The 115,343-nt window shown below is 35.9% G+C and carries 97 protein-coding genes, 2 tRNA genes, 2 pseudogenes and 2 other annotated features (2 of these 103 running past the window's edge); of the genes and pseudogenes, 42 read left to right on the forward strand and 59 right to left on the reverse strand.

The features are described from left to right. From Bccel_RS16945 to ruvC, 5 genes are all read right to left on the reverse strand, one after another. On the reverse strand, positions 1-844 hold the 5' end (the start) of the coding sequence (locus tag Bccel_RS16945; protein ID WP_050753578.1) for an N-acetylmuramoyl-L-alanine amidase family protein. Its footprint begins 1,361 nt before the window's first position; only the first 844 of its 2,205 coding nucleotides appear in the window; its start codon is at positions 842-844; its stop codon lies off the left edge, out of view. A gap of 371 nt (positions 845-1,215) precedes the next feature. Beyond that, on the reverse strand, positions 1,216-1,752 hold the full coding sequence (locus Bccel_RS16950) for an epoxyqueuosine reductase QueH (protein ID WP_036938376.1): 537 nt from the start codon (positions 1,750-1,752) through the stop codon (positions 1,216-1,218). A 10-nt stretch (positions 1,753-1,762) separates the two neighbouring features. Next, complete coding sequence (gene ruvB / locus Bccel_RS16955) at positions 1,763-2,755, reverse strand: Holliday junction branch migration DNA helicase RuvB (RefSeq protein ID WP_036938378.1); 993 nt, start codon at positions 2,753-2,755, stop codon at positions 1,763-1,765. A gap of 111 nt (positions 2,756-2,866) precedes the next feature. Next, positions 2,867-3,472, reverse strand: coding sequence for a Holliday junction branch migration protein RuvA (gene ruvA / locus Bccel_RS16960; protein WP_036938380.1), 606 nt, complete (start codon positions 3,470-3,472; stop codon positions 2,867-2,869). 184 nt (positions 3,473-3,656) lie between these two features. Continuing rightward, the gene (ruvC, locus tag Bccel_RS16965) at positions 3,657-4,142 is read right to left on the reverse strand and encodes a crossover junction endodeoxyribonuclease RuvC (protein WP_036938383.1); all 486 of its coding nucleotides are present in this window, start codon (positions 4,140-4,142) and stop codon (positions 3,657-3,659) included. A 117-nt stretch (positions 4,143-4,259) separates the two neighbouring features. Between ruvC and Bccel_RS16970 the strand changes: the two are divergent. Continuing rightward, positions 4,260-5,459: pseudogene (locus Bccel_RS16970) on the forward strand (argininosuccinate synthase); the annotation flags it as partial. Positions 5,460-5,693: 234 nt separating this feature from the next. After that, positions 5,694-7,076 (forward strand): argininosuccinate lyase, encoded by a 1,383-nt coding sequence (argH, locus tag Bccel_RS16975; protein WP_036938386.1) that lies wholly within the window; start codon positions 5,694-5,696, stop codon positions 7,074-7,076. Between the two features lie 113 nt (positions 7,077-7,189). Here argH and Bccel_RS16980 read toward each other — a convergent pair whose 3' ends face one another. Together Bccel_RS16980 and Bccel_RS16985 are read right to left on the reverse strand one after the other, a co-directional pair. Further along, positions 7,190-8,251, reverse strand: coding sequence for an iron-containing alcohol dehydrogenase family protein (locus tag Bccel_RS16980; protein ID WP_036938388.1), 1,062 nt, complete (start codon positions 8,249-8,251; stop codon positions 7,190-7,192). Further along, positions 8,235-8,903 carry an MtnX-like HAD-IB family phosphatase gene (locus Bccel_RS16985; protein ID WP_036938390.1) on the reverse strand — a complete coding sequence of 223 codons (669 nt, stop codon included), beginning with the start codon at positions 8,901-8,903 and terminating at the stop codon, positions 8,235-8,237. Before Bccel_RS16985 ends, Bccel_RS16980 begins: the two co-directional genes overlap by 17 nt. A gap of 192 nt (positions 8,904-9,095) precedes the next feature. Next, positions 9,096-9,367, forward strand: a binding site (T-box leader). A gap of 72 nt (positions 9,368-9,439) precedes the next feature. Here Bccel_RS16985 and pheS point away from each other — a divergent pair. From pheS to Bccel_RS17000, 3 genes are all read left to right on the forward strand, one after another. Beyond that, the gene (pheS, locus tag Bccel_RS16990) at positions 9,440-10,459 is read left to right on the forward strand and encodes a phenylalanine--tRNA ligase subunit alpha (protein ID WP_036938393.1); all 1,020 of its coding nucleotides are present in this window, start codon (positions 9,440-9,442) and stop codon (positions 10,457-10,459) included. A 35-nt stretch (positions 10,460-10,494) separates the two neighbouring features. Beyond that, positions 10,495-12,885 (forward strand): phenylalanine--tRNA ligase subunit beta, encoded by a 2,391-nt coding sequence (gene pheT / locus Bccel_RS16995; RefSeq protein ID WP_036938394.1) that lies wholly within the window; start codon positions 10,495-10,497, stop codon positions 12,883-12,885. A gap of 240 nt (positions 12,886-13,125) precedes the next feature. Further along, positions 13,126-14,475 carry a glucose-6-phosphate isomerase gene (locus tag Bccel_RS17000; RefSeq protein ID WP_036938397.1) on the forward strand — a complete coding sequence of 450 codons (1,350 nt, stop codon included), beginning with the start codon at positions 13,126-13,128 and terminating at the stop codon, positions 14,473-14,475. Positions 14,476-14,628: 153 nt separating this feature from the next. Here Bccel_RS17000 and Bccel_RS17005 read toward each other — a convergent pair whose 3' ends face one another. Continuing rightward, positions 14,629-15,444, reverse strand: a complete 816-nt coding sequence (locus tag Bccel_RS17005; protein WP_036938400.1) for a metallophosphoesterase — start codon at positions 15,442-15,444, stop codon at positions 14,629-14,631. A gap of 196 nt (positions 15,445-15,640) precedes the next feature. Here Bccel_RS17005 and Bccel_RS17010 point away from each other — a divergent pair, with 196 nt between their 5' ends. After that, positions 15,641-17,065, forward strand: a complete 1,425-nt coding sequence (locus Bccel_RS17010) for a family 2B encapsulin nanocompartment shell protein (RefSeq protein WP_036938402.1) — start codon at positions 15,641-15,643, stop codon at positions 17,063-17,065. After that, positions 17,052-18,376, forward strand: a pseudogene (locus Bccel_RS17015) (SufS family cysteine desulfurase). The gene Bccel_RS17010 and the pseudogene Bccel_RS17015 overlap by 14 nt, the downstream one beginning before the upstream one ends. A 99-nt stretch (positions 18,377-18,475) precedes the next feature. Here Bccel_RS17015 and Bccel_RS17020 read toward each other — a convergent pair. Next, positions 18,476-19,087: a LysE family translocator gene (locus tag Bccel_RS17020; protein ID WP_036938405.1), complete on the reverse strand. Its 612-nt coding sequence runs from the start codon at positions 19,085-19,087 to the stop codon at positions 18,476-18,478. A gap of 315 nt (positions 19,088-19,402) precedes the next feature. On the opposite strand from Bccel_RS17020, the gene amrB reads away from it, so the two are divergent. The 8 genes from amrB (at position 19,403) to glmS (ending at position 29,621) form a co-directional block, all read left to right on the forward strand. Further along, positions 19,403-20,227, forward strand: coding sequence for an AmmeMemoRadiSam system protein B (gene amrB, locus Bccel_RS31630; protein ID WP_242853073.1), 825 nt, complete (start codon positions 19,403-19,405; stop codon positions 20,225-20,227). Beyond that, positions 20,224-20,772: an AmmeMemoRadiSam system protein A gene (gene amrA, locus Bccel_RS31635; protein WP_242853074.1), complete on the forward strand. Its 549-nt coding sequence runs from the start codon at positions 20,224-20,226 to the stop codon at positions 20,770-20,772. Before amrB ends, amrA begins: the two co-directional genes overlap by 4 nt. Continuing rightward, positions 20,769-21,641, forward strand: coding sequence for an AmmeMemoRadiSam system radical SAM enzyme (amrS, locus tag Bccel_RS17030; RefSeq protein WP_036938407.1), 873 nt, complete (start codon positions 20,769-20,771; stop codon positions 21,639-21,641). Before amrA ends, amrS begins: the two co-directional genes overlap by 4 nt. 186 nt (positions 21,642-21,827) lie before the next feature. Then, the gene (cdaA, locus tag Bccel_RS17035) at positions 21,828-22,703 is read left to right on the forward strand and encodes a diadenylate cyclase CdaA (RefSeq protein ID WP_457920554.1); all 876 of its coding nucleotides are present in this window, start codon (positions 21,828-21,830) and stop codon (positions 22,701-22,703) included. Beyond that, a complete protein-coding gene (locus Bccel_RS17040) occupies positions 22,700-23,935 on the forward strand; it encodes a CdaR family protein (protein ID WP_162181896.1) in 1,236 nt (411 codons plus the stop codon). Before cdaA ends, Bccel_RS17040 begins: the two co-directional genes overlap by 4 nt. Continuing rightward, positions 23,932-25,521: an NAD(P)/FAD-dependent oxidoreductase gene (locus Bccel_RS17045; RefSeq protein ID WP_036938412.1), complete on the forward strand. Its 1,590-nt coding sequence runs from the start codon at positions 23,932-23,934 to the stop codon at positions 25,519-25,521. The genes Bccel_RS17040 and Bccel_RS17045 overlap by 4 nt, the downstream gene beginning before the upstream one ends. A 320-nt stretch (positions 25,522-25,841) precedes the next feature. After that, entirely contained in the window at positions 25,842-27,191 is a 1,350-nt protein-coding gene (gene glmM / locus Bccel_RS17050; RefSeq protein ID WP_036938415.1) for a phosphoglucosamine mutase, read from the forward strand. Positions 27,192-27,797: 606 nt separating this feature from the next. Continuing rightward, a complete protein-coding gene (gene glmS, locus Bccel_RS17055) occupies positions 27,798-29,621 on the forward strand; it encodes a glutamine--fructose-6-phosphate transaminase (isomerizing) (RefSeq protein WP_036938418.1) in 1,824 nt (607 codons plus the stop codon). Positions 29,622-29,829: 208 nt separating this feature from the next. On the opposite strand, the gene Bccel_RS17060 is transcribed toward glmS, so the two are convergent. From Bccel_RS17060 to Bccel_RS17090, 7 genes are all read right to left on the reverse strand, one after another. After that, complete coding sequence (locus Bccel_RS17060; RefSeq protein WP_036938421.1) at positions 29,830-30,339, reverse strand: DinB family protein; 510 nt, start codon at positions 30,337-30,339, stop codon at positions 29,830-29,832. Between the two features lie 21 nt (positions 30,340-30,360). Beyond that, the gene (locus tag Bccel_RS17065) at positions 30,361-31,524 is read right to left on the reverse strand and encodes a phosphoribosylaminoimidazolecarboxamide formyltransferase (protein WP_036938423.1); all 1,164 of its coding nucleotides are present in this window, start codon (positions 31,522-31,524) and stop codon (positions 30,361-30,363) included. A gap of 31 nt (positions 31,525-31,555) precedes the next feature. Then, on the reverse strand, positions 31,556-31,921 hold the full coding sequence (locus Bccel_RS17070) for a RidA family protein (protein ID WP_036938426.1): 366 nt from the start codon (positions 31,919-31,921) through the stop codon (positions 31,556-31,558). 66 nt (positions 31,922-31,987) lie between these two features. Continuing rightward, entirely contained in the window at positions 31,988-32,689 is a 702-nt protein-coding gene (locus Bccel_RS17075) for an alpha/beta hydrolase (RefSeq protein ID WP_036938429.1), read from the reverse strand. Positions 32,690-32,725: 36 nt separating this feature from the next. After that, on the reverse strand, positions 32,726-33,184 hold the full coding sequence (locus Bccel_RS17080; protein ID WP_036938432.1) for a GNAT family N-acetyltransferase: 459 nt from the start codon (positions 33,182-33,184) through the stop codon (positions 32,726-32,728). Then, positions 33,181-35,082: a copper amine oxidase N-terminal domain-containing protein gene (locus tag Bccel_RS17085; RefSeq protein WP_036938434.1), complete on the reverse strand. Its 1,902-nt coding sequence runs from the start codon at positions 35,080-35,082 to the stop codon at positions 33,181-33,183. The genes Bccel_RS17080 and Bccel_RS17085 overlap by 4 nt, the downstream gene beginning before the upstream one ends. Before the next feature lie 16 nt (positions 35,083-35,098). Beyond that, positions 35,099-36,310, reverse strand: a complete 1,212-nt coding sequence (locus Bccel_RS17090; protein WP_036938437.1) for a DNA polymerase IV — start codon at positions 36,308-36,310, stop codon at positions 35,099-35,101. 252 nt (positions 36,311-36,562) lie between these two features. Between Bccel_RS17090 and Bccel_RS17095 the strand changes: the two genes are divergently transcribed. Next, positions 36,563-38,134 (forward strand): bifunctional diguanylate cyclase/phosphohydrolase, encoded by a 1,572-nt coding sequence (locus Bccel_RS17095; RefSeq protein WP_036938440.1) that lies wholly within the window; start codon positions 36,563-36,565, stop codon positions 38,132-38,134. A gap of 95 nt (positions 38,135-38,229) precedes the next feature. Here the strand turns inward: Bccel_RS17095 and Bccel_RS17100 are convergent, their stop codons facing one another. From Bccel_RS17100 to Bccel_RS17125, 6 genes are all read right to left on the reverse strand, one after another. Next, positions 38,230-40,656 carry a dockerin type I domain-containing protein gene (locus Bccel_RS17100; protein WP_050753580.1) on the reverse strand — a complete coding sequence of 809 codons (2,427 nt, stop codon included), beginning with the start codon at positions 40,654-40,656 and terminating at the stop codon, positions 38,230-38,232. 73 nt (positions 40,657-40,729) lie between these two features. Next, positions 40,730-40,924 (reverse strand): hypothetical protein, encoded by a 195-nt coding sequence (locus Bccel_RS17105; protein WP_036938443.1) that lies wholly within the window; start codon positions 40,922-40,924, stop codon positions 40,730-40,732. Further along, a complete protein-coding gene (locus Bccel_RS17110) occupies positions 40,911-41,294 on the reverse strand; it encodes a dockerin type I domain-containing protein (RefSeq protein WP_036938446.1) in 384 nt (127 codons plus the stop codon). Before Bccel_RS17110 ends, Bccel_RS17105 begins: the two co-directional genes overlap by 14 nt. Positions 41,295-41,571: 277 nt before the next feature. Beyond that, complete coding sequence (locus Bccel_RS17115; protein WP_036938449.1) at positions 41,572-41,862, reverse strand: hypothetical protein; 291 nt, start codon at positions 41,860-41,862, stop codon at positions 41,572-41,574. Between the two features lie 38 nt (positions 41,863-41,900). After that, positions 41,901-42,365, reverse strand: coding sequence for a flavodoxin family protein (locus tag Bccel_RS17120; protein ID WP_036938452.1), 465 nt, complete (start codon positions 42,363-42,365; stop codon positions 41,901-41,903). A gap of 48 nt (positions 42,366-42,413) precedes the next feature. Beyond that, positions 42,414-42,626 (reverse strand): hypothetical protein, encoded by a 213-nt coding sequence (locus Bccel_RS17125; RefSeq protein WP_036938454.1) that lies wholly within the window; start codon positions 42,624-42,626, stop codon positions 42,414-42,416. A gap of 201 nt (positions 42,627-42,827) precedes the next feature. Between Bccel_RS17125 and Bccel_RS17130 the strand changes: the two genes are divergently transcribed. Beyond that, positions 42,828-45,011: a methyl-accepting chemotaxis protein gene (locus tag Bccel_RS17130; RefSeq protein ID WP_036938457.1), complete on the forward strand. Its 2,184-nt coding sequence runs from the start codon at positions 42,828-42,830 to the stop codon at positions 45,009-45,011. A gap of 93 nt (positions 45,012-45,104) precedes the next feature. Here Bccel_RS17130 and Bccel_RS17135 read toward each other — a convergent pair whose 3' ends face one another. From Bccel_RS17135 to Bccel_RS17160, 6 genes are all read right to left on the reverse strand, one after another. Further along, the gene (locus tag Bccel_RS17135; RefSeq protein ID WP_050753581.1) at positions 45,105-46,760 is read right to left on the reverse strand and encodes a hypothetical protein; all 1,656 of its coding nucleotides are present in this window, start codon (positions 46,758-46,760) and stop codon (positions 45,105-45,107) included. A gap of 158 nt (positions 46,761-46,918) precedes the next feature. Next, positions 46,919-48,283 carry a sensor histidine kinase gene (locus tag Bccel_RS17140; protein ID WP_036938460.1) on the reverse strand — a complete coding sequence of 455 codons (1,365 nt, stop codon included), beginning with the start codon at positions 48,281-48,283 and terminating at the stop codon, positions 46,919-46,921. Further along, positions 48,280-48,966 (reverse strand): response regulator transcription factor, encoded by a 687-nt coding sequence (locus Bccel_RS17145; RefSeq protein ID WP_036938463.1) that lies wholly within the window; start codon positions 48,964-48,966, stop codon positions 48,280-48,282. Before Bccel_RS17145 ends, Bccel_RS17140 begins: the two co-directional genes overlap by 4 nt. A 90-nt stretch (positions 48,967-49,056) precedes the next feature. Beyond that, positions 49,057-50,754 carry an arginine--tRNA ligase gene (gene argS, locus Bccel_RS17150; protein ID WP_036938466.1) on the reverse strand — a complete coding sequence of 566 codons (1,698 nt, stop codon included), beginning with the start codon at positions 50,752-50,754 and terminating at the stop codon, positions 49,057-49,059. Between the two features lie 78 nt (positions 50,755-50,832). Further along, positions 50,833-51,058: a binding site (T-box leader), on the reverse strand. Positions 51,059-51,403: 345 nt separating this feature from the next. Continuing rightward, positions 51,404-51,919 carry a DinB family protein gene (locus Bccel_RS17155; protein ID WP_036938469.1) on the reverse strand — a complete coding sequence of 172 codons (516 nt, stop codon included), beginning with the start codon at positions 51,917-51,919 and terminating at the stop codon, positions 51,404-51,406. A gap of 26 nt (positions 51,920-51,945) precedes the next feature. Then, entirely contained in the window at positions 51,946-52,485 is a 540-nt protein-coding gene (locus Bccel_RS17160) for a signal peptidase II (RefSeq protein ID WP_036938472.1), read from the reverse strand. Positions 52,486-52,846: 361 nt separating this feature from the next. Between Bccel_RS17160 and Bccel_RS17165 the strand changes: the two genes are divergently transcribed. The 12 genes from Bccel_RS17165 to Bccel_RS29715 all read left to right on the forward strand — a co-directional run bounded on the left by Bccel_RS17165 (position 52,847) and on the right by Bccel_RS29715 (position 65,902). Further along, positions 52,847-53,737, forward strand: coding sequence for an SPFH domain-containing protein (locus Bccel_RS17165; RefSeq protein ID WP_036938474.1), 891 nt, complete (start codon positions 52,847-52,849; stop codon positions 53,735-53,737). Between the two features lie 14 nt (positions 53,738-53,751). Then, positions 53,752-53,940: a type II toxin-antitoxin system antitoxin gene (locus Bccel_RS17170; RefSeq protein WP_036938477.1), complete on the forward strand. Its 189-nt coding sequence runs from the start codon at positions 53,752-53,754 to the stop codon at positions 53,938-53,940. A gap of 68 nt (positions 53,941-54,008) precedes the next feature. Next, on the forward strand, positions 54,009-54,659 hold the full coding sequence (locus Bccel_RS17175; RefSeq protein ID WP_036938480.1) for a GOLPH3/VPS74 family protein: 651 nt from the start codon (positions 54,009-54,011) through the stop codon (positions 54,657-54,659). A gap of 78 nt (positions 54,660-54,737) precedes the next feature. Beyond that, positions 54,738-54,824, forward strand: a tRNA-Leu gene (locus Bccel_RS17180). 116 nt (positions 54,825-54,940) lie between these two features. Beyond that, complete coding sequence (locus Bccel_RS17185; protein WP_036938483.1) at positions 54,941-55,879, forward strand: tyrosine-type recombinase/integrase; 939 nt, start codon at positions 54,941-54,943, stop codon at positions 55,877-55,879. 774 nt (positions 55,880-56,653) lie between these two features. Continuing rightward, the gene (locus tag Bccel_RS17195; RefSeq protein ID WP_036938489.1) at positions 56,654-57,169 is read left to right on the forward strand and encodes a helix-turn-helix domain-containing protein; all 516 of its coding nucleotides are present in this window, start codon (positions 56,654-56,656) and stop codon (positions 57,167-57,169) included. Positions 57,170-57,419: 250 nt separating this feature from the next. Continuing rightward, complete coding sequence (locus tag Bccel_RS17200) at positions 57,420-57,809, forward strand: hypothetical protein (protein WP_036938492.1); 390 nt, start codon at positions 57,420-57,422, stop codon at positions 57,807-57,809. 46 nt (positions 57,810-57,855) lie between these two features. After that, positions 57,856-60,522 carry a hypothetical protein gene (locus tag Bccel_RS17205; protein ID WP_036938495.1) on the forward strand — a complete coding sequence of 889 codons (2,667 nt, stop codon included), beginning with the start codon at positions 57,856-57,858 and terminating at the stop codon, positions 60,520-60,522. 221 nt (positions 60,523-60,743) lie between these two features. Continuing rightward, complete coding sequence (locus Bccel_RS17210; protein WP_036938498.1) at positions 60,744-63,092, forward strand: tetratricopeptide repeat protein; 2,349 nt, start codon at positions 60,744-60,746, stop codon at positions 63,090-63,092. 225 nt (positions 63,093-63,317) lie between these two features. Then, positions 63,318-64,640 (forward strand): AAA family ATPase, encoded by a 1,323-nt coding sequence (locus tag Bccel_RS17215; protein WP_036938501.1) that lies wholly within the window; start codon positions 63,318-63,320, stop codon positions 64,638-64,640. After that, on the forward strand, positions 64,618-65,538 hold the full coding sequence (locus Bccel_RS17220) for a DUF4435 domain-containing protein (protein ID WP_036938504.1): 921 nt from the start codon (positions 64,618-64,620) through the stop codon (positions 65,536-65,538). The genes Bccel_RS17215 and Bccel_RS17220 overlap by 23 nt, the downstream gene beginning before the upstream one ends. Positions 65,539-65,802: 264 nt before the next feature. After that, positions 65,803-65,902 (forward strand) — tRNA-OTHER (locus Bccel_RS29715). Positions 65,903-66,106: 204 nt separating this feature from the next. Here Bccel_RS29715 and Bccel_RS17225 read toward each other — a convergent pair. The 5 genes from Bccel_RS17225 to Bccel_RS29025 all read right to left on the reverse strand — a co-directional run bounded on the left by Bccel_RS17225 (position 66,107) and on the right by Bccel_RS29025 (position 68,836). Next, on the reverse strand, positions 66,107-66,586 hold the full coding sequence (locus Bccel_RS17225) for an SMI1/KNR4 family protein (protein WP_036938508.1): 480 nt from the start codon (positions 66,584-66,586) through the stop codon (positions 66,107-66,109). 23 nt (positions 66,587-66,609) lie between these two features. Further along, positions 66,610-67,311 carry an HNH endonuclease gene (locus Bccel_RS17230; protein ID WP_050753582.1) on the reverse strand — a complete coding sequence of 234 codons (702 nt, stop codon included), beginning with the start codon at positions 67,309-67,311 and terminating at the stop codon, positions 66,610-66,612. 421 nt (positions 67,312-67,732) lie between these two features. After that, on the reverse strand, positions 67,733-68,089 hold the full coding sequence (gene tnpB / locus Bccel_RS17235) for an IS66 family insertion sequence element accessory protein TnpB (protein WP_036938511.1): 357 nt from the start codon (positions 68,087-68,089) through the stop codon (positions 67,733-67,735). Next, on the reverse strand, positions 68,082-68,411 hold the full coding sequence (tnpA, locus tag Bccel_RS17240) for an IS66 family insertion sequence element accessory protein TnpA (RefSeq protein ID WP_036938514.1): 330 nt from the start codon (positions 68,409-68,411) through the stop codon (positions 68,082-68,084). Before tnpA ends, tnpB begins: the two co-directional genes overlap by 8 nt. Before the next feature lie 257 nt (positions 68,412-68,668). Next, positions 68,669-68,836 carry a DUF1508 domain-containing protein gene (locus tag Bccel_RS29025; RefSeq protein ID WP_081926797.1) on the reverse strand — a complete coding sequence of 56 codons (168 nt, stop codon included), beginning with the start codon at positions 68,834-68,836 and terminating at the stop codon, positions 68,669-68,671. Between the two features lie 316 nt (positions 68,837-69,152). Between Bccel_RS29025 and Bccel_RS17245 the strand changes: the two genes are divergently transcribed. The 3 genes from Bccel_RS17245 to Bccel_RS17255 all read left to right on the forward strand — a co-directional run bounded on the left by Bccel_RS17245 (position 69,153) and on the right by Bccel_RS17255 (position 71,827). Then, positions 69,153-69,353, forward strand: coding sequence for a hypothetical protein (locus Bccel_RS17245; RefSeq protein ID WP_050753583.1), 201 nt, complete (start codon positions 69,153-69,155; stop codon positions 69,351-69,353). Between the two features lie 792 nt (positions 69,354-70,145). Next, positions 70,146-70,763: a recombinase family protein gene (locus tag Bccel_RS17250; protein ID WP_036938516.1), complete on the forward strand. Its 618-nt coding sequence runs from the start codon at positions 70,146-70,148 to the stop codon at positions 70,761-70,763. A 41-nt stretch (positions 70,764-70,804) separates the two neighbouring features. Then, a complete protein-coding gene (locus Bccel_RS17255) occupies positions 70,805-71,827 on the forward strand; it encodes a hypothetical protein (RefSeq protein WP_081926798.1) in 1,023 nt (340 codons plus the stop codon). Between the two features lie 130 nt (positions 71,828-71,957). Here Bccel_RS17255 and Bccel_RS17260 read toward each other — a convergent pair whose 3' ends face one another. The 5 genes from Bccel_RS17260 to Bccel_RS17280 form a co-directional block, all read right to left on the reverse strand. Beyond that, positions 71,958-72,239 (reverse strand): hypothetical protein, encoded by a 282-nt coding sequence (locus Bccel_RS17260; protein WP_036938519.1) that lies wholly within the window; start codon positions 72,237-72,239, stop codon positions 71,958-71,960. Between the two features lie 211 nt (positions 72,240-72,450). Continuing rightward, entirely contained in the window at positions 72,451-73,125 is a 675-nt protein-coding gene (locus tag Bccel_RS17265; protein ID WP_162181897.1) for a dockerin type I domain-containing protein, read from the reverse strand. A gap of 346 nt (positions 73,126-73,471) precedes the next feature. Beyond that, positions 73,472-74,215: an ABC transporter permease gene (locus tag Bccel_RS32635; RefSeq protein ID WP_036938522.1), complete on the reverse strand. Its 744-nt coding sequence runs from the start codon at positions 74,213-74,215 to the stop codon at positions 73,472-73,474. A gap of 34 nt (positions 74,216-74,249) precedes the next feature. Continuing rightward, positions 74,250-75,155 (reverse strand): ABC transporter ATP-binding protein, encoded by a 906-nt coding sequence (locus tag Bccel_RS17275; RefSeq protein ID WP_036938525.1) that lies wholly within the window; start codon positions 75,153-75,155, stop codon positions 74,250-74,252. A gap of 752 nt (positions 75,156-75,907) precedes the next feature. After that, entirely contained in the window at positions 75,908-76,297 is a 390-nt protein-coding gene (locus Bccel_RS17280) for a hypothetical protein (protein ID WP_036938527.1), read from the reverse strand. 272 nt (positions 76,298-76,569) lie between these two features. On the opposite strand from Bccel_RS17280, the gene Bccel_RS17285 reads away from it, so the two are divergent. Next, the gene (locus tag Bccel_RS17285; RefSeq protein ID WP_036938528.1) at positions 76,570-76,830 is read left to right on the forward strand and encodes a hypothetical protein; all 261 of its coding nucleotides are present in this window, start codon (positions 76,570-76,572) and stop codon (positions 76,828-76,830) included. A 180-nt stretch (positions 76,831-77,010) separates the two neighbouring features. On the opposite strand, the gene Bccel_RS17290 is transcribed toward Bccel_RS17285, so the two are convergent. From Bccel_RS17290 to Bccel_RS17310, 5 genes are all read right to left on the reverse strand, one after another. Beyond that, the gene (locus Bccel_RS17290) at positions 77,011-77,793 is read right to left on the reverse strand and encodes a hypothetical protein (protein ID WP_050753585.1); all 783 of its coding nucleotides are present in this window, start codon (positions 77,791-77,793) and stop codon (positions 77,011-77,013) included. A gap of 32 nt (positions 77,794-77,825) precedes the next feature. Next, a complete protein-coding gene (locus Bccel_RS17295; protein WP_050753586.1) occupies positions 77,826-79,910 on the reverse strand; it encodes a PKD domain-containing protein in 2,085 nt (694 codons plus the stop codon). 169 nt (positions 79,911-80,079) lie between these two features. After that, positions 80,080-80,478, reverse strand: a complete 399-nt coding sequence (locus Bccel_RS17300) for a DUF2798 domain-containing protein (RefSeq protein WP_242857027.1) — start codon at positions 80,476-80,478, stop codon at positions 80,080-80,082. Positions 80,479-80,791: 313 nt separating this feature from the next. Then, positions 80,792-82,690, reverse strand: coding sequence for a putative bifunctional diguanylate cyclase/phosphodiesterase (locus tag Bccel_RS17305; protein ID WP_160317743.1), 1,899 nt, complete (start codon positions 82,688-82,690; stop codon positions 80,792-80,794). Positions 82,691-83,365: 675 nt separating this feature from the next. Next, positions 83,366-84,565, reverse strand: coding sequence for a putative glycoside hydrolase (locus Bccel_RS17310; protein ID WP_050753588.1), 1,200 nt, complete (start codon positions 84,563-84,565; stop codon positions 83,366-83,368). Between the two features lie 365 nt (positions 84,566-84,930). Here Bccel_RS17310 and Bccel_RS17315 point away from each other — a divergent pair, with 365 nt between their 5' ends. The 7 genes from Bccel_RS17315 (at position 84,931) to Bccel_RS17345 (ending at position 92,345) form a co-directional block, all read left to right on the forward strand. Beyond that, entirely contained in the window at positions 84,931-85,320 is a 390-nt protein-coding gene (locus tag Bccel_RS17315; protein WP_036938534.1) for a GntR family transcriptional regulator, read from the forward strand. 106 nt (positions 85,321-85,426) lie between these two features. Further along, positions 85,427-86,560, forward strand: coding sequence for a DUF1648 domain-containing protein (locus Bccel_RS17320; RefSeq protein WP_036938537.1), 1,134 nt, complete (start codon positions 85,427-85,429; stop codon positions 86,558-86,560). Between the two features lie 19 nt (positions 86,561-86,579). Then, complete coding sequence (locus Bccel_RS17325) at positions 86,580-88,175, forward strand: stalk domain-containing protein (protein WP_036938540.1); 1,596 nt, start codon at positions 86,580-86,582, stop codon at positions 88,173-88,175. A 166-nt stretch (positions 88,176-88,341) separates the two neighbouring features. Further along, positions 88,342-89,526, forward strand: coding sequence for an aspartate aminotransferase family protein (locus Bccel_RS17330; RefSeq protein WP_036938543.1), 1,185 nt, complete (start codon positions 88,342-88,344; stop codon positions 89,524-89,526). 177 nt (positions 89,527-89,703) lie between these two features. Beyond that, positions 89,704-90,717: an ABC transporter ATP-binding protein gene (locus tag Bccel_RS17335; protein WP_036938547.1), complete on the forward strand. Its 1,014-nt coding sequence runs from the start codon at positions 89,704-89,706 to the stop codon at positions 90,715-90,717. A 7-nt stretch (positions 90,718-90,724) separates the two neighbouring features. Next, the gene (locus Bccel_RS17340) at positions 90,725-91,555 is read left to right on the forward strand and encodes an ABC transporter permease (RefSeq protein WP_152966040.1); all 831 of its coding nucleotides are present in this window, start codon (positions 90,725-90,727) and stop codon (positions 91,553-91,555) included. 4 nt (positions 91,556-91,559) lie between these two features. Further along, entirely contained in the window at positions 91,560-92,345 is a 786-nt protein-coding gene (locus tag Bccel_RS17345) for an ABC transporter permease (protein WP_036938553.1), read from the forward strand. 48 nt (positions 92,346-92,393) lie between these two features. Here Bccel_RS17345 and Bccel_RS17350 read toward each other — a convergent pair whose 3' ends face one another. The 11 genes from Bccel_RS17350 to Bccel_RS17400 all read right to left on the reverse strand — a co-directional run bounded on the left by Bccel_RS17350 (position 92,394) and on the right by Bccel_RS17400 (position 109,509). Beyond that, the gene (locus Bccel_RS17350; protein ID WP_050753590.1) at positions 92,394-93,794 is read right to left on the reverse strand and encodes a 4Fe-4S binding protein; all 1,401 of its coding nucleotides are present in this window, start codon (positions 93,792-93,794) and stop codon (positions 92,394-92,396) included. Then, positions 93,781-94,743, reverse strand: a complete 963-nt coding sequence (locus tag Bccel_RS17355) for an FAD:protein FMN transferase (RefSeq protein WP_050753591.1) — start codon at positions 94,741-94,743, stop codon at positions 93,781-93,783. The genes Bccel_RS17350 and Bccel_RS17355 overlap by 14 nt, the downstream gene beginning before the upstream one ends. Before the next feature lie 204 nt (positions 94,744-94,947). Then, positions 94,948-97,533 carry a glycoside hydrolase family 9 protein gene (locus Bccel_RS17360; RefSeq protein ID WP_036938559.1) on the reverse strand — a complete coding sequence of 862 codons (2,586 nt, stop codon included), beginning with the start codon at positions 97,531-97,533 and terminating at the stop codon, positions 94,948-94,950. Positions 97,534-97,549: 16 nt separating this feature from the next. Continuing rightward, entirely contained in the window at positions 97,550-100,126 is a 2,577-nt protein-coding gene (locus Bccel_RS17365) for a glycoside hydrolase family 9 protein (RefSeq protein ID WP_050753593.1), read from the reverse strand. Between the two features lie 43 nt (positions 100,127-100,169). After that, the gene (locus Bccel_RS17370; RefSeq protein ID WP_036938562.1) at positions 100,170-102,725 is read right to left on the reverse strand and encodes a glycoside hydrolase family 9 protein; all 2,556 of its coding nucleotides are present in this window, start codon (positions 102,723-102,725) and stop codon (positions 100,170-100,172) included. Between the two features lie 70 nt (positions 102,726-102,795). Next, on the reverse strand, positions 102,796-105,351 hold the full coding sequence (locus Bccel_RS17375) for a glycoside hydrolase family 9 protein (protein ID WP_036938565.1): 2,556 nt from the start codon (positions 105,349-105,351) through the stop codon (positions 102,796-102,798). Positions 105,352-105,388: 37 nt separating this feature from the next. Then, a complete protein-coding gene (locus tag Bccel_RS17380) occupies positions 105,389-106,882 on the reverse strand; it encodes a glycoside hydrolase family 9 protein (protein WP_050753594.1) in 1,494 nt (497 codons plus the stop codon). After that, positions 106,801-107,952 carry a cellulase N-terminal Ig-like domain-containing protein gene (locus Bccel_RS17385; RefSeq protein ID WP_050753595.1) on the reverse strand — a complete coding sequence of 384 codons (1,152 nt, stop codon included), beginning with the start codon at positions 107,950-107,952 and terminating at the stop codon, positions 106,801-106,803. Before Bccel_RS17385 ends, Bccel_RS17380 begins: the two co-directional genes overlap by 82 nt. Before the next feature lie 59 nt (positions 107,953-108,011). Continuing rightward, positions 108,012-108,425 carry a universal stress protein gene (locus Bccel_RS17390; protein WP_036938571.1) on the reverse strand — a complete coding sequence of 138 codons (414 nt, stop codon included), beginning with the start codon at positions 108,423-108,425 and terminating at the stop codon, positions 108,012-108,014. Positions 108,426-108,434: 9 nt separating this feature from the next. Continuing rightward, a complete protein-coding gene (locus Bccel_RS17395; protein WP_036938574.1) occupies positions 108,435-109,103 on the reverse strand; it encodes a potassium channel family protein in 669 nt (222 codons plus the stop codon). A 4-nt stretch (positions 109,104-109,107) separates the two neighbouring features. Continuing rightward, a complete protein-coding gene (locus Bccel_RS17400; RefSeq protein WP_036938577.1) occupies positions 109,108-109,509 on the reverse strand; it encodes a potassium channel family protein in 402 nt (133 codons plus the stop codon). A gap of 316 nt (positions 109,510-109,825) precedes the next feature. Here Bccel_RS17400 and Bccel_RS17405 point away from each other — a divergent pair, with 316 nt between their 5' ends. Together Bccel_RS17405 and Bccel_RS17410 are read left to right on the forward strand one after the other, a co-directional pair. Then, entirely contained in the window at positions 109,826-110,311 is a 486-nt protein-coding gene (locus Bccel_RS17405) for a cation:proton antiporter regulatory subunit (protein WP_036938580.1), read from the forward strand. A gap of 78 nt (positions 110,312-110,389) precedes the next feature. Continuing rightward, a complete protein-coding gene (locus Bccel_RS17410) occupies positions 110,390-112,048 on the forward strand; it encodes a cation:proton antiporter (protein ID WP_036938583.1) in 1,659 nt (552 codons plus the stop codon). Here the strand turns inward: Bccel_RS17410 and Bccel_RS17415 are convergent, their stop codons facing one another. From Bccel_RS17415 to Bccel_RS17435, 5 genes are all read right to left on the reverse strand, one after another. Next, positions 112,049-112,282, reverse strand: coding sequence for a hypothetical protein (locus tag Bccel_RS17415; protein WP_036938586.1), 234 nt, complete (start codon positions 112,280-112,282; stop codon positions 112,049-112,051). It abuts the gene before it with no gap. A gap of 16 nt (positions 112,283-112,298) precedes the next feature. After that, positions 112,299-112,877, reverse strand: coding sequence for a DUF6115 domain-containing protein (locus Bccel_RS17420; RefSeq protein WP_036938608.1), 579 nt, complete (start codon positions 112,875-112,877; stop codon positions 112,299-112,301). 203 nt (positions 112,878-113,080) lie between these two features. Beyond that, positions 113,081-113,353, reverse strand: coding sequence for a hypothetical protein (locus Bccel_RS17425; RefSeq protein WP_050753596.1), 273 nt, complete (start codon positions 113,351-113,353; stop codon positions 113,081-113,083). A gap of 11 nt (positions 113,354-113,364) precedes the next feature. Next, on the reverse strand, positions 113,365-114,993 hold the full coding sequence (locus Bccel_RS17430) for a DUF342 domain-containing protein (protein WP_081926801.1): 1,629 nt from the start codon (positions 114,991-114,993) through the stop codon (positions 113,365-113,367). A gap of 57 nt (positions 114,994-115,050) precedes the next feature. Then, on the reverse strand, positions 115,051-115,343 hold the 3' end of the coding sequence (locus Bccel_RS17435) for a FliA/WhiG family RNA polymerase sigma factor (protein WP_036938615.1). It continues 478 nt past the right edge of the window; 293 of the gene's 771 nt are visible here — the last part of the coding sequence; its start codon lies off the right edge, out of view — the gene reads right to left on this strand; the stop codon is at positions 115,051-115,053.

A 115,343-nucleotide genomic window follows, 5' to 3' on the forward strand; every position in this document is an offset into this window, starting at 1 on the left:
TGGCTCCAACTGTCGGTGTCTCATCCCTGTCTACATCCCCTCTGCCTGAAATGCCCGTACCAAGAATATTCAAAACCAACTTATCCGGCAGTTTTTCAACTTTATACTGGGCTTTGTCATTAACATCGAGAACAACCCTTGCAACCTTCTCCTCAAACTGCGAATATCTTATAGCTTTTATCTGAGCAGATTTAATGTTTATCTTGTTTTTAATTGTCATGCTTGTATTGGGCAAATCAACCACAATCCTGTTTTTATTAGGATCATCTATCTTAAATATGTTATAGTCTGAATAGTTTGTGATATGTAAAGTAACCTTATCATTTTTACCTTCTGGTGTATAAACTATGTTATCAAGCTTGGCCATTTCATTTCCATTTTTCTTGTTATCAACGGTAACAAGCTTTTGAGCCGCATTCCAGGATACATTCATATTGAGCTGTTCACCAACAAACCTTAAAGGAACTAGAGTACGGTTGTTCAAAATTTGTGCAGGTACATCCATCTCAACATTTTTATTGTTTACTGATGCTTTTTTATTATTTATTGTGAGAAGTATTTTGTCCTCACCTAAAGTCACACCAACCTGTCTGTTTTTTTCATCCCATGTTATCTTTGCTCCTAACTGTTCAAAAACAGCTCTGGCCGGCACAAGTGTCCGATTGTCTTTTATTACAGGTGACACATCGGACTTGACTGATACTCCATTTACTTTAATGTTTATATTTTCTTGAGTATTATGTACAGTTTTCTCGCTCGTCAAGCCAGGGTCAGCAGAAAAGGAAGTTGATACCATTGCAAGTGAAATTGCAGAAGACAGCAAAACTGATCCAATTTTTCTCATGTTTAAACACCTCATTTAATTACTCTTTTGTATATTGTTATATTTATCGGTATGCAATAGACATCAAGCTATAGTTTAAATGTATATATTGCATCAAATATTTTACAAAGTACCAAGCCACAAAACGATTATGTACTCTCTACGCTGCTGTGAGATATTATATGTAAAATATGACAAATTTCTTATGTAAAATATGACAAATTTCTTAGGATATAAAAACATTAACCCCATAGTTTTATATATGGGGTAATATTTTCGCTCTTATTATATTATATAACACTTAGCTGGACAATTTAAGACCTAAAACCCTATTGAAATAAATTTGTAACATAAATGTAAAAGTAGAGATGAATTATTATATACTTCAAATATCAAGTTTTTTTATTCCTGCTTTTAGCATCCTCATATGATACTATACATCCACAAAATTTCTGTCTATAAAGCCCCATTTCCTTCGCCTGCTGCTGGCCTTGCCTGAAACCTGGCCTGAAGTCCCTGTAATAAAAACCTATGCCATATTTTTGTGCAGCCTTTTCCCCAAGCTCCTTTATAAGGTCATGTTTTTGATATGGGCTTACCAATAGAGTAGTTGTAAAACTGTCAAACCCATTTTCAGCAGCATAAGCAGCAACCTTGTGGAGCCTTATGCTATAGCAAAAAAAGCACCTTTCTTCGTCATTTCCCTTGAATTCTTCCCAATTCTGCTGCATAAAATCATCAAAATATGCTACAGGAAAATTCAAAGTATGTGCTAGAATGCCTACATTTTCTTTTCTTCGTTCAAATTCTTCCTGTGGATGTATGTTGGGATTAAAGAAAATTCCTTCAAAACTAATATTATCATCCCTTATTACGCTTATCGGATACACTGAACATGGTGCACAACACATGTGCAATAACAATTTCATTTAAATCTCCTCATTCCTTTATTCCGAAGTGATCATAAGCAAGCCTGGTTGCCATCCGTCCTCTCGGTGTTTTATTTATAAACCCAAGCTGCAATAAGTAGGGTTCATAAACATCCTCTATGGTATCCGCTTCTTCACCGATTGATGCAGCTAATGTATCAAGTCCTACCGGTCCTCCGCCGAACTTGTTTATAATTGAAAGAAGCATATTCCTGTCAACTCCATCCAATCCGATAGGGTCAATTTCCAATGCATCAAGCCCCATCTGTGCAACATCCCTGCTTATATAACCATCTGCCTTAACCTGTGCAAAATCCCTGACTCTTTTTAAAATTCTGTTTGCTATCCTTGGTGTTCCTCTTGATCTTGAAGCTATTTCTCTCGCACCATCCTCATCAATACCCATTCCAAGTATACCTGCCGACCTCTTTACAATAAGCATCAGTTCATCAATGGTATACATCTCCAGTCTGTTTATAACACCAAATCTGTCCCTCAATGGTGAAGTAAGAAGTCCAGCCCTCGTTGTAGCACCGATAAGTGTAAACTTAGGCAAGTCAAGCCTTATGGATCTGGCACTTGGACCTTTTCCAATTATTATATCCAGTGCATAATCCTCCATTGCAGGATACAGAATCTCTTCAACGCTTCTATTGATTCTGTGTATCTCATCTATAAAAAGCACATCAAAATTTCCAAGGTTGGTTAGGATTGCTGCCAAATCCCCGGGTTTTTCTATAGCCGGTCCTGATGTTATCCTTATATTTACTCCCAACTCGGAAGCAATTATGCCTGCAAGAGTAGTTTTTCCAAGACCTGGAGGGCCATATAACAAGACATGGTCCAATGCCTCATTTCTCTGCTTGGAAGCCTCTATAAACACCTTGAGATTTTCCTTGACTTTATTTTGCCCTATATATTCATGAAGTTTCCTCGGCCTTAAGCCTACTTCGTCATAATCCTCAATACGCGACTCACAGCCAACCAATCTTTCCTCTTCCATTATATATCTCCTATCTATAAGTTTTGCAATAACCATTTTTACTTCTTTAAATTATTGTAAAACATTTTCCATGAGTCTTATGAAAGTATAAACCATTCTTCATTCCTTAAATTATCTCATGAGACTCTTTAATGCATTTTTTACTATAGATTCTAAATCCATCTCTTCCGAATATACTGAATTTACAGCTTTACTTGCTTCTAAAGGCGTATACCCCAATACGATAAGTGCACTTATAGCTTCACCAGCCCTTCCGTTATCACTTCTGCCGCCTTCTAATCCAGTGTCCCCCACAGCTGTCTCTACCAACTGTTCTTTCTTTATCTTATCTTTCAATTCCAGTATTATTCTCTGAGCCATCTTGTTACCTATTCCTGGAGCCTTTGTAAGAGCCTTGACATCATCTGTTATAACAGCCAATCCAAACTTGGTAACCGGGACCGACGAAATTACAGCCAAAGCAGCTTTAGGTCCTACGCCTGAGACAGATATCAGCATCTCGAACAAATTCAGCTCTTCCCTTGTTATAAAGCCGTATAGACTCATAATATCTTCTCTAACATAAAGGTGAGTATATACCTTTACCCCATCACCAATGGCACCTGCCTTTTCTATGCTGGTAATGGATGTATTTATCCTGTAGCCTATTCCATTTACATCTACAATCATATAATCGTTACTTTTAATCTCTAAAGTTCCCTTAATATATGCAATCATGTTTTTCCCTTTCAAAAACCATATTATTGTATCAATTCCCTATAGCCTGCTTAGTCATGATCGAAAAATAACTTCCGCTATAGATTTGCCTCTTGTGTTGACTTAACTCGTCAACATCCAGGATGCATGGCGAGCAGTTTAGCAAAGCTAAACGACCAGCCGCGTAGAAAGCCGAAGTAATTTTTCATTTATGCCTTAACATATTGTAAGAATGTCCATGACAAATGGCTATAGCCAATGCATCTGCCACATCGTCAGGCTTCGGTATGGCATCAAGATTTAATATAATCTTTACCATCTGCTGTACCTGGGATTTCTCGGCACGCCCATATCCCGCTACAGCCTGCTTTACCTGAAGAGGTGTATATTCAAAAACTTCAACACCCAGCCTGGCAGCAGCAAGAAGTGCAGCACCCCTGCCATGACCAACAGTTAATGCCGTTTTTATATTCTTATTAAAAAACAATTCTTCTACAGCAACAAAATCAGGTTTGTTCTTTATAATCAAATCTTCCAGTATACCGTTTAACTTAAGGAGCCTTTTGGGAAGTGCAACATTTGCTTCTGTTATAGCTGCACCATAATCAATAACCGAAAATTTGTTCCCTTCATATTTTACTATACCATATCCCGTTATTGCAACTCCAGGGTCAATCCCCATAATAACCAAAATCAAACAACTCCTTTTGATAAATCCTATGTTTTATTGCATATTTATACAGTCTATTGTATAATATTAAACATTAAAATAATAAATACATTGTAACATATAAGAGGAGGATTTGGTATGAGCAAGAAAGAAAAGGTAATTCTCGCTTATTCGGGCGGATTAGATACATCAATCATAATACCATGGCTTAAAGAAAATTATGATTATGAAGTTATAGCTATGGCTGCTGATGTTGGTCAAGGAGAAGAACTTGATCCACTTAATGAAAAAGCTATTAAAACAGGTGCAAGTAAAATCTATATTGAAGATTTAAAGGAAGAATTCGTTACAGATTTTATCTTTCCGACAATTAAAGCAAATGCTGTGTATGAGGGCAAATACCTGCTTGGAACATCGTTTGCAAGACCTATAATAGCAAAAAGAATGATTGAAATAGCTCTAAAAGAAGGGGCTACAGCTATTGCACACGGTGCAACCGGCAAAGGTAACGACCAGGTAAGATTTGAGCTTACTGTAAAAGCATTGGCACCCCATCTTAAAATAATAGCTCCTTGGAGAATTTGGGATATAAGATCTAGAGAAGATGCTATTGATTACGCATTAGAAAGAAATATTCCAATCCCTGTTTCCAAAAAAGACAACTATAGTATGGATAGAAATTTGTGGCATTTAAGCCACGAAGGCCAGGATCTTGAAGATCCATGGAACGAGCCTCAATATGACAAAATATTAAAGCTTATGGTTCCACCTGAAAAGGCTCCAGATAAGCCTGCTTATGTTGAAGTTTACTTTGAAAAAGGGGTTCCGATGAAGGTAAACGGAGTTAAGTACAAGCCCGTAGAACTCATCGAAGTACTCAATAAAATTGGCGGTGAAAACGGTATCGGTATTGTAGATATGGTTGAAAACCGTTTAGTTGGTATGAAATCAAGAGGCGTATATGAAACCCCAGGCGGAACTATCCTCTATGCTGCACACAGAGAGCTTGAGCTTTTGTGCCTTGACAGAGATACACTCCACTACAAGGATCTTATTTCTCAGAGATTTGCCGAGTTGGTTTATTTCGGACAATGGTATACGCCATTAAGAGAAGCTTTATCAGCTTTTGTGGACAAGACTCAGGAAAACGTTACCGGAACAGTAAGAATGAAGCTGTACAAAGGTAACTGCATGCCTGCCGGAGCAAAATCACCATATTCATTATATAATGAAGAACTCTCAACATTCAGCAGAGATGAGGTATATAACCAAAAAGATGCTGAAGGATTTATTAACCTCTTTGGTCTTCCTATGAAAGTAAGTGCATTGATGAAACAAAATGTCGAGAATGGTGATACTAAAAGCAAGAAAACTAAAGAATCAAAAAGTGCAGCTAAGGCATCGGATAAAAGCAAGGACAAAGCAAAAAGTGCAGCTAAGAGCTCAGCTAAGGCCTCTGCTAAAAGTGTAGAAAAGAAAAAGAGCAGCAGCTCCAAATCCAAGAAAAAGGGTTAATTAATAGATTTTTATAGTATTCTTACATTGAATAATAAACATAGGAGTGAAAAACAAATGCCAAAGCTTTGGGGCGGTAGATTCCAAAAAAATACTGACAAGATTGTTGATGACTTTCATTCATCAATAAGATTTGACAGCAGAATGTATAAGCAGGACATAATAGGAAGTATTACCCATGCAAAAATGCTTGGTAGCTGTGGTATTATACCACCTCAAGACTCTGAACTTATACAAAAAACTCTTTTTGAAATATTATCGGATATTGATAACGGGCAAATTGAATTTGAAACAGATGCTGAAGATATTCATATGAATGTTGAGAAAATTCTAATTGAAAGAATCGGTGATGTCGGAAAGAAGCTACATACCGGAAGAAGCAGAAACGATCAGGTTGCTCTTGATATAAGAATGTATTTAAAAAGTGAAATGGACGAGTTGGATAGTCTTATTGTTGTCCTTTTAAATACCATTATTAAGCTCGCTGAGGAGAACCTTGATACAATAATGCCCGGTTATACCCATCTCCAACGTGCACAGCCTATAACCTTTGCACACCATCTGATGGCCTACTTCCAGATGTTTAGAAGAGATGTAGAAAGGCTTTATGACTGCTATAAAAGAACTAATGTGATGCCTCTTGGTTCAGGTGCACTAGCGGGTACCACATATCCCCTTGACAGAGATATGGTTGCTAGGGAATTGGGTTTTGATTCCATTACTGAAAACAGCCTTGACGGAGTAAGTGACAGGGATTTTGTAATTGAATTGGCATCATGTCTGTCCATAATTATGATGCATTTGAGCAGATTCTCCGAAGAACTTATTCTATGGTCATCCTATGAGTTCGGATTTATAGAAATGGACGATGCATATAGTACCGGAAGCAGTATAATGCCGCAGAAAAAGAACCCCGATGTTGCCGAGTTGGTTCGAGGTAAGGCAGGAAGGGTTTATGGGAGCCTTATGTCAATACTGACAGTTATGAAGTCACTTCCTTTAGCTTACAATAAAGACATGCAGGAAGATAAGGAAGGAATATTCGACAGTATTGACACTGTAAAAATGTGCCTTAACGTTTTTACCAATATGCTTGCTACTATCAAGGTAAAAAGTGGAAACATGCTGAAAGCTGCACAGGGAGGATTTACCAATGCAACAGATATTGCTGATTATCTGGTAAAAAAAGGTATTCCTTTTAGAACAGCACATGAGATTATAGGTAAAATGGTACTTTACTGCATCCAGAACGACAAATCAATCGATCAGCTTACTATGGATGAGTTTAAAGAGTTTTCAGAATCAATACAAGGTGATATTTATGAAGAGATCAGCCTTAAAAAGTGCGTTTCTGAAAGAAAGCTGCCTGGAGGCCCAGCAAGAGAAAGTGTGCAGAAATCAATAGATAATGCACGTGCCTTTGTTGAGTCAAAGTCTTAATCATTTATACGCTATCAAATATAACGAAAGCTGCCGGTAAAACTTAGGAATGACTAAAGTTTAGTTTTACCAGCAGCTTTTCTATTGTTATATCTCTAAATTTTGCATTCTTTTTACACTAATATATCCTTTAAAATTTCATCTTCTTGCAGCAATTTTTTTGCTTTTTGCCTGTATTCATCTATATGGATATATGTATATCTGTTAGGCTTTATGGATGGTGCCAAATCAATAGCTTTTTCAAGGTCACTTGCTTTTATGGCATGGGTTTTTACATGCTCAAAGAAGCCTGTATCCCTGAATACTTTGGTTACTCGCTCATAACGGTGTTCCTGAACCTTAGCCATAAGGTAAGTAGCGACACCAACCTGAAGTCCGTGGAGTTTGGGCACATCAAGAATTTTATCCAAGGCATGTGAAATAAGGTGTTCACTTCCGCTGGCAGGGGCTGATGTCTGAGCAATTTCTACAGCAATACCGCTCATAGTCAGGGAATCTACCAATTCTTTAATAAAAAAATCTTCTCTGATACTATTAAATTGAGTTCTTACAAAACTGTTTACCGACTTCTTTGCAATCATAACTGCAAAGTCATCTACTTTTCCTTTGCCGTTCTTCTCTTCAAACTCCCAATCATATACAGCTGTAATCTTCGAAACCAGATCGCCGATTCCTGAGAAAATATACTTTTCAGGTGCTTCTTTTATTACGTCTATATCAACAACAATTCCATAAGGCATAACCGCATTCACAGTAGTACGTTTGCCCTCAATAATCAAAGAACAACTTGAGCTGGAATACCCATCATTTGATGCTGAAGTCGGCACACTGATAAATGGAAGCTTTTTTAGAAAGCTGCAGTACTTTGCCACATCAAGAGCTTTACCCCCTCCTATTCCAACAATAACATCAGCCTCTGCTGGTATGGAAAAAGCCGTATTGATAATGTTGTTTATATCAATATTATCGTTTTCTATAGTTTTTACAATCTTTGTAGACTGGAATTTAAATGATTGCCGTATCTTTTCGCCAAACATATCATTGATTCCCTGGCCTAAAAACAAAACTATGTTGGAAAATCCCGACTTTTCAATGAGTGCACCGATATACGACAGGTTTCCCTTGCCCACTTCCAGTATTGCAGGGATAGATATCTTGTTACTTCCTGCTTTCATATTTAATCACTCCCATTTGATTTAAATATAATCCCACTTCATTAAAGTTTTCTACGGCTACAAAATCATCTCCGGAATCTCTAAGCATTTTCTGCAGATGTCCCCTGGCAAAAACAATATCAGCTTTTCTAGAAGCTCTAAAATCAGGCTCACTGTCACCGGCATAATATAACTTGGGATACATGCTTTTATAATGTTCCGCAACCAATGCCTTATCTACCCCATAAGTCTCTGAATAGAACGGACTGTTTTTGTCAGCAGTCATATTTATTTTCCCGTCTTCATAAACCCCATTATTTGTTATAACCTTTATATTCTTAATATCCAAATGCTCAAGAAGCTTATGAATGTAGTAACTACATCCTGCACTAAGTATCATAAATTCACCGTTTGCTTCTTCAATGCTCTTTATCAAATCCTTTGCATATGTATCAAACTTTATGTCCATAACAGCCTTTATAATTTCCTCTTCACTTTCATTTGTAGATCCAAATATTGTTTTAAGAAACTCAAATACTGTCATTTTACCATTGGTCCAATCTCTATAAATCTCCCGGCCTTTATCACCCAGGAATTTTTTCATAATAATATAGTAGAAGTCTTCATCAGTCAGTGTACCGTCAAAATCAGATATAAAAAGAAAATTTTTCATAACCTACGCTCCATTCCTTAATTACTTTTACTTATAAAAAACATTATTATATGTTAACCATGAATTTAATTATTAATTCCATTCAATGAACAGAATTTGGCCGCTATAAATTATATCATATATGAATTATCCTATAAAAACATTTTTTTCCATTGAACATTATTTAAGTTTGTGTTATAATATTAAAAATTGTCAAAAGCTGTGATAGAGTAAAGTAAACGGACAAAGTCGATTTAAGAGAAGAGATATCGGCGGCTGAAAGTATCTCTATGAGACAAACCGTTGAAGTTCCCTCTGGAGCTGCATCTTTGAACAGAGGAATGACTAATGTTACTTTTAAGTTTTATTTTAGTTGTTACTATATAGTAGGAGATGCCGGAGCAAACCCGTTAAAGTAATGAGTGTTTACCTTAAGATTTGGTGAAAACTTGGGTGGTACCGCGGAGAATACCTTCGTCCCTTTTTGGGATGAGGTTTTTTTATGTCTAAGAAGAAATAATACAGATTAACCATCTGTTAAAGGAGGAATATAAAAAATGAGAGAACAGCTAAATAGCATTAAAGATCAAGCAGATAAGGAACTTTTAAGTGTTCAGTCTATTCAAGATCTTGAAGCCCTCAGGGTTAAATATTTAGGTAAAAAGGGTGAATTGACCGGGGTTTTAAGAGGAATGGGTGCACTCTCTGCCGAGGAACGCCCAGTAATAGGCCAACTTGCCAATGAAGTAAGAGCATTTATTGAAAGCAAAATTGATGAAACAAACTCACAGCTCATTAAAAAAGATAGGGCTCAAAAGCTTCAGAATGAAGTTATTGACGTAACTATTCCGGGAAAACGCAAGAACCTTGGCAAAAAACATCCTCTAAGCCTTGTAACTGACGAAATCAAAGACATATTTATAGGAATGGGCTATGAAATTGCAGAAGGTCCTGAAGTGGAGTTGGATTATTACTCCTTTGAAGCTCTGAATATCCCTAAAGGCCACCCTGCAAGAGATACTCAGGATACCTTCTATATCAATGAGCAAATTGTTCTGAGGCCGCAAACTTCACCTGTACAAATAAGGGTAATGGAGAATAAAAAGCCTCCTATTAAGATATTGAGCCCCGGTAGAGTATATCGTTCAGATGCTGTTGACGCTACCCACTCCCCTATCTTCCATCAGATAGAAGGACTTGTTGTAGACAAAGGCGTAACAATGAGTGACCTTATTGGTACATTGCAGGTTTTTGCAAAAAGCCTCTTCGGCGAGCAGACAAAAATTCGCTTAAGACCACACCACTTCCCATTTACAGAGCCTAGTGCAGAAGTCGATGTGTCCTGCTGGGCCTGCGGAGGAAGCGGTTGCAGAATATGTAAGAATGAAGGCTGGATTGAAGTTTTAGGTGCCGGAATGGTACACCCTAGAGTTTTGGAGAGATGCGGCATAGATCCTGATGTATACAGCGGATTTGCCTTCGGTATAGGGGTTGAAAGAACTGCAATGGGCAGATTTAACATAGATGATTTAAGGCTGTTTTATGAAAATGATATAAGATTTTTAAATCAGTTTTAGTAATTATATATTAATGGAAGAAGGGAGATACAAAAATGAAAGCACCGCTTAGTTGGTTAAAAGATTATGTTGATATAAATGTAACCCCGAAAGATTATGCAAATGCACTTACACTTTCCGGTTCGAAGGTTGAAGGCATCGAAGTTGCAGGCGAGGATATTACAAAGGTTGTAGTAGGTAAGATCCTATCTATAGAAAAACATCCAGATGCCGATAAACTTCAGGTTACCAAGGTTGATGTGGGAAATGAAGTTATACAGGTTGTCACAGGTGCCCAGAATATAAGCCTGGGAGACTACATTCCTGTAGCTCTTGTAGGAGCAACTCTTCCTGGAGATAAAAAAATATCAAAAGGAAAATTAAGAGGAATTGAATCTTGCGGGATGATGTGTTCAATAGGCGAACTTAACGTGACAAAGGAAGAATTCCCTGAAGCTGCAGAAAACGGAATTTTCATACTTCAAAAGGACCTTCCCCTGGGTAAAGATATAAAAGAAGTATTGGGCATTAATGAAACAACCGTCGAGTTTGAAATAACTTCAAACAGGCCTGACTGCTTCAGTATTGTTGGGTTGGCAAGAGAATCCGCAGTAACCCTTGGAAGCAAATTTAAAAAGCCTGAAATCACAGTAAAAGAAGAAGGCGATGACGCTCACAAATATGCATCTGTTGAAATAAAAGACCCTGACCTATGTCCAAGATACGCAGCTAGGGTTGTGAAGGACGTAAAGATAGGACCCTCCCCCAAATGGCTTAGAGACAGGTTAAAAGCAGCAGGAGTCAGATCAATCAACAATATTGTTGATATCACAAACTATGTTATGCTGGAACTTGGCCAGCCAATGCATGCCTTTGATCTTGAAAAGCTGCAGGACAAAAAGATCATAGTAAGAAGAGCAGTTGACGGTGAAATGATGCATACCCTGGATGATCAGGAAAGAAGCCTGGATTCGTCAATGCTGGTTATAGCAGATGGCAAAAGGCCTGTTGCTGTCGCCGGTGTAATGGGTGGTGCAAATTCAGAAGTCGATGAAAGCACCAAAACCATCCTTTTTGAATCTGCAAATTTCCATGGAATCTCAGTAAGGCTTACAGGTAAAAAGCTTGGCCTTCGTACTGAAGCATCATCCCGCTTTGAAAAAGGCCTTGATGTTGAAAATGTAATAACAGCTCTTGACAGAGCAGTTCAGTTGGTTGAGATGTTAGGCACTGGAACTGTCTGCAAAGGCATAATTGATTGTTATGTGAAAAAGCCTGAGGTTAGAAAGCTTCCCTTAAATCCTCAAAAAATAAATAAGTTTTTAGGAACCTCAATAGATACTCCTTATATGATTAATCTTTTCAAAAGCCTGGAGTTTGGTGTTGATGAAAGCACTATGACTCTTACAGTTCCCAGCTTTAGACCAGATGTTGAAAGTGAAGCTGATGTGTATGAGGAAGTTGCAAGATTCTATGATTATAACAACATAACCCCTACCCTGCTTTCGGGTAAAGAAGCTACCCAGGGTAAAAAGACCTTCAAGCAGAAAGTTGAAGATGTAATAAAAAACACAATGATTGCATGCGGGCTTTCTGAGGTTTATACTTACTCCTTCACAAGCCCCAAGGTATGGGACAGAATCAATCTTCCATCGGACAGCGAGTTGAGAAAAGCTGTTGTCATCACAAATCCCCTTGGTGAAGATTACAGCGTAATGCGTACGACAACTATCCCTGAAATGCTTGATGTTATTAGCACAAACTACAACAGAAGAATTGAAGAGGTAAGGCTTTTTGAAGTTTCTACAGTATATCTTCCTCAAAGTTTGCCGATTACCGAGCTTCCTGTTGAAAAGCCTGTTTTGACATTAGGCATGTACGGAAATGCAGATTTTTATGATTTAAAGGGTATTGTTGAAGAACTTCTTTCTTCCCTTGGTATTAAAAAATTCGAGTTTGCACCACATAAGGATTTTGCAGCATATCATCCCGGAAGAACTGCAGAGCTTTTGATAAACGGTAAATCTGCAGGCTTAATTGGAGAAATACACCCTGAAGTTGCTGAGAACTTCGAGGTACCTGAAAAGACTTATATAGGTATTATTGACATAGAGCCCCTTGTTAAAAACGCCTCATTTAAAGCAAGCCATAAGCCTCTGCCCAAGTTCCCCGCTGTTACAAGGGACATTGCAATGCTGGTAAAGGATGAAATACTGGTTAAACAGATTGAGGATATAATAAAACAGAGATCAGGTAAAATCCTTGAAAAATTTAAATTATTCGATGTATATAAGGGAAAACAGGTTCCTGAAGGAATGAAAAGCGTTGCCTACTCAATTAGTTTCAGGGCTGACGACAGAACTCTTACCGACGAGGAAGTAGCCAAGACAATGGTTAAAATATTGGATGGCCTAAAGAATATTCTAGGTGCACAGCTTAGAGAATAATTAAAACAAAATATACAAATATTATGGTTGTTGTCGTGAGAAATTATGGTGTATTCTACACCATAATTTCTTAAGACATCGAAAATTTAATACACCCTATTTCAATATACGTTGGACTTTGTCCAATGATTTTGTTATAATGCTATATAAATTGTGCTAAACTATGGCAAACCAGTATTTATACATACAAAAATTTATTAAAACTGAAACTTTAGATAAAATCAATAGGAGGTTTAAAAAATGCAAAAGATTCAATTCGATTATTCAAAAGCACTTGGCTTTATTAATGAAAGTGAGGTTAAAAACCTTATACCTTTTGTACAATCTGCACACGATATGCTTCACAATAAAACAGGTGCAGGAAATGACTTTTTAGGATGGGTTGATCTTCCATTAAACTACGATAAGGAAGAGTTCTCAAGAATAAAAGCTGCAGCAGAAAAAATCAAGTCCGACTCCGATGCCCTCATAGTAATAGGTATAGGCGGTTCATACCTTGGTGCAAAAGCTGCAATAGATGTTTTGTCACATACGTTCTATAACAATTTGCCCAAATCTAAAAGAAAGACTCCTGAAATATATTTTGTAGGAAACAATATCAGCTCAACATACATATCAGACCTTCTTGAGCTAATAGACGGCAAGGAAATTTCAGTTAATGTTATCTCCAAATCCGGTACAACTACAGAGCCTGCCTTAGCTTTCAGAATCTTCAAGGAATACATGGAAAAGAAATATGGCAAGGATGAAGCTAGAAAAAGAATTTATGCAACTACCGACAAGGCCAAGGGAGCATTAAAGAAGCTAGCTACTGAAGAAAAATATGAAACCTTTGTTGTTCCCGACGATGTTGGTGGAAGATTCTCTGTTCTCACAGCTGTTGGACTTTTACCGATCGCTGCTGCAGGTATCAACATTGATGAAATTATGGCCGGTGCTGCTGCTGCCTATGATTTATATAAAAACACAAATGTTATGGAAAATGATTGTTATAAATACGCTGCAGTAAGAAATGCTCTTTATAATAAGAACAAAACCATTGAAATATTAGTAAATTATGAACCATCACTCCATTTCATGACTGAATGGTGGAAGCAGCTTTACGGAGAAAGTGAAGGTAAGGACCAGAAGGGTATCTTCCCTGCTGGGGTTGATTTCTCTACTGACCTCCATTCAATGGGTCAATATATACAAGATGGCTTGAGAAATATTTTTGAAACAGTTATAAACGTTGAAAAGCCAAAAAAAGGCCTTGTAGTTAAGGAAGATCCCCTTAACGTTGACGGTCTCAATTTCCTTACAGGCAAGGAAGTAGATTTTGTAAATAAAAAAGCAATGGAAGGAACACTTTTAGCTCATACTGACGGCGGAGTGCCAAACCTCATCCTTACAGTTCCAGAACTAAATGAGTTCTGCTTTGGAAGCCTTGTTTACTTCTTTGAAAAGGCCTGCGGTATAAGCGGTTACCTCTTGGGAGTAAACCCATTCAACCAGCCTGGAGTTGAAGAATATAAAAAGAACATGTTTGCACTTTTAGGCAAACCGGGATACGAAGAAGAAAAGAAGAAGCTTGAAGCACGTCTCAAATAAGAATAAAAGAAAAATTAAAGCCGGGGAAGAATGATTTATTCGCCCTCGGCTTTCTGCTTATTATTCAGAATTCAGTAAAATTTTATTCATTCCTTAATTAATCATGATCAAAAAAATAATTTCCGCTATAAATTTCGCTCATGTGTTGACTTATTAAGTCACATAAAAAACAGTTATCTCCGGTCTGGATAAAAACCTTAGTGGGAACAAGACATTACCAAGCCCGTTGCTTATATAAATATCAACTCCATTTAACCTATGATGCCCCCTCTTAATCCCCATTTTACAGAGTTTTTCCTTTCTGAGCACCTTGAATTCCAAATCAAAGGGCATCCATATCTGCCCTCCATGGAAGTGACCGCAAAAAAGGTAATCAATTTTTCCTTTGGGTATCTCCAGTACTACATCAGGGTTATGAGTGATTGCAATATTAAGTTTAGCATCTTTTACACAATTTTTTACAGCCTTATCAATGTCGTGCTCTCCCCTTCTATAGTCTGTAATTCCTATTATGTTATACTTTACTCCACCCTTTATAAAAACCTCGCAGTCATCATGCAAAACAGTGACTCCTTGCTTCTCTACTTCCGTTAAAAACCTGTTAAACCCACCTTTTTTATCACTCAAAAAGGCTTCATAATCGTGATTTCCAAAGCACATATATACTTTGCTGTTACCCGTAATTTCATTTAAAAATCGTATGAATTGGGGAATATCCGATTCTCTCGTAATATAATCTCCAGACATTAGTATAAGATCAGGCGATTCTTTATCAATTATATTTTTTATCTTGTACGGCTTCACCCTCAGCAAATTTATGTGGATATCAGTGAGATGAATAATTTTAAGGCCTTTATTGCTTTTTGTAAACCTAATCCTTTTTAATTGCAAATTTCCAGCTTCAAACCACATATATGTAAGTGCTAAAACTCCCAAAATTAAAAGTGCTGTAAGTATGTAATACATCATATCCTCCGTCTAAAAAGTCATGCTCTTAATATTATATTTAATGGATGTCCATAATTCAATTACTTATTTTATCGGAGAAGAAATTAAAGTTTACTAAATCTTCACTCTATATTATTGAGGTTCATATATTAAACTGATAATGCTATTAATAATACATTATGTATTCTTAATCAAATAAATTTATGAGGTGATAGCAATGGATTTCGATAACCCAATTATAACACAGCACAGCCTTAACTCCCAAACTGCACGTAATTTATCCCATTCAACCAAATCCATTCCCATGATGGAAGGAATAACCCCTCGCTGGCTTCTAAAGTTCCTGCCGTGGGTTCCTGTAGAAGCTGGAGTTTACAAAGTTAACAAGATAAAAAAACATGATATATACCCTGAAATGATAAGTTTTGATAATAGTAACATTCAAGTTGGCCCGAAACAAATGGCCCAAATCCCATTTTTCCAAAATATTGATATGGATAAAATGAATACATTATCCTCACTTTTCCACAAAAAAGAATTTGATGCAGGCAATTTTATATGTGAAGGTGCACCTGAATCAAATGAATTCCTAATTGTGGCAAATGGAAAAATTGAAATTACAACCAAGGGTTTAAGCGGCGAAAAGCTTAATATCGACATACTTTCATCAGGTGACTACACCAACGTGGATGCATTTGTAAACAATTCCATGAGGCCAATCTATATTAAAGCACTTACACCTTGCACAGTATTTTCCCTTAACAAACGGGCACTTACAGGCCATTTGGATAATTCCCCTCAACTGGCTGAATCCATTAATAATGCAGTAACATACTGGCTTTCAAAAAAGAAAGCTGTTAACGAAAACCAAGAGAAGCTAATAAGCATTAAGTCCGGTAAAATGGGTGAATATGAGCTGCCTCATACATATCCCGATTATGAAGAAAGCCCAAGAGAATATATTCTGAGCCTAATTCAGACAATTTTAAAAACCAACTCTAACGTTACCGATATTTTCAACAGCCCAATAAATCAATTAGATGAACAGGTCAGATTGACAATAGAAGCGATGAGGGAAAGACAGGAGTGGGAAATCCTTAATAACAAAGACTTTGGCCTTCTAAACAATGTCTGCCCATCCATGAAGGTTCATCCTAAAGATTCAAGCCCTACACCGGATGATATGGATGAATTGCTTTCTAGGGTTTGGAAAAAACCTGCTTTCTTCCTGGCACACCCAAAAGCTATCGCAGCCTTTGGAAGAGAATGTACTAGAAGAGGAGTGCCGCCGCCTACCGTTAACATTTACGGTTCTCCTTTTGTCACATGGAGAGGTGTGCCCATAGTTCCCTGCGACAAGCTTATGGTTAATGGAAAGTGCTGTCACAATTCCTATCATGGCAGTACAAATATCCTTTTGTTGCGGGCAGGCGAAAAAGAACAGGGTGTCATCGGACTACATCAACCTGGAATTCCAAACGAAACAGGTATACCCAGCCTTTCAATGAAATTTGCAGGAATTGACCAGAAAGGTTTATCATCATATATTCTAAGCCTTTATTTCTCTGCTGCAGTATTGAGCAGCGATGCCATCGGCATGTTGGAAAATGTAGAGGTGGGTAAATATTATGATTGCGAATAATTATTACCACAATTCCATTAACGAAGCTGATTACTATTTTGTAAAGCAGCAATGTGAAAACACATTTAAACAAAATAAATTTTCCGAGGGAGATCAAAATATTAAGATTCGCAATATTCGTAAAGATTTTCCCATACTCGAAAGAAAAATAAACGGCTATAACCTTGTTTGGCTGGATAATGCTGCTACCACACAGAAACCTTTATGTGTCACGGAATCATTAAATCGGTATTATAAAGAGTATAACTCAAATGTACACCGAGGGGCACATACATTGGCAAAAGAGGCCACAGAAGAATATGAATCTGCACGGAAAAAAGTTCAGAAATTTATTGGATCTTCTTCACCTGAAGAAATAATTTTTCTTAGGGTGCAACTGAAGCTATAAACCTTGTAGCAAACACCTACGGCAATATGATAATCAATGGCCAAGACGAAATTTTAGTGTCACAGATGGAGCATCACTCAAATATTGTTCCATGGCAGATGCTGTGCCATAAAAAGGGTTCAAGAATTGTGCCTATTCCAATCAATGATAAAGGTGAGATAATTCTTGAAGAGTATGAAAAGCTATTTTCACCACGTACCAAAATGGTAGCTATAACCCAGGTTTCCAATGTTTTGGGTACTATAAATCCCATAAGAGAGATTGTGGCTATTGCACACAGTCACGGTGTATGTGTCCTTGTGGATGGAGCACAAGCTGCACCACATTTATCTACTGATGTCCGTGAGCTGGATGCAGACTTCTATACATTATCCGGTCACAAGATGTACGGCCCAACAGGCATCGGTGTCCTGTACGGTAAAAAGGCTCTTCTTGATAGCATGCCTCCCTGGCAAGGCGGCGGCGGTATGATAAAGGATGTTGATTTTGATAAAACCGTGTATATGGACTTACCATACAAATTTGAAGCAGGTACAGGAAATATTGCTGATGCAGTAGCACTAGGCACTGCTGTTGACTATATTGAAGAAATAGGGATGAACAATATAGAATGTCATGAGCAGGAACTTACAAAATACGCTATGGAAGCCCTTTCAGCTATTAAAGGTTCATATACCATTGGTAATGCTTACAACAAAACCAGCGTACTATCGTTCATTTTAGATGGTGTATCACCTCAAAAAATGGCGGAGCTTTTAGATAGCGAAGGAATTGCCGTAAGAGCAGGTCACCACTGTGCTCAGCCTGTACTGAAGCATTTTGGTTTAAGCAGCACTTTAAGGGCTTCAATTGGACTATATAACACTTATGAAGACATTGATGCTTTGGTTAAGGGAATTATAAAACATAGATATAAATCATAATTTCATAGATATTAATAATTTCCTGGATATTAATAAAAGTAAAATGCCATCATGATAATGTAACTCAAGATGGCATTTCTACTATCCTTATTAACCTTCCTACACTTTCTTCAGCAGCATCTTAAGGCCAAATCCTATGATTATAATTCCTACCAGAACATTCATCACATCCACCACTGTCTGATTCATCATTGGATGAAGCAAGCTGACAATGACAGCAAATATAGTTAAGAAAACAAGAGTAGCCATTACCGCACCAACACCGAAAAACCTCATTTCCTTTTTACTAAAGCCTTCACTTGATAATTTTGTGGCAAATACACCTGACCAGAAAAGTATTGATAAAGGGCTGGAGGCAGTCAAAATAAAGCTGGTTACAAACGCATTGGATGTATCATAAAGATTACTGTTGCCAGCTATTGTGGGTATTATTTTTATGCCAAAAGTCCCGAGAATAGTTCCAAGTCCAAAATAGATTAGAATTACAGTACCAAAATACTTCAATGCTTTTTTGACACCATCTTTTTCCAAAAGCGAACCAATACCCAAAATGGCAAGAGTTACAAATATAGTGTCCATTAATGTAGCCGCAAGCACGGCAGCTTCTGCCGGAAGGAATCCCCCATTGGTAGCAGTATTAAATATGTATATACACACCGGGCCTATAGCAAATTGCAGCATCAGCCCAAAACGAAATCCTTTTAAAACCATAGTCCATCCCTTATATCTCTATTTTTTTATGTAAATTTATCAATAACACCTAATCACTTTACCATACAAATGGCACTAAGGCAATTTTAAAAACTAATTTAAAAAATTTAATATTTAAAATATATTAAAATTAATATAAAATAAAAAGTATGGAAGGAATATAATCCATATAAAAAATCAAATAATATAAGTGTGGTGATTTTGTTGAGCAGAAAAGCAATAAGAATGATAGCATTAATAACGCTGGTATTTTTCTTTGTAACATCAGTAGTGTTACTTGTTACTCCATTTTTCTCAATGGGAGGAAACTAAACAATGGGCAGTATCATAAGTTCCTATATATTCCCTCATCCACCGGTTTTGATACCCGAGGTTGGAAAGGGTGACGAAAACAATGCAATTTTGACACTAGACTCATGCAGAAAAGCTTCAAGTGAGATAAAACAGGATAATCCTACAACCATTATAGTTACAACACCCCACGGACCATTTTTCCAGGATTATCTATATTTATCCACTAATAGCAATCTGTCTGGGAATTTTGCAAGGTTTGGTCGAAAGGATGTAGGACTTGAATTTGAAAATAATTTGCAGCTTTTAGATAAAATTATTCATAATGCCAATAAAGAGGGCATAGATGCAGGAGGCATGGACAAAAAGACCCTTGACCGGTATGGTTTAAGCGATGAATTGGATCATGGTGCCCTTGTTCCTTTGTATTTTATTAACAAGGAGCTTCAGGGTTTTTCTCTCATTCATATATCCATCGCAGGCTTTACATTGGATATGCTGCATAAATTCGGAAAGTGCATATCCTCTGCAGTAAAAGATTCTGATGAAAGGGTAGTTTTTGTTGCCAGTGGTGATCTTTCCCACCGTGTCAACGAGAATTCTCCATATGGGTCAAGCCCTCTTGGAAGTAAATTTGACAATTTACTCGTAGAAAGCATTCGTGCTTCTAAGTATAACGATCTTCTAAATATTGATGAAAAGCTTTGTGAAGGTGCCGCAGAGTGCGGCTTACGCTCATTTGTTATTATGTTTGGAGCTTTGGAGGGCTCTGAGGTCAAACCTCAGGTGTATTCCTACGAAGCTCCTTTTGGTATTGGCTATTGTGTTGCAAGATTTGGTACGAAATGATTGAAGAATTACTTAAAAAGGAGAAACATACAAATATGGACCCCTATGTAAATGTAGCTAAGAATGCCCTTGAAGCATTTGTCCGTGAAGGTAAAATAATCGATGTACCTGACGATTTACCTGCTGAAATGATCCGTGATTCTGCAGGGACATTTGTATCAATTAAAAAAGATGGTGAACTTCGAGGGTGTATTGGAACTATTTCTCCAACAATGCCTAACATTGCTCTAGAAATTATTCAGAATGCAATCAGTTCCGGTACTCAGGACCCAAGATTTGATGAAGTGAATGAAAGTGAGCTAAACAGCCTGACATATAGTGTGGATGTCCTTAAAGACCCTGAGCCTGTAAATTCTATGGAAGAATTAGATGCTGCCAGGTATGGGGTTATTGTACGTTCAGGCAGAAGGTCCGGGCTTCTTTTACCTAATTTGGAAGGTGTGGATACACCATTAGAGCAGATATCCATCGCACTTAGAAAAGCAGGAATAAATCCAAAATCAGAATTTTCAATTGAAAGGTTTGAGGTTATACGTCACAAATGAGCTTCGATAATGGAAAACAGGCAAGATACTACAACAAAATAGAAGATTCAAAGGTTCACTGCTTTTTGTGTCCTCACAACTGTGTAATTAAACCCCATATGACAGGAGCTTGCAGAGCTAGAAAGAATATTGACGGTGACCTTTTTTCATTAAATTATGGCAAAGTTACCTCTTTATCCCTTGACCCAATAGAAAAGAAGCCATTAAACAGATTTCACCCCGGTACAAAGATATTATCTGCCGGTTCCTTTGGATGCAACCTAAAATGCTCATTCTGCCAAAACTGGACGATTGCCCACGAAGATGCAGATACTGTTGAAATAACTCCTCAAATACTTGTGGACAAGGCTGTGTCACTTAAAAACAATGGTAATATAGGTATTGCATACACTTATAACGAACCTTCCATATGGTATGAGTTTGTTTATGATACCTGCCAATTGGCAAAAAAAGAAGGTTTATCAAATGTTCTTGTAACTAATGGGTTTATTTCTCGCGAACCGCTTTCAGATATCCTCCCATTGATAGATGCCATGAATATAGATGTAAAAGCCTTTACTTCCGGGTTTTATAAGGATATATGCAGTGCTACCCTTGATAATGTTAAAGAATCGGTAGAACTGGCTTCAAAGCACTGTCATGTTGAGGTAACTACCCTTGTCATACCTGATCTCAATGACTCCATTGATGAAATTGAAGAACTCTCTAAATGGCTTTCATCTATTTCCCGGGATATTCCCCTCCATCTATCAAGATTCTTTCCAAATTATAAAATGTCCCACATCAATCCTACCCCTAAAGATACACTTATTAGTGTAAAGAATGTTGCAGACAATTATCTCAATTATGTATATTTAGGCAATGTTTAGTATGCTTTAGTCATTACTTAGCTCTTAACACCATCCGATATAAATATTTCAAAAATGTTACAGGAATATGAAATTTGTGTTGCAATGTGAAATAACCTTACAACTTGAATAAAAAAATTGTATAATCTATAATAAAATTATTATTAATCTTACATTTGATTATACTGTTATAAGGATGTGGAGTTTTTGCCTGGTATCTTTAATTTTGACATCCATAGTTTTTTAAACAACATAGTTAATTATATTGGCTTTGAAAGCCCTTTAGATGTTATTAGAGCAATATTTGACATAGGAATAGTAGCATACGTAATCTATAGAGCAATACTTCTTGTCAAGGAAACACGTGCTTGGCAGTTAATAAAAGGTCTTCTCTTTATTGTTGTTGTTTCCTATTTAAGTAGTGTTCTTGAACTAAATACTGTAAATTATATTTTAACAAATGCAATACAGATAACGGCAATTGCTGTTGTTGTTCTTTTTCAGCCTGAATTAAGAAGGGGACTTGAGACAATTGGAAGAAGCAAATTCAGTGACTTTCTTAATTTTGAGGAGAGCAGTATACGCATACAGACAACTGCAATGATTGAAGAAATAGTAAAGGCTGTTACCGAACTCTCAAGAACCAGCACAGGTGCTCTTATAGTAATTGAGCGGGAGACCAAGATAGGTGAAATAATAAATTCGGGAATACAGCTCAACTCAAATATATCTGCTGAGCTTATAATCAATATATTTGTACCCAATACACCACTTCATGATGGTGCTTTGGTCATACGTGAACACAAGATCAAATCTGCATCCTGCTTTTTACCCCTTACAGATAACCCTAATCTTAGCAAAGAACTAGGTACCAGGCATAGGGCTGCATTGGGTATTACAGAGGTATCCGATTCCATTTCCGTTGTTGTATCGGAAGAAACTGGCAAAATATCTTTTGCATTAAACGGCGGGCTTACGAGAAATCTTACTCCAGATACCTTAAGGAAAGCATTAAATAAAAATCTTTTAGATGATACGACGCCAAACAAGAAGCTGAGTTTATGGAAGGTGAAAAGCAAGTGAACGAACTATTAAAAAAAGATATTACCGTTAAGATTATATCAATAATATTTGCGATTGCCCTATGGTATAATGTGGTAGATAAAAACTCCAATCCTATATATCCAACCAGCGTCAGCGTTCCTCTTGAAATACTGAATAAAAATTCCCTGGATAACAAAAAAATAGGATTAAAAGATACCAATATTCCTCCTAATGTTCGGCTTACTGTTAGAGGAAGAAAAGATAAGCTTGAGGCTATGCGTCAGTTTGACTTTAAAGCAACAATAGACTTGTCGGAAATCAATTCAGTAACCGATAAGGAACTTAAAATAAAAGTCATACCCAATAATCCGGAAATTCAAGTTCTAACTATAGAACCCGAAACAGTCACACTAGCTCTTGAAAAGGTAATTCAAAGCTCCTTTAAGGTTGGCATAAAAACCAGCGGTGTTTTAAAGAAAAACTACCAGTTAATCAATACCAACGTTATACCCGATACTGTCCCCATTGAAGGTAATGATTCAATTATTAAGTCAATAGCCTCTGTTAAGGCTGAAGTTGATGTTAGTGATCTTGATAAAAATCTAACAATAGAAAAGGAATGCAGGTTTTATAATGACAAAGGTGAGGATATAAGCAGCAGTGTAAAGAGAAATGTAAAAGTCAAAATTCAGTTTGAAGTTGCTAAAGAGATAAAAGTTATTCCTGATGTTAAGGGTGTTCCTGCTAAGAACTATGTATACTCCGACCTTCAAGCAGTCCCGGATAAAATTCTTGTAAGCGGTCCTCCTGATATTCTATCAAGCCTATACGAAATAAAGGCTCAATCGGTAAATATTAACAACATGACTTCAAGCACTACCATAAAGAGCAAGCTACTTCTTCCAAAAGATATAAGTCCTGTTGATGGCAGCACTGATATTAATGTACATGTCATTATTGAAAAAGAAGGCCAAAAGGACCTTACAATTTCCAGTGAGAATATATCAGTTATTTACCCGAATACCAGTGTATCGTCAAGATATACAATTATGCCTCAGAATATATCCATAAGTCTGAAGGGAAAAACTACAGACCTTGCGAATATTGATATAAACAATTTGAAACCTAGTATAAATGTTGCCGGTCTTGCAGATAATCCTACAGGGACATATAAGGTACCTTTGAGCCTTAATCTCCCGGCAAACGTACGTCCCGCTGATAATTACCAAATAGAAGTATCGGTTGAGGAAATTATAGAGGAGCCTACATGAAACTTATTATAAATAACATACGCACATCAGTTGAAGACGATATAGAATTTATAAAGCATCAGGCAGCAAAAAAATTAAAGCTTGGAACAAATGATATTAAGGGCTTTAAGATAATTAAAGAATCTGTTGATGCAAGGCGAAAACCCAGTATAACCCTTGTGTATACAGTACTGGTTGAAACTTATTCAAAAATAAAGCTATCTTACAGCAATGATATTACAGAGCTTGACGAAACACCTTCTCCCCCACTTTTACAAGGGAATATTCAACTTAATAAAAAGCCTGTAATTGTTGGCTTTGGGCCTGCCGGTATGTTTGCGGCACTGGTTTTGGCACAGAATGGTTTTAAGCCTATTGTTATTGAGCGTGGCGAAAGCATTGAAAAGCGAACCGAATTGGTTAACCTTTTCTGGAAAGAAAATAAACTTTCTACAGAAACCAATGTTCAGTTTGGTGAAGGAGGGGCCGGAACCTTCTCTGACGGTAAGCTTACAACAAGAATTAATGACCGAAGGTGCAACAAGGTTTTAGAGGAGTTTTACAATAATGGAGCACACGAAGAAATACTATACAAAAATAAGCCTCATATAGGTACCGATGTGCTTAAAGATGTAGTTAAAAACATTCGTAAAAGAATTGAAGAGCTTGGAGGCATGGTATTATTCAGCTCTAAGCTGACAGATATAGAGTTTAAAGGCACTTCTATCCAGGGAATCAAATACAACAGTAACAACATAATAGACACAAACATCTTGGTACTTTCCATTGGCCATAGTGCCAGAGATACCTTTCAAATGCTGCTTGATAAAAATATTCAGTTTTTACAAAAGCCTTTTTCGATTGGAGTCCGGATTGAACACCCTCAGGAAGTCATTAACATGGCTCAATTCGGTAAGGCTAATGTAATACCAAAACTGGGGCCTGCAGATTACCAGATTTTTCACAAGATCGGTAACCGGACAGTTTACTCTTTCTGCATGTGTCCTGGAGGCATTGTAGTTGCTTCTGCTTCAGAACTTGAATCCATTGTAACAAACGGTATGAGCGAATATAAACGTGACAGGGATAATGCCAACAGTGCTCTGGTAGTATCTGTTGAGCCTAGCGATTTTGAAGATTCACATCCATTAGCAGGTATGCATTTCCAGAGAAAATGGGAAAAGCTTGCCTACGAAACAGCTGGTAGAAATTATTCCGCACCAGTTCAGCTTCTGGGAGATTTTATAAAAGGCTGTGCTTCAAAAGGCTATGGAAGTGTAAAACCCAGCTATACCGGAAATACCACATTAAGCGATATAAATTCATGCCTTCCAGAATTTGTTACAACACCCATGAAAGAATCTATAAGCGTATTTGACAAAAAAATTAATGGATTTGGTATGGCAGATGCAATCTTGACAGGTGTTGAAACACGAACCTCCTCACCTGTAAGAATTCCTCGGTCAGATACACTTGAGGCCATTGGTTTTACCGGCCTCTACCCTGCCGGTGAAGGTGCCGGATATGCAGGAGGAATTGTAAGTGCTGCTGTTGATGGAATACGAATTGCTGAGGAGATAATAAGCAAATATAAACCCCATTATTAGGAAACATTTATTAAATTTTAGAATAAAATATTTTATATTATGAAAAGTTAATAACTATTTCAGTGGATTTTTATGTATTAGAAGAATATGTATACAAATTTATTAAAAATTTTATTGTGTTATTAAGTAATTACAAGTTATAATAAATTATACGACTTAAAATAGGCTAAATTTTGGTAATTTTATCATAAGAGCAATATTACTAAATTTTATATAAATTATAATTTTAATAAGCCTAAAGAATTAATTATTTTAATATAAATTAGAGATATCATAATATTGTTTCATAATTTGAATAATTTGAGAGGGGTCATTTTACAATGGGAAAACTTTTTGGAACAGATGGGGTAAGAGGGGTAGCTAACCTTGAACTAACAGCTGATTTAGCATATAGTCTTGGGCAGGCAGGTGCATATGTATTAACTGCTGAAACCAAGCATATACCAAAAATACTTGTTGGAATGGATACCAGGATTTCCGGTGATTTATTGGAATCTGCATTAGTTGCTGGAATCTGCTCTGTCGGTGCAGAAGCAATATGTGTTGGTATAATTCCAACACCAGCTATAGCTTATCTTACAAGACTTTATAATGCTGATGCAGGAGTTGTTATATCAGCATCACATAATCCCTATGAGTTTAACGGAATAAAATTCTTTGATAATAGAGGTTACAAACTGCCTGATTCAATGGAGGAAAGAATTGAAGCAATAATCCTTGATAAGGCTGAAGAACTGCCACGTCCTGTAGGCGAAAAAGTAGGCGTAAAAAGCGTTAACGAGTCTGCTTTGGATGATTATATTAACTTCATTAAAAACACTATTAACTGCGATCTTAAAGGAGTAAAAGTTGCAATTGACTGTGCAAATGGAGCTGCCTACAAAGCTGCACCCCTTGCACTGTTTGAGCTTGGTGCTGAGGTTTCCGTTATAAATAACGAACCAAACGGCATCAATATAAATAATGGCTGTGGTTCCACTCATATGTCACAGCTTAAGGAATTTGTTAAAGAGATTGGTGCCGATATAGGTCTGGCTTTTGACGGCGATGCCGACAGAGTTCTTGCTGTTGACGAAAATGGAAACCTTGTTGATGGCGACCAAATAATGACTATTATAGGTATTGACCTGAAAGAAAACGGTAAACTTGCCAACAACACCATAGTTGCCACTGTTATGAGCAACCTTGGTTTGGATATAATGGGTAAAAGAAAAGGGATTAACCTGGTTAAAACAAAGGTTGGAGACAGATATGTGCTGGAAGAAATGCTGGCAAAAGGTTATTGCTTAGGTGGTGAACAATCAGGACATATTATATTTCTTGAACATAACACTACCGGTGATGGTCTGCTTACGGCTGTTCAGCTTTTGAAAATTCTCAAAACCACTGGCAAAAAGATGTCTGAATTAGCATCGCAAATGCAGGTTTTCCCTCAGATCTTAAAAAATGCTAAGGTCTGCAATGAGAAAAAATACAGCTACATGGAAGATGAGGTGATTGCACGCTTATGTAAGAATCTTGAGGATGAATTCCATGGTGAAGGCAGAGTCCTTATTAGACCTTCCGGAACTGAGCCCCTTGTAAGGGTTATGATTGAAGGAAAAGACCAGGAATATATTACCTCCAAAGCATCTGAACTTGCAAAATATATTGAAGAAAGGTTGGGATAATTAAAAGTTACCTTTAGGCAAACATGACTAAGAGTTAATCAAATTAAACCATTTAATAAAAAATATAAAAATTTTCATACAGAATATTAAATATGTACCCCTTTATTTATGGGCACATTGCATAAAGCGCCAGAGCTGCAGTATTTCAGCAGTTGACGAGGAGAAGGAGGTCACATGTAGTATTGGAGGGACAAATCTTTTAAAGCCCAATGAACATGTGAATTATCGAAAATTCGGCGGAAACCTTCTGGTCTACCATGATCACTAAAGACTTTACAAATATTACAGGTAACTGTATAACAAAATAAGTCTTAAATGGTTATTCTGTTTGTATACTTATCATTTTTATTAAATCTATTGGTTGGTTTAATTCTATTATGCTTGCCCATATGTTCAAATTAATAAAAATTTGGTTATTAAGCTAGGTTATTGAATAATTAAATAACCACTAATATTTGTTGCAAAATATTCCATACTATGCAGGATTCACGCTGCCAAGCAGCTTTATCCCTATTTGTTTATGCCTTTAAAAATTACATGGATTATTTTGCGTTATCTAAAGTATTTTCAGAAAATAATAAATCATTTTGAAAAGGAGAATTAATTATGTGCGGTATTGTTGGATATATAGGAGATAAAAAAGCCACACCAATATTGATAAATGGACTAAAAAAACTTGAATATAGAGGATATGATTCAGCAGGAGTTGCAACATTTGACAGCAATTGTATCAACGTTATTAAATGTAAGGGCAGACTCGCAGCCCTTGAAACCAAGCTTACTGAAGATATGCCTTCAGCAAATATGGGAATAGGTCATACAAGATGGGCAACTCATGGCGAACCGAATGACGTAAACTCTCATCCCCACATAAGCCAGTCCGGAAGATTTGCCGTTGTACATAACGGGATTATTGAAAATTACATTAAACTAAAAGATTTTCTCCAGACACAGGGGTTTGAATTCAAATCGGAAACAGACACCGAGGTTGTAGCTCATCTTATAGAGTATCATTATAAGGGTGACCTTATACAAGCTGTAATAGAATGTGTTAATGATATTGAAGGCTCATATGCTTTAGGAGTAATATGCAGCGATTGTGAAACCCAGTTTGTTGCAGCAAGAAAAGATAGTCCCTTGATAGTGGGTCTTGGTAAAAATGAAAACTTTATAGCATCGGACATTCCTGCTATCTTGGAATACACAAGGGATATATATATTCTTGAAGATAAAGAGATAGTAAGCCTTACAAAGGATGAGGTTAAGGTTTTCAATATACTTGGTGCTGAAGTAAAAAAAGAAGTTTATCATGTTACCTGGGATGCTACTTCGGCAGAAAAATCCGGCTACGAGCATTTCATGATGAAGGAAATGTTCGAGGAACCAAAGGTAATAAAGGATACTTTGTCACCAAGAATAGTTGATGAGGGCATAACTCTTGATAATGTTAATATAACAGCAAAAGACCTTGAGAACATTGATAAAATCTATATTGTAGCATGCGGTACCGCTTATCATGCCGGTGTAGTAGGAAAATACATCATTGAAAAGCTTGCAAGAATACCAGTTGAGATTGATATAGCATCTGAGTTCAGATATCGTGATCCTCTTATAAGCGACAGAAACCTGGTTATAATAATAAGCCAATCAGGCGAAACCCTTGATACATTAGTTGCTCTTAAGGAATCCAAAAAGAGAGGTGCAAAGACCCTATCTATTGTTAATGTTGTTGGAAGCTCAATTTCAAGAGAGTCGGACTACGTACTATATACATGGGCGGGACCTGAAATAGCTGTTGCTTCAACTAAAGCTTACAATACTCAGCTTGCTGCATTATACCTCGTTGCTTTTAACTTTGCATATAAAAAAGGCTATATTGAGGATTCTGCCTATAAAAATTATATATCCCAGTTAAAGGAGCTTCCTTCCAAGGTTGAAGAGGTCTTAAAAAATAAAGAAGTTATACAGAAATTTGCATCCAAACATTATAATGCAAAAAGCATATTCTTCATCGGAAGAGGCCTTGACTATGCACTTTCAATGGAAGGCTCTCTTAAGCTAAAGGAAATATCCTACATCCACTCTGAAGCATATGCCGGCGGCGAATTAAAGCATGGAACCATAGCACTCATAGAAAAGGGTACGTTAGTGGTATGCCCTGTAACCCAAGATGACCTTATAGATAAAATGGTCAGCAATATAAGGGAGGTTAAAGCAAGAGGTGCTGTTGTTATGGCCATCACCCAGGAGAAAAACGCTTCCATAGACAAGGTTGCTGATGTTGTTATTACAATCCCCGATATAGATTCATTATTAGCACCTGTAGCAGCTGTAACTCCGCTTCAGCTATTTGCCTACTATATGGCTATTGAAAAGGGCTGCGACGTTGATAAGCCTCGTAATCTCGCTAAAAGTGTTACAGTGGAGTAATAGAACTTGTGTTGAATATATATATATATAACTGTACTTTTATAATAAATAGTGTCCTAAGTAAAATTAAATATTCCTAGTTATAAAAAATGGAGGAGAAGATCTGAAATCTACCCCTCCATTTTTTATATTATTAATAAATGATTATTCATACTTCTTAAAAAAATCAATATAATAATGCCATTTTGCTATATTGACAAGCCATTCACTAATGTCTAATCATATTTGAGTAATCATTCTCTATTTTTAGTTTATCAAGAATTTGGCTTATCTGCCCTCGATGATGTGTTTGATGATTAAACACATGTAAGAGTGTTTTCCAAAATATTTTCTCCAGTTTTTCTCCAGACCCTGTTATCCTTGTAACTGTTTTATACAAATCTTCCGTTTCAATTTCATTAGTCAATTCTACGATTATTTCATCAAGTTTCATTCTGTTTTCTTTCAGCTCAGTAATATTTAAAAAAAGCTGCTCTCCGTATTCGGGAATTTTTTCCATAATAGGATGTTTATAAACAGAAAATTCTTTGACTGTTTTAAAACTATGTAACCAGATTAAATCCGCTACATAATAGTGATTTAATATTTCACCTATACTTTTATAATACCCCTCTACCTGATAGTCAAAAATATTAGGCTCGTGTTCTTCTATAATCTTTAGCAATTGAGCATTTATCTCCTGATTGCATTTGGAATAATATTTATATACTTCAATCATCCTAATTCTCCTTCTTTAATTTTAATGATGGAATAACCTAACCCCTGTCATAGCCATTACCATTTTATATTCATTGCACGCATTTATTACTATATCATCTCTAACAGACCCGCCAGGCTGTGCAATGTATTTAACTCCACTTTGATATGCACGATCAATATTATCCCTGAATGGGAAAAAAGCATCCGAACCTAATGATACATTCTTTAACCCCTCAAGCCACTTCATCTTATCATTTCCAGTAAGTCTTTCAGGAACTGTTTCCAAAACATCATTGAGCATATTTATTTCATAATCAGTAACATCATTTCTTACAAATAAATCAATGGCGTTATCCCGTTCAGGTCTTCCAACACCTTGCTTAAATTTTAAGCTTAATACTTTTGGATGTTGCTTTAAATACCAAATATCAGCTTTATCGCCTGCAAGCCTTGTACAATGTATTCTTGATTGTTGACCTGCACCACAACCTACTACCTGACCATTTAATACATAGCAGACAGAATTTGATTGGGTATATTTAAGTGTTATCATTGCCAATATCATATCTCTTCTTGCATTATCAGGTATTTCCTTATTTTCAGTGACGATATTTTTAATATCCTCATATCCTGCAATATGATTATTTCTCTTTTGTACAAACTCTATCCCGAATATCTGCCTTGTTTCAATTTCAGAGGGCTCATAAGCCGGGTCGATTTCAACAATATTATATTTACCCCCTTTTTTTTGTTTAAGGATTTCAAAAGCTTCTTGTGTATAGCCTGGTGCGATTATACCATCAGAAACTTCTCTTTTTAGAATAAATGCTGTTGATTTATCCACTATATCACTAAGTGCCGCCCAATCTCCAAAAGAAGAAACTCTGTCTGCACCTCTTGAACGAATATACGCTGAGGCAAGCGGGGATAATTCAATGTCCTCAACAAAATATGCCTTTTTAAGCTCATCAGTTAAAGGCAATCCTATTGCTGCACCAGCTGGGCTAACATGTTTAAATGAAGCAGCAGCAGGCATATCGATAGCAGTTTTTAATTCCTTTACAAGCTGCCATGAGTTCAAAGCATCCATAAAGTTTATATACCCTGGATTTCCGTTAAGCACTTTAAAGGGCAATTTACCAGTAACTGAACGAATTTCAGCCGGTTTTTGATTTGGATTACAGCCATATTTTAGTTCATACATTTTAATAAAACCTCCTTAAGAATATAATTTTCTATCCTTTAAATGCAATAGCATCAAGTTGAAAGTGAAGCCCATCTTGTCCGCCATGATGAGCAAATTCCGTTTGTATTGATTTTCGGGCAGGATACTTTCCATTAAATCTTTCTTTGATTACCTTTTCCATCACAGGTATATTCCAAACATCTCTAAACAAGCAATCAAGCTTTACGACTGATTCTAAAGTTAAACCTATTGACTCCAATCGATTACTTAAATGGTCAAACGCACCATTAATTTGATTTTCTATAGACTGACCTATGTTGCCTACACAATAGCTTAAGAAGACAAAATCCCCAGCCTCCACAATTCCAGAATGTGCCCATTCCTCATTTACATCACTTCTTATAATTTCTCTCATGCAATCTCCTCCCTTATATATACAAGATATAAATGCTACCAAGTAATGCTGTTTAATCCATTAGAACTATATATTATCTTTCAACCATTGCCTGAAATAGAGCAGTTGTTCGTCAGTATGGAAATAATGTTCTCCCTGTTCCAATACATTCAACTTACAATTATAACGTTTTACAAACTCATAAATCACATTAACCTCCGTAAGATTGTCATCTGAACCATAAAGAATAGCAGTCGGTTTGTCCCAATTTTCTATCGGGTGGGATTTTACATAACAATAATAATCCCAATAGAGAGTTTGCCCAATCGGTGTTTCAATTTCTTCTTCCGCTTTAAGCTTTTCCTCACTTACATTAAACCATGTCATCATATTGTTTATAATGCGTTCCATATTTAATATTGGTGAAAGAAATAGACAGTGTTCTAGAGGCAAATCTCTGTAAGCAAGTAAACTGAAATATGCACCCATACTGCAAGCAAATAAGCTTATATTACTTGAAATAGTTTGTGCATAAATCATAATTGCAGTAAGATCGCTAACACAATTTTGAACCTTACATTTATAGTCTTCATCTTTACGATCTCCATGTTCAGGTAAATCGAAGCTAAGTACCTGATACCCTTTGTCAACTGCTTCTTGTGCAAAAATTACAATTGCATCATCATCCTTGCTGGACATATTTCCATGAATAGCTATAAATAGTCTTTCTGATGCCTCTCCCCACAGAATTGCAGGAATACCTTCGATCGTTAAGCTAATTTTTATCATCATTATTTCCCTTTCGTGTGTTTACATATCTTCGAATTAATTCTTGTTTATTTTTTCATATGTTCTTAAAGTTATTTTTTCTGATTGCTGCGTATCCTTAACCTTAACAAAACCCATCTTTTCATAAAAACAGCAATTCCTATAATTTTGAGCAGGTGTTTCTAATCCCCAGATTTTTGCCTCTGGATGTTTCTCTTCTATAAACTTTAACACTTCTGTACCAATTCCAAAATTCTGAAATTCAGGTATTATCTCAAGACAACCAATCCAAAAGTAATTCTCACGTATATCTATAGAAATGTCCCCAATAATTTTTCCATCAACTGAAATTTTGTAGATAACAAACTTTTGAATTTTCTTTTTCATCTCATCAATCGAAATATTATAACCAGGACACTCCCCAAAATCTAAAAAATCTTCGTAAAAACTTTTATTCCTGACTTTTATAATTTCAATAGCATCATCTTCGGATGCCCTTTCGATTATTATATTCATAATTCGCTTCCCATTCCCAATTCATAGGCTCCTGCATCTTTTTTCCCATCCCTTACTGCACCCCTTTGGTCAACTACTGGAGAATTATTTACTCCAATATTTGCAGCAGGACTACCCTTCCCTAGAGCCATTGTTTTTGTATAGCCTCCATTATCCGCAAGGTTAAGAAGCCTAGGGTCCTTAATTAGCGAAGCTGCTGCAGACTTTTCATCTTTTACTTTTTTACCGTATGTTATAGCAGGGCTAAGATATTCAATATTTCCTCCTCCATCAGAAAGCTGCATATTTGTATTATAAACAGCCCATTCTCTTTCAGAACGGTTATTTGAGAGAATACAATTGGTCAATTTCACCTTACTTCCATCAGTCGTCTGTATACCTCCACCATGAAACCATGCATAATTGTTAGCTATAGTTGAATTGGTAATTTTACACATAACGGCTGATACGGCTATAGCACCACCCATGCCTAAGTTGGGGCTTGATAGGGTATTTTTATGAAATGTTGAGTTTATAATGTCCAAGTTTCCTGTAAATGATAAAAACCATAATCCTCCTCCCTGCTTACAGCAGCGATTTTGGTCAAAGGTACATGAATCTACTTTAAGGTTACCTTCCTGGGCATATATGGCACCGCCTTGCCCTTCATTAATATTTACTATCTCATTAAATTCAAAAGTGGAATTTGCTATGGAAGCCGTACTTTTTTTATGATATCCTTCATCACCAGGTTTATGAAACACATAAAATATTGCCCCACCCAGTCTGTTGCTGGTATTACCGGTAAAATTAGATCCTGCAACGTCAAAGAAAGCAGTTTTCCCGTTTTGGTCAAGGCCATCAATGGATATGGCTCCGCCATTTCCATGTTGACTTCCTATAACCCCTGTGGCTTTATTTGCGATAAAATCACAATTTATAACTTTAAAGCTACTGCCAAGTCCTCCTACTGCACCACCATTCGAAGCTCTATTCCCTATAAAAACACAATTTGAAAAATATCCGTTTGGAACAGAAAACAGATATACTGCCCCGCCCCGGATATCACCCAGATTACTGCTGCTTGCACATTCATTATTTATAAAGTTTACATTAACCGCCTTGAATTTCCCCTCACTTGTATTACCTTTTTTACCGGTCATCATGACAGCCGCACCGCATTGATCACTGAAATGGCCGTTTTTCACGGTATTTTTCCCATCCTTTATTGTTATGTTCTGTATTGTAAAATCAACTGCAAAAACTTTGAATACCTGGCACTTGCCTTTGCCTCCTATGGCATACCCTGCTCCGTCAATAATCGTCGGGTTCCTTACCTCAAGAGTACTGTTTACATCTATATTGTTATTAAGCTTTATTTTCCCTTTTGAATTCAGTGCTTTTCTTAGCCCCGCTTCTGTTGAAACTATGTAATCGGGCTTTGTTACATCATCTTGAGCGATATCAACCTTTGGTCGAGGTTTTATCTTTATAATCTCAATAAGCTTCTCAGCCTGATTCCATATGACCCGTCCATTTATAGCCTCAATAACAGGCCTTATTGGAAGATAAGTTCTTCCATACTTTATCAAAGCTGTTGTATCGGTCGTAATTCTTACACCATTCTTTAAAATATATGTTTTTCCAATTGGAACCTCAACCTTGATATAACCTTTTTGTGCTGTTGCAGTATTGTTTGACCATGAAACCGATGCTCCGAACTTTTCTAAGACTATTCTAAAGGGTACCTGGGTTCTCTGTGCTGAGTCGATAAACGGATACCCCATATCTTCATTAAACTCAATAAACTCGTTATCTACCTTAACTCTTATTTCATTATTACCGGAATAAACACTGCTTGGAAGAACCATGGATACAATAGTTATCACAATTAACAGTATCAATAATTTTTTAAACAATATCAATCTCCTCCAATTAAAGATCTCTTTTCTTCTTGCTATTAATAAGTGCTGCACGTCCAATCTTAGCAAAACCATGCCTGTTTCTTATGGCATCCAATGTCCTGTCAATATTTTCATGTTTCGTGTGTTTATCGTCTTTTTTAATATCTTCAACCACATCGAATATTGACAGCTGCCCTTCAGTACAATCCTTTTCAAAACCCGAAAGGCTAATTCCCAAAAGTCTTACAGGGTGAAATTTGTTCCAGTTGTGCTCTAACAAATTGCAGCCTGCTAGATAGATATCTTTGGTAACACATGTCTTATGAACATTTGTCTGTCTTGTAATGGACTCAAAGTCGGAATACTTTATTGTAATCTGAACCGTATTGCCGCATTTACCAAATCTTCTAGCCGTCATACCAATATCTTCAGCAAGCTCCATCAATATAGTTTTTGCTTTTTCAATATCTGTTATATCTTCAGGAAGCGTTGTTGACCTCCCTATGGATTTCATATCCCCCTCTGTATGAGGTTGTACTGGTGAGGTGTCCTGTCCATTTGCACGATCATGTAGTTCATTGCCATACTTGCCAAATTTCTTAACAAGTATACTCTTATCATACTTTGCAAGTTGTCCAATGGTTTGAATGCCCAGCATATAAAGCTTTTCAGCTGTTTTAACTCCAATACCGTACATTGATTTGATAGAAAGCGGCCACAGCTTATGAGGAACATCCTGCTGCCATAGCTCTGTTATTCCAAGAGGCTTCTTCATTTCCGAAGCCATTTTGGCAAGAAACTTATTTTCTGCAATACCAATGGAACACCATAGTCCCAACGTATTTTTAATTTCATTCATAATTTGGTTTGCAGCCTCAAAAGGCTTTCCAAATAACATCTCTGTGCCAGTCATATCAAGGTAGGCCTCGTCAATGCTATTTTGTTCAACCATTGGCGTATACCCCGAAAGCAAGTCCATTACCTGCTTTGATTTACTTTCATAATAATTGTGATCCGGTGGTACCAGAACTAAATTGGGACAAAGCCTTAAGGCATCTTTAATCACCATGGCTGTTTTAACTCCATAAGCCCTTGCTTCATAGTTTGCTGCCAAGATAATCCCTGCACGTTTCTTGGGATCACCGGCAACAGCAGATGGCTTACCTGCAAGGGATGGATTTCTAATCATTTCACAACTTATAAAAAATGCATTCATATCTACTAAAAACACCACTTTTTGCATTTTAATCCATCCCCCTTGTAATATAATTGACATATTAATAGAAATGTTATAAAATTATACTATGTGTATTACTTTTCTAAGTTTTTCCTATCTACAAATTCAATTATAGGCAATTCATTTATATTTAAATAATAACTATTTATAACAACTTAACAGTATTTTATCATAAGTTCGGTTACCATAATAGCCCTGCAGTTTATTCTCTTGTTTATTGAGCAATTTAATTTTATTTAATATAAAAGATATTATTATATGAAAGGTTTGGTTTACATGTCTTACTTAAAGGAATATATTGCAAATTTCAAGAAGCACTACCTTACCACCAAGCTAAAGCGGGTTGAATTTATATGTTGTTTGGGACTTAATTTCACTTTGACAATCACACAACCCCTCAGTTCAGATGAAACTAGAGCCTATGTAGGGCAATTTCAGGGTTTTATAGCAGTTTATTTGGCTTTTCGTTTTGGAATTGTTGGAATGCTCATATCACTGGCCTTTAGTATCAAAGACATGTTTTTTATAACAATGGGATACATAGAGACCAAAAACTATGCCTATTTAGTTGGCTTGATATTTACATTTATGACACTTGGTTGGGTACTGATTGTAGGCATAATTTCAGTCAGGCAGGAAAAGCATCGAAGAGAAATGCAAAGGCTGGCAATTACTGATGAGTTAACCGATCTTTTTAACCAGAGATATTTTCACACAACCCTTGAAAATGAAATTAAAAACTCTTCTAAATGTGGAACTTCAATTGGCTTAATCCTTATAGATATTGATAACTTTAGAATGTATAACGATTTATATGGTCACAGCTATGGAGATACTATATTAACAACCACTGCCTCCATATTAAAAAAGATTGTAAATAAAGATGACACTGTTTACAGATTTGGAGGAGATGAATTTGCAATTTTAATGTTGGATAAAAATTTGGAAACCCTCGAAAAAGAAGCTAAACACTTATATGATGAGTATGAGAAATTAAAAAATGAGTATTACAATGACAGTTTAGTAAGTAAAATTACATTTTCGATTGGTTTGTCCGAATACCCAAGCATTTCAAGCAGCAAGGAAGAACTGATTTCCCATGCCAACATGGCCCTTTACCAGTCAAAGAATATGGGAGACGATAAGGTTCATTTCTATCAGGATATTATGCTTCAGATTCATAAAAGTATGAAGTCCGATGAGGAAATGGTTGGAGTATTTAAGGGTTTACTAAGTACCATTATTGCCAAAGACAAATATACCTTCGGACATTGTGAAAGAGTTTCCTCATATGCTGTAATGATAGCAGAGGCAATGGGTTTGGAGCTTGATGAAATACAGACCATATTATACGCAGGCCTTTTACATGATATTGGAAAAATTGAATTACCTAAGTCTATCTTAAACAAACTTGGCCGTTTGACCAGCGATGAATTTGAATTAATTCGTCAACACCCTGTTAATAGTGCAAATATATTAGAGCCTTTATCCGGTATAAATAACTTAATAGATTATGTAATTCATCATCATGAAAGGTATGACGGAAAGGGTTATCCCGATGGCATTGCCGGAGAAGATATCAGTTTAGGTGCAAGAATACTGTGTGTAGCAGATTCTTTTGATGCAATGATATCTGACCGCCCATACCGTAAAAGCATGTCTATTGAAGAAGCATTTCAAGAGCTTGAAAAATGTTCCGGATCTCAATTTGATCCTAAAATAGCAAGCTTGTTTGTTAAAATCATGAGAAATAAAATGTCTGTTAAGTACAACTATAAGGTTGATACAAACACTGCTTTACAAAAACAACCTGCCTTGCAGAAAGTTTAATCAATTTGTACTTTTAAAAAAGAGGATGCCGTTATTTTAGGACATCCTCTTTTTTATTCAAATAATAATACTAATGTGAATAATCTTTATGACTATCATCTGGTTAATAATTCCGGATTATCCACCCAAATCATCAAATAAGGATTCGCTGCATTTTTCTCCTTTAGTATCACCATATAAGGTCTGTCAAAAATCAGCTGCTTTGGCTCATATATAGAAGAAGGCAGCATTATGGTTGCCTCCGAAGCCAATACAGCTCCATTTTCATCCAGCTTGAATCTAGTTCTCTGATATGCCTTCTGGATAAAATAGCCTAAGAAATTTGAGTTTAATAAAGACCTTCCCTCCAGCTCAGTATAATTATGACCGATATTAAAATCCATAACAGGCACTACTAAAGTATCTCTGGTATCAAAGCCAACAGATACATTGCTGTTAATTCTTTTCATGATGGAGGAATAAGTATTATATAAACTTTCTTGGGGATCAACCTTGGCAAGTATTATTTCATCTTTATCATTCTCTGGAATTAGCTTTACAATAAAGTCATTTTTGCTTTTATAATCATAAATCCTGACCTGTTTCTTTAGATCTTCTGATTTTTTTGACACGGAATTTATACCGAAAGCTTTTACTCTTCCTGACAAACTGCCTGATGTAAAGCTGATTGGTGTACTCATGCTTTCAAATGCTTTAGCAAAGCTTAAATTCTTACCAAGGAAAGCATATGCAATAATGTCACTAGGTCCAATTTTTTCATTTACCTGTGGTGCTGAATCCTTGAATTTGCTTTTTAATTCGGCATTTATTTTATCAATAGTTTCCTGTCCATAACCCGCCAAAGCTACGTAGCTTTCAGGTGATAAGGAACCTACCATTGGGAATCCTGTATTTAGTCTATCTGCTAAAGGTGGATTACCCTGCAATTTTATATCTTCACCGATCACTTTTTTTAGTTCATCCCATGCCATCTGCAATGTGGGGCAAAATACAATATTCTTTCCAGGTACAATCTTCTGCTGAGAATCAGTGCTTATAAGTGTTGATTTAAGTGTATTTGAATTCACAAGCAGAGGCTCTTTTGGAGTTACAGTTGGTGAAACACAAGAAGTAGGTGTGGATGTAGCAGCCTCTGCTTTTGTTATTTTGATAATATACTTTTCATTTACTCCATAGGAAGGATCAAATACTATTGTTGCTGTCCCTTCATTAACTGCCTTGAACTTCCATCTCGATTTGGTAAAAGCATCCGGATTAGCTATTTCTTCAGTTATTTTTGATACAAATTCAACATTGTTTTTACCGCTGCTTATGGTATATTCCCATTTCAAACCTCCAATACCACCTACGTTTAATGTAATGTAAATATCATCATTAACCTTAACATTTACATAGTTTAAATGCATAACAGAAGGTTCGGGGTATTTGTCTGAGTTGATATTAAAATATTTAGATACTCTAATTACATCGGACATGTTAATTGTTTTATCATTGTTCAAATCCGCTGAAGCATTAAATGCAGCATCATTAATTGTAGTATTAAATACCTTTGCTATTGCTACTATATCGCCCATATTGATAGTATCATCAGCATTAATATCTCCAGGATACATAAACACAGGCTGCTCACTCGATCCAACTTCTGTATCTTTAATAAGAGTTATATATTCTACTTTATGAGATAAATAACCAGGTTTAGTAACTCTAATGCTATACCCTGTCTTATCACTTCTTTCAGGCAGGTTTTCAAACTCAAAGTAACCTGCCGGATTAGCCAATACCGATCTTTCCAAACCAGGCACTTCAACCTTAAACCCAGAATAGTAGTTTATATCAGAACTTCCGGGTTCCGGCCTTACATAACCGCACAATTTGAATTTCCTGGTTTCAGTTGGTGTAATAATTGGTGTAGCAGTTGGTGTTGGCGTTACTGTAGGCGTTATGGTAGATATGGGAAGTGTAAATTGACCCTTACCAAGCAATCCATAGTTAGCAATGGTATATGTATCTAAAAAAATTCCATCCCCTGTAGAAGGCTTTCTCTCAACTGTTTTGGTCCATTTATCTCCTACTTTTACAGTTATCCACTCACCATTCACATAATAGTGAACATTCATGTCCTGATCAAAATAATATAAACTCTCATAAGCAAAGGTATTGTATGCTGTAAGTCTGGTACCTGCTCCTCCACCGGCAGTTCCTCCAATACTCCTTCCCGAGCCTATAACCACACTTGTCTCAGGTCCATAACCTTTAACTTCAATATAGCTGGTTAACCTTTTTTGTTCAGCCGAATATGAATATGTCGGGAAATCAATCATCATTTGAGGTCCAACATCGCCTATTCCTTCAGTATGAGTATGAGTATCTACAAAGATGAACTGATCCTTGCTTATAGATGGGTATCCTAGTCTAGGTGTTGGAGTAGCTTCTTCTGCTAATACAAGTAACGGTACACAAAGCATCACCAATGCTGTCAATATCAGAACAATACTCTTATTTAGTTTTGCTGCTGTTCTCATAATATTCCCCCCTTAATTCGTAAATTAAAACATGTTTGTAACTTTTAGCCACACAAGTCAATAATGTTTTACACTATATAATTAAATTATATATAATACAACAATAATTGGCAAGAAAAAAGTTCATAAGACTTGTCAAATTTCGTACGGCTGCAAAATTCCATGTGTTAATAATATATAAATAAGCCTGGTCATCACTATCTAAATCCCCATCATCATCCATATCCAAATCATTCATCGTTAGATCGCCAACTCTAATAATATCCATCCTTATTTAAATCTCCTTTTATTTTTCCAGAAGGTTTAGGTGTTGGCTCCAATGTGCTTTTTACTTCCTCCCTGGTTTCTACCGGAAACTTATTTATCATGCCAAGAAGATGTTGTTTCATATAAGCATAGTCGTCAGAATCAAGTCGACTATTTCCATCTACATCAGCTGTTACAGGTGCTAATTCAAATGCTATCATTCCAAGTAAAAATTGTCTTAATAAAGCATAATCATCTGAATCAAAATCATTGTCTTTGTCAAAATCTCCATAAACCGCTTCAGAAGCTTTAACTTTCAAAATTGATAAACTGCCCAAGCTAAATGCAATAGTTGATAGTATAAGCAAAATAATTAGCCTTTCAAGCTTCATAATACGTTCCTCCTTTTTGATAATTCATATTCGTTAATAATGCTTTACAAAACATATTCTAACTATATATATTCTCTTCTATATTTTCAACCACAATGTAAAAATCACCATAATCTCAACATAATCTACATAAACATGGAAAACTAAAAAACGAACTGCTTCATACAGTTCGCCTTTTTAATGCAAAAATTTATTTGTCATGTTGATGTTAATTTATTTAACTTTCTATCTATATTAAAAATGAAGATTATTAGCTTCTAATATAGTTAAAACATTTCTATTTTTCATTAATGTTAAGATAACATTCAACGCAAAAAACCTGGCCTTCACCGCTATCCTTTGAAACCTGGGTCAATTCTTTATTGCATTTGCTGCAATAAATTCTATTAGGTTCTGAAGGCTCTTCGTCGGATATATAATTAGAGCATGCCAAATCACATCCATCCGCTTCACAATTTAAGCAAGCATCATCTGGAACTCCAAACTCGCATTCATATTCTAAAATGGCACCACTCTCATTTATTATGCCTTTTAAGTTTGCACAGCTGCTGCAAATACATTCTTTCATGTCATATCCCCTTCTAAATACAGAATATAATAAGAATATCATACTTCACCGAGTTTTTGAACCACCTCTTCAATCCTTGCTTCACGCTGTTTGTGAGACCAGTTTACAATACCAGTTTCATAAATACTGCCGCCTTTGGATTGGCAAGCTTTTTTCATCTGGCTTATTGCATTATTTCCGCCCATAAACCTAAATCGCAGCTGCTGTGTAACAAAGCACCCTATCTTTTTGCCTTGCATTGATGGTAACTGTGACAGATAAAGCTTCATAACAGGCGAGAGTGAGAATGCCCATACAGGAGCACCGAATATAAGTAAATCATATTTACTTGTATCAGGTATGTCCTTTAATTGAACATTTCGTGCCTCCTTCGGGTCACCATTAACTGCTGTCACCTGTTCTAAATTGACTGAATGTCCTGCTGCAGCAAGTCTGTCTTTAATCTTCTGTGCAACAGAAAGTGTATTTCCCGAGTGAGAGTGTATAATAATTCCTATTTTCATAATAACTACCTTCCTTTTATTGTAAAAGTCATATTCAATCATTATAGATTACCGAATTGTAAAGTTATATATCAGTTCGGTATCTATATAATCATACGTAAGATCTTTTATATAGTCTGATACTTTACTAAAAGTTGTCATTTCAGGCATGAGCTTTGTATCATAGCTGGTAATCGGTGTATTATTATTGCATCCGAACACAGAAAATACCAGATAATTTTTACACAAATCATAGTTTTTCTTTGATTCTATAAATTCCATTAATATAAAATCTCTAGAATATTGTTGAATCGAGAAAAAATACTATTTTCTACTCTAAAAAATGACGATAACTTATATTGTATAGCATTTCCAATTAGTTTACAGGATAACAATTTGAGTAAGCCTTATTTACATTTATTATTTAGCAATAACATTCTTTATAGTAATATTCTTTAATTGTCATAAGGAGGAAAGTGCTTTATGAAAAACACTTTAAATAAACCTTTTTCATTCATATATGCCCTACTTACAAAATTCAAATCCATCAGTTTTTCAGATAAGATATCAGAATTACTTTACAGCATTGCTAAATTATTCAGGTATGCAAAAATCAAGCTGAGACTTTTGCTTTTTTTTGTACTATTGTCAAGCGTACCTTTGTTTATTCTCGGTTCTTTCAGTTATAAGGAATCGAGTTCAGCTCTTGAGACAAAAATCCAGTCCTTCTCAAGTGAAATAACTGGACAGTCAGCTAAGATCATAAGAAATTCTATGAATTCAGTTGAAGCAAATTTTAGTGAAATCCAAAATAATAGGGATACTCAGCTATTAATAAACAAATTCGACCAGAATACCGCATCACAGCAGGATTTAATCGACTCACTATATTTTTCTTTAAGCAGCATGTTCTCGTCCAATTCAATCGAAGGCTGTATGGGCTTTTCCATGATACATAAAGGCACTACAGTTCTGAATAATCTTGGAGCCCAATCAACTGATTTTGCAAATATGGAAAAAGAATTGATGCGGATTGCTGAAAATGGCAAGGGAAAACCTACATGGCTATGTATAAAAGGTGCAAACAGCAATGAAGTTTATCTTTCATCAGTGGTTCAAATAATTAACCTCAACACAGGAGATCCACTTGTTACTATGGCTGCATTTTTCGATAAAAGTTTTTTGAATAATATCCTTAAAGATGTTAACATTGACGGATCTACTGACTTCGTTATTGTCGATTCAAACAGTACCATTATTTCATCCAAAAATCTTGAGAGATTTCCAATAAACTCCAAATATCCAAACAAAAACATAGTTGATCAAATTCCATTGGAAACTAAAAAACTTGAATCTGCATCAGTTAATAAAAAAGTGGCTAGTAAATTAATTAAGGCGACTTTTCAATCATCAATAAACGGTATCAGTTATATGGTTTGTTTCTCGCATGTAAATTACACCAATTGGGATATCATATGTACAATCCCCATGGATTACCTTAAATCCGATTCCAGGCATATAAGAGATACAATGATTATGGTTGGAATTATTATATTCCTCCTTGCTGCAATAATAGCACTATTTATTTCAATCAGTATCTCGGTACCTTTAAGCAGATTGGAATCCCTAATGAAGGAAGCAAGTAACGGGAACCTGAATATAAGCATTAAAGACAAATATAGCGATGAAATATCCAGCCTTGTAAAAAACTTTGATGACATGGCACTAAATATAAAAAACCTTGTTTCCAAAGTAAATGTCTCATCCCAAAATGTACTGGAAAGCTCGGAAAAAGTTAACTGTCTGTCAACGGTTTTCCATACAACCGCCGAGCAGGTTGCCGAGAGCATGCATCAAATTGCATTAGGTACATCAGAACAAGCGGAAAACAACTGCAAATCCCTTGAATTTGTTAAAATACTCTCCAACGACATAAACAAGGTAGGAGATGAAGTCAAGATTGTTTCGGAAATTATCCATGATACCAAATCACTTAGTGAAAATGCTCTATCTGTACTAAAATCACTCAATGTAAAATCCATGCAGACCAGTTCGGCAACCAATGATATAGTAGACAATATAAATACTCTTAACACTAATATAAAAGAGATACAAAAAATAGTCAAATTTATAAGCAATATATCGGAACAAACCAACTTACTTTCGTTAAACGCAGCAATAGAAGCAGCTCGAGCCGGAGAGGCAGGAAGAGGATTCGCAGTCGTAGCTGAGCAAGTAAGAAAACTTGCCGATCAAACAAAAGAAGCTTTAACTACAATAAGCGATGTGATCAAAAATATTCAAGAAAAAGCCACTTTCACCGTTATTTCAGCAAGCAACACTCAAGAAATAATTAAACAGCAGATGAATGCTGTAAGTGAAACTGATAATTCATTTAAGGATATTTTTAAATCTTTGGAAAATATCAGCAATTACATGGTAAGCTTCGAATCGTCTGTAAGCAATATTCTGGAATCTGGAAACAAGACACTTGAAGCTATAAACAATATTTCTTCTTTTTCAGAAGAAACTGCAGCCACTGTGCAAGAGGTATCAGCTACTACACAGAACCAATTGGACAGTGCTGAAGAAGTTGACGATCAGGCAAAGCTCTTAACCGAACTTGCACAAGAACTTAACAAATCAATTACTATTTTTAAAGTGTAATATTTTAAATCTCGTTAGTCCAATATTGGGTTCGAAAAGGGCTGAACCTCATACATTACTTATGAGTCAGCCCTTAACTATTCTATAGTTTAATTAAATTTGATTATTTCTATACTTTTCAACCAAATCTGTAAGCTTATAATTGCTTTTTTCCACAACATCCATGAAGCCTTTTATTATTTCCGTAAAGCTGTTACCTTGATTTTTATTAATGAATTCCTTATATTGTGTCCTTGTATTTTCAGGCATAAGCTTTGTATCATAGCTGAAAAGCGGTGTATTATTGCATCCGAACAGGGAAAATATCAGATATTTTTTATACAATTCCTTAACATCATTCTGCTTTAAAGAATCCTTAAACCTATTGATGAATTCCTCTTGTATTTGTGCCCTTTGAAGAACTTCATCAAAACCTATTACAAGTGCTGCATCCTTTGCAGGAACTTTGTTTGATTCTTTCGCCATGATATCAACATATTCTTTCAAATCGAGGGTCAGATATGGTTTGTATTTTTTATAAAATTCATAATTTATAATTGGGAAAAACATTCCTTCAGCGGTCTCAACGCGATATCCTGCAGCTTTAGTTTCGTCCAACAACTTTTTTAAATCAGTATCTTTAATACCATAAATACTATTAATATCAAAGTCCTTACTATATTCTTTAATGAATTTTTCCTGTATGCCGCCTTTATAATACTTCTCTTCTAACTTAGAGAGATAAGTTCTCTGAGCCTTTTCAAATTCAACCACCATTGATACAGCATCTGAAGTGGAGGCAAACTCAATATTGCTGTCTAAAAATTTTGCAACTTCAGTTATTTGAGGTGATCTTGACATAAGAGCCTTAAAGCCACTGATTATTTTATTTTTATCCGGCTCATTCTTTCGTGTATCTGCTGCTGATTTATTAATACTCATCAGTATATTTTGCTCATAACCATTGGTGGTATATTCAAACTCTATTTTATCTCCTGTTTTTAAAGCCAGTTTGTCAAAAGCCGGTCTTACTTTATCTGAAAATCTGAAAGCTGCAGCTTCTGCTTCCCCTGAAGACTTAATTAGCTTGACTTCAATGCTGTTTCCGTCTATAAGCCCGGTATAAATCCCCATGCCTTTTTGAATATCACCATCTTTAACCGAACTCTTTGGTGTATTAGCCGGATCACTTGTCCCGGTAGTCTTTGTATTACTGCCAGCTTTTGACCCCGATATGAAATAGTTCTGTGCTTTTTGCTTTACTATCTCCTCCAATTCTGCCGAATTGGTTCTTGTCAGTATTTTTTCATGGTATTCCTTCGGAAACATCTCTTTGATAGAGGATGCATACTGTTCCCCATCCTTTGGTGCTTTATATTCCAAAACAGTATATTTGTTATCTCTATCCGCATTCATAACCAATACAAGAGGTATGCTGAGCCCTGCCCCGTTTTCCAGCTTGCCGTCAGTGTATTTATATTCCTGCTGCACACTCCAGATGTAAGCATATGTTTTATCATCCTTTTTTTCAACCCCATAAAGCTCATGAGCTTCAAAAACAACGCCGCCTATGGCCTTAAAATCAAATTTCTGCTCAAGGTATTTACTGATTACATCATCAATAGTATTTTGCTTATCAGATTGCTTCAGGTTTTTATCTTCCACAACAGCCACTTTATCAACTTCCATTTGCGGCACTGACGTGATATTGCCACAGGCAGTACTTAAAAGAAAAACTGTTGAAACTAGAATTAATGTTTTTTTATTCATAACCATTCCCCTTTTCACTGTAGAATATAATTAATTTCGTTTCTACCGATTCTATATTAAAAGTGATAATTATATTGCATTTGTCTTCCGCTAACTGCCTGGCTTATTAACACTTTTAATATATTTACATTCTAGCAGTGAGTTTTCTCCAAACAGTTTCAAGGTTGTAACGAAATTGTAACGATTGTTCCTTCCCCTTCAGCACTATCAATATCAAGCTTCCCGTCGTGTGCCTCAATGATTTCCATGCATATCGATAGCCCCAGTCCATTTCCCCCGAGCTTCCTGCTTCTTGATTTATCAACCCGGTAGAACGGCTCTGTAATACTTTTTATATCAGCCTTAGGTATTCCTATTCCGTCATCCATTATCTTAATATAAATATCCTGCTCCTTCCAAAGCTTTATCTCAATAAGAGACCCTTCGGAATATTTAATTGCGTTGTCTATAATATTCATTACCACCTGCTTTATCTTTTCTTCGTCCACGCTGGCTTTAACATCCTCAAGCTGACAACTTATTGTCATTCCAAACTTTCCAGCTCTGTCCTTCATAAGATCCACAGCTTTTATAATAATATTCTTTATGTCCGTCTCCTTCTTCGAGATGGAAAACTCGTATTGGTTGAGCTGCGACAATTCAAGAAGGTTATTTACCATATTTAGAAGTCTCTTGCTTTCATCAACTATATAGGTATAGTATTTTTTGCGTTGATCCTCTTGGTTTATCCTGCCTGAAAGGTCTGCATATCCAATGATATTTGTAAGAGGAGTTCTTATTTCATGGGTTACACTGTCAATAAACTTTTTCTGCTTTTGCTGTTCGTCAGTTAGCTTGTCTATCATAACCTTTATGTTTTTGCCCATATCATTAAAAGAATGGGCCAGTTTTTCAATTTCATCCCCTGTGCTTACCCCGCTTATCTCATTAAAATTGCCTTTTGAATATTCCTTTGTGGTAAAGGTAAGCTTCTCCAAAGGTTTGATCATTCTGTAAGAGAAAAGATAACTTAAAAGAAGCGATACAAAAAGTGCAAAAACAAGTAGAATGACCAAGGTTATCTGCAGATTTCTTTTCATATTGTCGGCTTGATAAAGTGAATACTCCAGGCTTACCGTACCTATTACAGAGCCTCTCACTATAATAGGAAAAGCCATAAGCAGCTTTCTATTAGGGCCTTCGGTATTTATAAAATATACCTTCTTGCCTGAAAGAGCACTCTTTTCCATTTCATTGACTGATGCTTTTTTATTGTCTGAAATCTCCACATCACAACCGGACTGAAGTTTTAGTTTTTCTTCAAGTGAATTAACATTAAGTTCCAATGAAACCTCAGGTTTTTCACTGATTTTAAGGTATTCAGAAAGATACTGCTCTGTAAAATTACTTTGGCTTAAAACGTACTGATAAGAGGTGTATAGATTAAAGTTATCAATTGTCCTTATAATTATGATTCCACTTATAAGCAATATTGCTACAATAATAAACATGTTCATTGAGATAACCTTAAGTCTCAGTTTCATTTTGTTGGCTCCTTATACCGATATCCGATTCCAAAAACAGTTTCAATACAGCTGCTATATTTTCCAAGCTTCTTCCGGAGCCTCTGTATATGAATATCTACAGTCCTGGAATCACCAAGATAATCATAACCCCACACCATGTCAAGAAGCTGTTCCCTTGTAAAAACCCTCTGGACATTGCCTGTAAAAAGCATAAGAAGATCAAATTCTGTGGGGGTCAGATCCAGTTCCTTTCCATTTGCCAGGGCTATTCTGGTTTGCTCATTAAGACAGATTACTTTGCTGTCAGGAGTTTGTTCATAATCTGTATGCTTTATGGATATTTTCTCAAAACGCCTTATAACAGCTTTGATTCTTGCAATAAGTTCCCTGCTGTCAAAGGGCTTTATTATATAGTCATCCGCACCCATCTCAAGCCCTACAAGCTTATCGGATATATCACTTTTAGCAGTCAGCATAATAACTGCAGTTCCCGTTCCTTGAAGTCGCTTGCACACATGAAAGCCATCAAGCTTCGGCATCATCACATCTAACACAACCAAATCCGGCTTGTAATCGCTGCAAATTTCAAGGGCTGAGGCCCCATCATGACATACCTTTGTATCAAAGCCCTCAAGCTTTAAATTCTGCTCAATCAGATTTGCTATTAAATCATCGTCATCTACTACCAATATTTTATGCACCTTTAAGTCCTCCAGGCCATAATAGTTTTTATAGAAATAATTATAACATACCTTTATCAAGCTACAAGCTCTATGCTGACTTGCCTAAACTTACATCTTTTCCGGACATTCAATTCCTAAAAGTCCCATACCTGTTGAAATGACTATCTTAACAGCTTTGCACAACTCAATTCTTGAGTCCCTCAATTTACCTTCACTGCTTAAAACATGATTCTCATGATAAAACTTATTAAAGCTTTGAACGAGATCTATTAAATATTTCGAAATATCTGACGGCTCGTATTCCTCTGCAGCATCAATAATTACCTGGGGAAATAATGCTAAAGTTTTTATTACTTCATACGATTTATCATCAGTCAATAATTCATATTCTATATCCAGTTCTTTGCTAAAATCAGTCTTTTCCAGCACACTGCATATCCTTGCATGGGTGTATTGTATATAACATGATGTTTCACCTTCGAAGTTTAACACTTTATCCCATACAAAAACCGAGTCCTTCATTCTTTTATTCTTTAATGCACTGAATTTTACAGCACCTATTCCTACGATTTTAGCAACCACTTCTTTTCCTTCAAGCTTCGGATTCTTTTCCTCTATCTTTTCCATGGCTTTTGAAACCGATTCATTCAACACATCATCAAGATAAACCACAGTGCCTTTTCTTGTCCCCATTGCACCGGTTTCAAGGCTTATCATTCCGTTTGCAACATGTACAAGGTTATTAGCCCATTCATATCCCATTAAATCTACAACCTTGAATATTTGTCGAAAGTGCAAATTCTGCTGTGTTGCAACACAATAAAGCACCTTGTGAAAATCATATTTTTCCTTGCGGTATAATATGGCTGCAAGATCACGGGTTGCATATAATGTCGCCCCATCGCTTCTAAGAATCAAGCATGGCGGCATGTCAAACTGGGTTAAATCAACAATCTGTGCTCCCTGGCTCTCCTGAAGAAGCTTCTTATTCCTTAACTCCTCAATTACAGGCTCCATTTTGTCAGTAAAAAAGCTTTCCCCGTCCCATGAATCAAACTCAACATTCAAAACCTTAAGAACCCTTTTAAACTCCGCAATACTTACTTCCCTGAACCATTTCCATAATTGTACATATTCAGAGTCTCCATTTTCAATAGCTTTAAAAGCCGCTCTGCCTTCATCATTTAGACTTTCATCATCTTCTGCTTCATCATGAAATCGAACATATATTTTAACCAGCTCTTTAATCGGGTTTTTCTCAATTTCTTCCTTATTGCCCCACTTTTTATATGCTACTATAAGCTTGCCGAACTGTGTACCCCAATCTCCGATATGGTTAATTCCTACACATTCGTAGCCTAAAAACTTGTATATCCTATTTAATGAATCCCCTATTACAGTTGTAGGCAAATGACCTATATGAAAAGGCTTTGCAATGTTTGTAGCACAGTAATCAATTAGCACAGTCTTTCCATTACCTATATCCGATCGTCCATAGCCAGCTCCCTCTTTCGCAATGCCTTTCAACACCGCAGAAGCAAAATTCCCTTTGTTAACAAAAAAGTTTACATACCCTCCAGCACTAATAATCTTGTCAATAATTAGAGGCTTTTCAAGCTTTTCTGCCATTTCAGCTGCAATTATATTAGGAGCCTTTCTAAACGCCTTTGAAAGCTGAAAACATGGGAAAGCATAGTCGCCCAAATCAGAGTTTGGCGGTATTTCAATCAATCTTTCTATTTCTGCTATATCTAATTCAACTTGTTTTGAAATGGTATTTGCAATCTCTTTTTTTAAACTTTTCACAGTTAGCACACTCCTTATCTACTTAACAACATGGTATATGTCAATTTATCCTATAAAATCAAAAAAACTCCAATCTCATAAAGAGACGGAGCTGCCGTGGTACCACTCTAATTGGTGTTTGCATAAACCTTATTGATAAAACACCCACTCAAAAACCCTTATCGCAGGAATACGTTCCCCCTACTGCTATTTCAGGGAAAATCTCACTGGCTCTTTTGATATTTGTGTTGTTGTCAGGCTTGCACCACTCCCCAACTCGCTGTAACCATTGACAAATACTACTTCTCCAGATCATCGAATTGCAATATAAACTTTGGTTTTCTTTATTATATTAAGTTTACATGAAATTATCAACGCTTTTTTGTTTTTTATTTTGTATGCATTTGGTAAACTATGAACTGAGCATCAGATTTGAACCATTATGACTAACAAACAGAAATAAATATAGAACAATTTTCCTTAACTAATTACTCCCCTGATATGAAATAATATTTAAAATTTAATAAATATCTGATTAAAATATCTAATTAAATTATGTCATACATATAGCACTTTGTCAACCATAAATTACACAAAAAAAGAGCTACAAGTATAGTTTCAATAATTTATAACCGCCTTATTTGCAGCAGCTTACTTTTACTATATGGCTTTATTCATAATGTGGAGCTATACTTGAGAAGTTATTCTCAATTCCCATTTCATCAAGGATTTGAGATATTTGTCCTCTATGGTGTGTCCCGTGATTGGAATACTGCATAATAAATACCCCCAGTGAAAACTCAAGCTTAACCTGAGGAAGATTAAAATAGATAGTCTTTTTCAAATCCTCATCACTTAGAGATTCAACCATTTCAACAAATGCACCGTCAAGAACTTCCAATGCAGCTCGGAGCTCAACAAAGTCGATAGTATCGTCCTTCCCCGGTTCGATTTTCAAATCCAAATATTTGTGATTTAATCCATTAATTTCAGGACATGACTCTTTAATTATCTTCTGAAAAAACAATGCTCCTCCTACAATATGCTCAAAAATTCCCTGAAGGCTTTTGAAATGGGACTTTCTATCCTGAGTCCTATCTTCCTCACTAAGTCCTGTAAGGAGTTTTATTACCTGCCTGTCTGCACTTTGGTTATACTTCATAAGATGTATAAGATATTCCTTCATAATGTTGCCTCCTTTAATATCTATATTTAATAATGCTTTTTGTTCAGTAGACAATCTAAAAAATCTTTTAATAAAACCTTTTCATCAATTTGCTTTAACTGTTCATTTTTTGTAAACAGCAACAATATCATAAGTCCAATAAAAACATCTATATATAAATCTTTCAAGTCAAATGTAAAAAATCCTTTTAACATTATGTAATCCAAGCTTCCATCCCAAAAAACCTTGTCAATTAACGAACACATAGCACCGGAAAATAAAAAAGCAAACATTATATTAACAATTTTAATACTACCTATTCTTTTAGTTAGAAACCTGTAAAACACTATTACAAGTATGCTCAAAATTACAACAACAGCTATATGTAATCCTTTGCCGGCATTAAGCTTCAACATTGAATTAAACCAAGAATAATGCCTGTTGAACATTGGCTCAAAATACAGTATAGGAGGTAAAATCGCAAACCTTTTATCAAAAAAATTATTATATATAATTATCTTTATAGTCTGTTCTATTGCTATTAATAAAAACACACTAACCCATGTTGCCTTTATTTTGGCCTTCATATTTATACACCGCCAAATTAATAATGTATGCATTTATTACTTACTAATTTACTAATTCAATTTAATTCTCTCTACAAACTTAATGGTATATTATGTAAAAGCATAAGTCAAGTACAGAATCCGATTGGTTATTAAATATGTAGGGATTTTTCCAACCTTCTTCCAAACAATGTAGAAAAAACAGGATAAATGAACCTTGATAGAACTACTTGAATGGAAACTTATAATTTAAACCCAAATACCATTTTTTTAAGAAAAATAGCCTAAAAATATATTTGATCTTTAATATAAAAATGTTATAATTATAGTATAAGAGTGATATCAAAATAATATCATAAATAAATCAAAAGGGGCGAGGAAAATGAAAGAAAAAAACAGAGAGGTTATATCAGGTCTATTAATGTTTCTCGTAGACATCTTAATGCTTTTAGCATCTATCGGTGGTGTAGTTTGGGGAATTATAAAGACCAACACAGAACCATCACCACTATCAATAGCATCAATAATCGGAGGTGCTGTGCTTTTTGTAGTATGGTGTATATTCACAGGCGGATTTTTTACACTTCAACCAAACGAGGCTGCTGTACTAATATTGTTCGGTGAATACAAAGGTACCGTTAGAAAACCCGGGTGGCACTTTGCAAACCCGTTTTACACTAAAAAGAAAATTTCCCTTCGTTCAAGGAACTTAAATGGCGACAAGCTAAAGGTAAATGACGAGGCAGGTAACCCAATAGAAATTGCTGCTGTTATAGTATGGAGAGTTGAAAACACTTTTGAGGCAGTATTTGATGTAGAAAACTATATTGATTATGTTAAAGTACAGAGTGAATCTGCAATCAGGCATATAGCAGGAATGTATCCCTATGACATAACCGATCAAACTCACAACATCTCATTAAGAGGCAGTGCTGATGAAGTTTCAGAAGCCTTGAAAAAGGAACTTCAAGAAAGACTTGGTAAAGCCGGTGTTATTGTTGAAGAAGCAAGACTCAGTCACTTGGCTTACTCACCGGAAATCGCTGCTGCAATGTTACAGCGTCAACAGGCATCTGCTATAATTGCTGCCAGACAGAAAATTGTTGAGGGTGCTGTAGGAATGGTTAGAATGGCCCTTGATAAACTTAATGAAGATGGAATAGTTGAGCTTGACGAAGAAAGAAAGGCAGCTATGGTAAGCAATCTATTAGTAGTGCTGTGTGGTGAACGTTCAACCCAACCGGTAATTAATACAGGAACACTTCATAATTAAGGTTGTGATTAAAAATGGCAGAGAAAAAAACTGTACTATTAAGGCTAAACCCAAAAACTTGGGAAGAATTAAGCAGGTGGGCCGAGGAAGAATTCAGGTCAATTAATGGCCAGATAGAGTTTATCCTGCATGAATCAATCCAAAAGAGGCGGAAATCAAAACCCGCCTCTTTAGAGGATGATAACAAAAATGACAAAATCTAAAGTGAAGCAATAAATAATTTCAAGTTAATTGTTTCAAACTATACCATGCTTTGACAGGGAGTGGTTTTATGCCAAATATGGCGGAAAAACTAATATTATTATCGCTGCAAAATGAAAGCGGCAAGACCTTTTCAAGAGCTACCTATTTGAAAAGGTACGGGCTTTCGTCAGCACTGCTATATGAACTAATTAGCAGAAAAAAAATTGAAGTTCAGGGTAAAAAGCTATTTATTATTGATGAATCTTCTACAGGAGATCCTATACTAGATAGAGCATTTGAAGAAATAAAAAATGCAAAGACACTAAACAAATGGATATATAGCTTTGTAAGATTTAAAGCCAGCATAAGAAAAGAGATTCTTTATAATTTTATAGATAATGGAATTGTAAGAGAAGACGAAAAAAGATTTCTTGGCTTTATTCCGTTGAAGAGATATCCAGTAATCAACGATAAAGATAAAAGGATTGCAGAGCAGCAAGTTAGAGATGTACTGCTTGATGGAAAAAATGAAGAAATCTCTTTAATTTTTATGTCCAGCATAATTGTTGCCTGCAAGGCCCAAAGCTTGATACTTACAAAGGCAGAAATAAAGACAATTTCAGACAAGTTGAAACTTATCGCCAAGGGTAAGTACTATACTACAAACGATGACCTATTACCAAACACAATAAAGGCCATACACTCAGCAATAGCTGCAGAATCATCTGCAGGAACATAATTTTTCAAAAAAGGTATTGCTTTTTTTTTCACCAGATGGTATACTATCTTAGCAAAGTTAAGTTTGCTAAGTAAATATGCCGAAGTGGTGAAATTGGCAGACGCACTGGACTCAAAATCCAGCGTACGTGAGTACATGCCGGTTCGAGTCCGGCCTTCGGCACCAAACTTCTTAAGAACCTTGTAACTACACAGTTACAGGGTTTTTTACTTTTATACCCTTGACCTCTGGACTTTCTGTTGACGGCAAATAATCCATTGGTGAAAGGGTGGACTAAAATTATGGCAAGAATTAAAATGGCTGTTCAGAAACAGGAAGTAACAACATTATCAAATTGCTTTGAGGAGTTTCTTAAGCATTGTAAAAGGAAAAATCTTTCAGAAGCTACAATCAAGAGTTACAGACATCACTTGGCAAAGTTCTTTCAGTATTTTGGGGATGATACAGATATCATGCTGCTAACCCAGAATACTATCTATGACTATGTTTCACATCTACAAGAGGTCTTGGACAATCCCACAACAATTAATACTGGTTTAAGACATTTAAAGGCTTTTATGAAGTTTTTGAATGAGCAGGGTTATATCAATGCTGTCAAAATTACATTCTTGAAAGTGCAGGAAACCACTAAAGACTGTTATACAGAACAAGAACTGAGGATGTTACTGAGGAAACCTGATGTAAAGCATTGCTCCTTTGCTGAGTATAGGAACTGGTGTATTGTTAATTTCCTTGTTGGTACTGGTTGCAGGATTTCTACGTTAATTAATGTCAGGATAGCAGATATTGACTTTGATAATGCCTATGTAACTTTCCGGCACACAAAGAACAAGCAGCCGCAGATTAACCCTCTTCCACAAAATTTGATAAGCATTATTCAAGATTATTTGGATGTAAGGAAAGGTACTGGAGAAGACTATTTATTCTGTAGCGAATTAGGTGTACAGTTGCATCCCCACAGTGCTTCACATGCTATAATGTTTTATAACCGCAGTAGAGGTGTATCCAAGACATCAGCCCACCTGTTTAGGCATACTTTTGCCAAGAATCGGGTTATGCAGGGGGGAGACATCTTTAGACTCCAGAAAGTTCTTGGTCATCAAACCTTACAAATGAGCCAACATTATAGTAATCTATATGGTGTTGAAGCCTTGCAGAATACAGACAGTTTCAATCTCTTCAACAGATTACAGTCACCGACAAAGATAAAAGTTAAATAGTATAGTGTTACTCACAGGGAAGCTTAACCGCTTCTCTTTTTTATTCCGGTAGAAATTCTCTGAACAGTCTTATTGTTGGAAAGGTCTTCTTATTAATATATATACTTACTATATTCAGCGGCTACTTCTTCCAGTGTATTTGGATGGGTAGCTTTCATTTTTGCCCTAGAAGGATATTTATAGACTGGGTTTAGATAATTTTCAATTTTTCAATAAAATACTAGTTACAAATCAAAAAAGCTTTGAGCTTATTAATATAAGGTTTTTAGAAAGTCACAAATGAACAAAGCTTCTGGACTTAATAGTATTGCTGGAATACAAAATACTATGGAATTTCAAATGAGGAAATGTCACAAGTGAAAATAATTTCAGGATATATCAGTATAGAGAAAGAAGTTTTATAGTTTTCGATTACTGATGTCACAAAACAGAAAAAAACCTGAAGGGATTAGTAAAGGTGGTGATGCTGGGCTAATCAGTACAGGTACAGAAAAATTAATAATTACTTTCAACACTATGCCACATACGACTGAATTTTCTGGAGGAATAAGTATAGAGAATGTCACGAATGAAGAAATAGCTCTAATTATGAAGTATAGGGTATTTGCAGTATTTGAACATTTCTCAATTATCTTATGAAATCAGGAGATATGATGGCAGCTTAAAGCCATTAAAGCTACTGTTATCAATAGTTTAGAGCATGAAAACACCGGAAAAGGACAAACGGTTTGTGAAATGCTGTTAATAAACTAAAAATTTGAAGGAGGAATTGACATGAAAGACAAGGATTTTGAGAGATTTATTGAAAATATGGATAATCAGGAAGTAGAGCCAGTGAAGAACAAGAACAGGATTACAATGATAGTACTCCAGAACCTGCCAAACATTTACCAGATGATTGTTGATGGTTTGACTGTATCAGAAATCTGCCAGAGGCTAGGTGTTGATAGAAGAAACTGGTATCACATTATCAAAAAGTACCCAGAGTTACAGGCAGTTGTTGATAATGCAGAAAATGCCAAGACAGAAAAGGTAAAGCAGTCACTTTATATGATGTGTCTGCCAAGGGTTGTGAAAGCACAAAAGGTATTATCCAATGGGACAATAGTTGAATATGAGAAAGTTTTGGAGCCAGACCCAAGCATGGTCAAATTCTTCCTGCTGAATAAGGCACCGGATGAATTTAAAGAAAAAAGAGAAGTTGAAGTCACTAAGAAAGAATTCATTGTTGAAATCATTGATACTGATAATTACACAGTCATTGATGAAGAAAAAGCAGAGGAAGGCTGAGGAGGTGAATTTAATGCTCTTAATTACTATAGTAACACTGGCAGGTCTTCTACTTGTTCCCTATGTAATTAAAAATGAACACAGTAATGAATAGTATCTATATTTTTTAGTTGCAGGATTAAAGGAAGGTACAAAAAATTGAGACTTCAAGATGTTCTTATATATTTATTATTATAATACTATCTCAGAGTCTCAGAAAATTGTACCTTCTCTTAAACAAATCAAAAATTATTGCTGGAGGTTATTTACAATGAATACTATTGAAATAAACAAATTAATGAGTGAATACTCTTATTTACATGAGATTTTAAGCTGTTTAAGGCATACTGACCATCTCTATGAGGATTTATATGCTGATATTGAAATGCCAGAAGGTGATTATGATAGACTCTGTTATGAAATAGAAAGGATAGAAACTGAATTACAGGAATTAGAGGATACCAATGGTATAGCAATAATTTCAGACAAAATTATTATAGAGAGAATTGCCAGATGTGATGGCTGGATTAACGCATATGAGAAATTTATTGCTGAGGGAGAAATTAAAGAAGGAGACCCAATGTATAATGACCCTTTTATAGAAGAGCAAAAAGTCTTAAAAGCTATGTATGAAGCAGAGTTGAACAAAAGAGGGAAATAAATCCCTCTTCCTCCCCTATATTAAGTTTCAAGGAGGTGTAAAGCAGTTGATAGACATTTATAGAAAAATAAAGTGTACGGTTGATACAGTTGGATACTCTAAGAAACCAACAGGACAAGCAACGGCAATAATTCAGAAGAGATTTAAAGAAAACCCTGCTTTACACCTTCAAGAAATGACGGCTGCTGAGCTTCTTTATAAAGTTGGTGAAGATGGGTACAGCTTCAAGCCTGCTGTTTTCAATGAAGGTGGCACAGGTAATGACCATTTTAAGGAACTCCATATTATTGCTATTGATATTGATAATGTTGAGAACTGGACTATCCAGCATACTAAAGACAGGCTCAGCTTTTATGAACTTGATTATATTGGTATTTATAAATCATTTTCATATAAAGAGGAAAAGCAGAAGCACCGGATAATATTTGAACTCCCGGTTGTTATTACTGACAGAAGGATGGTTTCACTTTTATATTTACTGTTTATGCAGGTACTTCCCTCAGATAAACAATGTATTGACCCTGCAAGGCTATATTTTGGAGGAAAAGGAGTTGTTGAAGGTACTAACAAACCTGTAAGTCTTGTAAACCTTTATACTGCCTTTATTAGTGAATTGGATAAGGTGTCGAAACAGCAGAAAAGCAGAGTTCTACAGGATATTGCAGCAAAGGTAGGACTTAATATTATAAATGGTGTACTGGATATCTCTGTTTCTAACGAAAGTATTGTACCTAATTGGACTATGGAAAGCCTTGCATTTAAAAAGAGAGGCAGAAAGGGTACTGCATATACTGATATTGAGAAATCATATTCCCCGGAGTCTATTACTGCTAATTATGGTTTTGAGCAGGTAGGACTGGAAGGATTTAAAGAGTGTACTTTGTTCAGTAGGTTTGAAGAGGGCAAGCACTGGCTGTACCATCCCCAATTATTTCACCTTGTTACCAATCTCTATACTTTCAAAGGAGCAGTTGAGAGAATATCCGGCAGCCTTGGACATTATCAGAACAAGGTACAATTGCAATCCAAGCTTAAAACAGCAGTAACTCAATGTGCCAAAGCTGAATATCTGCCACAGAATTGTAATGCTGATGTCTGCCCTTACTATAATGAATGTGGACTAATTCAACAGGGATACAAAAGTTCATATGACTATTTGAAAAACAGTAGGATGAATGTAATTGAATATGTTGGTACGGAACCGAAATTAAGGCAGTCAGTAAAACAAGTAAGAGATAAGACTCAAAAAAGTTTTGAAGATATTATGAAAGAAATTTCAGAGGTCAAAAAAGGCTTGTATGTATTAAAATCACCAACAGGTGTAGGTAAAACTGAAATACTGACATCCTTTGACTGGAGTAGCCTTAACAAGAAGGTGGCTTTTGCCATGCCAACTCATAAGCTTAAGGATGAATTCATTAACAGATGTGAAGAAAAAGGTCTGTATGTATGGGGCAAACCTCAAATGGTGGACTTCCAAAATGAAGTGCAGCATGAAATTGAGTTGCTATATTCAAAGAAACTCTATAAACAGGCTAAATTGCTGTATTTGAAGGAATTGAAGAAGCACACAGGAGATAAAAAAGACCCTTTACATGAGCCTTGTAAAGCCTATGAGCATGATTTGAGGAACATAAAACATCAGAGCCTTATTGCAACAACCCATAGAGATATTTTGATTAATCCAGAAGGATACGACATTATTATTTATGATGAAGATATTATCTGGACTTCAATGGAGCAAGGTAGAATCGGCTACAGCAGCTTTGAAAGTATTGTTGAAATGATATACGGTCATTTTAATGGACAGCAAGTACCGGAAATAACTACAGCATTAAAGTCTTTCAAGGATAATAACGAAGTGGTTTTGGATTTAACAGGGATTAAGGTTGCTGATGAAGAAATACGGCATATTCAAAACCTTCATAGTATTTCGACAAGAATTGTTGACATTGCAACTATGGGTATCTTTACCGCTGATTACCTTTTGAAAGTTGAAGATGGTATCATCTATGGCAAAAGAGCTGGACTGCCCAGTAAGCCATCTTTGATACTGTCGGCAACTGCAAATGAGGGAATTTATAAGGCAGTTTCACCAGAAGCTAAGTTTTTTGATATGGGTAACGCTCATGATGGTGGTAGCTTAATTCAGTATCTGGACAAATCTTACAGCAGGTCATATATTGCAAGAATGGATATGGGCAATTTGGTTCATGGAATTTGTGATGTTTTGGAGAGTCAAGGAAAATCAATAATAGATTATACAGTTTTGACATATTCACCGGACAGCGAAAAGGAGTTTGTGACAGCTTTGCAGGAAATGGGCTTGAATGTAGATGAACGGACATACTTTGGCAACTGTTCTGGGTATGACCATTTGAAGGGAAAGCATATGCTTATTCTTGGTACACCTAACTATCCTGTAGACAGCTACAGAATGATGGGACTACTTATATTTGGGAATACCTTCGATGTAATGTCAGAGGTTGAAACTGGTAAGAAAGAAGTCAATGGGTTTAGAAAGAGGTATGCAAGCTTTAATGACCCTATATTGCAGCTAGTTCAGAAGTATGCAGTAGAAACGGAACTTTTACAGGCTGTGGGAAGAGCAAGGCTGTTGAATAATGACCAGACGCAAGTATTAGTCTTGGCAGGATATCCTTTGAATGAAGCTGATGTAGTGCATTATAGTGGGAAAACCATAATCAAATAATTGAACAGAAAAAAATATATCAAGGGTAATGAAAAGCTAGTATTATTTTGTAGGGGAGTGTTTTGGCAAACTCCCTCTTTATTATTTAATAATGCAAAAATTTTGTCTTTAGATTAGTGGCACATAATGGTAAAATAGTAATAAGTCGATTAGTGTAATAAAGTTTACTCGTTCATATAAAGGTACACAGGAGAAGTCTGATGAAATAGAGGGTGGTAAATGTGAAGTCGTTTGATGAAATAATAGAAATTATAGATGCTAAGGAATATGATAATGCTGAGAAAGAGTTAGATATATTAATAAGCAGCCTATCAGGGAAGGAATTAATAAGGGCTTACTATATAAAAGCATACATTAATGATGAATTTCGATATGACGAAGTTTCACGAAGAAAAGCCAAACAATATTACGGGTATGTTATTGAAAGTGATTATCCAAAAGATTATGCATACTATAGGCTTGCGATATTTGAAAGAGATAAACAAATATCAGTAAGTATGCTAAAAAAAGCTCTAAAATTATTTCCTCAAAGTATATGTTGTTACAAGTATTTATTAACCTGTTCAGAGAAAGATGAAAAGGACAGTGTGTATGATGAAATATGCAAAAAGAACCTGTTTGACTGGGATATACAAGAACAAATGTTTACACTTTGTTTTGAGGAAGAGAAATATGAAAAGGCAATAGAAGTTTATTTGCGCAATGATTTTTCTAAAATGGATGATAATACATACAAGTATGCATGGGACCTAGCGTATGCTTTCTCTATAATGTTAACTGGAAATAAATCTTATAATGATAAATCAAAAGGCATCTTAGACAGCCTTGTTGAACATGATATAAAGAATTCTCTAGGATATAAGCATTTTCTAGGGCTTTGTTATTGGTATTTATGTGAAGAGAACAAGCTGGAAGCTATTAAGTGCTTTGAAAAAATACCATCAGGGTATGTACTCGAAAATTACCCTCCATTTCCAAGTGGTCTTTTCCCGCTAAGTTTTACAATAGTTTTTGAGAAGATTTTCTCTAAACTTATTGAAATAGCTAAAGGGAATAGACAGTTATTGGTAAAAGCAAAAGGTCTTAGAGTATTATTTTTGCATTCAGCGAAAGAATTTGAGGAAGATATAAAACTTGGTATGTCAGAAGTAAAAGATATTGAAAGTGCTATAAAATACTTCCCTAATGATAAGGTGTTTTATCAAGTAATATGTAGTGTTTTGACTGAGAAAAGAAGCTACTTAAAAGTATTTGAATATCATTTTAAATTACTAAGCACATTTTACACTATTGACGAGGATGATACAGTAGATGCTTCATATATATGTGATTGTGGAGATGATGCATTCAAGGATATGGTGGACTTCTTAAAGACCAAATTACATGAAAATGAGTGCTTTATACATAATGTATGTAGTGGATTAGTGCCAGCAATAGTAGAAAGACTTTGGAAGAGTGATAAGTACAAAGAAATCGTCGAGATTTCCTCATTGTTTCCTATTAGCGAAATTGAGAAAACGGAAAGTGTTTTTGAGATTGCATTTTCATATGCTGAGGAAAAGCAGAATAAGATAGCTAAACGCCTATATGAGCTTTTGGTTAATAAAACTGAAACTGGAAGTGGGGTTTATAATAATTTGAGCCTAATTTATGAAGGCGAAGGTAATATTGAGAAATCATATGAACTTTTGAATAAAGCGTTAGAAAAAGAACCAAATGATGAAATTGCAAAAGGAAATTTCGATAGAGTTAAGAAAAAGGTAAATGATGAGAACAAAAGGAAATCTATATATAATGAGGCTTTTAAAAACTTTCAAAATGAAGGTATTTTTGTAAAGCAAAAATTATTAGATTTTTCTCAAAAAAGAGATGAGAACAACTATATTGTTTGTAGCTATAGACAACTTCCGATTTATATGAAAATGAATGAAAATCAGGCGAAGAGCCTATTGGATGATTTTTTAGAAAAGAGCTATATATTAAAGGTGACAAAGCATAATTACGATACCAAAAGTAACGTTTATACTATTAACCCTAAAATTTTAAATTATATACCGGAGTTGGATAACACAATCAAAGATGACTTAGAACTTCTTGAGATGAGTAAAGTGCTTTCTACCGAAAATTTATCTTCTATAGGCTATAATAGCGATTTAATCAAATGTTTGGATAAGATAAAGACTCCTGAATTGTCTGTTATGTTAAAAAGAGATATAAAAGAAAACGCTTTAGCTTGTTTATTAGGACAGAATAAAGCTTCTATTATTTTAAGTGGAAGTATATTAGAAGCTATACTTCTTGATAAAATTAAATCTGTAAATATAGATAAAGCTCAAGTTGAGAACGGTAAGACTAAAAAGGTTATTGATATGGATTTAAATGAATTACTTTATGTAGCGAAACAAAACGACTTAATCAAATTAGAAATATACCATTTTTCAAACGCAGTTAGGATATATCGTAACCTTATACATCCAGGTGTAGAGATAAAGAAATTAATAAATGGTGTATCATCTGAGAATGCTGAGTTGATGTGGGATATCTTAAAAAGGGTTTTAATTGATATTTAGCAAGTCAACGTTTTTTTCTAATCTGTGAATACTCGGAGGAAGAAGATGACTTGATGAAATAATGTATACTTATGTCAATGAAATTATCTATTGATGTTGCTATCATAGTATTGTATAAAGTTGTAAAAATTATTATTATTATATTTGTATTTTGCACCTTAGTTGGGAAAGTTTTATTATAGGGCAAAGTATGAGGTGAATAATACAATAATTAAGGAGATTATTATGATAAATAGGGTTGAAGTAAAAAAACTATTTGGACTATACGATTATGATATTCCTTTAAACACAGAAGTTGGGATTACAATCATATATGGTATGAATGGGTCAGGTAAAACAACATTACTTAATATGATAAAAAACGCTATCCAACAAAATCGGCAAAAGTATAATCTTATGTCAAATTACAAATTTAATGAATTTAACATTTATCTTGATGATATGTTTTTGTCCTTTGATAATAGTAATGATGAGTATCTATCTGTTAAATTCAGGATTAATAACGATAAGATACATAGCTTTAATTACCCCAAAAAAAGAGAAAGGTACGATAACTGGAGAAGGGTTTACACTGAAGATGGAGTAATAATTGAGAATAGAATGTATAGGAATGTTATTGCTCATGAAAGAGATGGAACTATTATATATGCTGATGACCAATATCTTTCGATAGATGATAATGTTGAAGCAAAAAGTAAAAAAATCATGGATAAGTTGGATAATGCAATAAAAGAAAGAGTATCTGTACACTTTATAGAAACACAGAGATTATTAGATTTGAGTAATACCGATCAAGATAATAATGTGAGAAGAGAAAAAAATGGCAGGGTAATTGAGATTGTTGATAAGTATTCTTTTGATTTGGCTAAAAGAATTCAAAGGAGTTTAACTGATTATTCTGAAATATCACAAAAGTTAGATAAAACTTTTCCTGAAAGGTTACTCAAGAGGAGCGAATACCTTAGTGAAACTCAAATAAATGATAAGCTATCACAGTTAGAAGAAAAGAGAATTAAACTTGGAAAAGCAGGATTTCTTGAAGAGAGTGATAATGTAAGTTTCTATATTCCTAATAATGTTAGTATTCAGGATTTAAAAGTATTAACAGTATATGTTGAAGATGTCGAGAGTAAATTGTCAGTATTTGATAACTTGCTTATAAAAATTGAGAATTTGATAAAGCTTCTCCAATTTTCACATAAGGAACTTTACATTGATAAAACTAAAGGGTTTATATTTAAAAACGATAATGGAGATGAAATTCTACCAAGACAGCTGTCATCAGGTGAGCAGCATGAGCTTGTAATTATGTATCAGTTAATCTTTATGCTTAATAATAACGTTTTAATATTAATCGATGAACCTGAACTATCTCTTCATGTGGTTTGGCAAAAGTCGTTTATTAATAACATTAAAACAATCATGCAAAGCACTAAATTTAATGTACTAATTGCTACACATTCACCACAAATTATAAACAATTATTGGGAATGTACATTTGCTTTGAATGGGGGAGAAAAAGACAATGAGGGAAGAAATAACCGCTGAGATAATTGCAAATGATATAAAAATGTCTAGAGATGCTGGAGAATGCAAGCCTTTTATTCTTGTAGAAGGTATAAGTGATTTTAATACTTATAAGAATTTTTTTTGTGCTGAATGCGAAATTAAAATTTGTTTTGGTAGGGAAAAAGCAGTAAATGTGTTAATTGATGTCGAAAAGTATAAATATGAAGGTATTTTATGTATAATTGATCGGGACTTTCTTGATTTAGGTGATGATATTAGCTATAAGAGTGACTGCATTTTTCTTACTGATTCTCACGATTTGGAAACAATGATATTACAATCTCCTGCACTATGTAAGTTACTAGACCAATATGGGTCAGAAACAAAAATAAAAGCTTTAGGTAGCTCTATTTTTGATTATATATTACCAATTGGGTTATTTGTCGGATACTTAAGATGGTATTCTAAAACTGAAAAATTGAACTTAGATTTTAAGTCTATAGAGTTCAGGAAGAGTATTGATAAGAATTCTCTTAATATGGACAAAGTAAGGCTGCTAAACGCTCTAATTCTTAATACAATTTCTAAAGATAATACAAGCGAGGAAACAAAACAATGTTTAAGGGGTATTAATAGAATTGATATTATCAATAAAATTGACAAATTATTATTAGAAAACAAATACAACCCATGGACTGTTTGTTGTGGACATGACTTAGTTAAAATATTATCTGTTGGACTATGTAAGAAGTTTGGAAGCTTGAATACTAATGATACGGATATGGATGGGTCAGAAGGTGCCAAAATTGAAAGAAATCTTATGCTTGCTTATGATTTGCAATATTTTATTGGCACTAATTTATATAAAGCAATAGATAGATATCAGAGGGACAATGTCAAGTACAAGATTATTAAGCAGAGCCATGTGGCTTCATAAGTAATGAGACACTTATATATCATTTAACACAAAGATTATTGTAATAATGAGTTGAAACTGGTAATAAGAATTCTATAAATAGCTTACTTGGGGGAAGTAGGATGGCAATTACTATATTGAACAATATCCTTATACTGCAAGCTTATGCGAATAGAACTATTTATTTGATATTTTAACCAGTACCACTACATTCCCTGTTGTAGTATAATAAAAGTATAATCCAATGCTGTCATACAGAAATTAATCCAGTTACAAGACGTGTAAGCCGGATGTGGACTACATTTGGCAAGAAGTATATAGAGGAATGGACTCAAAATCCAGCGTTGGTGACAACATGTCGGTTCGAGTCCGACCTTCGGCACCAGATAAATCAAGGGTTTCAGTTAATAACTGAGACCCTTGATTTATGTTTTGCTGTAAATTTACTAACATTTTACTAACAAAGTATTTAAACTGAATTTCTAGCTTGTATTTTTAATAAAAATATGAATTTAGTTTACATCTGTATTAATACCTTCCCGCTTTCAACCTCTTAAGAAAATCCAATTTTTATTCTAATATTTATTAATTAATCATTTGAGTACAAGCTAGTAAGAAATTCTTCAAAACTCTTAGAAACCTCATATACCTTAGGCTTTAAATTTGCTGATTCTTCACTACTCCAAATACAAATAGTAGGCTCCTCTGCATTTTCGTGAAAATTAAGCACCAGAAAATTACCCGCAAATAACACAGCTATTGGTACCAATTCGTAACCAATTAAATCTTCATCATATATCAATCTTGCATCGAGCATGGTACATACTGCATTAATATCATATTCCCCATATTTATGGCTACTAGACTTTTCTAACATACACAAAAATCTATCTATTACATAAACATGATTATTATATTTAAATAAATTAGTTTTAGGAACCCCACCATTGTATTTCATTATAAATTCTCTAAAGGAACTAGGAAATTTTACATTTAAATACTCTTCATTTAAATCAACTAATTCTTTGCTCGGTAATGGTTCAATTATTCTATTTTCTTTAATCTCCATGTTCTATCATCCTTTCATAATATTTATCTTGGTGCATCTGCCCAATGTCCTTCAGTTCTACCACCATTATGCGAAACCATATTGTGAGGACCAAAACCTACTAATTGCATTGTACCATCTTCATACTTACCTTGACCTTTAACGCCTTTACCTTCGGTATGGTGCCAAGTAAACTTTGTTGGTTGCTCATATGGGTCAATGTCTATAAACAATTCTGGGTGTTTTTGCTGCAATTCACTATCTTTCCATAGCTGCTCATTTAGCCATTTAAATTGTTCATCATCATCCTTAAGCCACATATCCTCAGGAAGCTTATAAGTTGCGACAACTACCCCTGCTTCTGCAAAATCTGCGTAGCCATGCAATACACCTTCAACTTTTTTTACCTTAATATCCGGTACCAATATTTTTTCTTTAGCTTTTTCGATTATCTGAGTTCTTCTATAACTTGATAATTTTGAACCACCTTTAATATCAGCTGCCCATGACCATCCTTTTAAGTTTGAATTTATAACCTTTGCATATTCTTTGGCATACTCTTCTAATACTTCATCATCAAATTTTCTTTTTCCTGCAATAAATTCATCTATTGCAGATACAGTTCCACAAGCAACTGTACTTACTGCCTCTTCTTTCATTATTACTTCTATAATATCATCTATTGTTGTTTCAGGTGTTTTGGGCAAATGTCTTTGTAAAAACTCCTTTGCCTTAGTTTCACTCATTGTTGAAATTCTCTTCTTTACTGCTGCAACCATTTCATTAATAACTTTTTTTGTACCTGAGGAAAAAGTTTAATTATTTCTATAAAAAGTAAACATTCTTTTGCTGGAACAGCTCCATCACCTGCAATTTCTGCCACAATTTACTCCCCCCCTTGAATTTGTCTTTTTCACTGGAAGAACCAAAGCGACGATGGTTAGACAGATTTATTTGCTGTATCAGATTATCCAGCTTGGTACTGATTTCTTTATTTTGTTCCATAAGAACTTTACATAAGGAAACCAGTCGATCTTTGGAACATTCATTCAATTGTTGGTCTGTTAAAGTGGCTTTATTTATAGTTTTCATATGAAAATTATACCATATTTAATATTGAAGTACAGTCTATATTACGAAACAAAACTGAAAAATAACATATATTTTTTAAATTACAATACCAGGATGCCTTTCTTTAAAAGCACCACTGCTTTGCTCAATAGATAATCCTTCAAGTAACCATCTAAGTTCTTTAATAGATACCTGTTTTACATCTGATGCAGTCATAGGCCAACGGAAATTCCCTTTATCCAGTCTCTTCATTAAAAGCCAGAGACCTGTTCCGTCCCATTGAATTATTTTTATAATGTTGTGGTTTCTATTACAAAATACAAACATGCTTTTTGAATATGGATCCAGTTTAAATCGAAGTTTCACGATAGCAGCAAGACCATTAATGCTTTTACGCAAGTCAGTTACACCACATGCAAGGTATACTTGAGTTCCGGCGGTAAAATCAAGCATATACTCCAAGTACCTCCAATACTTTACGAAGGTTATCTGTCTGACAGCCATCAGCTACATCTATTGCTATGTTCCCCAGCCTTATGACTATTGGAACTGAAGTATTGTTAATTATAATATCTTGTGTAGTTACTGTTACAGGAACAAATTCGTTTGGTGTATTGCTTGATGATATGGTTTCTTTATTAAATCTTCTTAACCAATAGTAAAAAGTTTTAATAGACAGATTATTCTTATTACACCATTCTTGTGCTTTGAGGTTGCTAGAACTATAATCAGCAATTCTTTCCTTCCAAATCTGGTATTTCATATTACTTGACATTAAAATACCTCCCAAAATTATTATTTGAAAGGTATTATCTCAAAAAATTACATTTTATTCGAGGTACAGTCGTTTTGACGCTTACGTTAGTTCACCATATGAATAAAACAAAAAGAGACAATTCCATAAATGAAACACATCTCTTTTCAGTACGACTTGCAAAGTTCATCGTAATTATATTTACCAGCTTTTACTATTATGGAAACATTGACCATATAATAAAACCTCTAACAAACCTGATAAAGATTTAATCTCTTTTAATCTATATAGCCATGTTTTCTAGCATTTATAATACAATCTTCTTTGTTTTTATAGCCTTGACTGTATACACCACGTATTCTTCCATTCTGGATATTTAATTTCCATCTCCACATCCCTTGAGAATCCTCGTTAAATTCCCAGATATCTTTCACCTTATTATCCATCAAAACACACTCCATAATTTTTACTCGTTTACACATTATATAATATTTTCAAATTATTTGCAAGTAATATAGAGGTTTATTTATAGGGGTGATTTGACTATCACCCTTATACTATATATATTTTACTGGTGACAAAAGTCACTAATTAAGGTAACTCAACCCTATACAAACAGCATCAGCAACATCATTATCAACTTCAATACCAAACTTCTCCTTAACTACATCTATTACTGTCGCACCTGAAGGAAGAAAAACACCTGCATATAGACTTTGGTATTCTTCGGATTTGCAAGATATAATTAAAGATGTCTTCCTAATGAGCTACATGAGGGATATAGAGGCTAGACTACGGAATCCAAAACCAAGCAGCATAGAAGAAGAAATTCCTTTCTGGGAGTTCCTAGATATTGAATTTGATAAAAATAAAAAACTTTTTATTTTACAGCTTACTATACACAAAAACCAAGTTTTCCTGAGTTATTTAAAAGACTTATTGGGTCGCCAGTACTCCATTTAATTGACGACGAGCTAGAAGGCAAAAATGAATTCAGAATATACAAACAGCACTGGAAAAAAAGAGAAGATTTAGGAACAGAACTAGGAGCAGAAAATGTCTTATATACCTTAGTTGATACAGAGAATAAGCTTCTCTATGTTGGAGAAGCAAATATTCTGATTAAAAGACTCAAGCAAGAACATCCTTCTATCAGCAAGTGGAATTATTATAGATATAACGTTTTGCCAAAACAGTTTGCTAAACATAGAGTAACCTTAGAAAGAATGCTAATAAGAGACTTTGCATCTCTTTTAGATAATAAAAAAGGCGTACCAGCTATTACAATATCAAATTACACTTTAGCAAATTATAAAATCGATAAGTAAAAGACAATAATTTATCATATTACAATATCCACGTAAACCATCTGCACCTTCAATAATAGCTTCCGGTTTCTGACTACCTTTCTTCTTGGCAGCTAATAATCTTATTTAAAAAATAGTATAATATATATTAATTGTCCCATATAAAACACTTCACGATAAGTTTTGAGAAAAACAGCCCTCAGCCAGGTTGAAAGAAGCTTTAAATAAAATTATCATTATTCATAAAGATATACCTTTTTGGTTGGTTTTTCTATAAAATATTGAGTTACTTAAGTCACATTTCCAAAACCCTTTATATACCCATATTACATCAGAAATAGCATAGTAAAAAATATATTTCATTTACTATTCAAAAAGGTTATAATTATGTTTATGAACATATTCAAAAAATCTGAGACCTTTTAGAATGCTTTTTTGGGAGTTGTTGATGTTGAGAAAATATGGTTATATAAGAGTCAGTGATAAAGACCAGAATGAATTAAGGCAAATACAATCGTTAAAAGAAGCCGGTGTAGATGAATCATTTATATTAATTGATAAGCGGAGTGGTAAAGATTTTGATAGGCCGCAGTATCAGTTACTAAGAAAGGTTTTAAGGGAAGGAGATCTTCTCATTATTGCTTCTATAGATAGATTAGGTAGAAACTATAAGGAAATTATTAAAGAATGGCAGTTTATAACGCAAGAGCTAAAGGCAGATATAAAAATACTGGACATGTCCCTTCTCGATACTACTCTTCATAAGGATTTGCTTGGGACATTTATAAGCGATTTAATACTCCAGGTACTTGCTTATGTTGCAGAACAGGAGAGAATTAATATTAAAAATAGACAGGCAGAAGGTATTGCGGCAGCTAAAAGTGAAGGAAGACACTTGGGAAGACCTAAAACAAAAATTCCAGAAAAGTTTGAAGAAGTTTATAAAAGGTGGAAGGTCAAAGAGATTACTGCTAAAGCTGCAATGGAAGAACTTAATCTAAAGCCAACAACATTTTATAACATTGTTAAATCTCTACCTAGTGAAATAAAAATTGGCAACTTCTAACACGGAATATGGAACAGATATAAATATGTGAGGTGCAAAAAATGGAAAAACCATTAAGTGAATGGGTAGATTTAATTTTAAGATTTTATTCTGGAATGTCAAGTTTGGAAGAAATCGATAAATGGGTTTATGAAAGTGGAGATACAGATGAGGTTTTGGGAATTGATGGCTATTTTGACTATGAAGATTATGAATTTAGCAAAAAGTATATTAGAAATCATAGAGACCAAATGAAACAAATGTTGTTAACTGCGTTAAAAAATATATGCTCAGTACATTATGAGAAACTGGACGCAGAGACCAAAGTGATTTGTGATGTTATTTTAAGTAATGAATCTGAAAAAATGTACAAGTTGAAGCGAGTATGTATAGAAAATAAAAAAATTTCTAAATTAGCAATGCAAATGCTCTCAGAAGGTAAATTAGAAAATGCATTAACCAATACAGAAGTAATAATAAAATTATTTCAGCGAGAAGGAATCCCTATTTTTGAAAAAGTTATTAACTTTCAAGAAATATATGGTGGGATTTGGTATAAAATAGGCAAAGGTTATTACAAAGGGTATCATATGAATATTTTTTATTTTGACTCGCAAATACTTAAATATCGCTTTAAGTATTGGTCAAAAGATAGTGGAAAGTATTTCTTTCAATGTATGGACTATCATTATGCAGGGGATATCGGCCCCTGCATTGATGAAGATGGAAAAATATATAATTTTTTTATGGGAACATATAAACTGAGAGCAGACAGTATTGAAGAGTTTTTGGAAGATGAGTCTATTAAGTATTACTTTGTTAATATGTATCCAAAATGGATAAATAGTAGTATTACCAATAAACAATTTAATGATTTACAAAAGAATGTTGATTTTATTAAGATTGAAAGTTCGCACTATACTGATAAATATTTTGAGTGGTGGAAAGATGTTACTGAAAGTATATTTATTAGAATTGACTTATTGAGTAAATATGAATATATAGGTGATATCTATTGTAGAGATAATAATATTATAAGATCCTGTTTAGGGATAAGTTTTAGCAATAATTATCTATACCCATGATATTCTAACATACTTATTATAAAAAGACACGTGTCCTGGTTTGCTCTGATGGACAACTCCTGAGTTGCCTACAAGCCCCACAGACACTACTATTGCTACTATAAATTCTTTTCAATGGACATATTTGTACTTAAATTAGTGGTATGTAATTTGTTAAAAACGTAGATTGAGGGAGGTTATTATGAGGGATAGGATTGTTACAAGTAAGCACTATAGAAAAAACTGTATGGGAAAACTTATGACTTCCATTACGTACACTGACAGATGAAGAACGTAAACTAATCTGGGACAAACTAGCAAATATTTGGGATATAAAAGAGGCAGACTGGATATCATATTCCTGAAGTAATGCTGTAATAATGCAATAATATTCTTTTTTGCCTTCACTCATTGAATTCTTTCTCTTTGCCATAAAAAAACAGCCTCCTATGATATTTTGATTTTTGATTTATCATAAAAAGCTGTTTTACAAACTTTTTTCACAGTCTCTTCATTAATGAATTCCTAATTTTGCCCAATCAATCGGCAGCCCTCATGCCCTTAGAAAATTCATTCCTATACTGCTAATTGTGATTACTTTGTACTTAATTTTGGGAAAATACCTCAAATAATTATCATATAAATTATAACTTCTGATTAAAATATACTGCAACTCGAAGTATATCTATCATATTAATAAACCCATCACAGTTTAAATCGAACATTGTCTCATATCTTCCGTCACCATAAGTACTGTTAAAATATCTGGCAATTAAAATTATGTCAGCAATATTTATTACCCCGTCTGAGTTTATATCGCATTTAACAATTTCAACTGGTGTATTTATTGGAGTATTAGACGGTGTATATGTAGGTATATAAGTGCTTGTAGATGTTGGTGTTTGGGTGCTAGTTGGAGTTGGGTTTCCTGTAGGGGAAGTTGTTTGACTTAAACCCATTATCTGGCTAAAAGGAATTATATAACTTTCTGAATCAAAATTCATTAATGTTTCATCTTCCTTCAAAATTGCAGTGCTAGTATTTCCAGCAGTAATGGCTTTTATACCACTCAGCCCTTCAGGCACTTTGCATTGATCTTTAGTATTATCACCCCATGCAATAACCGTGCCATCTTCCTTCAATGCTACAGTGTGTGACCCTCCAGCTGCAATAGCTTTTACACCTGACAACCCTTCTGGCACATTACATTGTCCTGATCTATTATCACCCCAAGCAACAACCGTGCCATCTTCTTTCAATGCTATAGTGTGCCAATCTCCAGCAGCAATGGCTTTTACACCTGACAACCCTTCTGGCACTATACTTTGCCTAAGATCATTAGCACCCCAAGCAATAACTGTACCATCCCCCTTCAGCCCTATAGTGTGCTGCCTTTGGAAGAGATGGAAGAAGGTCAAAACAAGGTTTAATAATCTGATTAGGCATGGAATTTATAAATCAAAAGCATGGGAATATGCAAACACAAGAAAAGGCTACTGGAGGGGGTAGCCAAATCCTTTCAAAAGCACTAACCAATGAGAAACTCAAGAAACAAGGTTTTCCTACAACAACTGAAAGGTATCTTAAAATACATTAATTCTTATTGAACCTCCGTATACCGAATGGTACGTACGGTGGTGTGCGAGTCCTACTCGATTAGCTTAGCTACGCACTCTGATCTGATAAATTAAAGTGAACAACCGTGCAGACTGAAAATAGAACAATGTAAATGCACATAAATATTATGGGATGTATGATATTCATGGTACTGTTTTTTGAAATTGCTACAAACGATATGTCCGCAGGTATAGCCCAGGGTGACAAATAGGATTTGTCCCAGTTAAGGGCTAATACATTAGCAATGGTTCCTATAACCGTTAAAACCATTGCAGGGATGAAGTTTTTGAAAAGCAAGGTGACAAGTGTCATCAAAGGAACCAGTGAAACAGTTGACAAACCAGCAAGGACAAGGCGTAGGCTATATTCACATGCTTTGGCAAATGACATGTCAAAGCCCAGAATAAAGCCAGATAATATATTCAATGCTGCTACTACTACATACTGAAGTATAACAAACAATGATACATATATAATTTTTGAGATTATTATACTCGTCCTACTAAAAGGGGAGTTCAACATATTTTTCAATGTTTTCACCTGAAACTCATAGAAAATTGAAAACACAGAGATAAATGAGGTAATAATAGGTCCTACTAGAAAAATAAAAAATACTGAAAGCTGCTGGTTAAAACCGTCCCAATTGTAAGCCCCGCTTTTTATCCAGTCATTTTTCTTGATTGCAAATGTCAATACGAGGATAATAAGGGGAAACAGCATTCCAAGGAATGAGAGGGAATTTATGTAGGTACTTCTAAATTTTCTAAATTCACATTTTAATAATCCAAACATTTCGGCACTCCTTTTTAATTATTCCTTAATTGGTTTATGAATTAACTTCGTCTGTAATTGCGAGGAACCTTTCTTCAAGGCTTTTGGCTACTGATGCAAGATTGAAAACATTTATATCCTTATGAACAAGATTGTAATTTATACTACTGTTCATATGCTTTTTACAAAACGCTTTTATGGTCTTTTCCTCTGAGGCAAACTTTATATTCATATCTTTTAGTACTAATTCAGCCTTTTCAGGCTTATCAACCTCTAAAAGCAAATAACTCTGATCTTCTGCTTCTATATTGCTTATATCAGTTTCTTCTACAAGCCTGCCTTTGTCGATGATGCCCACATAGTCCGCTATTTGCTGGACTTCACTTAAGAGGTGACTCGACACCATAATAGTAATACCTTTATCTCGAGATAAACCTTTTAGAAAGCTCCTCATATCCTTGATGCCAGAGGGATCAAGCCCGTTTGTAGGCTCATCGAGAATGAGAATTTTAGGGGAATGAACAAGTGCGTTTGCAATACCTAAGCGCTGCTTCATACCCAATGAAAAGTCTTTAACCTTCTTCTTCCCAGTATCTTTAAGGTTTACTATTTCAAGTACTTCGCCAATCCTGCTTTTTGGAGTTTTGTATAGCGTTGCTGTTATTTCGAGATTTGATCTGGCTGGAAGATTCTCATAAAAACCTGGAGATTCAACAATTGAACCAATATTGGCAGCGGCCCACTGCCGATTTCTTCTGATATCCTTTCCGAATACTAATATTTCTCCACTGTTAGGCTTAATAAGCCTTGTAATCATCCGTATGGTTGTAGTCTTACCTGCTCCGTTCTTACCCAAAAAACCATATATTTTACCCTCAGGTACATTTATACTTAAGTTATCAACGGCATTAATACCTTTATAAGCTTTTGTGAGGTTTCTAACCTCAATTGCGTTGCTCATTATGTCAGCCCCTTTCAACTATATTACACGCAACTAGTTCAGTTTGTGACAAAATACACTTGAATTTTTATCCTAGCTGCGTGGAAATTATTCATTTGATGAGGCACTATTCCTGTCCTGGAAGGGTGACGGAGCTCTCCTTAGATTCTTCATAAGCATTGGAAGCATAGGATATAAACTATAAATATAATTTGCCCAGAAAAAATTGATACGGCTTAACTGACTAGTATTTATATGGTCTAATGATTTACATGTTTGAACATAGTACCAAATAGTTTAGAAAATATCCCTATATAGGCCATATATTAAATTATGCGAAACACGAATTTTGCTTGATTTTTTAACTTCATTGATTGATTCCTCCTTTAAATATTATCAGTATGCAAACCAAAATGTACATATTGTGAGTATTTTATTTTGCAAACAGGTGTGCCATCAATTATGTTTTACATTATTTTTTGAGAAATTGGCACTCATTCTTAAGAAGATTAATTCTTAATACATTATCTATACTGTAGGTAGACGTACTTTTTAAAAATGAATATATAGTTTGGAGCTAAGATTATTAAGGAAATTCATGATTTACAGAAAAAGTTTTGAAGACATTTAATTTTTAATTTGAAGCCTTTGTATATTTTTGATTAAACAAAAGTACAGCTTGAAAAGCTGTACCATATAATGCATATTTTTTACATAAAAGCACATTTGTTCTTTGTTTTTACACTTGTCTCGTTCAGAGACAATTCTCTCACTCAAAGTGTTTCCCACCTTAAATCATAGCTACCTTCTGCATCTTTACCTATAACAATTATTTTATAAGTTCCACTTTGGTCAATTTTAATATCTTTCATTCCATTCTGAGTCTTATCAAAAGCAATAATTTCAGTGCCTTTTGGGTCTACAAACTTTACATTTAAACTTCCACTTATAACCTTAATATCATAAGTAACCGTCAAAGTTTGATCTTGTATTAACTCAATTTCTTTTGTGAATTCTTTTGATAGTTTTTTAAAAGAGCTCGACATATGCTTATTTGCAGAATTTTGATTACTTCTAATACTAATTCCACATGCTGCAAATAATGAAAAACTGATCATAAGAATCACAACAGTGGATATTATCTTTACAAAACGAATATTCATTACACCCTCCTTGCCCATTGCTAAATAATACCAACTGCCATCAGGCAACATGTTATTTATTATTCTATTTATCTAGACATGTAGTAATTTCCATATTTTATTATATCATATGAAAAGCCATGCTTTCAATGATCTAAATAATAGTTAATTTTAAATCAACGAAGTTACACTTTACGTTTAACTAAAAAGACTTTAAAATAGCATTTTACTCATTGTATGTTCTGGTTAAGTTTGGTATATTAAACTTATTAAGACTATCAGGAGAATCTATCATGAACAATGTTATAGAAAAATGCAAACGAGAATTTTTAGAAGAATATGAATTAGATTTTAAAAAAGAATACTTTAGTGATAAGGAAAATGAAGAGCTGAATGCCATTAACTATTCTAAAGAGGATATTGATCAATTTATTCTGTTAAAAATGCTTCAATATACCAAAAGTACAAATTCAAGTATAAAAACTATTAGAAATATAGTCATTTTTTGGTTTGTTTTAATCTTATTAGCTCTTATATGGGTCTTATATAGGTAATTAATAAACTTAATATCAATTGATAAGCCATTAAATTTTATCAACTAGAATAACCTGTATTACAGCTTGGTATCTATAACATTATCCTCAATAGAAAAACCCCTGCAACCTGGCCAGCTGCAAGGGCAAAATTCCATATTTTATTTGAGAACTATGTATTTTAAATGATTAAAACATCACTTAGTAGATGGTCCAGCCCCTTGAACGTAATGTTGATTTATTCTCGTCACTTGCTGAAGTTCCGCTGTTATTTCCCCAGATTATGCCATTGTTCACTCCAGTTGAAACTGCATTTGCAAAAACCCTATCCATCTCAGTTCTGCTCAATTGTGTGTTCATCAAATGATATTCATTAACTTTCGTAGCACATACGTCACCAATTGACGTCAATGAACTTTCCAAGTATGCATATATAATATCCAATTCCGGACAATTCTGCAATCCGTTTATTGAGACTAAATGACCATATCCAGCACTACCCGAGCCGAATCTTGCTAATGCAGCTCCATTGGATATAGTAAGGTAATTCTGGTGAGCTCCTTCTCCCAACCCGCCCTTGGTAACTGATGTACCAGACACAGCTTCTGTAATAGTTCCATCCGCCCAATGCCATACTGCTGTTGCCGGCACCACAAAATCACAACGCATGGTTGTTGAATCACCTATTGTAGTGAAATCAATTCTAACCTCGCCTGTTTCTATAGGAAAAGTCGGTAACATGGTCCAACCTGTAGCAACTACAGTCCACCCTTTTCTTGAAAGGCTTAAAGCCGATTGATATCCTGCTTGTGAAGGCTGTTGATTTCCACCATCGCTGATATCTACATATAATTCTGTCCAGCTAGGAATGCTATCCCTGTCCCTTCCAAGGCTATCGAGTGCAGCAAGTATTTCATCTGCCTCGCTTGTACTTAGTTGATTGTTTCGAAGGTTCAGGTTAGTAATTTGTGTACATCCTGTCAAGTTAACATTAGAAATAAGGTTGTTAGAAAAATCTACAGTTGCCAGACCGTTGGAGCGTTGAAGGGCCCCTGCAAGTTCAGGTTAGTATAGCGATTGCCGCCGGCATAGAATGAAATGTTTCTGTCTCTGCTGGTTGAAGGAATTCTAATACTGCCGGCCTGGTTATCGTTCCATATTAAGAGCTCGGCGATATCAGGGAAGCCACTCATATCCTGGAACAAGTGCTGATACGCAATTTGCGGATTATCTCTGATGCATATATGCCATATACTTTCTCCAACAGAACCGAATTCAATTGAAGGATATTGATTTACGGCTCCACGCAGATCTCCAAGTTTCGGGCTCTGGGACACATCAAGGTTCAATAGGTCGCAATCCTCAAAGCATGCACGCTTCAATTCAGGTGTATTAGTCAAATTCACCGACTGCAAACTTCGTGAAAGAAAACACTCAATAGTATCAAGCTGGGTGAAATTGCTAAAATCCAAAGAAGTAAGCTGATTATAGGAGGAACACCACTGTCGTAGGTACGGTGCTACCAGGTTTACGTTATAAACAGCGGACACATGCTGATCAGGTACAAATTCAATTGATGATGACCCCGAATCCCCGGCGTCATAACCTATATTAATACGTGTCACAGCACTCCATGGTGTAACCACAAGAGCAGCAGTCCTTGTTCCGGCTGAGCCATAGTCCTTTACAGGTGTATTTGATGAACTGGTTGTCCCGTCTGCAAAAGTCCATGTGATTTGTGCATCTCCTGTAACCTGTATAACTGGTGCAAAAACGCTTCCTTCGGTGATAAAGGTAATTGCTCCTTCAGTTATGCCAGTAGCTGGAGTCGGTAGCGGAGTTTGTAGCGGAGTTGGTTGAGGTGTCCATGCAGGAATATACAAAGTCCATCCCCTTTCCTGCAAAGCTAACTTATCCGCATCACTAACAGAGGTTCCGGAAATGCTGGCCCACAATATACCACCCCTTACTCCTGATGCAACTGCATCGGCAAAAACGTCATCCAGTTCAGCTGAGTTCAGGCTAGTGTTGGCAAGGTGATACTCTCTGATTATCGCAGTACTTGTATCACCGATTGAAGTTAAGTAGTTTTCCAGATATGCATACAGTATTGCCATATTTGAGCATTTCTGCAAGCCGTTTATTGATACAAGATGGCCCTCTCCCGCATTACCGGCACCAAATCTTGTTAATGCCAAGCCATTGGATATAGTCAGGTAATTCTGATGAGTTCCAGCTCCCAGCCCATTCTTTGTAGCCGGTTGACCGGAAATAGCTGCTGTAGTTGTTCCATCCGCCCAATGCCATAATGCTGTTGATGTGTTGGCAAAATCACAACGCATATTGGTTGAATCGCCTATTGTAGCAAAGTCGATTCTTACCTCACCCGTGGATGTAGGTAAAGTAGGTATAGGCCTAGGCGTCTGGGGTATCCATGCAGGAATATACAAAGTCCATCCCCTTTCCTGCAGGGCTAACTTATCAGCATCGCTTGAAGGGGTTCCCGATTTGCTAGCCCATAATATACCTCCACGTACTCCTGATGCAACTGCATCGGCAAAGATTCCGTCCAACTCAGCTGCACTAATGCTGGTGCCCGCAAGGTGATATTCTCTGATTATCGTAGAGCTTGTATTACCAATTGCAGTTAAAGAATTTTCCTGATATGCATACAGTATTTTCATATTAGGGCAGTTTTGCAAACCGCTTATCAATACAAGATGACCCCGTCCCGCATTACCGGCTCCAAATCTGGTTAATGCCGAGCCATTTGATACCGTTAGATAATTCAGGTGTGCTCCATCTCCCAATCCACTCTTGGTAATTGGTTCACCGGAAACTGCCGCTGTAGTTGTTCCATCTGCCCAATGCCATACTGCCGTTGCTGCCCTAGCAAAATCGCAACGCATATTGGTTGAATCGCCAGCTGTTATAAAGTCAATTCTTACCTGTCTTGTTGGTGAAGTAACATCATATTCCGTCAGCGAGTTCTTTTCATCTGCTAGTGCATACTGGGTAAAAACTCCAAACATTATGGTAAATAACACCACAAGAATGCAAAGCATTTTGTTTGAGAATTCCCCAAATCTTTTTGTTTTCATTAGTTTCCCTCCTCGTATAATAAGTTTTGTAAGATATTATTTAGAAAACATTTCATCATTCCTAAATAATATAAATATTGTTCGGAGGTTTTTTAAATTTAAGGAGGGAATTGGAAAATTTTTTATATAAATACTTTGGCAAAATAAGTTGCCCTCATATTTATTCAACTTATGGTTGATAATTTACGGCATGCTCCCTTGCTTTTCTTAATTGCTTCTTAAAAATGATACCGAAAAGGAATCTTACAAGGGGCTGTATAAAAAACAACTGTGAAAAAAATGCGAATGGAAAATTAAAAACTATCTTCTGCATCCATTGTGCGAGGAACTCTGGGGTAATACCATTATAAAGAATCGTTGCTACGAAGCTCATCATTGGACACATTAAAATGATTGTTGAACATATGATTGCTGTTGTAACTATATATGGTTTTTCCTCTCTTGGATTTACAATGCTGAAAGCTATTTTTAACGAAAGAGGACCTGCAATAAATATTTGTAGTAAAAATGCAAATATAAACTCAATAGGGACTACCTTTCGAGACTCTATAAATACCTTATTTAACATCCCCCCCATCTCAATAGCAAGATTATAAAACACGAATAGATGTACCGTAATAACTACGGACAAAAAAGCAAAAACCACTCTCTGAAAATTTGTTGTTGGCATAAAAAATACCCCTTTCTTTTGTTAAGTGACTGCTGCCCTATTTAAGACAACAAAAAAGACACACTCACGCCTTTGTACCGTAATCAGATTTACGTGCAAAAGCACCACATGTGTCGTTTCTTTAAATTTACTATTCAATTGCTGATATACTTTACCACATTTTTCCCAAAAGGTCAAGCCGGTAAAAAGTTTAAATTACAGCATCTTCGTATTAGAAGTGTGTTAACAATTTATCGTCAAAGAATTTCTTAATACTTTCGCCTGGAAGAGGCTTACTAAAGAGATATCCCTGACCGATATCGCAGCCAAGCTTATTTAATAATGATACCTGTTGTTCATACTCTATGCCTTCTGCAATGATTATACAATTCAATTCATGTCCCATGTTCAATATATGTTTTAATATAACAAGAGAATCATTATTTTTAATAATATCTCTTGTAAAACTAGGGTCAATTTTTATTATACTTGGCTTAACATTCTTAAGTAACCTTAACGATGAGTAACCAGTGCCGAAATCATCAATAGCAACTCTTATCCCGGAGGAAATAAGCTTATTGATAACCACAGAAGTATTTAAATCCTGCATAACGCTTTCCGTTACCTCTAACACTAAATGCTGAGGATCCATTCCCAGCTTTTTTAAAGTATCGGTCAGCATGTAATAGAAGCCTGGATGTTTTAGTTGAATTGCCGATACATTTACAGCAATATGATTAAATGGATATCCTGCTTCCTTCCATATTTTGTTCTGCCTGCATGCTGCATCTATTACCCATTCACCTATAGAAATAATCAGTCCGGTTTCTTCACACAACGGTATAAACTCTAAGGGCGAAACAAGTCCATTTGAAGGACTTTCCCATCTTAAAAGTGCTTCTAACCCATATACTAATCCTGACTTGAGGTCGAACTGGGGTTGATAATGAAGAACAAATTCATTTTTATCAAGAGCCTTTCTTAACGAAGTTTGTAGATCCATCTTCCTGGAAACCTCTTTATTTAGCATCATTGTATAGAATTGGTAGTTATTTTTCCCATTATCCTTTGCACGGTACATTGCAGTATCAGCGTTTTTAATGAGGGTATCCACATCTTGTCCATCTTCAGGGTAGAAACTTATTCCGATACTTGGCGTTGTATAAACCTCCCTGCTTCCCAGCTTGAAAGGATTTACAAATTGTGATACTATCCTGTTCGAAATTTGGGATACGGAATTTTCATCGGTATTATCAATAATAATAACAAATTCATCCCCGCCATATCTGGAGACAATATCATTTTGACCTATACAGCTTTTTAATCTCAGGGCAGTTTCCTGCAACAGCTTATCTCCATAATTATGACCAAGTGTATCATTTATCAATTTGAATCTATCCAAGTCGATAAATATTACCGCAACTCTGTGATTGTTAGCTTTATTCATAACAATACGCTGACTTAGATAATCGGTCAACATATGACGGTTTGGAAGGGATGTCAGTGCATCATAATAAGCCATATGCCTAATTTGTTCCTCGGCCTTTTTTTGCTTTGTTATATCCAGAACGGTTCCTATAAACGAAACACTGTTTTCATCATTTAAGAAAGCGAACGAAATCTCAACATGAATAATATCACCATACTTGTTATGAATTCTGAACTGATAATGATCATCAAGCGATTTATTTGGACCTGAATTGAGAGTATTAAATACATCTAATTCATCATCACCATGGAACAAATTTATCACATCAATATCTTGCAGGTCTTCCAAACTATAGCCTAATAAATGCTCAAGGTAGGGATTGATATAAATCAAACGTTTATTTTTGATTATAAACACGCCAATCAGGGAACTCTCTACAAGGCCTCTGTAGTGCTCTTCTTTTTCTTTTAATATGTTTTGATAGGTTATCCTGAGTTTGATATTTGTGTAGCCCACTACTATAAATATTACGAGAATTATAATAGACTTTTCCCTGCTTACAATAGGATCTTTCAACAAATATAAGACTGAGATTGTAAGAATAAGCATAGTAGCTAAATATACCTTGATGAATTTTGTATTATTCATAGAGAATGTGGTTATAAGCAGCAAAAAACTAATTAACCATAATTGTATATCCATGAAATTATTCACATATGCAAAGAATATAGTCGCTCCCGAAGTGATAATATATAGTGATATCAGAAAAAAAGCAGCATTATTTTTAACAAAGTTATTTTTTATTGTTAAAATAAACAAAGATGAAAATATCAAAATATAAATTATGCATGAAACAGTTGCAAAATAACCGGATGGAGGATACCAAAAAAACGTTATTATCGGCGAAAGAAGTGCTCCCGCAAAGCTTATTAATCGTAAGGTTCTACAAGCATTATGAGCTTCATAAGATTTTAAATCTATAAAATTAAACTTCATACTATAGCCTTTCTATATTAAAGTGTTATTAATCTTAGATTTGTTAGAGCAAATAACAAACTGTTTTAGCGAGAATTGAGACAGACAAATGTAAAGATTATCACATTTAATATATCTACAATTATAAATAATATAAAAGTACAATAGGAAAATGCCACAATTAGATTGGCTTTATAAATGCATAGGATATTCTAGGTAATTTTTGTTGGAGTGTTGTGAAAAACAGATCAAAATAGCACTCAGGAACTATATATCTCTAAAAAATATAATTCTACATTGTTTTATAAAATCCTGCACAATATTTTTCTAAAGTTTCTCTATACATAGAAAAAGCGCCTGGCAACTCAGACGCTTTTTCAACCTTAATAATTTATTCTTTTTCTATTCTTTTTCTAAAGCAGCCTCTGAATACTTAACATTTGAATTCCATAAGATCCATTCCTCATAACCGGCATCGTAAACTGCTTTAATTTGCTGTCTTACTTCCTCAGCACCATATTTCATATAATTTCCCGAACCTATCCATGAAGCGGTAAAATCCTGTAAATAAGGTCTCATCTTAGCCCTGTAATCAGGCACTGCAGCAATTCTGTCTTTTGCTTTTTTCAGTGTGTTATAGACAACATTGTATGGATCTAAATCAGGCTTTGGAAACATAATTTTGTTAATTGTCTGTCCCAAATAATAATGGGATGGGTACACCATTGGACTTATATAATCCACATCTTTTCCAATATATTCAAGGTATTGGCCTATCTTTTCGGTATCATTTGGGCTCTCACATATTATTCCAAACACATCTGCCGATAGGGCGGCATCAGGCATTTCACTTCTTGCAAATGCGAGGAACTCATTGATTCCTTCATATAGCTTTTTATCACCCGCACCTGGAAATACCATATTAGACTTATTTCCATCCGGGAACCTGACATAATCAAATTGTATCTCATCTACTCCCTTTGAAAGTGCTTCCTTCGCTATATCTACATTGTACTTCCAAGCTTCTTTATTATATGCATTAACCCATGTCATGCCGTTATGGATTAAAAAGCCTCCCGATTTATTTCTTACTGCCCATTCAGGTTTTTTCTTTGATATTACCGGATCTTTAAAACACACTATCCTTCCTATTACGTAAATACCATTTTCCTTAAATTTCTTAACTATTTCTTCTATCTTAAATCTCTGCTGATAAGTTCCATATTGCTTTACAATAGGCACATCTGACGGATAACTTACATAACCGGTATCATCCTTGATATCTATAACATAGGCATTTATTTCAGTAGTTTTTGCCACTTCTATAAAGTGATCAACATTACTCTTGATGCTAAGCGGCCATGAAGACAGGAAAAGTGCCTTAGCCTTTACCGGCTCAGGTGAAGGTTTTGCTTGCGGAAGTTCGGATTCTGACGGCTGAGGCACAGGTGTGCTTACATTTGAAGCTGTAGATGTAGGCTTATCACCACTGCCTGTTTCAGGATTTTCTGCCAACTTGCTGCTGCAACCAATCAAAGAAGCTGATGCCATAGTGCAAGCAATAATTAAACATAGCATTTTGGAACGGAAATTATTTCTCATAGTGTCCCCCATTATTATTATATTTTGGGCTGCAAACTGGAATTTCACGAACAAAATCACAAAGTGATTTTGCAACCTTAATTGTTGTCGTGAGAATTATGGTGTAGCATACACTATAATTTCTCAGGCATAAAAAATAACAACAATTTTAGATATGCTATAAAATTAGTATCTTTATCAATTTTAATTTAGCAAATACTTTGAGAAAAAACAATATGATTTGCTTATTTTAGAATGTGGAATTTTTACCAGGAGTATCTGGGTGCTGTACTTATACTTTTTGCCTATTTCATCTTGACATCATAATATATCTGTTATAGTATATATATAACAGATATATTTTTTATAACAATCGAGGTGATAATTTGATTCTAAAATTGGATCTTCAATCAGAAACACCAATTTATATACAGTTGAAAATGCAAATCATTGAGGGTATTGCAACCGGCAGTCTCGTACCGGGCGAGCCCCTTCCATCTGTTAGACAGCTTGCATCGGATTTGGGTATAAATTTGCATACTGTCAACAAGGCATATACTATGCTAAAACAAGATGGCTTCATAATAATTCACAGACAAAAAGGTGTTGTTGTCAGCTCATCTGAAGACTTAAAAGTTACAGATGAGTATCTTAGTCAGCTCAAATCCAATATTAGACCCATTATTACCGAAGCTTTTTGCAGAGGCATGACCATTGATGAGTTTAGTATAATTTGCAAAGACATTTTTACTGAGTTAGGCATGCCCCAAATATAACTTCCCGTATAATTTGGCTTTCGTGTTAACTTAACTCCTCAACACACGCTCAAAACGGTTAGTAATATTTCAATCATGCCTTAAAACAAACGGGAGGTAATAAACTATGAAGACTTTAGTTGTTCTGCTACTTTACTTAACATGCTATATTCCAACACTGATTTTACTTGCAATAAATCCATATATTACAAGAAAGGCTGTATGCTTTGGTGTATGTATTCCTGAAGATGCACATTCCAATCCTGAAATAATAGGAATAAAAAAATCATACCTGAATAAAACACTTTTAACTGGCGGATTGTTATCAATAGCATCATTATTGCCAGCTGTTATTATTCAAAGTGAAACTACCTACTCTTTCCTTCCTGCGAGTATCCTATTAATGGTTGCAATAATGTATATCTTTTACTTTAAAAGCTACAATCAAGTGAAAACTATAAAATCCAAAATGAACTGGGTTGATGAAAGTTCCCAAGTGGTAATTGTGGATACCAGTTTTAGGAATAAAAAGTTCATTGCTTCCCCGTTGTGGTTTTTGTTATATGCTTTAGTAATTATAATAACAATAATTTCAACATATGTACTATATGATAAGATACCCGACAGAATACCTACAGGCTGGGATTTTAACGGTGAAGTTAGAGGCTGGATGCCAAAATCATATAAGACATTACTCTGGGCACCAATGGTACAAGCATTTATAATGATTATTATGGTATTCAGTTATTGGATGATAGGGAAAGCAAAACAGATTATCGATCCTGCTGACCCTGGAAAATCAGCCCATCAAAACAGGCGTTTCAGGTATATGTGGTCTATATATATAATTACTACCGGATTCGTTCTGACTGCAATGATTGGATCTCTTCAGTTATCCATGTTTGGTCTTGTAAAAAACAAACTGGTTATATCAGGTCTTCCGCTTGTTGTTGTTTTTGGCATAGTTACAGGAGCTATAATTCTATCTTTGACTACCGGCCAGGGTGGAAGCCGACTTTTCACAAATAAGGATGGTAGTGGTTCTACTGTTGGAAACAAAATCTCAAGAAGAGATGATGATAAATATTGGAAACTTGGCCTCTTTTACTACAATCCTGACGATCCTTCCATCGTCGTTGAGAAAAGGTTTGGCATCGGTTGGACAAATAACTGGGCCCGCCCTATATCCTGGATATTAACTATCGGCTTACTGGCACTTATTACAGGCTTCATGACTTTAAGCAATATATTAACAAAATAAGAAAGGAATGTGAACTAGTATGAAAAACAAGGAAAAATTAATCTCTTTTATTATCATTGCAACAATTTTTACCCTTAGCTTCACTAACTCAGCTTTTGGGAATGCAGAACAAGAGTCAGAAATCGTTCCACTTAAGCTTATAGGCATCTCACAAGGTGCTGAAATCAAATGGGATAAAAACTCCTCTACTGCATCTGCAATCAAAGGGAAAAAGACCTTACGAGTTACAAGCGGCAGCAACAAAGCCATAGTTAATGGAAAAAACATTATTTTGAGCAAAGCCGTCAAGTGCCAACACGGCAGAATAATGGTACCATTATCCATCATTAACAGTACATTAGGTACAAAAATGAGCTTTGAAGACTGTCTCAAGATATTGTCAGTAAAATATGTGGAATATCTTCAAAAACAAGATACTGCCGAATGTCTTGCATTTTATAATAAAAACCTGAAACGTGTATTAACACCTGAACTAATAAAACAACAGGCTATGATACTAAAATCAGCAGGCAATATAAAACAGGAAAATATTTCTTCCAGCAAAAACGGGGTACATATAAACATATCAATAAGGTATTCTTCCCCTACTGTTGGGCAGTTTGACTATATTATACGCTTTGATTACAACGGTTTTATAGATGATATAATGCTAAAAACTGTAACACCAAGCGACCCATATAAGGCCCCTGAATATGATAAACCTGACAGCTACATAGAAAAAGAAGTAGTCATAGGTTCGGGAGATTGGAAGCTTCCCGGTACTTTGACAGTACCAAAAGGAAAGGGACCATTTCCGGTAGTTATACTTGTACACGGATCAGGTGCAAATGACAGAGATGAGACTCTAGGTCCATTAAAACCCTTTCGCGATATGGCCTCAGGTCTTGCAGCAAAAAATATTGCAACTTTCAGATATGAAAAAAGATCCTCAGAACATAATCTTAAGTTCGGATTAATAAACAAAGTGACTGTTAAAGATGAGACGATCGATGATGCATTTGTCGCTGCCAGCTTTCTAGCAAAACAAAAAATAATTGATCCATCCAATATTTTTGTATTGGGACACAGCCAGGGCGGCTTGCTTATACCAAGAATTATTACCGGCAAGGATTCCAAGGTATTTAAAGGTGCTGTTATTATGAGCGGTGCCTCAAGGTTTTTGGGAGATATACTGGTGCAGCAGTATGAATACCTGATGAATTTAAATATGGCAACTAAGGAACAGTTGGATTTCATGAAGATTCAAAATGACTTAATTAAGTCAGATAACTTCTCACCCGAAAATCCTCCGCAAGGTTATGCCATGGGTACTCCTTATTGGTGGGCTGATATGAAAGCTTATAACCCCACAGAGATGGCAAAAGAAGTCACAAAACCCATGTTGATTTTACAAGGTGAAAGGGATTATCAGGTAACAGTCAAGGAAGATTTCAGCGGTTGGAAGGATGCACTTTCCGAGAGAGAAAATATAACCTTCAAGCTTTATCCAAAACTCAATCATATGTATACAGAGGGTGAAGGTCAAGGCACACCCCAGGAATATTTCACTAAAGCTAATGTTCCGCTTTATGTAATTGATGATATTGCTACATGGGTAAATACATCAATGGAATAACGCATGAATGAAAAATTACTTACGCTATAAATTTCAAGGGGGCTGATGCAAAATGCACAGTCTCTTTTTTCATCATTTTGTATTTCATAATCACCCTATTAATTATTATTGCATAATTATTCATTGTATTGTATAATTATGCAATAATAATAATGGGGTGATTAAAGTGGATAAATATTTAACGGAATTAGCAAAGTCAATTCTATTTACGGCAGCGAGGCCTGAAATTGTCATGGAATGTGGTAAGGGAATGTATTTGTGGGACAGCAGCGGAAAAAAGTATCTGGATTTCATTGGCGGATGGGCTGTAACATGCTTGGGTCATTGTCCTGAAGCTATTAGCAAAGCCTTGAAAAATCAATCTGACTTGCTTATTAATGCAAGCCCTGCATTTTTTAATAAACCTATGCTTGAATTTGCTCAATTACTCACAAACATCTCCTGTTTTGACAGGGTATTTTTCGCCAGCAGCGGTGCCGAAGCCAATGAGGGTGCAATAAAGCTTGCAAGAAAGTATGGAGCAAAATACCTTAATGGGGCATTTGAAATAATTACAACTGTAAATGGATTTCATGGAAGGACCCTAGCTACCATGTCTGCTACAGGCAAAAAACATTGGGATGTACTTTTCGAACCTAAAGTTTCAGGGTTTAAACACGTTCCTATCAATGATATTGATGCTGTTTACCAATCCGTAGATTCAAATACATGTGCCATTATGCTAGAACCCATTCAGGGAGAGGGCGGTGTTTATTCACTAAATGAAGAATATGTAAAGGATTTAAGGAAATTGTGCGATAACAAGGGCATCTTGCTTATATTTGATGAGATCCAAACAGGTATTGGCCGTACCGGAAAAATGTTTGCATATGAACACTACAAAATTGAGCCTGATATAATGACACTCGCCAAGGGCATTGGCGGAGGGTTTCCACTGTCTGCTATGCTGACCAAAGAAAAACTCAATATATTTGATGCTGGAGACCAGGGAGGTACATATTGCGGGCAGCCTCTTGCCATGGCAGTTGGCCTTGCTGTTGTCAATGAAGTCATTAACAAGAAATTGCCACAAAATGCATTGGTTCAAGGCCAGTATATCATTGACAGCTTGAATGGGATTAAAGAAAAGTGCAGCTTGAAGAATATTCGCGGTCTTGGGCTTCTCATCGCCTTCGATTTACCATATGAAAACGGTAGCAAGATTGTATCGGAATGCCTTAAGGAAGGTTTGATTATTAATTCTCCAAAGCCATCAACCATTAGATTAATGCCGCCGTTGATTGTTACAAAAAATGAAATAGACATTATGATAGATATACTCTGCAAAGTAATTCCTAAGCAATTTCATTAATGTTATTAAATATATTAATAATTTACTCATATATATGGCATATCTTATTACTTTTTGATATAATTTCTATGGTGCCTGCATCTATATTCCATTCTTACAGGCACCATGTCTTCCAGGCATTTCTAATTTATATTTTGTAAGTTTTACACCATAATGAACATGGGGGAAAGACATATCATGAGTTCAACAGAACCTATCATCAAAGTTAAAAATCTCAGTAAAACCTTTCGCACCGCCAAGAAAAAAACAGGCTTTATGAGTACAGTCAGAAATCTCTTTTCCACCGAATATGAAGAATTTAAAGCTGTAGACAAAGTCTCCTTTGAAATTGCTCCGGGAGAATTGGTAGGATATATCGGACCCAATGGTGCAGGCAAATCAACTACCATAAAAATGCTTACTGGTATATTGCATCCTACTGAAGGTGAAATTATTGTTGACGGTCTTGTACCTCAAAAGGAACGAATCCATAATGCTAGAAAGATATCGGTAGTATTTGGCCAGCGAAGCCAGCTATTATGGGATCTGCCGGCTTTGGACAGTTTCGAGATGATGCGGAAGATGTACGCAATACCCAAAAAGCGTTTTGAAGAAAATCTGGAAGAATATACAACTCTTCTGGGTCTGGATGAGTTCAAAAACCGCCCTGTACGGCAGCTGTCATTAGGGCAGCGTATGCGATGTGAATTAGCTGTTGCTCTTCTGCACGATCCAAAGGTTGTTTACCTGGACGAACCAACTATAGGCCTAGATGTTGTTGCAAAGGAAAAAATCCGAGAATTCATACTGCAGCTTTGCAAAAACAGAGGCACCACAGTTATACTTACAACCCACGATATAGTTGATATTGAGCGTCTATGCCAAAGAATGATCATAATAGATAAAGGTCATGTTATATATAACGGAACCCTTTCAGAAATAAAACAACGCTACTGTCACTTAAGGCGGGTTCTCTTTTCTCTTGATGAAGACTCTCAATATAGAGATATCATAGAATCTCTCGGTAAGATTGATACTAGTGTACAAATTAATTTACGAGAAGACAGAAGCATTGCAATTAGCTTCAATCCCCAAAATATCAGTGCTTCCGATATAACCCGTTACATAGTAAACAGCTATCCAGTTAAGGATCTCACCGTAGAAGAGGCTGATCTTGAAGAGATTATACGCGAAATATATATTAAGGAATGAACAAATTATGATTAATAAGAAATTAAAATTTATCAGTGATTCCTTTATAAGGCACAGCGGAATTGTTTCAGTCACCTTAAAGTCAGAAATGGCCTACCGTTTCAATTTCTTCACCTCCATTATCTGGTCAATGCTGACAATGGCACTTGTATATTTTCTTTGGTCTGCAATACATAAAAGCAGCACCTCCATAACCATAACTTTCCAGTCGCTAGTTACATATGTGTGTCTGGGTCAGGCATTCAGCTTCGGCCGGCCTGGACAGCGACATGTATTAATGCGTATAGGGCATGGAATAAGAAGTGGTGATGTCCTTCTGGATATGGTCAGACCTACTGACTATCAAATGCTAAACTTTTCAGGTTCCTTTGGTTCATTCATCATGGACACCTTATTTGTATCACTGCCCTCTTACCTATTGGCATTTTTCATATTCCATATAGATCCGCCATCATCACCGGCAGCAGCTACTGGTTTTATTATCAGCCTTCTAGGTGCATTTTTTCTGGTCTTTTCCCTTGATTTTTTAATCGGAATTATGGCTTTCTGGACCAGAAGTGTATGGGGATTGAGCTATGCCAAAATGGCCATCATCGAAATCCTGGCTGGAACAATGGTTCCCCTGTCACTCTTTCCAGGCTGGCTGCAAAAGGTGGTTCTTGTTCTTCCATTTAAGGATATGGCTTACACACCTTTGGCTATCTATGTAGGACAGATTGAAGAAAACGCCATTATACCCAGCATCCTGATACAATTTGCCTGGGGTGTAGGTCTGGTTCTTTTGACCAGGCTGTTGTGGCTTAAGGCACGCAGACGACTTGAAATACAAGGAGGTTAAAAAAGTGTTAAACAGTTTATCATACCTTTTTACAGGACACCGCTTGCGTATAAAGGGATGGTCCTTATATAAAGCTGATTTTACCATTTCAGCCATAGCAGCAATGCTTCATGACGGATCCACACTGCTATTGTTATCTGTAATATTCGCCAACATCAAGCAACTGCAAGGCTGGAGCTTCAATGAGATGCTCTTTATTTGGGGGTTCGCAGTACTGACCCGAAACCTCGGATATACAGTGATGGACGCACCGTCAATGGTTTTTAACTACATCCGTTATGGTGGAATGGATCAGGTGCTTGTACGTCCACAACCCCTGATTATTCAGATTGCCGCAGAGACCGGAGTCAATATTTATGCAGTTGGAAGATCATTGGTAGGTATAGGTGCCATTATGACTTCCCTCCCTGCTCTTCATCTTCCCTGGTGGAGTATAATTTATCTACCTGTAGCCATTATAAGCAGTTTAGTACTTTTCTTCGGTATGCAGCTTATAATAGTATGCCTCTGTTTCTATTTCGTAAATGCCTTTTCTGCACTTACGGCAGTAGTCTGGATGAGCCAGTTCGGTCAATATCCAATAGACATTTTTACCCTGCCCCTTCGCTTTGTTTTCACATGGGTATTGCCGTATGCATTGATTGGTTTTTTCCCGGCAGCTTTTATGCTTCGTGGAGGTAACTATGCTCTCTATGGCTTCCTCACACCTGTTATGAGCATAATCTTTTTAGGGCTTTCTTTATTGGTATGGAGTAAATCCATTCGCCATTACAACAGTACAGGTTCCTGATAGATATAGGCCTGTGCTTTATTGACCCTGCCTCTAATAGCTCTAGCTTTAATGCTTCGGCCCTCTTCTGCTCCTTCTTTCATGCTGCTTCTCATTACCGGGATTCATTTGAGAACTATCAGATGTATTCTCTTCAATGCTGCCTGCAGGTTTTTCTTGTGATTTTTCTTGTGAAGGTGCTGACAATCCTCCTTTAGCCTTTTCTAATGCATCAGAAACTGCTTCCATGATTCCCATACTGCTGTAGGTAGCTCCTGAGACAGCATCAACATCTGGTGATTGTGTGCTTAATATCTGGCTAGTCACAGAGCTGTATGCAGGATTAAACCATGGTTCATCATCTCCATGAGATATAACATTGATATCTGAAATTTTGTCATTTTTTAATGTTACAGCAACAGTTGTAGTAGCACCTCTGAACCCTGAACCAGAACCTTCATAAGTCCCGTCCTTGTAAATACTGCCGGTTGATTTTGAAGGAATTTCTGAAGATTCAGTTGTATTATTTGTATTATTTGTATTATTTGTATTATTTGTATTATTTGTATTCACATTATCTACTTTATTCACATGATTTGCGTCAATTGCTTTTGCAGCCAGATTGCCTGTGAAATATGAGCCAGACATGAATGCAACTGCCATCGCAGCAGCAACACTGTTACGAATTTCTTCATTTGCTATGTTTACGCCTGCATTACTGCGTGGACATACAGTAATACAATTGAAGCAGTAGATACATTCTCCTGAATTAATTTTATCATATTTATATAGTGGTATAGCCATGCTGCAGCTTTTAGTGCATGCTTTGCAAACACCACATAACTGTCCCGCTTTCTTTATCTTTATAAGTCTGAATCTTGATATAATTGTAAAAATAGCACCTAGCGGACATAAGTAGCGGCAGAAAAAGCGTTCTACGAAAAAAGATGTTGCAACAATCGCCAATAATATTAAAAAACCTATTGTAAATTCAGTAACCACATAAGAAAAATCAGGGATTTTACCAAAGGTTGCGAGTATACCAAAAGCGTTCCAGGGACTTGCTGAGCCAAGATTTAATACCCCTAAGCTCCATACGACAATTACAAGAAAGCCAAGAATTATAAACTTAAGATATTTTAATACCCTGTCGGTTTTTTCATTAACTTCGAAGGAGACTTTGAAAACCTTTCTGGAAATATAATACAGCATGTCGCTCATCGTTCCAAAAGCACACATCCATCCGCAGAAAAAACGCCCTAACAATATTGTTGCAGGGACTACTGCAATAACACCTACCAACTGTGGAAGGTACCCACCGAGGCTGAAATTTTGATGAATAAGTCCCGTATAAATTTCCCGTATGCCTGTAAAGGCATTAACATAAAGGCCTGGCAGAAATATAAAAAATGCTGTTTGTACAATTAATCTTATGAGCTGTATCGTTGAAAACATTTTATTCTTTTTCATAGCACCGGCTCCTAACTTTAAAATTTCTCTTTAATCCATCAGTTATCAATACTTCTCCATCGGAATTTATTATAATTACTTGGGCATCAAGCTTCCTGACTAAGTCCAGCCCATCCCCTCTAAAACCGTTTTCCAGAATGAATGATGCTGTTGTCAGTGCATCTGCATCCATGGAACAGTCAGCTATAGCGGTAATACTTAAAGCCGTAGTTTTAGCAGGCATTCCTGTTCGTGGATCAAGTATATGATGATATCGAATACCATCCTTCATAAAAAATCTTTCATTACACCCTGATGTAACAATGGTTTTATCTGTAACAGTCAAAATGCCAAGGAAGCTGCCTGTTACTTCCAGAGGGTTCTGTATGCCAATCTGCCATGTTCTGCCGTCAGGACGGTTTCCAATTGTGACAATATTGCCCCCTAAATTTATCAATGCATTCTCAATGTCACTTTCTAAAAGAATTCTTTTAACTTCGTCAGCGGCAAATCCTTTTGCAATCCCCCCAAGATCAACAGCCTGGCCTGGAATATCAAGACATGCTTGACATCTGATTTTATCAAGCACAACGCTCTTATAATTAACAAGCTTTTTTATTCTATTAATATCATCCTCATGAGGAATGAAATTCTTTTTCCTTCCAATGCCCCAAAGCTCAACCAAAGGACGTATTGTAATATCAAAAGCACCTGAAGACACTTGTGAAAATTCTATGGCACGGTTTAAAACCTTAAATGTATCAGGATGTATATCAATAAATCCTTTACCTGAATTTCTGTTTAACCTTGAAATATCACTGTCCAATTTATACGCAGACATTAAGTCATCTATTTCATAAACCCTCGTTATCGCACGTTCAATCAATTCTTCATCATCACAATTATAAATTTTAATGGAATTCACAGTTCCTAATGAAAAAAAGTCTTTTGAAACACAATTGGCTTCCATTTTACACTTCCTTTCTGTTGATAATTCTATATTTATATATTTATATTCTACAATATAATTACCCACTAAGGATCAGTAAAAACGAGGCAAAATTGCGGTAGAATTTTAGGCGACAAAAAACTCACCGATAACCAGTGAGTTTTTGTATTATAAAATGCTATTTGTTTTGTTGTGAAATGATGTTTACGTTATGGAATAGATCTATTACTTTCTATATACAACCCCAAATTTTAAGGCTAACCTCATAACATCCGTCATGTTAACCGCTCCATCATTATTTAAATCACAAGTTAGATCAGTCTCCCAAGTACTGTTAAATGCAAAGGCAATTATAACTACATCTGCCATATTGATAACTCCATCATTATTTAGATCTTCTGGAATTCTAAAGTTCGTAGGAGTTTGTGTATTAGTGGGTGTATTAGTAGGAGTATAGAATGGCTGAACGGGAATTTCCTTCCCAAATGCATCCAGATAGTAGGTAACCCATGCCAAAGATGCATTCCAGCTTATGGATACCGAGTTTGTATCCCATGATTCAGGATAATCAAGATAATCTTGCTGAGATGCACATTTAAACGGATTCCCACTACTTGCCCATGGATCATGTATTCCTGAGTATGGACCGCCTACAATAAATCCTGGAGGAACTGATGGATAAATGGTATCAATATAATCAGGAATAAAAAACTGAGGACAGAAGAATCGGTGATGCGGATGCTGCACGGGATATTCCCCATATCCGGACACATATACCCTATATATCGGATTACGCCCCATCAAATAGTCTATAGACTCTGTTAAAGCATTAATATATTTTATATCCTTACTAAGATCATATGCATAGGCCATAACAATTGCTTCATTGAGTACGAAGGAATTTGATGCATGCGGATAACCTGATATTTCTTCACTTCCGCCATAAAAATCATTTATGTAAGTTGTTTCAGCCAATGGAATACCGTAACTCTCATTTTTTTGTATTGATATTAAAGCATTTGCAGTGTTTATTACATTTACCTTAATATCCGAAAATTCAGATGATTTATGAAGTGCAAGTGTAAGTGTGCCTAATCCTCCCGTAGCGAACCAATCAAAACATACAGGTATACCGTTATATTCTCCGTCACCATTACTAAAAGGTATCTTCAGGCTGTTTTTATATTCTTTTAAATCTAATAGATATTCGGGGTTTCCTGTAGTAACATAAAGTTCACATGCAGCCCAGTAAAATTCATCCTGTAGATAATTATCCCCATACATCGTACTTCCATACACTTCTTTGGATAGTGCAAATATAGCTGGGTTTTCCTTTGCGGCTTCATATGCTGTCTGTGATGCTGCAAAGCACCTTTCGGAAAATTCAGGATCAATATCCTTCCAAATACGTGCTGCTTGTGCTGCACATGCAGCAAGGTTTAATGTAGCAGCAGTTGAAGGAGGATAGTATATACGTTTTTGCTTATCCTGATCAGGCCTTAAAGGAAGTGTAGTCCAAATTTCATCAGCTACCTTATCTGCTGCCATACCCGCTCTATCATAGCCTTCAGGGATCTGCATTTTCAGCATCCACTCCATTTCCCAGCGGCTTTCATCCAATAAATCATTAGTACCATTTCCGCTTTCAGGGATGTTCAGCTTACCATCACCAAAGGTATCCTCCAGTCCACTTGCTTTTGAATGCTCATACTGGTTCTGCATTATCCACAATGCAAGGCCTCCGTTAACAACATACTTACCGTGATCCCCTGCATCATACCAACCTCCTGTACCATTAATTGAGGATGGACCAATGTAGTTTTTTCCTGTAATAAGAGCAGCCTGATCATTAGGGTGTCCCGCAGGCCTAGCCCATTTGCTTTCAACACAGTATGGCATTTTTATTTCTACTCCGCTTCTTGCATGGTAAAAGTATTTTAATGCATCGTTTTTCATCTGAGTATACATGTCAGTTCCTATATCAAATGGGAAACTTTCAGCATTGCCCGCCGCAAGCCTGTAATCTTTGCCCGGTACAGTATAGCTTGAAAAGTCAATTATTTGTGTAGTCTCGCCTGCTGCGTGATCAGGACCAAAAGGAATAGTCTTACCTGATGCAACCACATCACCTTCACTGTTCTTTAAATTCCACCCAACGGCTTGATTAGTCATGCTAGCCACCTTCAGTGTTGCTTTTTTAATACCATTTGGGAAGTATCCAAGTTGATTTACACGGATATCCTTATATGGTGTAGGTGATGGTGTTGGTGTAGGAACAAAATCCGGATCATCAAGAGACATGGATACAAAACTTATTTCATTAGGCAATTCCCCAGCCAGCTCACCCCCTAAATGAAAAGCAAATTCCGCATATTTACTGTCTTTGTTAGCAACAAATGTATCTTCTGCATTCAGTGTTTCGCCCGCTTTCAAATTATAAGGATGCCAATTGTTATTCCAAAGGTCACCATAAGGCTCTCCCATATCACCAATTCTTGCATAAATCATACAGTCCTTTTTGGCTGTTACCGAAAACTTTACATTATATTTATGTCCAGATAATATTGAGATTTCTCTATGTCTTATCTGTACATCCCACTTGTTAACACCCTTTTGATCCATATGTATTGTATATTTACCATCTCTTACTTCTGACCACGAGTTCTGCTCAAAACTTTCACTTATATGCCACGGCAGGCTTACACCACCTTTAAAATCTGTAGTCTTCAAAAGCTCCGCAGCATTACACATTATCCCTACTGCAAGCACAACCAGAAAAGATGTCCCAAATACAGCCAGCTTTTTCATCATTCTTAGTCCCTCCCAATCAATAACAAATACTATACTTATGACTATAGGTGTAACCAAATTTGCCGGCAATTGCTATAGCATCCACCATATTAACAACACCATCTTTATTAACATCAGCCAGTGGATCATAATTTATACTGTCGTAGGTTGTGCCAAATGCTTTTGCGACCAAAACAACATCTGAAATATTAACAGTACCATCTTTATTGATATCTTCTAAAACAACTTCTGGAGTTGGTGTATTAGTGGGAGTACTTACTGGCTGCATGGGAATATCCTTGCCAAATGCATCCAGATAGTAGGTGACCCAAGCCAAAGATGCATTATAGGTTATATTCACATCATTTGTCTGCCATGCTTCAACATGATCTAGGTAGCTTTTCTGAGCTGGAGGAAATCCTTTAGGAATAAATCCTCCTTCGTAATAAACAAGATTTGTAGTTGAGTCCGGACCGCTTACAAGAAATCCTGGAGGAACAGATGGATAATTGTAGTCAATCTGAGGGCAGAAGAAGAGGTGATGGGGATACTTTACCGAATTCTCACCAAACCCGGTCACATACACCTTATATAAAGGATTACGCCCTATCAAATAGTCTATAGATTCCGTTAATGCATTTATATATTTAATATCCTTACTTATGTCATATGCGTAAGCCATAACAATTGCTTCATTAATAACATAGAAATTTGATGCATGTTGATAGCCTGTTACATCGCTTCTAACACCCAACTTATCTTCATAGGTCGATTCACGTAAAGGAATACCGTAACCTTCTCCATTAATAATACCTATAAAGTTATCAGCAGCCTTCTTTATACTTTCCTTTGCTTCAGGAAATTCAGATGATTTATGAAGTACTAATGTGAGCGTTCCCAATCCTCCAGTAGTGCAATAATCGAAGCACCCGCAACAATGATCAAATAATCCTGATAAACTATAAGGCATCATCTGGCTATCCTTATAACCCCTAAGATCTTTCAGATACTCGGATTCTCCTGTTGTTACATAGAGCTCACATGCAACCCAGTAAAATTCATCCTCAATGTAATTGTCTCCATACATTATACTCCCTGGCTCGTTTCCGTATGGTACAAATATGGCTGGGTTTGCTTTTGCAGCCTCATATGCTGTCTGTGATGCCATAAGACACCTTTGGGAAAATTCATGATCAATATCCTTCCAAATACGTGCTGCTTGTGCTGCACATGCAGCAAGGTTTAAGGTGGCAGCAGTTGAAGGCGGATAGTATATTCGTCTTTGTTCATCCTGATCAGGTCTTAAAGGGAGCATGTTCCACTTTTCACCAGCCAGCTTGTCTGCTGCCATACCTGCCCTTTCATAGCCTTCAGGAATCTGCATTTTCAGCATCCACTCCATTTCCCAGCGGCTTTCATCCAATAAGTCATTTATTCCGTTGGCACTTTCAGGTATATTCAACTTGCTGTCACCAAAAACATCGGACAAACCATTTGCTTTTGAGTGTTCATACTGGTTTTGCATTAACCACAATGCAAGGCCTCCATTTACAACATATTTGCTTTGATCCGCACCGTCATACCAACCTCCTGTACCATTAATTGATGATGGACCCGAATAGTTTCTTCCAGCAATAAGTGCTGCTTCATCATTAGGGTGTCCTGCCGGACGAGCCCATTTACTATCAACACAGTATGGCATTTTTATTTCAATTCCACTTCTTGCATGGTAAAAATATTTCAGTGCATCATATTTCATCTGTAAATACATATCAATCCCAATATCAAACGGAAAACTTTGGATATTGCCTATAGACAATTGGTAATCCTTGCCCGGTGTTGTAAAACTGGAAAAATCAATTATATGTACATTTTCACCTGATGCATGATCAGAGCCGAAGGGAATAGTCTTACCAACTGCAACCACATCACCTTCACTGTTTTTTAATTTCCATTCAGTCGGGCCAACAGACCCGCTAGATACTTTAAACGTTGCCCTTTTAACACTATTCGGGAAATATCCAAGCTGATTTACACGAATATCCCTATATGGTGTAGGTGTAGGGTTTGGAGTTGGTATAAAGTCCGGGTCATCAAGTGACATGGATATAAAACTTATTTTAACAGGCAGCGAACCTGCCAGCTCTCCACCTAGATGAAAAGCCCACTCAGCAATCTTATAATCTTTGTCTGCTGTAAACGTATCTTCTGCAGTAAGTATTTGCCCTGCTTTTAATGAATACGGTTCCCACTTGTTGTTCCATGCTTCACCATATGGCTCTCCCTGATCACCGATTTTTGTATAAATCCTGGTAGCCTTATCTGCAGTCACTGAGAATTTAACGGTATATGTATGCCCTTTTTTTATTGATATTTCTCTATGTCGTAACTGAACATCCCATTTGTTGGTCCCTTTTTGATCCATGTTCACTTCATATTTGCCATCCTTTACTTGTGCCCATGAGTTTTGTTCATTGCTTTCCGCTATGTGCCACGGCAAGCTTACGCCACCTTTAAAATCTGTGGTCTGAAGCATTTCTGCAGCACTGCACGTTATCCCTCCTGCCGTCAAAACCAGTAAGGATGTCCCTAATACAGCCAGTTTTTTCATCATTCTTAAGCCCCCTTAAACAACGTTAGTGTAAATAAAATTCATTCTACTTTAAACTATATGCGTATCCGAATTTTCTGGCAATTGCCACAACATCAACCATATTAATTGCACCATCTTGATTCAAATCAGCCAATGCATTATAATCCTTGCAGTCAGGAGTTGTTCCAAAAGCTATTGCAATTATCACAATATCCGAGATGTTAACAACTCCATCCTTATTGATGTCTTCTACAACAACTTCTAAAGTTGGTGTATTGACTGGCTGCATGGGAATTTGCCTGCCAAAGGCATCAAGATAGTTTGTAACCCATGCCAATGACGCATTCCAACTTATCATTACTTCATTTGTGCCCCAAGCCTCAACATGATCATGGTAATATTTCTGTGAAGGAGTTTTTGCCACATTAGTATTAGGAGAGCACCCACCTTGCATGTCATAATATGCACCTGAATTTGGACCTCCAACTAAAAATCCAGGAGGTGCTGAAGGATATATGATATCAATCTGTGGACAGAAAAACCTGTGATGTGGATATTTTACAGGATTTTCACCATAACCGGATACATACACTTGAAATAATGGATTACGTCCCATTAAATAGTCCATTGACTCAGTTAAACCATTGATATATTTTACATCCTCACTTAGATCATATGCATAAGCCATTACAAGTGCTTCATTAACTACATATGCATTTGAACCATATGGATACCCGGTAACCATTTCCCGCTGCCCCGCAAACTCATTAATATAACTTGTTTCGGCAAAAGGAATTCCGTAGCCCTCTTTATTTTGAATATTTATAAAGGTATCAGCAGCATTTTTTATGCCCTCTTTAACATTTGGAAATTCAGATAGTTTATGTAGGGCAAGGGTAAGAGTTCCCAACCCTCCTGTAGCACACCTATCAAAGCATCCCTGTATACCATTATATTCTCCGGTTAAAACAACAGGCATCTTCTCACTATCGTTATAAGCATTCAAATCGTTCAGGTATCCGGCTTCTCCAGTTGTTACATAAAGTTCACAAGCTGCCCAATAAAAGTCATCATCAACATAATTATCTCCATATGTATTACTTCCTGGTTCCTGTCCATAGGGTGCAAATATGGATGGGTTCTCTTTAGCTGCTTTATAAGCTAACTTGGATGCAGTAAGACATCTCTGTGAAAAATCAGAATCAATATCCTTCCATAATCTTGCTGCCTGTGCTGCACATGCAGCAAGATTTAGTGTAGCTGCTGTTGAAGGTGGATAGTAGATGCGTTTTTCAGTATCCTGATCAGGCCTTGTTCCTAGCCTAGTCCAATTTTCGCCTGCCAGCTTGTGTACTGCCATTCCTGACCTGTCAAACCCTTCAGGAATCTGCATTTTTAGCATCCATTCCATTTCCCAGCGAGTTTCATCCAATAAATCATTTGTGTTATTTCCACTTTCAGGTATGTTCAATTTACCATCGTCAAAGGCATTCTCAATTCCTTTTGCCTTTGAATATTCATACTGATTCTGCAATACCCACAATGCAAGACCTCCATTAACAACATACTTGCCATGATCTGCCGAGTCATACCACCCTCCTGTACCGTTAATAGTCTCAGGTCCGATGTAATTTCTTCCAGTAATAAGAGCAGCCTTATCATTTGGATGTCCTACAGGGCGAGCCCATTTGCTATTAGCACAGTATGGCATTTTTATTTCAATACCGCTTCTTGCATGATAAAAATATTTCAATGCATCATTTTTCATCTGTGAGTACATGTCAGTTCCGATATCAAACGGTAAACTCTCGGCATTACCTGATGATAGTATGTAACCTCTACCAGGTGTTGTAAAGTTTGAAAAATCAATTATATGTACATAATCACCCGATGCATGGTCAATGCCTAAGGGAATAGACTTACCCGATGCAACAACAATACCTTCAATGTTCTTTAAATTCCATACAGCCGTGTTAGCCCCAACAGGCACTTTGAACGTGGCTTTTTTAATGCTATTTGGAAAATAACCAAGCTGATTTACACGGATATCCCTAAATGGTGTCGGTGTTGGGTTTGGTGTAGGTACAAAATCCGGATCATCAAGCGACATAGATATAAAGCTAATATCCACAGGCAGTAGCCCTGTCAACTCTCCACCAAGGTGGAAAGCGTACTCAGCAAGCTCATAGTTTTTATCAGCTGTAAAAGTATCTTCTACATCAAGTATTTCTCCTGCTTTCAAGGAATACGGCTGCCACTTGTTGTTCCACACTTCACCATACGGGTCCCCCATATCACCTATTTTTGCATAAATCTTGGTAGCCTTATTTGAAGTAACTGAGAATTTTACAGTATATTTATGCCCTTCTTTTATTGATATTTCTCTATGTCTTAGCTGAACATCCCATTTGTTGGTTCCTTTTTGCTCCATATGAACGACATACTTGCCATCCTTTACCTCCTGCCACGAGTTTTGTTCATTACTTTCAGCTATCTTCCACGGCAGGATTACGCCACCTTTAAAATCTGTCGTCTGAAGCATCTCTGCAGCACTGCAAGTTACTCCTCCTGCTGCTAATGCCAGTAAGGATGTCCCAATTACAGCTAGTTTCTTTTTCATGTTCGAATCCCCCTCATAATCTAAATAGCCAACTTATTTATCTATAATATTTTCAGCAGTTACATTATCTTCATTCCAACTTATATATATATCCAAATTTTATAGCCACCTTTATAACATCTGCCATGTTTATTGCTCCGTCATTGTTCAAATCATATTTTGGGTTATACCTAATAATAATATTACCAAACTCTTTTGCAAGCAGCACAACATCTGCCATATTAACTACTCCATCCTGGTTAAAGTCCTCAGGAACCATTATTCCAGTATTGGTTGGTGTACATGCAGGCCTAACAGGAATCTCCTTGCCAAATGCATCCAAATAATAGGTCACCCAGGCAAATGGTGCATTGAAATTTATTTTAACTTCATTGGTATCCCATGCATCAATATCATCAGTGTAACAAGTCTGAACTGGAAGTACCTTCCCGATTAAAGGACCACGTCCATCTAAAAGCCAAATACTCTCAGAGCCCGAATATGGGCCTCCTACAAAGAATCCAGGTGGCACGGATGGATACTTTTTATCAACCTGGGGACAGAAGAAACGATGATGGGGGTATTTAACGGGATTTTCACCATATCCTGATACATAGGCCTTAATAAGTGGATTACGCCCCATCAAATAGTCCATAGACTCCGTTAAGCCATTAATATACTTTGTATCTTTGGTAAGGTCATATGCATATGCCATTACAAGTGCTTCATTAATAACATATGTATTTGAAGCATATGGGTATGCCTCTATAGTCTCTTGCTCACCCATAAACTCGATTGTACGTTTTGAAGAAAGAGGTATACCATAACCCTCTTTATTTTGTACTGCAATAAATGTATCAGCTGCATTTTTAAAATTGTCTATCACATTTGGAAACTCATCTTTCTTATGTAAGGCAAGTGTAAGAGTTCCTAATCCTCCTGCAGAACGACTATCAAAACATCCTGCAAATCCTTTATACTCACCTGATAGAACTTCAGGTATCTTAAGACTGTCCTTATATCCCTTCAAATCTGCCAGAAATTCTTCCTCTCCTGTTGTTACATAAAGCTCACACGCTGCCCAGTAAAATTCATCTTCAACATAGTTATCTCCATACGTAAAACTTCCCGATTCCTGTCCATAAGATGCAAATATAGAAGGGCTTGCCTTTGCGGCTTGATATGCTGTCTGTGATGCTATAAGACACCTTGTAGAAAATTCAGGGTCAATATTCTTCCAAATACGTGATGCTTGTGCCGCACAAGCTGCAAGGTTCAGTGTAGCTGCCGTTGAAGGAGGGTAGTATATCCTGTTTTCAGTATCCTGATCAGGTCTTTTAGGCATTAAAGTCCACTTTTCATCAGCCAGCTTGTGAGCAGCCATACCAGACCTGTCAAAGCCCGCCGGAATCTGCATTTTAAGCATCCACTCCATTTCCCAGCGAGTTTCATCCAGCAAATCATTTATATTATTACCGCTTTCAGGGATGTTCAATTTATTATCTTCAAAGATACTTTCAACTCCACTTTTCTTTGAGTGCTCATACTGATTCTGCAACATCCACAGTGCAAATCCACCATTAACAACATACTTTCCATGATCTCCGCCATCATACCACCCACCAGTACCGTTAATAGTCTCAGGTCCATTATAGCCTCTTCCAGTAACTAAAACCGCAACATCATCAGTGTGTCCTGCAGGACGAGCCCATTTACTGTCAACACAGTAAGGCATTTTTATCTCAGTACCGCTTCTGGCATGATAAAAATATTTTAGTGCATCATATTTCATCTGCGAGTACATATCAATACCAATATCAAATGGAAAGCTTGTTTCACTCCCTGCATAAAGCTGGTAGTCCTTACCGGGCGTATTATAGTCTGAGAAGTCAATTATATGAACTATTTCATCAGATGCCTCATCAAAACCAAAGGGTTTTGTAGTACCGGAAGCAACAACTGTACCGGAACTATTCTTCAATTGCCAATCAACCGATGAAGTCTGTGTACTTTTTACTTTTAATGTAGCTTTTTTTGCAGCATTTGGATAATAACCCAGCTGATTTACCCTTATGTTTCTAGCCGGTGTGGGAGCAGGTGTGGGTGTTGGCTCAAACTGGGGATCATCTAATGACATTGATATGAAGCTTATATCATAAGGTAATGCACCAGCTAACTCTCCTCCTAAATGAAAAGAAAACTCCGCATCATCATAATCCTTATCTGCAACAAATGTGTCTGTGACTGAAAGTATTTCATTTGCTTTAACTTTAAATGGCATCCATTTGTTGTTCCAAACCTCTCCATAAGGCTCTCCCTTATCACCGATTTTTGCATATATCATACAATCTTTGGTTGCCGACAAAGAAAACTTTACAGTATAAGTATGATCTTCTACTATTGATATTTCTTGATGCCTTATCTGCACATCCCATTTGTTGGTTCCTTTACTTTCCATATGCACTACATATTTACCATCCTTTATTCCCGACCAAGAGTTTTGTTCATTACTTTCCGAAATATGCCAAGGTAAGTTTACTCCGCTCTCAAAATTTGTTGTCTGTAGTATCTCGGCAGCACTGCAAGTCAATCCTCCTGCCAGTGAAGCAGTTAACAATGCACCAATTAATGTAAGTTTCTTTACCATTTCTTTAGCCTCCTATCAATTTAAAATATAAATAATTTTAAGACTCTAACTCATAAACACAACCAAATTTTAATGAAAGCCGCATAACATCCGCCATGTTAATTGCCCCATCATTATTCAAATCACAACATATATCAAATTTATCATCACCTAAGCAAAATCCAAATGCCTTGGCAATAATAAAAACATCTATCATGTTTACTACTCTGTCTTTGTTAATATCTTCAGCTATACCTGAACGGGTTGGGGTAGTAGTTATATATTTTGTTGGGGTAGGTCTTGGACCTACTCCACTAAAATCTAAATAAGATGTAACCCATGCAAGTGCAGCATTAAGACTTATGGATACCTGGTTTGTATGCCATGATTCAACATGATCAACATAGCATTTCTGAGCAGCAGGTCTGACATATCTCAAACCACCTCCAACAGACCAGGGAGCTATCATTCCTGAGTTTGGTCCGCTTGCAACAAATCCTGGAGGAACTGATGGATATGACGGGTCCATTTGCACGCAGAAGAACCTATGGTAAGGATTCTTCATGGGATTTTCGCCATAGCCGGAAACATAAACCTTCACCAATGGATTTCGTCCCATAAGATAATCCATTGTTTCACTCAAACCGTTAAAGTATTTGGTATTTTTACTCAAATCATAGGCATATGCCATAACAATTGCTTCATTCAGTATAAATCCATTTGACCCAAATGGATATCCCGTTATCTCCTCACTTTGTCCATCATATTCATTTATATAGGTTGACTCGGAAAGAGGTATGCCATAACCCTCCTTTGACTGAACCGACATAAATGTGTCTGCTGCTTTTTCAATACTAAGTACAGCTTCAGGAAATTCAACAGCTTTATGCAAAGCCAGTGTCAAAGTTCCCAACCCGCCTGTAGCACCCCAATCAAAACATCCTGCCATACCGTATGATTGGCCTGTCAATGTTACAGGCATTTTCAGGCTAGCTTTATAAGATTTCAAATCGTCAAGGTATTCTTCCTTATCAGTAGCAACATATAACTCACATGCAGCCCAATAAAACTCATCTTCAACATAGTTATCACCATAAGTTTCACTGCCAGGTTCCTGTCCATAAGGCGAAAGCACTGCAGGATTTTTTTTAGCAGCCATATATGCCGTTTCTGCTGCCGCAAGACATTTAGATGAAAATGCTGAGTCTACATCCTTCCATATGCGGGAAGCTTGTGCAGCACAAGCTGAAAGATTTAATGTTGCAGCAGTTGATGGAGGATAGTATATTCTCTTTTCCTTATCCTGATCGGGACGGGTTGGCAAATATGTCCAATTCTCGTCTGCCATCTTGTGTACTACCATTCCTGCTCGGTCAAAGCCTTCAGGAATCTGCATTTTCAGCATCCATTCCATTTCCCATCTGGATTCATCCATCAGGTCACTTTTCCCATTTCCACTTTCAGGTATATTTAATGTCCGATCACTGAAAACTGCATATCTTCCTTCTTTAACTGAATATTCATATTGGTTTTGGAGTATCCACAGTGCCAAGCCCCATGAACAACATACTTGCCATGATCTCCTGCATCATACCATCCACCTTTACCGTCTATGGTCTTCGGTCCATTATAGTTTCTGCCGGTAATGAATGCAGCTGTATCTTCAGTATGACCTGCTGCACGTGCCCATTCGCTTTCTACACAGTAAGGGATTTCAATATTTATACCACTTCTTGCATGATAAAAATATTTTAGTGCATCATATTTCATCTGGGAATACATGTCTGTTCCGATATCAAAGGGGAAACTTACAGCACTTCCTGCAATGAGCTGATAATCCTTTCCAGGTTTTGTGTAGTCAGAAAAATCTATTATTTGTAGTTCTTCACGTGCTGCATGATCAGGACCATAGAGATAGGCCTTACCATTAGCAACAATATTGCCCTTGTTATCCTTTAGCTGCCAATCTACAGCAGTAGCTCCCATATTAACCTTTACTGTAGCTTTTTTTGCGGCATATGGAAAATATCCCAACTGGTTAACTCTTATATTCATTAGCGGTATTGGATCAGTTGTCGGAGCTGGTATAAACTTCGAATCAACTAGTGACATGGAAATAAATCTTATTTCACATGGAAGTTGTCCAGCCATATCTCCGCCAAGGTAAAAAGCAAATTCGGCAGATTCAATACTCCTTTCCGGTATAAATGTTTGATTTACATTAAGAGTCTGTCCGGCACTAATTGAAAACGGCTCATTACCATTGTTCCATGCATCCAAAAAAGGCTCCTCGCAGTCGCCAATTCTGGCATAAACCTTACAAGCCTTATCCGCATTAATGGAAAACCTTACATTATATGTATTACCTGCAACAATTGAAATGTCTTTGTGGCTTAATTTAATATCCTCTTTGCTTGTCCCTTCTTGATCAATGTGGACAATAAGGCTGCCATATCTCACAAAAGAGTATGAATTCTGTTCATTACTTTCATAAAGTCGCCAAGGCAAACTGAATCTATCGTTAAAATCAGTTTTCTTCAGCAATTCGCCTGCACTGCACGTCATGGAAGCTGCTATTAAAACCAGCAGCATAATGAACAATAAAACGATTTTTTTCATCATACTTCTCCCCCTTAAATCTACAGTTTATCTATACACTTAAAAGCCTCTTTACAACTTTTCTATGTTTTTGAGTTAAAAAGCCAAACACTGCACTTTGCACGTTGGTATATGCTTGAGGCCATATTTGAAAAAATTCGAAGTTTTTGATTATCTTGAGCAATAGCTATAACATCAGCTTTAATATCCTCAGCTGTCATTAGTATAGAATCTTCTGCGGTACGGGAATAAATAATTGATGTATCGATATTCACCCCATGCCTTGCTGCTATTTCGTTTGCTGTAGCTATGGCATATCTGGCAGATTCTACTTTATCAGGTAATTCAGCATGAAGAGGCAGGCTTCTTGGAACTTCTATAACATATATAATAGTGATTTCCAGGTCGGTAACCCCTTGTATAGAGCAAATGAAATCAACAATGTCCTCACTTGGTTTTTTACCATCAATGGGTATAAGTATCTTTTTATACATCATTATTTGTACTTACACCTCCGGGTCGCCTAGTAATATTTTCCTTAAATTCTCCTGTTCCTTCTGTGTAGAAATTGCAATTACCATATCCTTTGGTTTTAGTACCGTATTGCCCTTTGCAAAGAGCACATTCCTTCCCCTTAAAACTAAAGCTATCACACACTCGTATGGCAATGTAATTTCGCTCAGGCTCTTATCGACTACCGGAGAATCCTCTTCCAGTTCTGCTTCTAAAAGAACCATTTCATTGTGGTCAAATGTCAATAATGTTGTCAGCTGCTGCTTTGCCACATACCTTTCAATTGCTTCTGCTATTGATGATGTACCGCTAATCGTTGTACCGACACCGAGCTCTGCAAATATTCTTTCATTTTTTGGATTTGATATTCTTGCAACTGCTTTTGGCACATTAAAATATTTCTTGCCAAGCTGACATATTACAAGGTTGTCTTCATCATCGCTTGTAGCAGCCACAATAACATCTGCACGGGAGCATCCAGCCTTTTCCAGACCATCAATAGAAGATCCTGATGCATACATAACACATTCTCCCAATTCGTACTTAAGTCTTTCTGCTTTATTAAAGTCCCAGTCTACCAATGTTACTTCATATTTTTTCTCAATAAGAGTCTTAGCTAGATAAAATCCTACCTTTCCGCCTCCAACTATTACAACATACATATCACTACACCTCCAAAAGTCCTATATAACTTGAACAGCTTACTTCTGTCGGGCAATAACATGTAAGCCCGATTTCTTCCTCGTAAAACTTCTTGCTTTTTGGATCAACAATTCTTACTACTACCTTGGGCAACTTATATAGAAACTTTGCTATCTGTCCAACCATTATATTTGTGTTATCCCCTTTTGCTACAGAAATCAGTGCATCTGCTTCCTTAATACCTGCACCAATGAGCACATCCTCATCAGTTCCTGATCCGACAATAATCCTTCCTCCAAAATTACTAAGAAGTTTATCAAACGCAAGAGGGTTGCGGTCAATAAGGCATACATCATTACCAGCATTAAATAATTCAATGGCCATTTTGCTTCCCACTCTTCCACATCCAACTATAATTATTTTCATTGCCAATACCTGCCTTTTCCAATTAATAATTTGTATTTAATCATATTTTTTGATAAAATTAATAATTAATATTAATAATAGTTTTTAGTCATTCCTTAACAAAGATTAATTTTTATATTTTATAGTTACTAATATTATTTTATACTTATAAGAAATTGCTGTAAAGCAAATATTACACAATTATTGTAATTATCGAACTTTTAATGTTGGGGAAGTTATGGTGTGCTCTGCACCACAATTTCTCACGACAACCAAAAAGGTTAACGAAATCGCAGGCGATATTGTTAAACTGCTACAAATTCAGGAGGAATCACTAATGTCCTTTTTCAGCGAAACCAACCTTCCGGGAATAGGAAAAAAAATCAACTGCATTACCCATTCAAAGGAAAAAGTATCCATAATTTTGCATCATGACGGAAAAAGAGAGCTCTATATCATGGATAAGAATAACGAGCCCCTTGCCGGTATTTCACTTCTAGATGAAGAAGCAAGAAGATTTGGTGCTTTTCTTTCGGGAGCGGTATTTAAACCGAAATCTTTAGAATACCTGGAAAATGCTATGGAAAATATAAAGATTGATTGGTTCAAGCTGGGAGATGACTCCCCAGTGATAGGTAAAAGGATTGGCAGCCTTGGTTTAAGGAAAAAAACCCAGGTTTCCATAATAGCAATTATAAAGGATGGCAGTTATATTACAAACCCCAGTTCCGATTACATTTTTGAAATAGGAGATACCTGTGTAGTAATAGGCAACCCTAAAAATTTTCACAGTCTTTTGAAAATAATAAGGCAAACTGTATAAAAAGTAATCAAATTGATAATATCAGCCAAAATGATAGGTGTTGAAGAAAAATTTCTATAATCATTAATAAGGAGACTTATGGAACACGATATTCTTTTTGATCTTGGTATAATATTATTTCTTGGATTTTTTGCAGCAATAGCCATGAAAAAGCTGGGCCAATCAGTCATCGCAGGATATATGGCAGTAGGATTAATCATCGGCCCAAAGGCACTTGGCCTCATTAAAAACACAGAACTATTATCCACCCTGTCAGAGCTAGGAATTGTACTATTAATGTTCTTTCTGGGTCTTGAGTTTTCAATAAATAAATTTAAAAAAATAAAAAATTCTGTATTTTTCATAGGTACTTATGAAGTTATATTAAACCTGATTGTAGGCTTTATAATTGGTACAGTGCTGGGATTTGCTTTTAAAGAAAGGCTTTTTCTGACATGTATCATAGCCTTAAGCAGCAGCGGCGTTGTAGCCAAGCTTCTGTTTGATATGAAAAGAACTGCTTCTAAAGAATCGGAAATTCTTATGGGAGTAATGGTTTATGAAGACTTTTTTGCGATACTGATACTTGGTATATTATCCAGCTTTACAGCCGCCGATAAGGCCCAAATTCCCATAACCGAAATATCTGTATCTATGCTTAAAGCTTTGGGCTTTTATGCATTTTTTATTATAATAGGAATTCTTTTTATAAACAAGATTATTGATATATTGACAAGGATAGACTCTCAGGAGCTTTTTACAGCACTTATGATTGGACTCATTTTGCTTACAAGCTCTCTGGCTTTGCATATGGGCCTTGCTTCAGCAGCAGGAGCCTTCCTTCTGGGTATGCTGATAGTCAGCTATGATGTTGAGGAAAGACTTCATCGAACTGTATCCGCTTTTAAAGACATATTTATAATTATATTTTTTATATCTTTCGGTACATTCCTGGATTTTCGCCAAATTCCCGGAACACTTCCTCTCATTCTTATAATTGTACCGTTATCCATTTTATCTGAAATAGCCATATCCTCATCAGGTGCTTTCTTTAGCGGTTTTTCAGCTTCGAGTGCACTATCCATAGGTTCAAGCATGATAGCAAGGGGTGAGTATTCCATGATCTATGCTTACCTTGGGTTTAGTACAGGTGCCATCTCAGAAAGTTTATATCAATTTACAGGGGTCTATGTATTTACAATGACACTTATAGCACCTATTCTAATGAAACATTCAGCAAAAACAAAAGCCATTATCTCATTTGCAATGCCTGAATTTATAAAATACAGTACCAAACTGGTATCCACAACATTAAAGCCTATGCTTCTCCCGGAGGAATCAGGCATAACATATGAAAAAACATACAGGTTTTTAACCCACTTTACCATATATCTTGCACTGGTATTCGCTTCAATAGTATCTTCCGTAATGTTTAAAGGACTTTTAATAATACCATTGGCACTTATACTTTTGGAAATGATATTGATATATAGAATGAGAATCTTTCTCTCCGCTAAAATAAAAAAGATAGAAGAACAAATCAACTATCACGACATTCATCAAGGTCCTTATAACCTTGATTACATTATAAAATTTATTTCAAACCTATTTACTGCATTCCTTGCAATTATAGCACTAGGCACAGCACTTTGGAGTTTTGGATATACAATACTTATAGTACTTCTTGTTCTTTTTATTATCTACCTTTTATCTGTAAGTATCTATATCTATAGTAAATCAAATAAAATCATGAAGTGATTATTCCTTATCTCCTTCTTTTAAATCATAACCTGGCAAAACTTTTTTGATTTCAGGTATACTCGAGGATTTTACCATACCCAGTTTTGCAGCCCGGCTTATTATCTCCTCATTAGTTATCGTATTCTTTGTGTCATTTCCTGCCAAATATATTATACTGATAAGTGAAGTAATAATAATGCCTATTCCAATTCCAAGAACTATACTCTTTATATTAAAATTAAAGTTAATCATTATATCCTCCATTACTTCACACTTTAATAACCACATTATCTGAATTCATACCTAATATCAACTGAATTTCACCCTTTCCGATGTTGAGCGTTTTAGCTATTTCCGTTTCACCCATACCGCTTTGTGAAAGCTTTATCACTTCTTTGTATCTGCTGTTTGCAACAATTCCTCTGGATTTAGGCTTGGTATTTTTTAAACTATTAAACTCTTCTGTAAAGTTTTTAAGCTGTATTGCCTGGATACCCATAACTTCGCGATTGCTTCCTTCGGTCCTGTTCTCTGCAGCATCTTTTATTGCCTTACTCTTTTGAGTTGGCAATGATTTTAGTTCTTTTATTTTTTCATCAACCGATAAAAGAATGCCCTGTATTTCATTAGTTTTGGAATCAAGATTATCATATATGTACCCTGAAATACGGTTAAGTTCATCAATCATTTCTTCCGCATCTTTCATCACGCTTAATAATGCAGCCTTCATATTTTCCACATTTTTGGTATAATCATATGCTTTTTTCCTATCATATAATATCCAGACAAATGCTAAAATAACTAGTAAAATGCCAATAAAAATGACACTAATGTAAAACTGAATCATTATAAATCCCCCTGTCAAATACAAAATCATGAAATAATTTTGCAACATTAATCGTTGTCGTGAGAAATTGTGGTGTAGAATACACCATAATTTCCTAGACATACAAAATCATGAAATGATTTTGCAACATTAATCCCCTAGACATTAATAAAGCAAAAATTGGTTCTGCCGAATACAAAACTTCAGTAGAACCATTTATAACCTTATATCAATAATACTATCCTTATCATTTTTTCTCTATTTTTTTTGCTTTCCTTTTTATTTTTCTTTTCCCTATCCTTGTTATCCTTTATTTCAGGGCCTGAAGTTCTTCCCTGAGAATGGACTGTCTTAACTTCATTTTCTGATTTGTGCTGCAATCTGTCAGCATTATTCTGATTCATACCCAAATTTTTTTGATGATCATCATTTACTGCTTTTGACACCTCTGCAGTTTTGGGTATCATAACCTGAAAGTCAATAGGTTTTATAGACATACAACCACTCCTTATCTATCATAAGGACAAATCCTTATATCTGCTCCATCCCTGTATAATGTGCAATACTGAAGATTCTCCTTAACATACATCAGACAGGATCCTATTGCTACTTTGGTTCCGCTGTAAATTGTGGCCGAAGCTTTTATCTTACCTTGTGACTCTTGCTGTAATATCTCTTCTATTTGGGCAATCTCAACTTTTATCTCCTCAATCCTGTTTGAATAATAAACTTTTGTTCTAACGCTTTTTGCCATCATTTCCTGTTTTTCAGGAGTTAAACCTCCGGCACCCTCAATTTTCTTTAATATCGTAATAGCTTGTTCAGCCTTTTTTATATCGCTTTCCATGGCGATGCTCTCATCTTTCAACATCTTATAACGTTCCCGCAAAGTCGGATCTGTTCCAACCTCAAGTTCTGTTACAGTAGCCATAGTAGAGCCTATAACCTTTGCAGCTATAAGCTTGCCGACTTTGGCAACACCACCTACAAGAAGACCTTTCTTACCTGATAGCTCCAGTTTTTGCCCGCATTTTATGTTGCTGTGCATTATCGCTTCAGCTTTAATTTCATTCTTTGCCTCAACAGTACTATGTTCAATATACTTGGCTATTATATCTCCACCGCTTTTTAAATAGCCCTTTCCCATTCCCTGCATACCTCTTCTTAAAATAATATCTCCGCCGGCTTTTATGGATGCACCTTCAACAACACCCCATACCTCTACATTACCGCCAGCGTCAATAGAAAATCCTGAAAGTACATTTCCCCTTACAATAACATTTCCAATAAAGTTTATGTTCCCTGTTGTTGTATCAACATCAGCATGAACTTCGTATATGGAAAAAACATTAACTTTCCCATCAATATAGCAAACCTGTCCATCAATACCGGCACATAAAGATTTTCCATCCTGAGATACTTCAACATTTCTGCCCTTAGGCAATGTCGCAGGCTTACCGTTTAGAGCCGGCAAATCATACCCCATAACGGTCTTCCCTGCCTTGCCTTGTACCGGAGGTAAAATAGAACACAAAACCTTTCCTTTCTCAACGCTCTCTATAAGGTTAAGCTCCCTGTAATCAACCCTTCCATCCTCCATTATGACCGGTTTCCTATCACTGCTGATGTCAAAATAAAATTCTATCATACCATTCTGTCCATTGACGGCTTCAACTCCACGGGCAATAAGAATCTGCTCATTAAATACAGGATACTTTATAATATTTTCTAATGATTCACTGCTCACTCCAAAAACAACACCATTTTGCCTCAAAATTTCGATGACCTCTCCTGCATTTAACATCCTGCCTCCTTCAGGTGGATTAAAGGTGATAAATGCCTTCATTTTATCAGGTGACACAACTACTGAAGCAGTAGCATCAACCTTTACCTCAACCTGACTCTCAGCAATTTTAACAGGTGCTCTGTCTGCTTTTAAAATCGCTAATTCTATAGTTCCTCTTGAATAATTTTTAACCTGCTTTCTGTTTAATTTCTCCAGCACTTCCCAGGTTTCCACCTTTTTGCCTTTTCCAACAGGTGGATTAACAACAATATAAACACCGTCTTCATTATATTTTAATTCAAAGAATCCATCATTTAATTTGGAACTATTTTGCATTTTTAAATCGTTCATCAGCCAGCTCACCCTCCTTATGAACAAAATTACTTGCAATTTTGTCAACCCTGATCGTTAGTCTTTTAATATTGATCTGTGCCGAGCTAATTTCCCTCTTAGCCTTAATATGGCTTTTGTATGTAGCTGTGATATTCTTGACTCCGATACCTTCATAATGGAACTTATTTCCTTGAGGGTCAATTCATCAAAGTAGTATAATGATATTACATTTTTCTCCTTTTCCGGCAGTTTACTTATGGCGTCACTTAATATTTCTTTCAACTCATTGATTTCTATATAAGTCTCAGGTTTATCCTCTGTTCTCGAATATGGGTGATCAACACCTATTTCATAGTTCTGCTCAAGAA

It is taken from the genome of Pseudobacteroides cellulosolvens ATCC 35603 = DSM 2933, assembly GCF_001262605.1.
Taxonomy (GTDB): Bacteria; Bacillota; Clostridia; order Acetivibrionales; family DSM-2933; genus Pseudobacteroides; species Pseudobacteroides cellulosolvens.

Excerpts from the sequence above, each read along its gene's own strand:
- Bccel_RS16950 (WP_036938376.1), bottom strand. The coding sequence starts at position 1,752 with ATGAAATTGTTATTGCACATGTGTTGTGCACCATGTTCAGTGTATCCG.
- ruvB (WP_036938378.1), bottom strand. The coding sequence starts at position 2,755 with ATGGAAGAGGAAAGATTGGTTGGCTGTGAGTCGCGTATTGAGGATTAT.
- ruvA (WP_036938380.1), bottom strand. The coding sequence starts at position 3,472 with ATGATTGCATATATTAAGGGAACTTTAGAGATTAAAAGTAACGATTAT.
- argH (WP_036938386.1), top strand. The coding sequence starts at position 5,694 with ATGCCAAAGCTTTGGGGCGGTAGATTCCAAAAAAATACTGACAAGATT.
- Bccel_RS16980 (WP_036938388.1), bottom strand. The coding sequence starts at position 8,251 with ATGAAAGCAGGAAGTAACAAGATATCTATCCCTGCAATACTGGAAGTG.
- Bccel_RS16985 (WP_036938390.1), bottom strand. The coding sequence starts at position 8,903 with ATGAAAAATTTTCTTTTTATATCTGATTTTGACGGTACACTGACTGAT.
- pheS (WP_036938393.1), top strand. The coding sequence starts at position 9,440 with ATGAGAGAACAGCTAAATAGCATTAAAGATCAAGCAGATAAGGAACTT.
- pheT (WP_036938394.1), top strand. The coding sequence starts at position 10,495 with ATGAAAGCACCGCTTAGTTGGTTAAAAGATTATGTTGATATAAATGTA.
- Bccel_RS17000 (WP_036938397.1), top strand. The coding sequence starts at position 13,126 with ATGCAAAAGATTCAATTCGATTATTCAAAAGCACTTGGCTTTATTAAT.
- Bccel_RS17005 (WP_036938400.1), bottom strand. The coding sequence starts at position 15,444 with ATGATGTATTACATACTTACAGCACTTTTAATTTTGGGAGTTTTAGCA.
- Bccel_RS17010 (WP_036938402.1), top strand. The coding sequence starts at position 15,641 with ATGGATTTCGATAACCCAATTATAACACAGCACAGCCTTAACTCCCAA.
- Bccel_RS17020 (WP_036938405.1), bottom strand. The coding sequence starts at position 19,087 with ATGGTTTTAAAAGGATTTCGTTTTGGGCTGATGCTGCAATTTGCTATA.
- amrB (WP_242853073.1), top strand. The coding sequence starts at position 19,403 with ATGGGCAGTATCATAAGTTCCTATATATTCCCTCATCCACCGGTTTTG.
- amrA (WP_242853074.1), top strand. The coding sequence starts at position 20,224 with ATGATTGAAGAATTACTTAAAAAGGAGAAACATACAAATATGGACCCC.
- amrS (WP_036938407.1), top strand. The coding sequence starts at position 20,769 with ATGAGCTTCGATAATGGAAAACAGGCAAGATACTACAACAAAATAGAA.
- Bccel_RS17045 (WP_036938412.1), top strand. The coding sequence starts at position 23,932 with ATGAAACTTATTATAAATAACATACGCACATCAGTTGAAGACGATATA.
- glmM (WP_036938415.1), top strand. The coding sequence starts at position 25,842 with ATGGGAAAACTTTTTGGAACAGATGGGGTAAGAGGGGTAGCTAACCTT.
- glmS (WP_036938418.1), top strand. The coding sequence starts at position 27,798 with ATGTGCGGTATTGTTGGATATATAGGAGATAAAAAAGCCACACCAATA.
- Bccel_RS17060 (WP_036938421.1), bottom strand. The coding sequence starts at position 30,339 with ATGATTGAAGTATATAAATATTATTCCAAATGCAATCAGGAGATAAAT.
- Bccel_RS17065 (WP_036938423.1), bottom strand. The coding sequence starts at position 31,524 with ATGTATGAACTAAAATATGGCTGTAATCCAAATCAAAAACCGGCTGAA.
- Bccel_RS17070 (WP_036938426.1), bottom strand. The coding sequence starts at position 31,921 with ATGAGAGAAATTATAAGAAGTGATGTAAATGAGGAATGGGCACATTCT.
- Bccel_RS17075 (WP_036938429.1), bottom strand. The coding sequence starts at position 32,689 with ATGATAAAAATTAGCTTAACGATCGAAGGTATTCCTGCAATTCTGTGG.
- Bccel_RS17080 (WP_036938432.1), bottom strand. The coding sequence starts at position 33,184 with ATGAATATAATAATCGAAAGGGCATCCGAAGATGATGCTATTGAAATT.
- Bccel_RS17090 (WP_036938437.1), bottom strand. The coding sequence starts at position 36,310 with ATGCAAAAAGTGGTGTTTTTAGTAGATATGAATGCATTTTTTATAAGT.
- Bccel_RS17095 (WP_036938440.1), top strand. The coding sequence starts at position 36,563 with ATGAAAGGTTTGGTTTACATGTCTTACTTAAAGGAATATATTGCAAAT.
- Bccel_RS17100 (WP_050753580.1), bottom strand. The coding sequence starts at position 40,656 with ATGAGAACAGCAGCAAAACTAAATAAGAGTATTGTTCTGATATTGACA.
- Bccel_RS17105 (WP_036938443.1), bottom strand. The coding sequence starts at position 40,924 with ATGGATATTATTAGAGTTGGCGATCTAACGATGAATGATTTGGATATG.
- Bccel_RS17110 (WP_036938446.1), bottom strand. The coding sequence starts at position 41,294 with ATGAAGCTTGAAAGGCTAATTATTTTGCTTATACTATCAACTATTGCA.
- Bccel_RS17115 (WP_036938449.1), bottom strand. The coding sequence starts at position 41,862 with ATGAAAGAATGTATTTGCAGCAGCTGTGCAAACTTAAAAGGCATAATA.
- Bccel_RS17120 (WP_036938452.1), bottom strand. The coding sequence starts at position 42,365 with ATGAAAATAGGAATTATTATACACTCTCACTCGGGAAATACACTTTCT.
- Bccel_RS17125 (WP_036938454.1), bottom strand. The coding sequence starts at position 42,626 with ATGGAATTTATAGAATCAAAGAAAAACTATGATTTGTGTAAAAATTAT.
- Bccel_RS17130 (WP_036938457.1), top strand. The coding sequence starts at position 42,828 with ATGAAAAACACTTTAAATAAACCTTTTTCATTCATATATGCCCTACTT.
- Bccel_RS17135 (WP_050753581.1), bottom strand. The coding sequence starts at position 46,760 with ATGAATAAAAAAACATTAATTCTAGTTTCAACAGTTTTTCTTTTAAGT.
- Bccel_RS17140 (WP_036938460.1), bottom strand. The coding sequence starts at position 48,283 with ATGAAACTGAGACTTAAGGTTATCTCAATGAACATGTTTATTATTGTA.
- Bccel_RS17155 (WP_036938469.1), bottom strand. The coding sequence starts at position 51,919 with ATGAAGGAATATCTTATACATCTTATGAAGTATAACCAAAGTGCAGAC.
- Bccel_RS17160 (WP_036938472.1), bottom strand. The coding sequence starts at position 52,485 with ATGAAGGCCAAAATAAAGGCAACATGGGTTAGTGTGTTTTTATTAATA.
- Bccel_RS17165 (WP_036938474.1), top strand. The coding sequence starts at position 52,847 with ATGAAAGAAAAAAACAGAGAGGTTATATCAGGTCTATTAATGTTTCTC.
- Bccel_RS17170 (WP_036938477.1), top strand. The coding sequence starts at position 53,752 with ATGGCAGAGAAAAAAACTGTACTATTAAGGCTAAACCCAAAAACTTGG.
- Bccel_RS17175 (WP_036938480.1), top strand. The coding sequence starts at position 54,009 with ATGCCAAATATGGCGGAAAAACTAATATTATTATCGCTGCAAAATGAA.
- Bccel_RS17185 (WP_036938483.1), top strand. The coding sequence starts at position 54,941 with ATGGCAAGAATTAAAATGGCTGTTCAGAAACAGGAAGTAACAACATTA.
- Bccel_RS17195 (WP_036938489.1), top strand. The coding sequence starts at position 56,654 with ATGAAAGACAAGGATTTTGAGAGATTTATTGAAAATATGGATAATCAG.
- Bccel_RS17200 (WP_036938492.1), top strand. The coding sequence starts at position 57,420 with ATGAATACTATTGAAATAAACAAATTAATGAGTGAATACTCTTATTTA.
- Bccel_RS17215 (WP_036938501.1), top strand. The coding sequence starts at position 63,318 with ATGATAAATAGGGTTGAAGTAAAAAAACTATTTGGACTATACGATTAT.
- Bccel_RS17220 (WP_036938504.1), top strand. The coding sequence starts at position 64,618 with ATGAGGGAAGAAATAACCGCTGAGATAATTGCAAATGATATAAAAATG.
- Bccel_RS17225 (WP_036938508.1), bottom strand. The coding sequence starts at position 66,586 with ATGGAGATTAAAGAAAATAGAATAATTGAACCATTACCGAGCAAAGAA.
- Bccel_RS17230 (WP_050753582.1), bottom strand. The coding sequence starts at position 67,311 with ATGAGTGAAACTAAGGCAAAGGAGTTTTTACAAAGACATTTGCCCAAA.
- tnpB (WP_036938511.1), bottom strand. The coding sequence starts at position 68,089 with ATGCTTGATTTTACCGCCGGAACTCAAGTATACCTTGCATGTGGTGTA.
- tnpA (WP_036938514.1), bottom strand. The coding sequence starts at position 68,411 with ATGTCAAGTAATATGAAATACCAGATTTGGAAGGAAAGAATTGCTGAT.
- Bccel_RS29025 (WP_081926797.1), bottom strand. The coding sequence starts at position 68,836 with ATGGATAATAAGGTGAAAGATATCTGGGAATTTAACGAGGATTCTCAA.
- Bccel_RS17245 (WP_050753583.1), top strand. The coding sequence starts at position 69,153 with ATGAGCTACATGAGGGATATAGAGGCTAGACTACGGAATCCAAAACCA.
- Bccel_RS17250 (WP_036938516.1), top strand. The coding sequence starts at position 70,146 with ATGTTGAGAAAATATGGTTATATAAGAGTCAGTGATAAAGACCAGAAT.
- Bccel_RS17255 (WP_081926798.1), top strand. The coding sequence starts at position 70,805 with ATGGAAAAACCATTAAGTGAATGGGTAGATTTAATTTTAAGATTTTAT.
- Bccel_RS17260 (WP_036938519.1), bottom strand. The coding sequence starts at position 72,239 with ATGGCAAAGAGAAAGAATTCAATGAGTGAAGGCAAAAAAGAATATTAT.
- Bccel_RS32635 (WP_036938522.1), bottom strand. The coding sequence starts at position 74,215 with ATGTTTGGATTATTAAAATGTGAATTTAGAAAATTTAGAAGTACCTAC.
- Bccel_RS17275 (WP_036938525.1), bottom strand. The coding sequence starts at position 75,155 with ATGAGCAACGCAATTGAGGTTAGAAACCTCACAAAAGCTTATAAAGGT.
- Bccel_RS17280 (WP_036938527.1), bottom strand. The coding sequence starts at position 76,297 with ATGAATATTCGTTTTGTAAAGATAATATCCACTGTTGTGATTCTTATG.
- Bccel_RS17285 (WP_036938528.1), top strand. The coding sequence starts at position 76,570 with ATGAACAATGTTATAGAAAAATGCAAACGAGAATTTTTAGAAGAATAT.
- Bccel_RS17295 (WP_050753586.1), bottom strand. The coding sequence starts at position 79,910 with ATGAAAACAAAAAGATTTGGGGAATTCTCAAACAAAATGCTTTGCATT.
- Bccel_RS17300 (WP_242857027.1), bottom strand. The coding sequence starts at position 80,478 with ATGTTAAATAAGGTATTTATAGAGTCTCGAAAGGTAGTCCCTATTGAG.
- Bccel_RS17305 (WP_160317743.1), bottom strand. The coding sequence starts at position 82,690 with ATGGATATACAATTATGGTTAATTAGTTTTTTGCTGCTTATAACCACA.
- Bccel_RS17310 (WP_050753588.1), bottom strand. The coding sequence starts at position 84,565 with ATGAGAAATAATTTCCGTTCCAAAATGCTATGTTTAATTATTGCTTGC.
- Bccel_RS17320 (WP_036938537.1), top strand. The coding sequence starts at position 85,427 with ATGAAGACTTTAGTTGTTCTGCTACTTTACTTAACATGCTATATTCCA.
- Bccel_RS17325 (WP_036938540.1), top strand. The coding sequence starts at position 86,580 with ATGAAAAACAAGGAAAAATTAATCTCTTTTATTATCATTGCAACAATT.
- Bccel_RS17335 (WP_036938547.1), top strand. The coding sequence starts at position 89,704 with ATGAGTTCAACAGAACCTATCATCAAAGTTAAAAATCTCAGTAAAACC.
- Bccel_RS17340 (WP_152966040.1), top strand. The coding sequence starts at position 90,725 with ATGATTAATAAGAAATTAAAATTTATCAGTGATTCCTTTATAAGGCAC.
- Bccel_RS17350 (WP_050753590.1), bottom strand. The coding sequence starts at position 93,794 with ATGAAAAAGAATAAAATGTTTTCAACGATACAGCTCATAAGATTAATT.
- Bccel_RS17355 (WP_050753591.1), bottom strand. The coding sequence starts at position 94,743 with ATGGAAGCCAATTGTGTTTCAAAAGACTTTTTTTCATTAGGAACTGTG.
- Bccel_RS17360 (WP_036938559.1), bottom strand. The coding sequence starts at position 97,533 with ATGATGAAAAAGCTGGCTGTATTTGGGACATCTTTTCTGGTTGTGCTT.
- Bccel_RS17365 (WP_050753593.1), bottom strand. The coding sequence starts at position 100,126 with ATGATGAAAAAACTGGCTGTATTAGGGACATCCTTACTGGTTTTGACG.
- Bccel_RS17370 (WP_036938562.1), bottom strand. The coding sequence starts at position 102,725 with ATGAAAAAGAAACTAGCTGTAATTGGGACATCCTTACTGGCATTAGCA.
- Bccel_RS17375 (WP_036938565.1), bottom strand. The coding sequence starts at position 105,351 with ATGGTAAAGAAACTTACATTAATTGGTGCATTGTTAACTGCTTCACTG.
- Bccel_RS17385 (WP_050753595.1), bottom strand. The coding sequence starts at position 107,952 with ATGATGAAAAAAATCGTTTTATTGTTCATTATGCTGCTGGTTTTAATA.
- Bccel_RS17390 (WP_036938571.1), bottom strand. The coding sequence starts at position 108,425 with ATGATGTATAAAAAGATACTTATACCCATTGATGGTAAAAAACCAAGT.
- Bccel_RS17395 (WP_036938574.1), bottom strand. The coding sequence starts at position 109,103 with ATGTATGTTGTAATAGTTGGAGGCGGAAAGGTAGGATTTTATCTAGCT.
- Bccel_RS17400 (WP_036938577.1), bottom strand. The coding sequence starts at position 109,509 with ATGAAAATAATTATAGTTGGATGTGGAAGAGTGGGAAGCAAAATGGCC.
- Bccel_RS17405 (WP_036938580.1), top strand. The coding sequence starts at position 109,826 with ATGTCCTTTTTCAGCGAAACCAACCTTCCGGGAATAGGAAAAAAAATC.
- Bccel_RS17410 (WP_036938583.1), top strand. The coding sequence starts at position 110,390 with ATGGAACACGATATTCTTTTTGATCTTGGTATAATATTATTTCTTGGA.
- Bccel_RS17415 (WP_036938586.1), bottom strand. The coding sequence starts at position 112,282 with ATGATTAACTTTAATTTTAATATAAAGAGTATAGTTCTTGGAATTGGA.
- Bccel_RS17420 (WP_036938608.1), bottom strand. The coding sequence starts at position 112,877 with ATGATTCAGTTTTACATTAGTGTCATTTTTATTGGCATTTTACTAGTT.
- Bccel_RS17425 (WP_050753596.1), bottom strand. The coding sequence starts at position 113,353 with ATGTCTATAAAACCTATTGACTTTCAGGTTATGATACCCAAAACTGCA.
- Bccel_RS17430 (WP_081926801.1), bottom strand. The coding sequence starts at position 114,993 with ATGAACGATTTAAAAATGCAAAATAGTTCCAAATTAAATGATGGATTC.